Source organism: Chitinophaga filiformis, assembly GCF_900102545.1.
Classification (GTDB): Bacteria; Bacteroidota; Bacteroidia; order Chitinophagales; family Chitinophagaceae; genus Chitinophaga; species Chitinophaga filiformis.
Map to the genome: position 1 here is coordinate 346,028 of NZ_FNBN01000004.1, position 115,343 is coordinate 461,370.

95 protein-coding genes and 1 pseudogene (2 of these 96 running past the window's edge) are annotated in these 115,343 nt (G+C 44.9%); 17 read left to right on the plus strand and 79 right to left on the minus strand.

Features of this window, described 5'->3' with window-relative positions:
- From BLR32_RS19250 to BLR32_RS19260, 3 genes are all read right to left on the minus strand, one after another.
- Window positions 1–28: the start of a hypothetical protein gene (locus BLR32_RS19250; RefSeq protein ID WP_089834471.1), read on the minus strand. 254 nt of this gene lie to the left of the window's left edge; the window shows 28 of its 282 coding nt (coding positions 1–28); the start codon lies at window positions 26–28; its stop codon lies beyond the left edge, outside the window.
- Between the two features lie 165 nt (window positions 29–193).
- On the minus strand, window positions 194–607 hold the full coding sequence (locus BLR32_RS19255) for a MarR family winged helix-turn-helix transcriptional regulator (RefSeq protein ID WP_089834472.1): 414 nt from the start codon (window positions 605–607) through the stop codon (window positions 194–196).
- Between the two features lie 24 nt (window positions 608–631).
- On the minus strand, window positions 632–1,627 hold the full coding sequence (locus BLR32_RS19260; RefSeq protein WP_089834473.1) for an AraC family transcriptional regulator: 996 nt from the start codon (window positions 1,625–1,627) through the stop codon (window positions 632–634).
- Window positions 1,628–1,731: 104 nt separating this feature from the next.
- Here BLR32_RS19260 and BLR32_RS19265 point away from each other — a divergent pair, with 104 nt between their 5' ends.
- Both BLR32_RS19265 and BLR32_RS19270 read left to right on the plus strand, forming a co-directional pair.
- Window positions 1,732–2,130: a nuclear transport factor 2 family protein gene (locus BLR32_RS19265; RefSeq protein ID WP_089834474.1), complete on the plus strand. Its 399-nt coding sequence runs from the start codon at window positions 1,732–1,734 to the stop codon at window positions 2,128–2,130.
- Window positions 2,131–2,172: 42 nt separating this feature from the next.
- On the plus strand, window positions 2,173–2,646 hold the full coding sequence (locus BLR32_RS19270; RefSeq protein WP_143011523.1) for a hypothetical protein: 474 nt from the start codon (window positions 2,173–2,175) through the stop codon (window positions 2,644–2,646).
- A gap of 106 nt (window positions 2,647–2,752) precedes the next feature.
- On the opposite strand, the gene BLR32_RS19275 is transcribed toward BLR32_RS19270, so the two are convergent.
- The 6 genes from BLR32_RS19275 to BLR32_RS19300 form a co-directional block, all read right to left on the minus strand.
- On the minus strand, window positions 2,753–4,168 hold the full coding sequence (locus BLR32_RS19275; RefSeq protein WP_089834476.1) for a PKD-like family lipoprotein: 1,416 nt from the start codon (window positions 4,166–4,168) through the stop codon (window positions 2,753–2,755).
- A gap of 15 nt (window positions 4,169–4,183) precedes the next feature.
- Complete coding sequence (locus tag BLR32_RS19280) at window positions 4,184–5,014, minus strand: DUF4843 domain-containing protein (protein WP_089834477.1); 831 nt, start codon at window positions 5,012–5,014, stop codon at window positions 4,184–4,186.
- 16 nt (window positions 5,015–5,030) lie between these two features.
- Window positions 5,031–6,494, minus strand: a complete 1,464-nt coding sequence (locus BLR32_RS19285; RefSeq protein ID WP_089834478.1) for a RagB/SusD family nutrient uptake outer membrane protein — start codon at window positions 6,492–6,494, stop codon at window positions 5,031–5,033.
- 11 nt (window positions 6,495–6,505) lie between these two features.
- Window positions 6,506–9,928, minus strand: coding sequence for a SusC/RagA family TonB-linked outer membrane protein (locus BLR32_RS19290; protein WP_245705465.1), 3,423 nt, complete (start codon window positions 9,926–9,928; stop codon window positions 6,506–6,508).
- A gap of 62 nt (window positions 9,929–9,990) precedes the next feature.
- On the minus strand, window positions 9,991–10,989 hold the full coding sequence (locus BLR32_RS19295) for a FecR domain-containing protein (protein WP_089834480.1): 999 nt from the start codon (window positions 10,987–10,989) through the stop codon (window positions 9,991–9,993).
- Window positions 10,990–11,088: 99 nt separating this feature from the next.
- Window positions 11,089–11,697, minus strand: coding sequence for an RNA polymerase sigma factor (locus BLR32_RS19300; protein ID WP_089834481.1), 609 nt, complete (start codon window positions 11,695–11,697; stop codon window positions 11,089–11,091).
- A 122-nt stretch (window positions 11,698–11,819) separates the two neighbouring features.
- Here BLR32_RS19300 and BLR32_RS19305 point away from each other — a divergent pair, with 122 nt between their 5' ends.
- Complete coding sequence (locus BLR32_RS19305) at window positions 11,820–12,155, plus strand: hypothetical protein (protein ID WP_089834482.1); 336 nt, start codon at window positions 11,820–11,822, stop codon at window positions 12,153–12,155.
- 60 nt (window positions 12,156–12,215) lie between these two features.
- Here BLR32_RS19305 and BLR32_RS19310 read toward each other — a convergent pair whose 3' ends face one another.
- The 25 genes and pseudogenes from BLR32_RS19310 to glf form a co-directional block, all read right to left on the minus strand.
- Window positions 12,216–14,117: an ABC-F family ATP-binding cassette domain-containing protein gene (locus BLR32_RS19310; RefSeq protein ID WP_089834483.1), complete on the minus strand. Its 1,902-nt coding sequence runs from the start codon at window positions 14,115–14,117 to the stop codon at window positions 12,216–12,218.
- Between the two features lie 96 nt (window positions 14,118–14,213).
- Window positions 14,214–15,788 carry a hypothetical protein gene (locus BLR32_RS19315; protein ID WP_089834484.1) on the minus strand — a complete coding sequence of 525 codons (1,575 nt, stop codon included), beginning with the start codon at window positions 15,786–15,788 and terminating at the stop codon, window positions 14,214–14,216.
- Between the two features lie 169 nt (window positions 15,789–15,957).
- Window positions 15,958–16,887, minus strand: coding sequence for a GDP-L-fucose synthase (fcl, locus tag BLR32_RS19320; protein ID WP_089834485.1), 930 nt, complete (start codon window positions 16,885–16,887; stop codon window positions 15,958–15,960).
- Window positions 16,888–16,890: 3 nt separating this feature from the next.
- On the minus strand, window positions 16,891–18,003 hold the full coding sequence (gmd, locus tag BLR32_RS19325; RefSeq protein WP_089834486.1) for a GDP-mannose 4,6-dehydratase: 1,113 nt from the start codon (window positions 18,001–18,003) through the stop codon (window positions 16,891–16,893).
- Between the two features lie 34 nt (window positions 18,004–18,037).
- Window positions 18,038–19,366 (minus strand): glycosyl hydrolase family 28-related protein, encoded by a 1,329-nt coding sequence (locus tag BLR32_RS19330; RefSeq protein WP_176842345.1) that lies wholly within the window; start codon window positions 19,364–19,366, stop codon window positions 18,038–18,040.
- Window positions 19,367–19,376: 10 nt separating this feature from the next.
- Window positions 19,377–20,459 carry a DUF1972 domain-containing protein gene (locus BLR32_RS19335; RefSeq protein ID WP_089834488.1) on the minus strand — a complete coding sequence of 361 codons (1,083 nt, stop codon included), beginning with the start codon at window positions 20,457–20,459 and terminating at the stop codon, window positions 19,377–19,379.
- Between the two features lie 26 nt (window positions 20,460–20,485).
- The gene (locus tag BLR32_RS19340) at window positions 20,486–21,631 is read right to left on the minus strand and encodes a glycosyltransferase family 4 protein (protein WP_089834489.1); all 1,146 of its coding nucleotides are present in this window, start codon (window positions 21,629–21,631) and stop codon (window positions 20,486–20,488) included.
- Between the two features lie 16 nt (window positions 21,632–21,647).
- Window positions 21,648–22,175 carry a glycosyltransferase gene (locus tag BLR32_RS34390; RefSeq protein ID WP_245705466.1) on the minus strand — a complete coding sequence of 176 codons (528 nt, stop codon included), beginning with the start codon at window positions 22,173–22,175 and terminating at the stop codon, window positions 21,648–21,650.
- Window positions 22,176–22,223: 48 nt separating this feature from the next.
- A pseudogene (locus BLR32_RS34630) lies at window positions 22,224–22,679 on the minus strand (glycosyltransferase family 4 protein); the annotation flags it as partial.
- 2 nt (window positions 22,680–22,681) lie between these two features.
- Entirely contained in the window at window positions 22,682–23,680 is a 999-nt protein-coding gene (locus tag BLR32_RS19350) for an EpsG family protein (protein ID WP_176842346.1), read from the minus strand.
- Window positions 23,681–23,754: 74 nt separating this feature from the next.
- Window positions 23,755–24,801 (minus strand): glycosyltransferase family 4 protein, encoded by a 1,047-nt coding sequence (locus BLR32_RS19355; protein ID WP_089834492.1) that lies wholly within the window; start codon window positions 24,799–24,801, stop codon window positions 23,755–23,757.
- 42 nt (window positions 24,802–24,843) lie between these two features.
- Window positions 24,844–25,995: a response regulator transcription factor gene (locus BLR32_RS19360; RefSeq protein ID WP_089834493.1), complete on the minus strand. Its 1,152-nt coding sequence runs from the start codon at window positions 25,993–25,995 to the stop codon at window positions 24,844–24,846.
- Window positions 25,992–27,278 (minus strand): lipopolysaccharide biosynthesis protein, encoded by a 1,287-nt coding sequence (locus BLR32_RS19365; protein ID WP_089834494.1) that lies wholly within the window; start codon window positions 27,276–27,278, stop codon window positions 25,992–25,994. Before BLR32_RS19365 ends, BLR32_RS19360 begins: the two co-directional genes overlap by 4 nt.
- 9 nt (window positions 27,279–27,287) lie before the next feature.
- Window positions 27,288–28,490 carry a sialidase family protein gene (locus BLR32_RS19370; protein WP_089834495.1) on the minus strand — a complete coding sequence of 401 codons (1,203 nt, stop codon included), beginning with the start codon at window positions 28,488–28,490 and terminating at the stop codon, window positions 27,288–27,290.
- Between the two features lie 17 nt (window positions 28,491–28,507).
- Window positions 28,508–29,197, minus strand: a complete 690-nt coding sequence (locus tag BLR32_RS19375; RefSeq protein WP_089834496.1) for an acylneuraminate cytidylyltransferase family protein — start codon at window positions 29,195–29,197, stop codon at window positions 28,508–28,510.
- A 10-nt stretch (window positions 29,198–29,207) separates the two neighbouring features.
- Window positions 29,208–30,260 (minus strand): nucleotidyltransferase family protein, encoded by a 1,053-nt coding sequence (locus BLR32_RS19380; RefSeq protein ID WP_089834497.1) that lies wholly within the window; start codon window positions 30,258–30,260, stop codon window positions 29,208–29,210.
- Window positions 30,261–31,418, minus strand: a complete 1,158-nt coding sequence (gene neuC / locus BLR32_RS19385) for a UDP-N-acetylglucosamine 2-epimerase (RefSeq protein WP_089834498.1) — start codon at window positions 31,416–31,418, stop codon at window positions 30,261–30,263. It lies immediately after the preceding gene.
- Window positions 31,415–32,419, minus strand: coding sequence for an N-acetylneuraminate synthase (gene neuB / locus BLR32_RS19390; protein WP_089834499.1), 1,005 nt, complete (start codon window positions 32,417–32,419; stop codon window positions 31,415–31,417). Before neuB ends, neuC begins: the two co-directional genes overlap by 4 nt.
- Before the next feature lie 29 nt (window positions 32,420–32,448).
- Complete coding sequence (locus BLR32_RS19395) at window positions 32,449–33,090, minus strand: acetyltransferase (protein ID WP_218124222.1); 642 nt, start codon at window positions 33,088–33,090, stop codon at window positions 32,449–32,451.
- Window positions 33,091–33,133: 43 nt separating this feature from the next.
- Window positions 33,134–34,282, minus strand: coding sequence for a LegC family aminotransferase (locus BLR32_RS19400; RefSeq protein ID WP_089834500.1), 1,149 nt, complete (start codon window positions 34,280–34,282; stop codon window positions 33,134–33,136).
- Between the two features lie 6 nt (window positions 34,283–34,288).
- A complete protein-coding gene (locus BLR32_RS19405) occupies window positions 34,289–35,287 on the minus strand; it encodes an NAD-dependent 4,6-dehydratase LegB (protein ID WP_089834501.1) in 999 nt (332 codons plus the stop codon).
- Between the two features lie 55 nt (window positions 35,288–35,342).
- Window positions 35,343–36,419, minus strand: a complete 1,077-nt coding sequence (locus BLR32_RS19410; RefSeq protein WP_089834502.1) for a GumC domain-containing protein — start codon at window positions 36,417–36,419, stop codon at window positions 35,343–35,345.
- A 50-nt stretch (window positions 36,420–36,469) separates the two neighbouring features.
- Entirely contained in the window at window positions 36,470–38,968 is a 2,499-nt protein-coding gene (locus BLR32_RS19415) for an SLBB domain-containing protein (RefSeq protein ID WP_089834503.1), read from the minus strand.
- A gap of 371 nt (window positions 38,969–39,339) precedes the next feature.
- A complete protein-coding gene (locus BLR32_RS19420; protein ID WP_089834504.1) occupies window positions 39,340–40,338 on the minus strand; it encodes a hypothetical protein in 999 nt (332 codons plus the stop codon).
- A 12-nt stretch (window positions 40,339–40,350) separates the two neighbouring features.
- A complete protein-coding gene (gene glf, locus BLR32_RS19425; protein ID WP_089834505.1) occupies window positions 40,351–41,463 on the minus strand; it encodes a UDP-galactopyranose mutase in 1,113 nt (370 codons plus the stop codon).
- Window positions 41,464–41,862: 399 nt separating this feature from the next.
- Between glf and BLR32_RS19430 the strand changes: the two genes are divergently transcribed.
- Complete coding sequence (locus BLR32_RS19430; protein ID WP_089834506.1) at window positions 41,863–42,351, plus strand: RNA polymerase sigma factor; 489 nt, start codon at window positions 41,863–41,865, stop codon at window positions 42,349–42,351.
- Here the strand turns inward: BLR32_RS19430 and BLR32_RS19435 are convergent.
- The 6 genes from BLR32_RS19435 to BLR32_RS19465 form a co-directional block, all read right to left on the minus strand.
- On the minus strand, window positions 42,348–43,547 hold the full coding sequence (locus BLR32_RS19435) for a sterol desaturase family protein (protein ID WP_176842347.1): 1,200 nt from the start codon (window positions 43,545–43,547) through the stop codon (window positions 42,348–42,350). The two genes, BLR32_RS19430 and BLR32_RS19435, sit on opposite strands and share 4 nt — an antisense overlap.
- A gap of 184 nt (window positions 43,548–43,731) precedes the next feature.
- Window positions 43,732–44,793 (minus strand): AAA family ATPase, encoded by a 1,062-nt coding sequence (locus tag BLR32_RS19440; protein WP_089834508.1) that lies wholly within the window; start codon window positions 44,791–44,793, stop codon window positions 43,732–43,734.
- A 727-nt stretch (window positions 44,794–45,520) separates the two neighbouring features.
- Entirely contained in the window at window positions 45,521–46,150 is a 630-nt protein-coding gene (locus BLR32_RS19450) for a DinB family protein (protein WP_089834510.1), read from the minus strand.
- Between the two features lie 927 nt (window positions 46,151–47,077).
- On the minus strand, window positions 47,078–48,160 hold the full coding sequence (locus tag BLR32_RS19455) for a PA0069 family radical SAM protein (RefSeq protein WP_089834511.1): 1,083 nt from the start codon (window positions 48,158–48,160) through the stop codon (window positions 47,078–47,080).
- Window positions 48,161–48,210: 50 nt separating this feature from the next.
- Window positions 48,211–49,989: a MutS-related protein gene (locus tag BLR32_RS19460; protein ID WP_176842348.1), complete on the minus strand. Its 1,779-nt coding sequence runs from the start codon at window positions 49,987–49,989 to the stop codon at window positions 48,211–48,213.
- Between the two features lie 96 nt (window positions 49,990–50,085).
- On the minus strand, window positions 50,086–51,519 hold the full coding sequence (locus BLR32_RS19465; RefSeq protein WP_089834513.1) for a glycoside hydrolase family 125 protein: 1,434 nt from the start codon (window positions 51,517–51,519) through the stop codon (window positions 50,086–50,088).
- Window positions 51,520–51,694: 175 nt separating this feature from the next.
- Here BLR32_RS19465 and BLR32_RS19470 point away from each other — a divergent pair, with 175 nt between their 5' ends.
- The 3 genes from BLR32_RS19470 (at window position 51,695) to BLR32_RS19480 (ending at window position 58,501) form a co-directional block, all read left to right on the plus strand.
- A complete protein-coding gene (locus BLR32_RS19470) occupies window positions 51,695–55,021 on the plus strand; it encodes a methylmalonyl-CoA mutase family protein (protein ID WP_089834514.1) in 3,327 nt (1,108 codons plus the stop codon).
- Between the two features lie 934 nt (window positions 55,022–55,955).
- Window positions 55,956–58,052 (plus strand): NAD-dependent DNA ligase LigA, encoded by a 2,097-nt coding sequence (ligA, locus tag BLR32_RS19475; protein ID WP_245705467.1) that lies wholly within the window; start codon window positions 55,956–55,958, stop codon window positions 58,050–58,052.
- A gap of 8 nt (window positions 58,053–58,060) precedes the next feature.
- On the plus strand, window positions 58,061–58,501 hold the full coding sequence (locus BLR32_RS19480; RefSeq protein ID WP_089834516.1) for a nucleoside deaminase: 441 nt from the start codon (window positions 58,061–58,063) through the stop codon (window positions 58,499–58,501).
- A gap of 129 nt (window positions 58,502–58,630) precedes the next feature.
- Here BLR32_RS19480 and BLR32_RS19485 read toward each other — a convergent pair whose 3' ends face one another.
- The 3 genes from BLR32_RS19485 to BLR32_RS34100 form a co-directional block, all read right to left on the minus strand.
- A complete protein-coding gene (locus BLR32_RS19485) occupies window positions 58,631–59,563 on the minus strand; it encodes an SPFH domain-containing protein (protein ID WP_089834517.1) in 933 nt (310 codons plus the stop codon).
- 145 nt (window positions 59,564–59,708) lie between these two features.
- Window positions 59,709–59,918, minus strand: coding sequence for a hypothetical protein (locus BLR32_RS19490; protein ID WP_089834518.1), 210 nt, complete (start codon window positions 59,916–59,918; stop codon window positions 59,709–59,711).
- Window positions 59,919–60,072: 154 nt separating this feature from the next.
- The gene (locus BLR32_RS34100) at window positions 60,073–60,777 is read right to left on the minus strand and encodes a LuxR C-terminal-related transcriptional regulator (protein ID WP_176842349.1); all 705 of its coding nucleotides are present in this window, start codon (window positions 60,775–60,777) and stop codon (window positions 60,073–60,075) included.
- A 350-nt stretch (window positions 60,778–61,127) separates the two neighbouring features.
- On the opposite strand from BLR32_RS34100, the gene BLR32_RS19500 reads away from it, so the two are divergent.
- On the plus strand, window positions 61,128–61,733 hold the full coding sequence (locus BLR32_RS19500; RefSeq protein WP_089834519.1) for a superoxide dismutase: 606 nt from the start codon (window positions 61,128–61,130) through the stop codon (window positions 61,731–61,733).
- A 106-nt stretch (window positions 61,734–61,839) separates the two neighbouring features.
- Here BLR32_RS19500 and BLR32_RS19505 read toward each other — a convergent pair whose 3' ends face one another.
- The 28 genes from BLR32_RS19505 to BLR32_RS19640 all read right to left on the minus strand — a co-directional run bounded on the left by BLR32_RS19505 (window position 61,840) and on the right by BLR32_RS19640 (window position 91,630).
- A complete protein-coding gene (locus tag BLR32_RS19505) occupies window positions 61,840–62,628 on the minus strand; it encodes a 3-keto-disaccharide hydrolase (protein ID WP_245705468.1) in 789 nt (262 codons plus the stop codon).
- Window positions 62,629–62,638: 10 nt separating this feature from the next.
- Entirely contained in the window at window positions 62,639–64,027 is a 1,389-nt protein-coding gene (locus BLR32_RS19510) for a Gfo/Idh/MocA family protein (RefSeq protein ID WP_089834520.1), read from the minus strand.
- Window positions 64,028–64,124: 97 nt separating this feature from the next.
- Complete coding sequence (locus tag BLR32_RS19515; RefSeq protein WP_245705469.1) at window positions 64,125–64,934, minus strand: endonuclease/exonuclease/phosphatase family protein; 810 nt, start codon at window positions 64,932–64,934, stop codon at window positions 64,125–64,127.
- A 17-nt stretch (window positions 64,935–64,951) separates the two neighbouring features.
- A complete protein-coding gene (locus BLR32_RS19520) occupies window positions 64,952–66,628 on the minus strand; it encodes a RagB/SusD family nutrient uptake outer membrane protein (protein ID WP_089834522.1) in 1,677 nt (558 codons plus the stop codon).
- A gap of 7 nt (window positions 66,629–66,635) precedes the next feature.
- A complete protein-coding gene (locus BLR32_RS19525) occupies window positions 66,636–70,118 on the minus strand; it encodes a SusC/RagA family TonB-linked outer membrane protein (protein WP_089834523.1) in 3,483 nt (1,160 codons plus the stop codon).
- A gap of 11 nt (window positions 70,119–70,129) precedes the next feature.
- Entirely contained in the window at window positions 70,130–71,176 is a 1,047-nt protein-coding gene (locus BLR32_RS19530) for a FecR family protein (protein WP_089834524.1), read from the minus strand.
- A gap of 76 nt (window positions 71,177–71,252) precedes the next feature.
- The gene (locus tag BLR32_RS19535; protein WP_089834525.1) at window positions 71,253–71,909 is read right to left on the minus strand and encodes an RNA polymerase sigma factor; all 657 of its coding nucleotides are present in this window, start codon (window positions 71,907–71,909) and stop codon (window positions 71,253–71,255) included.
- A 179-nt stretch (window positions 71,910–72,088) separates the two neighbouring features.
- Complete coding sequence (locus BLR32_RS19540; RefSeq protein ID WP_089834526.1) at window positions 72,089–73,759, minus strand: S41 family peptidase; 1,671 nt, start codon at window positions 73,757–73,759, stop codon at window positions 72,089–72,091.
- Between the two features lie 148 nt (window positions 73,760–73,907).
- The gene (gene yidD / locus BLR32_RS19545) at window positions 73,908–74,135 is read right to left on the minus strand and encodes a membrane protein insertion efficiency factor YidD (protein WP_089834527.1); all 228 of its coding nucleotides are present in this window, start codon (window positions 74,133–74,135) and stop codon (window positions 73,908–73,910) included.
- On the minus strand, window positions 74,132–74,536 hold the full coding sequence (locus BLR32_RS19550) for a ribonuclease P protein component (RefSeq protein ID WP_317042842.1): 405 nt from the start codon (window positions 74,534–74,536) through the stop codon (window positions 74,132–74,134). Before BLR32_RS19550 ends, yidD begins: the two co-directional genes overlap by 4 nt.
- A 91-nt stretch (window positions 74,537–74,627) precedes the next feature.
- Window positions 74,628–74,783 (minus strand): 50S ribosomal protein L34, encoded by a 156-nt coding sequence (gene rpmH, locus BLR32_RS19555; protein ID WP_012788729.1) that lies wholly within the window; start codon window positions 74,781–74,783, stop codon window positions 74,628–74,630.
- Between the two features lie 175 nt (window positions 74,784–74,958).
- Window positions 74,959–75,468: an OmpH/Skp family outer membrane protein gene (locus BLR32_RS19560; RefSeq protein WP_176842350.1), complete on the minus strand. Its 510-nt coding sequence runs from the start codon at window positions 75,466–75,468 to the stop codon at window positions 74,959–74,961.
- A 64-nt stretch (window positions 75,469–75,532) separates the two neighbouring features.
- A complete protein-coding gene (locus BLR32_RS19565; protein ID WP_089834669.1) occupies window positions 75,533–76,063 on the minus strand; it encodes an OmpH/Skp family outer membrane protein in 531 nt (176 codons plus the stop codon).
- 195 nt (window positions 76,064–76,258) lie between these two features.
- Window positions 76,259–79,000 (minus strand): BamA/OMP85 family outer membrane protein, encoded by a 2,742-nt coding sequence (locus BLR32_RS19570; protein ID WP_089834530.1) that lies wholly within the window; start codon window positions 78,998–79,000, stop codon window positions 76,259–76,261.
- A complete protein-coding gene (locus tag BLR32_RS19575; RefSeq protein ID WP_176842351.1) occupies window positions 78,981–79,742 on the minus strand; it encodes an isoprenyl transferase in 762 nt (253 codons plus the stop codon). The genes BLR32_RS19570 and BLR32_RS19575 overlap by 20 nt, the downstream gene beginning before the upstream one ends.
- A 230-nt stretch (window positions 79,743–79,972) precedes the next feature.
- Window positions 79,973–80,839, minus strand: coding sequence for a DUF6089 family protein (locus tag BLR32_RS19580; protein WP_089834531.1), 867 nt, complete (start codon window positions 80,837–80,839; stop codon window positions 79,973–79,975).
- Window positions 80,840–80,965: 126 nt separating this feature from the next.
- On the minus strand, window positions 80,966–81,853 hold the full coding sequence (locus tag BLR32_RS19585; protein WP_089834532.1) for an NAD kinase: 888 nt from the start codon (window positions 81,851–81,853) through the stop codon (window positions 80,966–80,968).
- Window positions 81,854–81,888: 35 nt separating this feature from the next.
- Window positions 81,889–83,244: a BamA/TamA family outer membrane protein gene (locus BLR32_RS19590; RefSeq protein ID WP_176842352.1), complete on the minus strand. Its 1,356-nt coding sequence runs from the start codon at window positions 83,242–83,244 to the stop codon at window positions 81,889–81,891.
- A gap of 153 nt (window positions 83,245–83,397) precedes the next feature.
- The gene (locus tag BLR32_RS19595; RefSeq protein ID WP_089834534.1) at window positions 83,398–84,060 is read right to left on the minus strand and encodes a CBS domain-containing protein; all 663 of its coding nucleotides are present in this window, start codon (window positions 84,058–84,060) and stop codon (window positions 83,398–83,400) included.
- Between the two features lie 242 nt (window positions 84,061–84,302).
- A complete protein-coding gene (locus BLR32_RS19600; RefSeq protein WP_089834535.1) occupies window positions 84,303–85,070 on the minus strand; it encodes an alpha/beta fold hydrolase in 768 nt (255 codons plus the stop codon).
- Between the two features lie 71 nt (window positions 85,071–85,141).
- Window positions 85,142–85,684, minus strand: coding sequence for a CvpA family protein (locus BLR32_RS19605; RefSeq protein WP_089834536.1), 543 nt, complete (start codon window positions 85,682–85,684; stop codon window positions 85,142–85,144).
- A 73-nt stretch (window positions 85,685–85,757) separates the two neighbouring features.
- Complete coding sequence (locus BLR32_RS19610) at window positions 85,758–86,210, minus strand: GatB/YqeY domain-containing protein (protein WP_089834537.1); 453 nt, start codon at window positions 86,208–86,210, stop codon at window positions 85,758–85,760.
- Between the two features lie 24 nt (window positions 86,211–86,234).
- Window positions 86,235–86,582 (minus strand): gliding motility protein GldC, encoded by a 348-nt coding sequence (gene gldC, locus BLR32_RS19615; protein ID WP_089834538.1) that lies wholly within the window; start codon window positions 86,580–86,582, stop codon window positions 86,235–86,237.
- A gap of 50 nt (window positions 86,583–86,632) precedes the next feature.
- On the minus strand, window positions 86,633–87,727 hold the full coding sequence (locus tag BLR32_RS19620; RefSeq protein ID WP_089834539.1) for a glycosyltransferase: 1,095 nt from the start codon (window positions 87,725–87,727) through the stop codon (window positions 86,633–86,635).
- Between the two features lie 265 nt (window positions 87,728–87,992).
- Window positions 87,993–88,415 (minus strand): hypothetical protein, encoded by a 423-nt coding sequence (locus BLR32_RS19625; RefSeq protein ID WP_089834540.1) that lies wholly within the window; start codon window positions 88,413–88,415, stop codon window positions 87,993–87,995.
- Between the two features lie 57 nt (window positions 88,416–88,472).
- Window positions 88,473–89,618: an ABC transporter permease gene (locus tag BLR32_RS19630; RefSeq protein ID WP_089834541.1), complete on the minus strand. Its 1,146-nt coding sequence runs from the start codon at window positions 89,616–89,618 to the stop codon at window positions 88,473–88,475.
- 5 nt (window positions 89,619–89,623) lie between these two features.
- Window positions 89,624–90,766: a glycosyltransferase gene (locus BLR32_RS19635; RefSeq protein WP_089834542.1), complete on the minus strand. Its 1,143-nt coding sequence runs from the start codon at window positions 90,764–90,766 to the stop codon at window positions 89,624–89,626.
- A 60-nt stretch (window positions 90,767–90,826) separates the two neighbouring features.
- Window positions 90,827–91,630 (minus strand): alpha/beta fold hydrolase, encoded by an 804-nt coding sequence (locus BLR32_RS19640; RefSeq protein ID WP_089834543.1) that lies wholly within the window; start codon window positions 91,628–91,630, stop codon window positions 90,827–90,829.
- Window positions 91,631–91,702: 72 nt separating this feature from the next.
- On the opposite strand from BLR32_RS19640, the gene BLR32_RS19645 reads away from it, so the two are divergent.
- From BLR32_RS19645 to BLR32_RS19665, 5 genes are all read left to right on the plus strand, one after another.
- Window positions 91,703–93,496, plus strand: a complete 1,794-nt coding sequence (locus tag BLR32_RS19645; RefSeq protein WP_089834544.1) for an acyl-CoA dehydrogenase family protein — start codon at window positions 91,703–91,705, stop codon at window positions 93,494–93,496.
- 85 nt (window positions 93,497–93,581) lie between these two features.
- Window positions 93,582–95,318: an N-acetylmuramoyl-L-alanine amidase gene (locus BLR32_RS19650; protein ID WP_089834545.1), complete on the plus strand. Its 1,737-nt coding sequence runs from the start codon at window positions 93,582–93,584 to the stop codon at window positions 95,316–95,318.
- A gap of 101 nt (window positions 95,319–95,419) precedes the next feature.
- Window positions 95,420–97,849 (plus strand): TonB-dependent receptor, encoded by a 2,430-nt coding sequence (locus tag BLR32_RS19655; protein WP_218124223.1) that lies wholly within the window; start codon window positions 95,420–95,422, stop codon window positions 97,847–97,849.
- 221 nt (window positions 97,850–98,070) lie between these two features.
- Entirely contained in the window at window positions 98,071–99,108 is a 1,038-nt protein-coding gene (locus BLR32_RS19660; RefSeq protein WP_089834546.1) for a type IV toxin-antitoxin system AbiEi family antitoxin, read from the plus strand.
- Window positions 99,098–99,883, plus strand: coding sequence for a nucleotidyl transferase AbiEii/AbiGii toxin family protein (locus tag BLR32_RS19665; protein ID WP_089834547.1), 786 nt, complete (start codon window positions 99,098–99,100; stop codon window positions 99,881–99,883). Before BLR32_RS19660 ends, BLR32_RS19665 begins: the two co-directional genes overlap by 11 nt.
- Before the next feature lie 69 nt (window positions 99,884–99,952).
- Here BLR32_RS19665 and BLR32_RS19670 read toward each other — a convergent pair whose 3' ends face one another.
- The 3 genes from BLR32_RS19670 to BLR32_RS19680 all read right to left on the minus strand — a co-directional run bounded on the left by BLR32_RS19670 (window position 99,953) and on the right by BLR32_RS19680 (window position 106,076).
- Entirely contained in the window at window positions 99,953–101,005 is a 1,053-nt protein-coding gene (locus tag BLR32_RS19670; protein WP_089834548.1) for a phytase, read from the minus strand.
- A 36-nt stretch (window positions 101,006–101,041) separates the two neighbouring features.
- Window positions 101,042–103,858: a TonB-dependent receptor gene (locus BLR32_RS19675; protein ID WP_089834549.1), complete on the minus strand. Its 2,817-nt coding sequence runs from the start codon at window positions 103,856–103,858 to the stop codon at window positions 101,042–101,044.
- 580 nt (window positions 103,859–104,438) lie between these two features.
- Complete coding sequence (locus tag BLR32_RS19680) at window positions 104,439–106,076, minus strand: tetratricopeptide repeat protein (RefSeq protein WP_089834550.1); 1,638 nt, start codon at window positions 106,074–106,076, stop codon at window positions 104,439–104,441.
- Window positions 106,077–106,367: 291 nt separating this feature from the next.
- Between BLR32_RS19680 and BLR32_RS19685 the strand changes: the two genes are divergently transcribed.
- A complete protein-coding gene (locus BLR32_RS19685) occupies window positions 106,368–106,721 on the plus strand; it encodes a carboxymuconolactone decarboxylase family protein (protein ID WP_089834551.1) in 354 nt (117 codons plus the stop codon).
- A gap of 98 nt (window positions 106,722–106,819) precedes the next feature.
- Window positions 106,820–107,854, plus strand: a complete 1,035-nt coding sequence (locus tag BLR32_RS19690; protein WP_089834552.1) for a 2-oxoacid:ferredoxin oxidoreductase subunit beta — start codon at window positions 106,820–106,822, stop codon at window positions 107,852–107,854.
- Between the two features lie 75 nt (window positions 107,855–107,929).
- Here BLR32_RS19690 and BLR32_RS19695 read toward each other — a convergent pair whose 3' ends face one another.
- On the minus strand, window positions 107,930–108,568 hold the full coding sequence (locus BLR32_RS19695; RefSeq protein ID WP_089834553.1) for a LysE family translocator: 639 nt from the start codon (window positions 108,566–108,568) through the stop codon (window positions 107,930–107,932).
- A 111-nt stretch (window positions 108,569–108,679) separates the two neighbouring features.
- Window positions 108,680–110,212, minus strand: coding sequence for a GH3 family acyl-acid amido synthetase (locus BLR32_RS19700; RefSeq protein WP_089834554.1), 1,533 nt, complete (start codon window positions 110,210–110,212; stop codon window positions 108,680–108,682).
- A gap of 158 nt (window positions 110,213–110,370) precedes the next feature.
- On the opposite strand from BLR32_RS19700, the gene BLR32_RS19705 reads away from it, so the two are divergent.
- Together BLR32_RS19705 and thiL are read left to right on the plus strand one after the other, a co-directional pair.
- Window positions 110,371–111,144: an inositol monophosphatase family protein gene (locus tag BLR32_RS19705; protein WP_176842353.1), complete on the plus strand. Its 774-nt coding sequence runs from the start codon at window positions 110,371–110,373 to the stop codon at window positions 111,142–111,144.
- 16 nt (window positions 111,145–111,160) lie between these two features.
- Entirely contained in the window at window positions 111,161–112,195 is a 1,035-nt protein-coding gene (gene thiL / locus BLR32_RS19710) for a thiamine-phosphate kinase (protein ID WP_089834556.1), read from the plus strand.
- A gap of 75 nt (window positions 112,196–112,270) precedes the next feature.
- On the opposite strand, the gene BLR32_RS19715 is transcribed toward thiL, so the two are convergent.
- The 3 genes from BLR32_RS19715 to gloA2 all read right to left on the minus strand — a co-directional run.
- On the minus strand, window positions 112,271–113,956 hold the full coding sequence (locus tag BLR32_RS19715) for an ArnT family glycosyltransferase (protein WP_089834557.1): 1,686 nt from the start codon (window positions 113,954–113,956) through the stop codon (window positions 112,271–112,273).
- A gap of 21 nt (window positions 113,957–113,977) precedes the next feature.
- Window positions 113,978–115,084, minus strand: a complete 1,107-nt coding sequence (nagA, locus tag BLR32_RS19720; RefSeq protein ID WP_089834558.1) for an N-acetylglucosamine-6-phosphate deacetylase — start codon at window positions 115,082–115,084, stop codon at window positions 113,978–113,980.
- 68 nt (window positions 115,085–115,152) lie between these two features.
- Window positions 115,153–115,343, minus strand: the end of a protein-coding gene (gene gloA2, locus BLR32_RS19725; RefSeq protein ID WP_089834559.1) for an SMU1112c/YaeR family gloxylase I-like metalloprotein. It continues 193 nt past the right edge of the window; 191 of the gene's 384 nt are visible here — the last part of the coding sequence; the start codon falls outside the window, past its right edge; the stop codon is at window positions 115,153–115,155.

Genomic DNA, 115,343 nt, shown 5'->3' on the forward strand with positions numbered 1-115,343 from the left:
CAATCATAAACTTGGGTAACTTTGCCATATTAAGATATTTTTATTGATAAGAACCACGATTTAAAGACCAGACAAAAGTATCGATAAATCATTTACAGCACAAAAACAGTTTTCCTTTATTCCCCTGCTATCCCTGCGAACTGACCACAACTGCAATGGCATTTACACTCAAAAAAATCCGGTCACTGTTCACCTACTGATGAACAATATTTTCTATGATCCTGTTCAATACACTCAGGGTAAGTTTATACTCATCATCACTGATTCCACGCATCATATGTGCAGCCCTTTCCTTCTGCAGTGTTGCAAGATTTTGGTATGCCTCCTCCCCTGCCACGGTAAGAGAACAGGTATCTTCTGCACCCATCACTACCCAGCCACGGTCTGCGAATGACTGTATGATCTCTCCGTACTCCTGCACGGTAACAAAGTTCTTTACTTCCTGGAAAAACTGCCAGGTATTGATGCGTCCACGCTCTGCTATATTGCGTATCACCATCCAGTGAAAACGTGTAATAGAGAGGTCTTTGAAAACATCATTCATATAAGATGTGATTTGCTGATCTGCCTCTTTGAGGTACCAGCCAATAGGTTTATTAGCTTCCATAGTTATAGCGTTGTGAACATTGTATTATTCTTTCTGAAAACTGACCGGCGTTCTGCCCGTCCATCTTTTAAATGCCCGCGTAAAAGCACTCAGTTCGTTATACCCGAGCATATACGATATCTCCTTTACCGGATAACCTCCCTCTTCGAGATAATGAATAGCGAGCGACTTCCTGACCTCATCGGCTACATCCTGGTAGCTGATACCTTCCTCTTTTAGTTTACGTTGTAAGGTCCTGGCACTTACATTAAAATTAGCGGCGATGTCATTTAATGAAGGTATTCCAAGATAAGCATTGGTCAGCAGGTAATGACGGATCTTTTCACCTAATGCGCCTCCCGTTACTGTTATACTTTCATTCACTTTTCGCAATAGTGCCTGCTGTATTTCATAGTTTGCTGTAAGCAAAGGTTCCTCCTGATATTCTCTGTCAAACACAAGCGCATATTCAGTGGCACTTTTTTCTACAGTACACCGGAATACCCTTGTGTATTCATCTTCATTTTCCAGGCGATAAGGTAAGCGTACTGCCACAGGTTTTATTTTCCGCAATAGTAACCCATCCAGTTCATGCACCACAAAGACCATGAATAGTTCCAGTGTCTGACGAAAGGAAAAAGTATCCGGCCTTTCCGTCTGAGGCAAGAAACGAATGGTAAAAACATTGCCGGAAGACTCCACTGCCATTCTGAATAAATCAGTCAGGAGATGCGACAATGATGCTGCCCTTTCCACAGCCATTCCCACTGTATCACTCGTTTTGATGATCTCTCCGACAATACCAAGCGCCGACAATTGTAAAGACTCACCGAAATGTAATCCGAACAAAGAATCGTCTGACAGTTGACTGGCCTGATGCCATAATGCATCCAGCTGCTGATTGCTGACTGCATAGGTGGTATCGGTTTTCAGCGCAGTCAGGTCTATTCCAGACAAACGACAGAGTTGTGTGGCAGGAATGTCACGCAGGGCCGCATAGGCTATCAGGTTCAACACAAATTGTCTCCGGCTATTCTCCATAACATGTCGTCAAATGGTAATTGTTTGTCGTATAAAGATAATAATGCCCGGGCGTACAGGAAATAGTTTTGCAATATCAAATCACCCAATTAAAAACAAAGAATATGGAAAATCAGGCTAAACAGGTAGTTACCCAATTTTTAACTGCAGTACAACAAGGCGATAACCAGACACTCGCCGCGTTACTGGATACCACCATCGAATGGGATCAACCCGGCAACAACCGCTTCTCCGGCATAAAGAGCAATGTGACCGAAGTCTTTCAGATGGTGGGCGGTATGTTTGAAGTAACCGGCAATACCCTCCGGCTGGCAGAGATTAAATCAGTGACCACCAATGGCAATAGTGTGGCCTGCCTCATTCGCTGGACAGCAACAAAACCCGGCGGACAACAGCTGGATGTAGACAACACAGACGTGTACACTGTAACGGGCGGCCGCATCGTAAAGGCCCGGATCTATTCGGCAGATATTACACAGGAGGATAATTTCTGGGGCAAGTAACTTACTGGCACGTTATTCGTTCTATAGGGCAAAACTTGTTACATGAAACCATATTTTGTAGCTGCAGCCTTATTAACGATGTTCAGTTGTCAGCAACCTTCCGGCAATACACCTGAAACAGACCAGCAAGACACCAGTACTGTAACTGTTACAGCGCCGGCATCGACACCTGTTCAACAGTGTTATATTAAGATCTCCGGAAAGGACACCTCCTATCTGCAATTTTCAACTAATAATGAAGTGATTGATGGACAGCTCGAATATCATCTCTTCGAAAAAGACAAGAACGAGGGTGCTATCAGAGGTACCATCGCCAATAATATTATCACGGCCGATTATGATTTTATGAGCGAAGGCTCTCTTAGCAAAAGGCCTGTCGTATTTAAACTGGAAAACGACAAGGTATTTGAAGCCATCCCCTCTTCTTTTGATGCCGAGGGTGTGCCTGTATTTGACAAAGATCAAAGCAAGCTAAAGTTCGAAGACGTTCCTTTCGTGAAAGGTAATTGCAAATAACAGCAACTGTCAAACATAACAAAGCCCCGCGAAAAATATCGCGGGGCTTCTTGTTGTAGGGTTAATGGTTGGTTAAATAGGTTTTTATAGGATAGGATAACAGGTGTCATTGTCTGATGAAAATATCAACTACTTTTCCCGGCAGGCCATTGACCTGACTAAGTATATTACCATACTTACCTGTACTTATATCAAGTGTGTAAATGCTGTTCTGTGTACCCGCAATAAGCTTACTACCATCTTCCAGTATTTTTATCATTGTCACCTGGTTTCCACCGAAGTTGGCATCCAGCTGTCTCAATTCCTGGTTCACCGGGTTGTAACGATAAATCTTGTCATTGGAGGTGAAGTAGAAAGTACCTACAGGCGACGACTGCCATCTGGTCTGAGCCGTAAGGAGACTATCTCCTTTAAATTTCCGCTTATAATTTGTTTTGAAACGTGAATTACCATCCAGGAAATTCAGGCCGAATTTCAGCTCATAAGTCTGACCACTGCTGTCGCAAAATGCATACACATCATTCTCTGTAATCTTCTCCATCTCCAACAGGTCCATCTTCAGATTTTTAGGGTTAAAGAGTGAATCCTCCTGGATATAGTCCGTGCCGAAAAAAGTGGTCGGATCGAAACGCAGGAAACACTTCTTCACTTTGTCAAATCCGAGATAATAAGCGCCACCATTTGTATATGCGTATACCAGGTCAGGAGCTAAATTATAACTGCCTGGTATCGGACTGCTGAAGAAACCGTAATAGGTCCCGAAGGGTGCTGTTTCGGTAGTACCTATATACAGCTTCTCATTCATAACAGCAGAGGTAGTTCCATTCGTTAAACGTTGGAAGTAGTTTGGCGTCAGCTCTCCCGGAGGATTATAGAAGTTCTCTTTCAGGTACTTCATCCGCTTCAGATCATCACTGTTAATCTCCACCGCCGGATTAGTGGCATTGCCACAAACAATCCAGTAGGCGAAGTTCACATTCATATAAGAGGTGTTCCTTAACGGAATAATCTGCAAAGGATTGGTTCCGAGGTGCTCACCATTGATAGACGGATAAATATCAGCCTGCACTGTACCATCCGGTTTAATGAAAGATAATTTTGCCTGTCCGCCGTCATCTGTCAATGCAAGTGTTCCCGTCGTGAATGCGGTTTTACCGTTGATGGTAAATTTGTAGTAATACTGCATAGCGGTCGCGTTATCTCTTACTATCAGCAAACCATCGTGCTTCCTTGCACCAAGGCCATACACTATTCTCAATTCCTGTCCCTCATAGTCGTCAGAACGTGCCTCTTCCGGGATCTCAATCTTCCAGTAGCAGGTCAGATCAGTCCTTCCTTCAGGCAATACAATTTTAGGAGATATAATAAGGCTATCTCCTGTAAATACAGTATAAAGCGTATCCAGGTTTGACACAACCGGTTCACCCAGTTTTATATAGTCGTAGTTGCCTTTGTCTTTAAAGCATGCTGAGAGAAAGGGAGCAAGCGAGACTATCAGTATATATAGCAGTGTTCTTTTCATTGTATAGCATTTAACTTAAATACGCTTACCATTTTCATCCCTGAAATAATACCGGCCATCATCCGGATTCTTCTCCAAACGGTATCTGGCGTCAGGATTCTTACTATTATAGAAGTAATAATATCCGTCGGCCTCCATCGTGATAACATAACCTTCTTCTGCATACTGCTCTACCCATTTAAATGGATCCAGCAGGAAAGACTTAAAGCGCCTTGTGTGATACAATGCTTTCGGGATGGTATTGAAATCCTGAAAATTGGTACCCAGTTCGGTAGTGCCAGACACCCTGATAAACAACTCATGTTTCACCCTTGAGTAGTCTCCCAATTCGCCTGCCCAGGCATTCCACCAGTCTGGTTTTTCCAGTCTGTTGGAAAACTTCACAATACCCTTATTCTGCAGGGTGAATGCAACGCCCAGATCTGCTGTTGGCATCAGGGTGAGTCCTATAGTCAGCGTTTTACTTTTCAGCAAAGTATCTTTGTTCAGCAGGATCAGCGGAACCATACACATACCGGAATCCGCGGCCATGATGTATTTGTCCTTTAAAGGCTCATAGTGGACGGATGCCTTGGCAGTTGTACTGCTATCTACTATTTTTAATATAAAGGTTCTATCTCTGCTCACCCGGAAACCTGATAGCCGCACCGGGATGAACACGGTGTCTTCACCTTTGTCAGGAAAATAAGCGAAAGAATAAAGGAGACTATCCGTTTTATCATCGTCCTCATCAGGCGTAAAATCAAAATAGACATTCTCTGTAGTATTGAACAGTGGTGTTTCTTCTTTCTTGCAGGCAAAAAATACCATACAGCAAAGAACACTGAATAAAATATATTTTTTCATCTGGCCGTAGGTTTAATTATCTGTTACCAAATTGGATTTCGTCGTCTGGCAGAGGCAGTACAAACATCTTGTTAGTGGCAGGATAGCTGGCGCCAGCCAATCCGGTAACTGGTCTGTTCAAGCGTTTATACATGTAAAAGATCTGCCCTTCACCGTAAAATTCTTTGCGGCATTCTTTCACCAGCTCCGTCATAAACACATCCTTAGATGGTTCGTCGGTGATGGCGGAGCCAATACCTCTGTAGAACCTAACAGTGTTAAAGTATCCCCATGCCTTTACAGGATCGGTATCGAAAGTACACTCAGCGGCGATGTAATATATCTCGCTTAAACGTAGTGCTGGCGCCATCTGATAATGAATATTGGCGTCACCGTCACGGTAGTATTTCTCAAGCTGTAAGCGGGTTCCTAATCCACCGCTCTTTTCACTGAACCATTGCTTAAAACGAAAATCCTCACCACCAACACTACCTGTTTCATACAGGTTCTGTCCTTCACTGGAAGTAATGAACAGCGCATTCTCACCATCGCGGAAGCGGGTATTCAATGCTCCTGATGTATTCGGAACATACCATGCGAATACCAACTCTCTATACAGGATACGATCTTTCTTTTCATCATCCGGATTCAGGAAATCATTCTGGCGTGTCCAGGGGAATTTGTTTGAGTTGATCACTTCCAGCGCATTGGCGAGTGCGTTTGCTTTATCGCCTTTATACAGATATACACGGGCCAGTTCTCCGCACACAGCGTAGTAGTTCATGCGGTGACGGCGATTCTGCAGGAACAGCAGTCCGGTTTCTTCTGTGCTGGAATCTTTCACCGGGTACCCTACTTTATAGCCGGCATCCAGGATAGGATCGGATATCTTCAGCAATGCTTTAGCCGCAGTAAGGTCTGTGATCGCAGAGTCCAATACACCCTTAACAGTGGACATTGGTGTTATTTTATTGGTAAAGTCCATTACATAGGGAATAGCCAGAGCAGCAGGATCATTTACATAGGAAGGACCAAATAAACGCAGCAGATCAAAATGAAGATATGCCCTTAATGCCAGTGCCTCACCCTTTATCAGTTCATATTCCCTGCCGGTAAAAACATCCCTCTTTCCATCGATATGATGCAATATCAGGTTACTGTTGGCGATTGCGGCATATAGCGCCTTCCATGCATCGTCCCTTCTGCTGATGAAATGTTCATCATTGTAATTGTACATTGATGTCTGCCTGTATGCCTGCGGGTCCAGATTCGTGATAACATAGTTCTGTGCCAGCACATCCAGGAAGCCACAGGTGATCTCCTTACCATAACTATCTTCCCGTGCACAACGGCTGTACACGCCATTTAATGCTTCCTCGAAACCTGCCTGCGTACTAAACAGTACGCCCTGTGCTATATCAGATTGCGGTGTTACATCCAGCCATTTCTTACATGACACCAGGCCCACCATCACTATTATGAGTAGATAATATTTCTTCATCTTGCTTCTTTTTAGAACTGAGTAGATAATGAGAATGTAAATGTTCTCGCAAACGGATAATCAATACCTCTTTCTGCCTGGATTGTGGATGTTCTCCATACATCATTCAGGTTGAGCGCGCAACGCAGATTGTTCATCCTGTAACGTTTGGCTACCGCAGGCGGAACGTTGTACGCGACATAAACTGATCTCAGTTCTATTACATTGTCCTTCTGTACAAAACGGGAAGAAGTTCGGGTAGAACCATGATCTGCTATGTCTTTGTATAAGGCATGATCACCAGGTACCTTCCACCGGGAATCAAGCACGCGCTGATCCACATTATACCGCGGATCTGCGTTCTCTACGCGGTCTACCAGGGTCTGATTATAAAGGTCTCCTCCACCTTTTCCATAGAACCTCACCTCAGCCATCCAGTTTCTGTAATACATACCAGCGCCAAATGTACCTTCTACCTTCGTCGTCATATCTCCTACCGGCACCATATCTTTCACGCTATAGGTATGTGTATAGGTTCCGTCTTTTTTTACAAAGATCTCTTTACCATTCTCAGGATCAATCCCCATTGATCTTACTGCATAGATGGTGTTGAGTGATTCTCCTTCCTTAAAACGCAGCAATGGAACGGAATTCAGATCAGGATCAGATTCCTGTTTATCATCTACCTTGTCGTTGTAGCTCTTCAGTGCGTTAGAAATCTTGGTGATCTTATTCTTATTGGTCACCAGGTTAGCAAACATGTTGAAAGACCAGTCTTTACCTTTCAGTACGGTACCGCGGATGGTTAATTCAAAGCCTCTGTTGATCATTTCACCCAGGTTGGCTTTGTACTCCGTAAAACCGGCAGATGGCGGCACAATGATATCAGCCAGGAGATCTTTGGTGAGCTTGTAGTAGTAACGTGGATTCATGTAAAATCTCCCGTTAAACAGATCAAGTTCTATACTCGCGTCATAGTTCCTGGTACGTTGCCATTTCAGCGCCGAGTTACCATAGGCTTTAAATACGGCGCCAACGCCAGTGGAGTACCAGTCATTGCTGTAATACTGATAAGTGGTATTGGATAAATAGGACGGGAATGATACATCGCCGGTCATACCGGTAGTAGCCCTTAATGTAAGCTGAGATATCACATTACGTGGAATGAACTTTTCATTGTGAACATTGTAACCTATACCGTAAGACCAGAAGGTAGCCATTCTCGAATCAGTACCGAATTTGGAAGAGCCGTCCGTCCGGATAGTACCATCCATCAGGAACTTATTCTTATAGGAATAGTTAGCATAAAGGAAAGAACCTGCCAGCCTGTCCTGGGTATATTCTCCCTCAGGAGAGCCATCTATTTCATAACGTCGTGCAAATCCAATCTGGGAGAACCGGTCATTGGAAAACCCTTGCGCTACAAATGCTTTCCTGTCATTCGTTCTGTTCTGGATATTGGTAACCAGTGAAAGGTTGAGAAAGTGATGGCGGAGCTGTTTTGAATAACTCAGTGTCATACTACCATCTGCCTGCCAGAAATTTTCATCAGCGAAAGTATACTTACCACGATCTTTCAAAGCGTCTCCGGTCACGTTATAGTAATCGTTACTCAGAGGAGACACAAATCTGTCAGCCGTTGATCTTCTTTTTGTGAGACTGATCTGTCCCCTTAATCTTAACGCCTGGCTAATCGTCCACTCGCCGGAGAATGCATCCATGAATTCCACGTATTCAGACTTGTCCACACTTCCGGTAGTAGCTTCATACAGCGGATTTAATACAGGTACTGTGGTAGGCGAAGCGGCAGCGCCGGTCCGGAAACTCCATTTATCTATTTCGCGTAACAGTCTACCGGCAGAATCCGTCATCGGATAGTAAGGGTTCATTCTCACATAGGTTGAAAACTCCCGGTAAGGCGATTCCCTACCATCCACCTGCGAGATGGAGATCTGGTTTCTGAACTGAACTTTATTCTTTACATTATATGACAGGGATGCGGCCAGCCCGTAACGCTTCCTGTACGAGCCTTTCATTACACCATTGTTGGTCTGGTAACGTACATCGATACCATATTTCACTGTTGGTGTTCCTCCTTCAAGATACAGGGAATGTTTATGTCCCAGGTCCACCTGGAGTGGTTGCGATAACCAGTAAGTGTTTACGCCGCTCAGCACGTTTTTCTTCTTCTGGTAATACTGCATTTCCAGGTCAATGGGATTGCTTACCTCATCAGACACATACAATTTAGCCAGCCGTTCATATTCCAGTTTGTCAGCCGCATTCAATACGTGGTAATCAGAAAGATCTGGCGCATTTAAGGTCATTTCATAACCATAGTTCACCGTCAGTTTACCTTCTTTCGGTGTTTTCGTATTAATGACTACAACGCCGTTGGCCGCTCTGGAACCATAGATAGCGGTAGCTGCCGCATCTTTTAATAAAGTAATGGAGGCAATCCTGTTCGGATCAAGGTCAAATATGCTTTGCACATTTACCTCATAACCGTCCAATATAAAAGTAGGTTGATTGGTTACGCCTGTCAGCATACTGTTCCTGGTTAACTTGGAAACATCTGCACTGGGCAGCGCTGTGGTACCTCTCACATTGATATTAGGTATCCGGTTTGGATTAGACCCCAGAATATTATTTTCTACCAGCTTGAAGGATGGATCATAGGCCTGAAGACTGCTTAGTACGTTCTGGGGGTTTACTCTCTTTACATCATCAGCGGTCAATACAGTGGCAATACCTGTAAAGCTCTCTTTCTTGATCTCATAATATCCTGTTACCACCACGTCTTTCACAGCCTGTACATCTGTCTTCAGACGGATGTTAAGGACAGTCTGCCCTTTTAATACAACTTCCTGCGATTTAAAACCGATGAAACTGAAAATGATATGCGCGTTCTCAGGAACATTCTTCAGTTCATACTTACCATCATTACTGGTATGTACCCCGTTGTTGGTTCCTTTTACTACCACGGTTACTCCTGGCAGTGATATACCTGCATCATCCGTTACTGTACCGGTAATGGTAATGGCCACTGGCTTTTGTTGCTCTACCGTTTCTTTTTTTTCCACAGGAGGCACAGGTTTAGGCGCAGGAGCCGGCACGTCCTGTTTGTATATAACATACACGTTTGCTCCTGCCTCTTCTGCCTCCAGCTTAAGTGGCCTCAGAAAACGGTTCAGATACTGTACGAAGTTTTCAGATGCTGATTTCGCAGCAGGAGGTTCTGTCTGAATACTCCCGATACTCTGACCGATGTAGTTAATTCGCACTTTATACCTGGTCTCTAATGAAGCAAGGACCTCTTTCAGTGATTGCCGTCCGGCATCATGCTGATTAGTACTCTCCGACGAAAACAGCTGCTGCTGTTGATAATAATGGTTCTTATCCGCTGCATATCCCATGACAGGCAATAGTAACATTAGGGCAGCACGACTCCCCATACACCTAAAGTAGTTTTCAGGCATAAGCAATAATTAAGATTGGTTGATTTATGAACTAGACGCTATTGGTTGTTTTCTTTCCTGATGCTGTAATTGTTATTGTCCTTCTTTTCGATAACCACATGTAAGGAACGAGACAAAGTCCTGAAAAATACGTCTACATCCGACATAGGTATACTACCTGTAAATAACTCTTTCTGTAAATCCTGACCTGTTATATTTAAATTGATTCCTAAATTTTCCTGTAACACTATAGCCACTTCCGCTATCGGCGTTTCATTAAAGACGAACATGTTATCAAGCCATGCGTTGTAGTCTACAGGGTTTACGTTCCTGCGTGACAACTGACGGGTAGCAGTAGAGTAGCTCACCATTTCACCTGGCTTCATTTTTATATCCTGCTGACCATCACCATTCAGTTTTAATTTTACAGCTCCATTATTTAATATCACTCGTGTCATTACTCTTCTGGTGTTCACATTAAATTCAGTAGCTATCACCTGTACATCCACATCTGATGTATGTACCAGGAAAGGAGCACTGTTATTGTCGTGAACAACTGAGAAAAAGCCTTCCCCGTTTAACCATATTTCACGCTTTCCATTCCTGCTGATGCTACATCTGAGTGTAGAATTGGCATTCAGCCTTACTATTGAGCTATCCGGCAAAACTATTTTCTTAGTTTCACCATAGGTAGTGACATAGTTAAGCTCTATGGCCTTCCCGCGATGCAGGAAGAGCCAGCCGGCAACAGCAAGTACTCCGAGGAAAACTGCGGCATAGCGCCACATGGCAAAGACAGATGTTCTCTGAGGAGTTTCCTGGATAGTATAGGCAATCCTGCTCCAGACTTCTGCCTGATCTTCCACAGTAGGCGTGTATTCTTCGGTTCCTATCATCAACAGTACATCACGGGCTTCCTCCACTGTATTACGTTGATCAGGGTTTTCACGCATCCAGGTTTCCCAGAAAAGCTCAGTATCGCGGTCCGGATGTTCAATCCATTTACGAAACAGTTCATCATGTAAAAAATCCCTTACTGTGTAATCTTTGTAATCCATAAATGGGCGCTACTCAGCTAAGCTTTAATTAGTAAAAGCAACAGGATCGAAAAATCTTAGCGTGTTTTTCGAACTTTTTTTAAAAAAAATATAAAATATTTAGAACCTCATGTCCTGATTCCCCCAGGAAATGATCAAAACCATCAATTCCCCACTATGATTTTTGAGATAATTCAATGCCTTTGATAATAATACATATGTGGAGTTAACACTTAGTGACATAATTTCGGCAGTTTCCTGGGTAGACAGTCCCTCATAATATCGCAGGTAGAGAATTTCTTTCTGGCGTTTAGGCAATTTGTCGATCACCCTGCCCAGTTTCCTTTTCTGCTCATCATGAGATTGCTGGTCTATGAGCTTTTGTTCATGCGACGGCATATAAGACTGGTTATCAGGGCCTGAGCCACCTAATAGCCTGAATATTCCATCTCTCCGGCTATGCTTTGCGATGTTTCTTTTAAGGCTCGCGAACAGGTAAAATTTGATATTGTCCGTCACCGACAGATTAGCACGACTATGCCACAGTGTTACAAAGAGATCATGTATACAGTCTTTTACCCGGCTGCTATCCGCGTGCAATTTCATCCCATACTTATACAACGACGGGAACCATTTATTATATATGAAGGCCAAAGCGCCCTCATCTCCATTTATCAGCCTGCTCCAAAGCTCCTGATCTGAAAGGCCGGTATACCAGATCTCCTCCAACTATTACCTTTTAAATTATACTATCATATATGGTGGCCTCTAAAAATATGGAAGATGTTGCTGGCATCAAAATTGAATAATAAGATTCACATTGACTTTACACAACTTTAAAATCTATTATTATGAATTCAAAAACACTGCACAAAGGGCTGTTAGCTGTTGCTATTACGGCTTCAGCGCTTTTCTTTGGTCAGCAAAGTATAGCCCAGGGCATCGACAGTACTGCAAAAAAAATAGGTAAGAAAACGGCCGCAGTAGCTAATAAAACTGCCAACAAAACCGCTTCCGTGGCTGTGAAAGGGGCCATGAAGATCACTGATAAGACCTATAAAGGTAAGGAAGGGCCTAACGGAGAGACTGTATATATCGATAAAAGCGATAGAAAATACTATGTGGATGACAAGGGTAAAAAAGTCTATCTGCAGCCATCACAGATACATGATAAGAAAGAAAAGTGATGAAAATAGTGAAGGGACGCCTTTGTAAGGACGTCCCTTCACTATTTTTATTATTAGTATCTAACTCATTTCACTAAGTTCCAGCCAGCGCATACCTTTCTCGTCCAGCAGCTGGAGAATTTCACCGACACGGCGGGACAATGGCTCCAATTGTTCATAGGGCAGATCGCCTGCGCCCATTTTTGCATCTATCTCTTTCTTTTCTGCCTCCAGCGCTGCAATATCTTTCTCCAGCAGTTCCAGTTCCCGTTTTTCTTTAAATGACATTTTTTTTGCCTCCGGTGCCGGGACAGCTGCCGCTACTGGTTTTTCCGCAGCCTTATTTTCACTACGCGCCTCTTCCTTGTCTTTTTCTGAACGTTCTTTCTCCCAGTCCCTGTATTGGGTATAGTTCCCCGGGAAATCACGTATTTCTCCCTCTCCTTCAAACACAAACAGGTGATCCACCAGTTTATCCATAAAATACCTGTCGTGGCTTACGATAATGATACAGCCCTGGTAAGATAACAGGAACTCCTCCAGTATGCTCAGCGTTGGCAGGTCAAGGTCATTCGTAGGTTCATCCAATACCAGGAAGTTCGGATTCCGGAACAGGATGCTCAACAGGTGCAATCTTCTTTTCTCTCCCCCGCTCAACTTGGAGATATAGGTATACTGCTTTTCCGGCGTGAAGAGGAATAATTGCAGGAACTGCGCTGCGCTCACCTTTGTGCCATCTGCCAGAGGGAAGTTCTCCGCAATGTTCTTCACGAACTCTATCACCCGCATGTCCTCTTTTACGATCAATCCACGCTGGTCGTAGTTACCAAACACTACCGTATCGCCTGTGTTGATCTTACCGGAATCGGGCTGTTCCAGTCCAAGCAGCATATTTACGAAGGTAGACTTCCCCACCCCGTTCTTTCCCACTATCCCTACACGTTCTCCTTTTTTAAAGGTGTAGTCAAACCCCTTCAGGATCTTCAGATCTCCGAAGGATTTATATACTTTTTTCAGCTCAATGATCTTTCCGCCCAGGCGGGTCATTTTCACATTCAGTTCCAGCTGCTGTCTTTCCAGTCGTACACTGGCCCTTTCCTTTACGTCTTCAAAAGCATCTATACGGGACTTGGACTTTGTAGTACGGGCTTTGGGCTGTTTCCTGATCCATTCCAGTTCCTTGCGGAACACATTTCTGGCTTTCTCCACACTTGCCCTGTCCTGTTCTTCGCGGATTGCTTTCTTTTCCAGGTAATTCTCGTAATCTCCTTTATAAATGAACAGCTGTTGCTGGTCAATTTCCATGATCTCATTGCAGACACTATCCAGGAAGTAACGGTCGTGCGTTACGAGCAGCAGGGTCACGTTCTCCTGGTCGAGGTAATTCTCCAGCCATTCGATCATACTAACATCCAGGTGGTTGGTAGGTTCGTCCATGATCAGCAGGGTATGGCGATGCTCAAATCCAATGTCTATCAATACCTTGGCAAGCGCCACACGTTTGAGCTGTCCTCCGGAAAGGTTGCCCATTTTCTGATCCAGGTGATGGATATTAAGCTTCCCGAGTATCTGCTTAACCTTGGAATCAAAGTGCCATGCGTTCAACTCATCCATACGCTCAATGGCTTTGGTGAGCTTATCAATGTCCGGCTCCTGTTCCTGATCGTCTGTCAGTATTTCATAGTCCCTGATGGCGGCAAGTACCGGATGGGACTGAGTAAACATATGCTCAGAAATAGATTTCTCCGGTTCAAATGCAGACTGTTGCTCCAGCATTACGACCGTTACATCCTTATGTATCCAGACAGTGCCGGCGTCAGGCGATTCCTGTCCACAGAGGATGCGGAGTAATGTGGATTTACCGGCGCCATTCAGGGCAACCAGTGCGATCTTGTCTCCCTCTTCTATATGGAAAGAAATGTCCTTGAAAAGCGGCCCTGCGCCAAAAGTCTTTGTGAGTCCTTCTACGGTAACGTAATGCATGGCGCGAAGTTAGTAAAATGTAGGATGCCTCGCAGCCGGAAATAAAAAAGCCTCCTGGTTGAACAGGAGGCTTTAAAAAAGTTATTCTTCAATTATTTATAAATCATAATACAGCTGGCGGAAGGAACTTCTCAAACCTACCTGGAAAATCAGCTCATTGTTCTTCCACTGGTTATTGCTTTCTCTTCTTGCCGTAACTGAAGCTTCCAGGCGGAGATTATATTTCGGGTTCAGCAGGTAAGCTGCTGTTCCCTGTACATACAGCAGATTGGTCTTAAGTCCCTGACCAATGTGGTTGCCAAAATCTACTGTACGGGTGGTATAAGATTTATTAATGTCCTTTCCATAATTCACACCTGCTGTATCCAGTCCGTATTTAGCCAGAGTGATCTGTCCACGGAGGAATATGCGTTTATACCTGAAGTCTGCAATATTCACCCATTCTACGAAGTTGGCCCCCATCGGGTGCGCCAATGGTTGATTATAGTGACCATAGTTATTCAGCGTGGTACGCTGGGAGTATGTATATGGTCTTGCGGCATTCACTTCTGTCAGGAAGTTCAGATTACGAACCTTAAAGAGATCGTTGGAACGGAAGCCTACCTGGCCACCATATTTGTTGGCCCACCAGCCCTTACCGGCAGTTATTTCACTGAACTTGAATTCATCCAGGATAAACTGTCCGTAGAAGGTACTGTTCCTGGATGGTGCATATTTCACATTCAGGCCTAAGAGGGCATTATCAGGAGAGCCTACAGAGAACTCCACAGGACGGAGGAAAACGATCGGGTTCAGGTAACTGACATCAAATCCACGTTTGCCTGTGGAATCAGAATCCTGCCAGATCACCGCTTCAAATAATCCGATAGAAATCTTCTTGCTTACATTCCAGTCCAGGTAATTGAATACGCCCCATTTCTTCCTGTAGCCATTATCGTAAGAAGCTTTTGGATATTGCATATCTATGAACTGGGCCCACATAGTGGTATACTGGACCCTGCCCAGATTCGCGATAATTTTCAGGAATGGATAATTGAAAGAAGCATCAGACAGTAACATGGAACGATAACCGTCGCCGATGAAATTCTTGTCATATCCCAGCTGGAACACAAAATGTTTTCCTGCCTTATAGTCGATCAACGCGGAAGAATATGCATAGTCAAATGCTGTATTATGAGAATAGCCCTTCCATTCGCCCTGTCCTGGTACGATCCTGTTGGCCCTGCCAAACGCATCCAGGTAAGCAGGCATCTTAGCCTGGTTCTCGTAAAACTCTGCCCGGAATGTCAGGTTCTTTCCGATAGTACCACCGGCAATGACACCACGGGTATTTAACCATGTTGTGCCTCTATCATTGCTATGACCTACCATAAGATCCGGGAGGATGCTGGCGTAAAATGTGTAGTCGTCTTCGTGAACCTCCAGCAGATGCTCGCGGAATAGTTTCCGGTAGAGCCAGCTCTGCTTACGCGTCGTATCTCCTTTGGGAAGATCGAAACTGGGCTCAATAGAGTAATCTCTCAGAGAAGAGTGATAACCATTACTGTCTGAACCGGATTGGTAGAAGCCCAGTGAATACTGGCGCCCGATACTTTGTGCATGTGCAGTATAGCTAAAAGGGATACTTAAGCAAACCAGAACAAACACAGGGGTGATACATTTCTTGAACATAAAGGAAAGAATTTGCTTGCCGCTGCAAATATAAGCGTTTAGCAGGTTAGGCCATAGTACTATATTCTATAGATTAATTCCTTTCTTTTATACTTTATTGTTATACCTCATATTTCAAATACCGAAGATGACATCAACCATCAGTATGCAGGGATAAAAGACACTGTTATTAAAACACCCTGTCTTTAATATCAGCATACACACTGGCTATACCTTCTTCCAGCCCTATGGAGGCCTTCCATCCAAAACCATGCAGTTTGCTTACATCCATCAATTTCCGGGGTGTGCCATCTGGTTTGGTAGTATCAAATACCAGTTCTCCTTCATAACCTGTTATCTTTTTCACCAGTAACGCCAGGTCTTTGATGCTGATGTCTTCTCCTACACCAATATTAACCAGGCCTTCTTCATTATAGTGCTGCATGAGGTAGAAACATGCATCCGCCATATCATCAGCATGCAGGAATTCACGTAAAGGTGTACCCGTACCCCAGACTACCACTTCCGCTGCATTGTTCTTCTTCGCTTCATGGAATTTCCGCAGTAATGCCGGAAGTACATGAGAGTTTTTCAGATCACAATTATCATTGGGGCCGTAGAGGTTAGTTGGCATTACTGATACGAAGTTACAACCATATTGCGCTCTGTATGCATCACACATTTTAATGCCTGCAATCTTTGCAATGGCATATGGTTCGTTCGTAGGTTCCAGTAATCCTGTCAGCAGATATTCCTCTTTCAGTGGCTGAGGTGCCAGTTTAGGATATATACAGGACGATCCCAGGAACATCAGTTTCTTCACATTATTCAGATATGCATGATGGATCACATTATTCTGGATCATGATGTTCTCATAAATGAATTCAGCCCTAAAGGTGTTATTCGCAACGATCCCTCCTACTTTGGCTGCCGCCAGGAAAACATAGTCAGGGCGTTCTTCGGCAAAGAATGCCGCTGTAGCCTCCTGGTTACGCAGGTCCAGTTCTATGGAAGTCCTGGTTACAATATTATTAAAGCCATCCTTCTGTAAGCGCCTTACAATAGCGGAGCCTACCATTCCCCTGTGCCCGGCTACATAGATCTTATCCGTTTGTTTCATAGATTATTCGTATTGACTAAATATCTTAAATCCTGCTTCTTTCAGTAGTTTCTCGCGGCGGAATAATTCCAGATCTGCATGTACCATCTCTTTTACCAGGGCGGGCAGATCATACTTAGGCTGCCATCCCAGCTTCGTCTGGGCTTTGGTAGGATCCCCAATTAAAAGGTCCACTTCCGTGGGCCTGAAATATCTTGGATCAATAGCAACAACTTCCTGTCCTGGTTGTACCGCCGTCAGGTGTCCTTCCATACTTTTGATAACACCTTTTTCATTAACACCTTCTCCTGTAAATTCCACTTCTATGCCTGCTTCTTCAAAGGCCATCCTGATAAACTCCCTTACAGGAGTAGTAATACCGGTAGCAATCACATAATCTTCGGGTTGGTCCTGCTGCAGGATACGCCACATGGCCTCTACATAATCCTTCGCATGTCCCCAGTCGCGCTGTGCATTCAGGTTGCCCATATATAGTTTGTCCTGCATACCCAGTGCTATCTGCGCTACTCCACGGGTGATCTTCCTGGTCACGAAGGTTTCTCCGCGTAACGGGCTTTCGTGATTGAACAGGATACCGTTACAGGCGTACATATTATACGCCTCCCGGTAATTGACCGTGATCCAGTAGGCGTACATTTTTGCAACAGCGTAAGGAGAACGTGGATAGAAAGGAGTTCTTTCAGATTGCGGCACTTCCTGTACTAAGCCATACAATTCGGAAGTAGATGCCTGGTATATTTTGGTTTTCTGTGTTAAACCCAGTAAACGTACTGCTTCCAATATTCTCAGCGTACCTATGCCATCCGCATTAGCGGTGTATTCAGGTGTTTCAAAGCTCACCTGTACATGACTCATGGCGCCAAGGTTATATATCTCATCCGGTTGCACCTGCTGGATAATACGGATCAGGTTCGTGGAGTCGGTAAGATCTCCATAATGGAGCCTGAAGCGTACATCCTCATCCTGGGGATTCTGATAGAGGTGGTCAATACGGTCGGTGTTAAACAGGGAACTACGGCGTTTTATACCATGCACATTGTAGCCCTGGGCAAGTAATAATTCACTTAAATAAGCTCCATCCTGGCCTGTGATGCCGGTAATTAAAGCAGTCTTCATATTTGGAGTTCAGTTATCAAACAAATATAGCTAATTACAGAGCCAGATTTGTATTACTGTTCGAGAGCTTATTGTTAGATTTAATAAAATCTGCCTTTATGTTCTTATTAAAATTGACGTCAACGTTCTTATAAACTTCGTTGGTGACCTTCTGAGGTCTTTTGTCATAGTAAACACCCACTTTACTTTTTGTCAGGTTGTTGAATTTATTGTCGCTAACCTGCAGGTTATCTTCATACACTTTCAGAAAGGAATTGCCAACGATACCTGAATTGGGCGTCATATTAAATGTATTGCCGGAAATAACGGAGTTCTGCCTGGTATCGTTTTCTGAATAGAAAGAGATCAGGGATCTTTCGTCTTTACTTCTGACCCTTATCAATTGAGGATTGTCAGGAATACCTTCATTACTGAGGTAGTTATTAACAATCGATATCGGCTTTTGCGGACCTGTATGCAGATTGCCATAAACGCATATAGAAAAATCAGAGCCTATTAATTTATTATTCCTGATCATGTGCCCACCGAAATCACCTTCCAGGTGAATATCTCTGTCATAACCACTCACGGTGTTCTTTTCGATAGTAGCGCCGTCACAGTTATATTCGATCACAATGCCTGCACGGCCAAACTGTTTGGTAACAGCCAGGTCATTTATGATCTGGTTTCTGAGTATTGAAATATTGGTTGCATTGTTCACATAAACACCATCTCCATATTCATCGGAAGGCCCACCTTTTGCCGTAGGCGGATTCGCACCCCAACAATTAAGAATTTTATTGTCGGTTATATCAACATTGGTAAACCTGTTTGCAATCGGATTCTTCTGATAATTCCAGTTACGCACATTAATCCCTTCTCCGTATATATTTCTCACTGTGAGATTGCTGACAGACACAGACTTCAGGTTAAAGCAGGCCACTCCGCTTGCATACACATCATGCTTCCCGAAGTAAGGATGGCTGGGTGAATAGGGTACGTTGTTTCCCACCAGCTCCAGTTGACTCAATTGCACATTACCGGCAGGCTTATTAGGATCTGATTCAAAAACAAAAATGCTTTCGAGCTTATCTGTAATAATTACAGGATAATTTCCCTTTGCATCCGGCTGCCCTTTCACAGACAATAAATTATTGTCCTTTAAATAAAAATAAATGGCTTTGTTGATCCTGTATTTCCCGGGTGTTAGTACGGCGACCCCGTTATTTGTATAGGCATCCTTGATACAACTTTGGATAGCCGCTTTATCGTCCGTCACACCATCCCCCTTTGCCCCATAGTCTTTCAGATAATATTCTTTCTTTTGTGCGGTGAGCTGATAACAGCTTAATACGATGATTATCAGCGAAAAGATCTTCTTCATGACAATTGATTTAGATGCAGAATACATCTCTATACTTAGCAATAATTATGCTCCATTTATAGCGCTCATCTGCAACCCGTTTCATGTCAAGGGCTACTTCCGCTCTCTTCTCATCACTAACTGATTGATAAACAGACACTAATTCACTTGCTGAAGAAAAATACAAGGCTTTACTTTGCGTAGAATATATATTATAATTAACAGAATAAGCTAATACCGGTAGTTCAAGACACATAGCCTCTACAAGTGAGGGATTTGTACCTCCGGCAGAATGCCCGTGGACATACATATAACAATTCTGCCTTAATTCATTCAATGCTTTAATATCATAAATAGGTGGAGTAAGGCGCAGATTGGGATACTGTGTATACTTCTCATACAGCGCTTTGGAGTATTGGCTGTTAAACCAATTACCTACTAGCACCAGTTGCCGGGAAGGCATTGTGGAAAATGCCTGCAGGATCATCTCTATATTATTCTCGGGTTCAATACGGCATACAGAAAAAGCATACCCATTTTCAGCTGTGGTCAGCTGTTTATTGGTGTTCCCTGTTATTACATGATCTCCTCCATATTCAATCAGTACGCCCTCACATTGATAGCTGCTTTTTATATGATTCCTGATCTCTTCATTGTCGGCAATTATAACATCCGCAAATCTTACCCCAACAGCCTCTGAGGCTTTAAGAAACTTCTTTGCCAGGCCGTTCCATTTTGCCCGTTTCCATTCAAGACCATCAATATGCAATATGATTTTCTTCCGGCTGAATAACTTTATTACTGGAAGGATAAATGCTCCGGAGACTCCTAATACCAGTAACACATCCGAAATGAACAATCCCCATATAACTGAAACCACATCATATACAATACTTTGCAATCCATTCGCTGCAAGAGGAAGGTATATTTTCTTTACCTGACCATTATCCTTTACGCGCTCAGACTTTGGATATGCCTTTTTGCTGCAAAAAACTGTAAAACTGAATTCATGAGATAGTCTTGTGACCAGCTGTTCTGCCAATGTCTCAAATCCACCATACCTCGCCGGGATCCCTACAGTACCAATAATTGCAATTCGCTTTTTAGATTTCAATTCCTTTTATGTTTATGACAAGATGATTATATCAGCTTCATTTTACTGTAAAGCTGTATGTTCTCGTCAATTATTTTATACAGTTCAAAATGCTCTTTAGTATAATTGTAACTATTGGTACCCATTTTCTCTCTGAGAGTCTTATCATTGATCAGTCGCTTCGTATATTCAGTCATCTTACCAACATCTCCAAATGGCACTATATACCCTGTTACACCATCCACTACTACTTCACTGCATCCTGCTACATTATAAGTAATTATCGGTCTGCCCACTGCTCCTGCTTCCAACAGTGATTTTGGCAATCCTTCTCTCCAGGAGGGAAGAATTACAATATCCGCCTGTTTATACACATCCGACATTTTCTTCTGATTACCCAACCATTTCACCCAGCCGTTCTCCTGCCATTTTTCTATTTCTTCCTTTTTTATAGCAAATGGATGACCTTCATCAATACCACCACAAAGCTGAAATTCTACCTGTTGGCTTATAGTTTTATCCGCTTTAATATTCTTTGCTATCTCAACAAACTCATAGATACCTTTTGAAGAAAGCATCTTACCCGGCAACAGGATTTTCAATACCTCACCAGCTGGCAATGGTGCAAAATCAAAATCGGTTAACTTGACGCCACAACCTTTAATCACATAGCCATTTGTTTCGTCTACAATTCCGTATTCCTTAAATAATTTATAATCAGTTGTATTCTGAAATATTGCAATAACTCTCCTGCTCTTATAGATCCACTTTGACAGTAGCAGCAATAACCTTCTTAGGATCTTTGTCTTATAGTTATCTACCGTAAATAAATAGCCTAAACCTGTATAAGTATTGAAAATAACAGCTTTCGTCCGGAGACCGGCTAATGTGCCCAACATAATTATCTTCAGGCCAAGCTGGTGGATCACTGCCGGAGCTTCCTTTTTATAGATGTCACCAATTTGCCATATATTCTTTAACACCTGCAGCGGTCCCAGCCCAAATCGTCCCATTGGGAGAGCATGGAAAATGAAGCCCAGTTGGCGGATTTCTTCCGAACGGCCTGTATCAGCAGCTAGCACATGAATCTCAAAGCCTCTTTCCTGCATAATTTGCGCCTGTTCCTTACGATTCGTAAGAAAAAAAACGTCTATATTAGTTACAATAAAGGCTTTAGGTCTGGTATTATTCATCTGGCAATATTAATATTTATTTGGCTTTCTCTATATACAGCCTGTGGTATAGGGCTATTTTGTCAGTCCATCTGAATCTATTTAGTATGCCCTCTCTATGTGATAAAAGTTGATGTCTGTCTGGTATATCTGAGATCCTGTCAATATCATATGAGAATATCCTATCCAAAAATATTTCAGGGAATGCACCTTTCCAGGGCACAAGCGGAACCGCCTCACAGGCTAAGGCTTCAAGACACACAAGGCCAAAGGCTTCTGTCTCACAGGCACTGATAAAATAATCGGCCGCACTATAATATGCGGGAATATCTTTAAAGTTTACCTGCTTAATCAGAATAACGCTGTCTGTAAGCTTTAATGAGGTGATTTCGTTTTGAACCGCTTCATATAAATCTCCATCACCGATAAAAATGAGTTTACTGTTCCCGGTCCTCTTTTTTATCTCTGCGAAAAAACGGATTACATTTAAAGGCCTTTTATAGTCAATCATCCTGCCAACACTGATGTAAACAACCTCATTGCCTAACATCAGTTCTTCCTTCACTTTGCGCTGACCTCTGTTTGTATTGTCAAACTGCGTTTCATCATAGCCATTGTGTACTACCACCGGGTCGACCTTAAAACGCCGGAATATTTCCTGCCGGCAATATTCTGATACAGTAGTAACACACGCTGCTCTGCGAGCAACAAGCTTCAGCAATCCAACTTCCAATATGTAATAGATCCAGCTTGTCAGGCTACCCTTTTTTTCCTCGGTAGATGCAAAGTGGATTGTATAAATATATCTGCATCCGAAAAAACTCGCAACATATGCGGCAATACCAAACTTCGCTGAATTAACGTGAACGATATCATACTTCCGGACAAAATCAACAACTGACCTGATACGAAACCAGATCGCGTCTAATACAAAAAAAGGGCCTCCCTTTTTCCTCATTGGTTTATCCAAAAGAACAAAGTCAATCTCTTCCCTGTTTGTTGAAAAGTACCTGGTAAAGGCATTATTTATACTTTCCAGGTGTGGTTCAAAGCAGACTCTAACTCCCATAATCAGTCCAGTAAATATGTTTTATATGGATTATACGCTTCATAAGCCTGCCGGGGACCAAACAACCTATTGATAGAGATCGCTGCATTGAGTACAAGCAGCCCTACCACTACCAGCCGCTCCGCCCGCCTGCTCATGAGTGAAAGTATACACGGCAGAATAATGGCTTCAAGTATACGGAAATATGCAGATGTTCTCTGTGCAAACTCTGACACAGAGTTGAATACCAGATATAGCATCAGGCCATAAAAATAGAGCATCAGGAAAGGCTCATAAAAGGCATATCTTTCCCTTAATGGCTTTCTGTATGCTAAAGCAAGTCCTACTATGATTATCCTGAGTATAATAGATGAGTTAATACCCAACTTCTTGGCAGACGCGTCTGACAAAAGGATATTGGCTACTTTATCCTGCGCACCGCTTATAGGAAGTATAGAAATAACCTTTGTAATTACCACCCCCAGATCTATGAAGGTAAAACACAATCCAAAGGCTGTAAATGCAATGATTGTAGATGTTTTCCAGTGATGGTTGCAAAAATAATATACGGGGAGAGTAACAATAGCGGAGTAGTGTATACAGAAGGCCATTAAAAAGAGTAACGCAAACTGTCCCTTCTTTTTATGCATAGCAGCGGTAAATGCAAGCGTTGCTATTCCTATTGCCAACCCTTGTCTCATTTGCCCCATTTCCTTTACTATGAAATAAGATGAGTAATAGATCAGTAGTGACAGAAATATGTAAGGTGAATACTTTTTGAAAAAAATTCCGTACAGTATAATAGAGCAACATGCAACAAACAGGAGAAAAGCATTAAAGCCGATCCCGCTAAACAAATAACAAATCAACGCCCAGCCTATCTCTATCTGCACATCCCGCAAGTTGCCGGAGGAAGCATAAGAGAAAATATCCTTATAAGTGTCATAATCAAAGCCCATCATTCTCGTTCCTGCAAACAGGGCAAAGAATAACAGAATGAAAACGTAGAATGTCTTCTGCATCTTTTGCAGATTCACATGCAAGCTTTCAATAAAACTGAACGCAGAAAGAGCTATCGTGATTAAGTAATAAATCATTATACAAGAATTTCAGTCCATTTCTTAACAATGCTGTTTCTTGAAAATTTGCCGGAATTTATAATTGATTGCTTGCCCATTTTCTCTCTCAAAGGCCCATCCGCCATCAACTGCTGCAATTTTTCAACATAGGCAGCTTTATCAAAAGCAGGGATTAAAAATCCATTATATCCATCCTCCACCACTTCTTTGGGCCCGGTCTCACAGTTAAAGGCGATCAGCGGCAACCCTACAGACTGTGCCTCTATAAGTACCAGTGGCAGCCCCTCATATCTCGAAGTCATTGCATATACCGATGCAGACTCATAATACTTTGTTATTTCCCTCGTTGCTTTTACAAACTCCACGCCATTCCCAATAGCCAGTCGCTCTGCCTGATCCTTCAGTTGCTTTTCGTCTTCACCGTTGCCAACTACGATCAGTTTCCAGTCCTGATATTTTTTATATACTTCTGCCCATATATCAAGCATCATATCAAACCCCTTCTGATAAGTCAGACGGCCTATACACAACAACACTCTACTATCATAGGTAGTAACTGGCGGCATCTCAATTGTAGTTGGGTTATATATGCATACTACCTTGTCAGTCTTCTTTTTATAATCGCTAAAGTCTTTTTGGGTTAAGGTAACGATCCTGTCAGCAAACCATATGCCCAGATGTCTCGCTAAACTCACAACCGGCCCTCTTACTGTCAGGTTAAAATGTTCCCATCCTATTACCTTTACCTTGTTAAACAGTTTCAGCGGAATTGTAAAAATACACAGGTCCATGCCTACCCCGATTATATAATCAAGGTGCTTTGTATTTTTTATCAGAGATCTCAGTACACTGAAATAATCCTTTAATGTTCCATGAGGCTTCTCTGTAAGATATCTGACCACTACTCTATCATCCAATTTGTAAAAGCTCTCTCCGCTCTTGAACATGCATAGCACTTCCACTTCGCAATCCACGTCTGCCAGCGCATTTGCCAGCACACTGGTTACGCGTTCCGTACCGCCAGATTTCGATAATGTATTAATAAAAAAACCTATCTTCTTCATAAAAACCTAATTTCATTGTAATCAAAGATCTCCCGGAAAGGATCAATTCAGTTGCAGGGTATCTTTAATTACATCATAGTTCTGCTTATCAGACTTGCCTCTTATATATGTTTTTTCAAAGCGCTCATAACTCTCCATATCTACTTCACGCAGAGCCAGCTCGTTCTGATCATCAATGTTTATCAGACTGCAATGCAGTATTTGAGCATATAGCTCCATTGTATAATGAATGATCTGCATTACAAAAGACTTAGCTCTGGCAAATTTAAACTCATTCATTGTCAGTAAGGCCAGTTGCTTCCTGTACAGTATTGCATAATACATCGAAACACTATGATGGGTAAATACTACAGTACTCTGGGCTACCAGCGCATTTGTTTTCCCTTTTATAACCGTCCGGCCATTGAACTCCTCCTTATAAGAGGATTTTGGATGTGCAGCAATAATGACCGGAAACCCCAGTTTGGCCTCTGCCTTATCGAAGAACTTATTCAGCTTCCGATAATACACTTCAGCACTCAGTATATCAGATTTCAGTCGCTTAAAATCCGGATGGTAGGGAAGCATGATATCTAAAAACACCGCATACCTCTGCTCTCCTGCCACGGCATTCTCAGATAAACCGCCTTCCTGAAAGATATCAAAATCGTGGTGATTCAGGGAGATTACCCGCCGGTCACCACCCGCCTGCTTATCACCGGCAACAAACAAAATGGCTGGTGGGCGAATACCCAACCGTTTTGCATAGACATTAAAAACTTTCCTGCTGATCACTCTGACGCCTGCGTTATACAACTTCAGGAAACTAAGTGTTTTTATATCGTCGAGCAACTTCCGCCGTACAGAAATAGCCGGAACATTACTATACCAGTCAATGGAAAACAGTTTTTCTTCATATTGTTTCAGCAGCTGAAAAACGGGTATTGTATCCCAGTTAAACCATAGCTCCACACAGATCCATGCACCCTTCGCCCGCTCCTCCAATAGTTTCTTTAACTGATCTATATGCGTAACTTCTTTGAAGTAGACTTCACTGATTTCATTGTTGAGCACTGCAATGTTCGCATACTTAACGATACGCCTTACACACCAGTATTCTATTTCAATACCATCTCCACGGAACCTTTCCAGATAATAGTTCTTTTTAATAGTATCCGTAAGTGGGTCGTGGCTTATGAAAATGATTTTCTTCATGCTTTAGTCTTGTTGAAATTAAACCAGGGCATCGCATAAACGTGAATACTCAGATACCACACCACAATGAAATTAACTACGCATACGATGAAACTGGAATAAGCGGCTCCTATCGGGCCAATGTATTTTACCAGCACGTAAGACAATATTAACTGCAGAATAGACAATGAAGAGGTAACTATTGCCAGCTTCGCTGTCTTCTTCGAGTAAAATATGTAAATTCCAACTATTAAATACATACCCTGGAAAGCCTGTGTAAACATAGCCCAACCTATATACTTGGCAGACTCAAGGTAGCGCACCGAGAGGAAATGATAAACTATAAAATAGGATACAAACGAAAAGATCAGCGCCAGTACCAAAACAGCTACCATATATATGTAGGTGAATTTAACAAGTTTGCCTTTTTGTTCCGGCTGATTGCTGGCCAGCAACTTATAGACATATGGTACATACGCATTGTGGAAGGCCATTACCAGAAAAGACAGCAACAGGCCAAACTGAAATCCTGTTGAGTAAAGACCCGCTTCAGCTACTCCACAAAATTTGGTTATATATATTCTGTCAATACCCGTGCGGATCCATATGCCCAATGTATGAGGAATCATTGGTAAGCCAAAGGCCAGCGCATCTCTTATGTACTTCTTATTGATCTTAAATTTTAAATAGCCTCGTTTGAACAATACAAACATGCTAACTATAAAAAACAGTACAGAAGTTATAATCATTGCACCAATACGTCCATCCGCACCCATCCGCATAGATGCCAGGAAGAATACAGTAAGACAAATATTGATAACACTCTGGGTGATCTGGTACCCGCCAAAAGCCAGCGGTCTCTCTTCCAATCTCCAAAGATCAAGATTGATAGCGGTTCCCCCCTGGCTGGCCGCAACCAGAACACCTATGAATAGGAAAAACGGCGCTATGGATGTTAATGAAGAGACATAGCCGGCAGTCGCGGCCATTATTATTCCAACAATGATTGTGGCACAAAAAATAACAATAAATATGCTGCTGATATATTCAGCTATTTCCTCCTTTGAGTAATGATAGAAGTTTGCCGCCATCGCACCATTTAAATTCAGACCGATAAAAATGAGCAGGATGGAGATATAAACGTTGTAGTTTGATACAACACCATAATCCGCTGGCGACAAATAATGTGTCAGAAAAGGAAGTAATAAAAAAGGGATTGCCTTGTTAATTGCGTCAGTAATCGTATAAATAATACTTTTCTGAAATAAAGGATGCTTAATTATATTCTTACTGAACAATTTCATGCTCACGACTTATTTAATCAGGTTCTTCAAAGACAATCTATCAAAATACACTATCGGCTTGTAGGAATTATCCCTTATTGCATAAGTTACAAAAACAGTATCATGACGATCATTGTATATAGTTGGATACAAATAGTTCAGATCCTTGTTGCTACGCAGATTAGTGGGATTCATCCATTCATCACCACCTGTTACGCTGTAGGCAAATGTAAGTGGATTCCTGTTATTGGTGCCTGGCGTATAAACAGCATTGTTCCAGATCATGATGAGAGAATCTGTACGGTTTAAGCTTTTCACAACCTGAGGCGACTCCGGTGTATTGATCCCGGACTTATAAAGACCACTCCAGGTAACTCCATTGTCAGTGCTTTTGGAGAAATAAATAAACCCTTGTCTGGTGCGTATATTCATTTTGAGCGTTCCCTTTTTGTCAATAGCAGTCACTCCCGGCTCCATAAGCGCAAAATAGGTTTTTAAATATTTGGACTTCAACCAGGTCTTCCCCATATCATCAGAATAATAACAAAAGATTACCTGCTGGTCGAACTCTTTTGAAATATTCTTTGCAAAAGCGACAGGGACAATAATTCTTTTATTATTAATAATGACTCTGTCATTATTTAAAATGTGATAACCCTGCGTTGTATTGATCATTCTTGGGTCCCCCCAGGTTTCGCCATTATCCGAAGACTCCTTAACATAAAGATCGATTTTTGAATCGCTGTGCTTCACACTGAAAATCATCAACAGCTTATTAGCACCAACCCTTACTAAATTAGGATTCATTGTATTGATCGTAGCTATATTTTCCTGCAATACGAATTCGGGCGACCATGAGTTACCGTTGTTCGTACTTTTCCGGGCCACAATATCTGAATGCATGAAGTCATCAAATCCATTGGGTTGATAGCGTGTACATGCTATCATCAATGAGCTGTCATTCAGTCTGATTACAGACGCATATGCATATGCACCTGATTTTACATTGTCCGGCACAAATAGCGCCTGGCTTTTAACGGGCATTTCAGTAACACCTCCAATAAGCTTAATGTCTGAATCGAACAGCGGTGAATCCTGAATATCCTCATAGAAGGCCTGATTGTTCTCTTTGGTGCACGCTGTTGCAAATGTCAGTACAGTTATAAATAATAATGCCTGGCAGGTGGGAGAAATAGACTTGTTGATCGAAGGTAAAAAGCTTCTAAGTTTCATAGTATAAAAGATGGCATTTATAGGAACGTTTTTTTACTAAGCAAAAACTCTGAGAATTCCCAATCCAATGGAGTGTCGATATCTACCGACTCAGCCTCTTCCATAATATATTTTCTTATTTTCGTAAACTGGTTAAGAGGGCTGCGTTTTAATGACTCTATATTTATTACGTAAATAGCACCGTTATATTCCCATACCCGGGGACAATCCTGTCTTCTTATAAAATTGCCCTGTTTTGATTTAACCAGGTATCCTTCATTGTTCTCTTCGAATAAAACGGTGTACGGGTTAGCTTTTGTTTCTTTTACTGATACTACCATATCCAATTCCGGGCTGAAGGCCTGAAGCGCTTCACGGATATTGTCTGTAGTTCTGAAAGGGCTTGTTGGCTGCAATATGACCAATACATCAAAAAAATGCCCCTGTTTCTCGTAAAAATCGATGGCATGAAGACATACTTCATAAGTACCGGAATTATCTTCTGCCAGGTAGGCCGGCCGCAAAAACGGAACACTTATCCCATTTGCTTCTGCCACTGCTTTAATATCTTCTGCATCAGTAGAGATGCAGATGTTTTCGATTGCTGTTAAAGGCTTCACAGCATCTATGGCATAGTTGATTAATGGTTTTCCCCCTAAAGGTTTGATGTTCTTTCCAGGCACTCCTTTAGACCCTCCCCGCGCTGGAATAAGAAATAATGTTTTCATTGGATAAACATCATAGATTTAAGTGCTTAATATCCTCTTGCGCCTTCTTATAATCATCCATTCTTCCAATGTCCAGCCAATAACCAAGAATAGGAAAGGTGATCAGTTTTTTGCCTTTCCCAATCAGCTCTTCAATTAAGTCCGTCACATTAAAAAACTCATTGTGCGGAACATGCTCCAGCATTTCACTTTTCATCAGGTAAATACCGGCATTTGAATAATATGTATACCTTGGTTTTTCCTTTAATGAAGAGATCCTGTTATGTTCGTCTGTCTCCATGACCGCATATGGTATGTCAACATGGTAACTGATAGCTGCTACTGACATGTCAGCATCCTGTTCTACAAAATCATTGTAAAACTCATGGAAATCAATGTCAGTCAGGATATCGGAATTCATGATCAACAAATGTTTCTTGCTATAGCTCTTAACCTTCCTTGCTGCGCCGATCGTTCCCATTGGGAAGTCTTCTTCTATATAATTGATAGTTGCGCCTTTTGCATATCCATCACCGAAGTAATCCCTGATCTTATGTCCGAGGTAGTTGATGCTGAGATATATGTTATCAACACCATGGTTGATAAGGCGATCTATGTTGTGTTCTATTATTGGTTTGGGTCCTACTTTCAACAATGGCTTAGGGGTATGTTCTGTCAGAGGAAGCAGTCGCTGGCCTTTCCCGCCGGCCATTAACACCGCTTCCACCGGTATTATTCTTCGCAGATGTTCCAGGTCAAGAATACCAAGAATACTCATCTCTTCGTTCACTACCGGGATAAAACGCAGGTTGCGTTCTCTGAAAGCCTTCAACTCCTGGGAAGTTGGCTGAAAGGAGAAAACAAACTTACAGGGATAGTGGCCTGCCTTACTAATGGGATCATTTACATTAACATCCTGCAACAAGCCTCTTCTGATATCTCCATCTGTGATGGAGCCCAATAAACAACCTTTTTCATCAGCAATAAACAATACGCCGTTCACAAGGCCGAGTTGATCCAGCTGTTTTAAAGCATCCTTGATATTGGCATTGCTGTTGATAATATAACGTTCCCAATTCTTCATTTACAGATCGTAAAATTTCTTCTTAATGTTTTTGGTTTCAATAAACTGGCACAGTTTATCAAGAATCTTACCAGTTGTCTGTCCATCTCCATAAGGATTGTTCACCTGCTGGCAGAATTCCCGGAATTCAGGTGACAATGCTTTGCTCAATCCCTGTTTTATGGAAGCTTCATCTGGCGCTACCTGGATAACGCTTTCTGCTGCCATCCGCCCACCCTGCCTGTCGCCTATATTCAATGTAGGGATTCTGAAAGAAGGCACTTCTATAATACCACTTGAAGAATTACCTACTACCGCCTCCACGTATTGTATTAATGACAAATAACGCTTCTGGCCAAGCGAAGGGAAAGCATAAATACGGCCCCGGTATTGCTTTTCCAGTTCCTTTATCAGATCAATAATTACTCTTCCATCTGTATCCGCATTAGGATACGTGATCACGATCTGGAGTCCTTCGGTGGCAATCAATGCACGGATCAACGCAGCAAACTGGTCAGCAGCACTATTCTTCTCCAGTGTAACCGGATGATACGTCACCAGTACAGTAGGCAAAGAGAGATCGATACCCAGATTTTCTTCCAGCTCCTGTTTTGTCATCCGGGGCAGATGCATGATGCTATCTATACCGATAGCGCCAACATTAAACACTCTTTCCGGCGCTTCTCCAAGCTGTATTACCCTCTTTCTATAAGTCTCTGTTGCGGTGAAATGCAGATAGGACATCTTGGTGATAGCATGACGGAACGCCTCATCCATAGCTCCTTCCGTGGTTTCACCTCCATTGAGGTGAATGATAGGAATCTGCGCAATATAGGCAGCGGTTGCAGCCGCGAAAGCTTCAAACCTGTCACCAAGTATCACTACCCAATCAGGTTGTAAGGCGTTAAAAGCATCCGCAAAACCAATCATTCCCAATCCGGTAGATTTCGTAACCCCCGCGGCAGTATCGCTCGACAAGAGCATATCCACTTTCACATCAATGTGAAATCCGTCTGCTTCGATCTGCTTATACGTGAGACCAAATTCCGGAGAAAGATGCATTCCGGTTACCAGCAACTGCAATTGCAGGTCTTCCCGTTCCCTGATGGCCTTCATCAAAGGTGACAGTAGCCCATATTCAGCGCGGGTACCTGTAACTATACAGATCTTTCTTATCATAGCTCTATCAACTCATCGGTCTGAAAATCCCTGGCGGCTTTCTTACCTAATACGTCATACCATAACATCGGACTGATACCATTTCCCGGCCTCTTTACTGTTATATTGTCTTCCGTCAATATTTCTCCAGCCTTTATATCCTTTGCAGCCACGATGCTTTTCCTGGCAATCGCTTTATTCTTCGTTTCTGATTTTGACGGTGTCTTTTCACCACTACCCAATGCCTTTTCAGTGTTCCGGATAGCACTTACCATTGCCTTCAATTCCTGTGGATCAAGAGATGCGGCATGATCAGGCCCCTCCATCGTTTTGTCTATTGTGTAGTGCTTCTCTATCACAGTAGCGCCTAATGCCACTGCAGCTACCGGCGCTTCAATGCCAGGAGTGTGGTCAGAATATCCTACCCTGATGCTGAACTCCTTTTCGATGCTTTGCATTGCCCTGAGGTTTGCATCCTCAAAAGGAGTAGGATATTCCGTGTTACAATGCAACACGACAATATTCTCCTTCTTTGCACCATGATCCAGCAACACTTTCAACGCAGCATGAATTTCAGCCATCTCAGACATCCCGGTTGAGACGATGAGCTGTTCGAAACTCTTTGCCATTTTTATCAGGTAGGGCATATTGGTCAGTTCTCCTGAAGGGATCTTGCCGTGTGTCATACCCAGCGATTTCAGAAAATCGATACTGGGGAAATCGAATGGCGTAGAAAGAAACATGATATTCTTACTGTCAGCATAATTCCTCAACTCTTCAAACTGATCAAACTTCAGCTCTAATTTCCTGATCATATTCAGCTGGTTCTCTGCTGCATCAGTACTGACTTTTTGATATGCCGCTTTTTCTGCAAATTTTGACACCAGCTTTTCAGCAATGAATGTCTGAAACTTCACTGCATCGGCCTTTGCATCTGCAGCAATATCAATCAGCTGTTTGGCCAACGCCATATCACCGTTATGATTTACACCTGCTTCTGCTATTATAAATACTTTATCCATGTTTGTTCCAAATTAGTGTGATCCTCTTCCTATTTGCCTTCCTGCAATCCTTCTGGTGGTTCATTCATCCGGAGGATCCTTCCCGGATTTCCCACTACTACTGCATAATCAGGTACATCTCTTATAATAACCGATCCTGCACCAATAGTTGCCCATTTTCCTATCTTAACTCCCTGTATTACTGCTGCCCCGATCCCGATATGTGTTCCTTCTCCTACCCGGACATTCCCTGCCAGAGCTGCATTGGGGGAAATATGTACATAGTCGGCCAACACGCAGTCATGATCAACGGAACAATTTGTATTAATAATAACATGATCACCGATTCCAGCTTCACTATTAATACTTACTCCGGCCATCACCACCGTTCCCCTGCCAATTGTACAACGGGAAGATATATTGGCAGATGGATGAATAATGGTAGCCCATTCAGCTGCCAGCTTCCCGGCCAGTTTTTTGCGTACCAGATTATTTCCTACTGCAATGATCATCGCAGAATCGGCCGCCTTAAAGTCATCATTCAGACTGCCGGACACCGGGTAACCCAGCAACTGCGTTGCGGCGCCATACTCATCATAAATACCGGCACAGCGCTGCCCGTTCACTTCCAGCAGCTCCAGTATCACCTTTGCATGACCACCTGCGCCATAAAGAAATATTTTTCTGATCATTTCCGGAGACATCTTCGGCGTTTGAATATGCTTATCACCGTTATTATTTCCTTACACTACTCGGTATATTTACCACCCGCTCTTCCAGCCATTCGGCATTACTAAGATCACCATGCTGACAATGGGCATACATGGGCAACCTGTTCATTAAACGCCAGATTGGACGTGTCATTACTTTGCTATCATTGCTTTCTTTCAGAAAGGCCTGTTGCTGCAAATGATCCTGGAAAATGAGGGTGTTCAACCAGTAGTTTGCTTTGGTACCTTCCTTCTCCTTTACAAAAGAAACGGATGAACCCTCAAAGAAGTTACTGTACATGCCTGCCAGCTCACGTTTATTTTTAAGCATAGCATCCAGCTGCTCAAGTTGAGCACATGCCAGCGCTGCATTCAGATTAGGCATGCGATAGTTATATGCTATGTCGTCGTGCACAAATTCGTAAGCGTGCGGAATCTTAGCTGTTGTGGACAAATGTTTCGCTTTCTTTGCTATAGCTTCATCATCGGTAACAATAGCGCCTCCGCCCCCACATGTCACTGTTTTATTCCCATTAAAACTGAAAACACCGATCTTACCGAAAGTACCTGTATGCTTATCTCCCACATAGCTTCCTAACGATTCGGCGGCGTCTTCCACAAGCGGGATATTATACTTAACGCAAACTGCAGCGATTTCTGTTATTCTTGCCGGAAAACCAAATGTATGCATCGGAACACAAGCAGCTATTCGCCTCCCTGTTGTTTTGTTAATGCATTCCCCTTTTGCATTAACTGTCGCATGTTCTTCCAGAAAAGCCTGCAACGCAACAGGGGATAATCCCATTGTATCTTTGTCTACATCGGCAAAAACAGGTATGGCTCCGGCATGTGAAATGGCATTGGCAGTAGCTACGAATGTAAGCGACTGTGTAATCACTTCTTCGCCGTATTTCACTCCGGCCAATACAAGCGCCAGATGTAATGCTGTTGTACCATTTACAGTAGCAATGGCATACCTGGCTCCTGTAATCTCTGCCATCATTTCTTCAAAGCGTGTCACATAAGCACCTACTGAAGAAACAAAAGTAGAATCGATTGTATCAGTAACGTATTCCTTTTCTTTTCCGCCAAAATATGGTGCGTGCAGGGGAATAAATCCTTCCGCGTCGTTAAAAGTACGCCTGATAAAGTTTAGTATATGTGAAGTTTCCATTAAGTACTAAATATTATAAATATCCGCTTTATAGCTCTTTAAGTTCTCTGCCGATCTGAACCACTCTATTGTCTCTGTTAGTCCATCCCGGAAAGTATATTGTGGTTTCCAGGAAGTATGTTTGCTGATCTTCTCCTTAGACCCATACAAGCGGAAAACTTCACTCTTTTCCGGACGAAGTCTTGCTGCATCCTCAACAATCCTGGCAGATGGATTGATAATATCAATCAGCAATCTGGCCAGTTCACCAATACTGATCTCTGATTCTGTTGCAATATTGCAATCCTGACCTATCAAAGCATCAGATTTGGCAATCTCCACAAAGCCATTTACAGTATCCTTCACATACACCAGGTCTCTGGTTGGTGTCAGATCTCCCAGCTGGATCTCCGTTTTGCCGTTCAGCAACTGTGTGATCACGGTAGGAATAATAGCCCTTGCCGACTGCCTTGGTCCATATGTATTAAAAGGACGAACGATAGTAACGGGTAAGTTAAAGCTGCGGTAAAATGATTCAGCAATACAATCCGCGCCTATCTTGGAAGCAGAATATGGTGATTGTGGCTGACGCGGATGTTTCTCGTCAATAGGTATGTAAGTGGCAGTACCATATACTTCCGATGTTGAGGTAACAAGCACCCTTTCTATGCCCAGATCTTTTGCCGCCTGTACAATGTTCAGCGTGCCTTTGATATTGGTATCAATGTAGGAATCTGGTGAATGGTAACTGAATGGAATGGCGATCAACGCTGCAAGGTGAAATACCACATCAACTCCTTTCATCGCCGTTCTTACACCATTCGGATCTCTGACATCACCAGGAAACACATCCAGTTTTCCCAGGGTGTCTTTTGAAAAAGTATCTAACCATCCCCAGCTATTGAAAGAATTATAATTCACAAAAGCCCTGACATTACAGCCTTCCTGTAAAAGGCGTTCTACCAGGTGACTCCCAATAAATCCATCAGCACCGGTAATTAAAACTTTTTTATTCTTCAGTTCCATTGATATGCAATTATGCTATGCTTTCGCTTTGAAAATTATAGATCACGTTGTTAGATTAACTGGCCAGCATCTCTCTGTACAGTCTTCTGAATACCAGTATAAATACTATAAGAAAACCTCCCAGCAGCCCGCCCAGTACCAGGCCTTTAAATTTTCCAAACCTCTTCTTTTCCAATGGCAGAATGGGACTATCCACCACTTGTACAACGGGTGTTTCCTGCGCCATTGTCAGCTTGCTCAGCTCCAGGTTCTTAATTACTTCGGCATACATAGTCTGCAGCACGATCTTATCCCTCGCTATCAGTTCCCCTTTTACAGAAGACACTTGTCTTACCGGGTTGAGATTCACATCCTGCGCGGCTGCCAGTGTATAGGTCTTTCTGTTCAGCTGATCCTGCAGGGAATCTGCCATAGCCTGTAACTTGTCTACACTTACTTTTGAACGTTTTGTCTTCGTATAGGTATAAAACTCTGCGGCCTCATTGACCAAACGTTCCGTAAAAATTTTAGAAAACAATTCGTTCTCTGCTGTAGTAGTTACTTTTATAAAGCTTAGTTTCTTATCGGGTTTCGTAATTTCCAGCTCTTTCTCCAGCAGGTATTTATGGATTTTGTTTAACAAACTGTCCTGCATCAAGGTAAACGTTTTGCGGTCTTGTCCTACAGGATAGGTTATCGCCTTCAGCCCCGGGTCCTTATCCAGTTTTTCCTTCCAATGAGAAGTATTGATATACCAGGTGATCAGGGTCATTTTCTTACCCTTATCCATGATGGGCGTCAACAAGGCCTTCTCAATAATAAACCTTGAACGGAGGAATTCCATGATATTATCACCCTCAAACAATCCGCTGCCAGTACCACCTCCGAGATCAAAACCAAATTGGCTCGCCAGCCCTGAATAAGCAGCCAGGCCTGCTGGCTTACTATCCTCCAGCACAAAGGTTAACTCTCCTACGTACCGTTCTTTGCTGAACAGTGAAAATACCAGCCCAAGTCCGGCGCCAGTCAATCCGATAATAACAATAATCAACCACTTACTGAGCAGATATTTCCACCAGTCATGCAGTTTTAATACCAGTTCCTTAAAAGATATTTCGTCGCCTTTCTTTGCGGCGTCATTCGTTATTTCCATACAACTAAATGCATTAAGAATATATGATCCATTTCAGATGCATTGATTCGCTACTTTGTTGAATTGATAATTGTAACCACTATCAATGCGAGAGACGCCAATGCACTGGCCAATCCTACAGTGGCAGCCGCTGATAATCCTTTCTTGTCAGGTTTGGCGGGTACATATATTTCTGCTCCTGGTTTTACTTTCGGATAACTGTTGAAGAATAACATCTTCCTTGTGCTTTTCACTTCACCATTCGCGTATACTATATAACTTCTTCTCCTCAATGCCTGAGAGGTAAATCCACCCGCTCCGCGCACATAACTCCTGAAGGAGAAGCTATTGTCAAACCGTACCTTCTTGGGGAAATACACTTCTCCAAATAATTGCACTGTTTGTAATTTCTTAGGGATTCTGATCACATCTCCCTCTTCCAGGAACAGATCGTATTTGGAACCTGGATGTTCAAGGATCTCTTCCAGCTGTATACCCAGCAATTGCTGGTTGCGTTCCACAGTTGCGCGGGTTCTCGCAACGTCGATACTATCCCTTACTTTATTATTGAATACTTCCAGCTTGCTCAGGAGAAAAGTACTGTCCTGCTCATTGATAAAAGTTCTCCGTAATAACAACGCGCCTTCAGCAGAAGCATCCGGGCGTAAACCACCCGCTCTTTTGATAACGTCGGATATACGTTCTTTCTTGGTATTGATGGCATAAATGCCCGGATAAACGATTTCACCGTTCACTACAACATTGGCCTGCTCACTATAGGAAGGAGATCTGCGCACCACTACCTCGTCAAATGGTTGCAATACATAGGACGCCGCTGCCGGACTACCTGAAAGGTCTGCGTTAATGTCAAACTGGTCAGTGATGGCCATCCTGATATCTGTTGAGTCATAAGTACCCCTTGTTCGGATACGACGGGATATTTCTATATGTTTAAGACTGGCGGCATCCCTGAGGCCCCCCGCCATCAGGATAAGATCTTCCAGGCGCATGCTGTCGCCATAGCTAAAATATCCCGGCTGATTTACTTCACCCATAATCTTCACCAGGTATGGTTCCCTCAGGGCAAGTTTGGAAAATATGACCACGCTGTCTTCCCGCTGCAACACCGGATTGTTTTTTCCTGCTATGGCATCCAGTACGTTAAAATTGATAAAGGCTGGCGTATAATCTTCCTGTAATCTGCGGATCATACCACGGGAGGTAGCCGCTATTTCCTGGATTCCGTCAGCACGTTTGATGAGATCTCCTACAGTCATCTTCTCCTCCAGAGCATAATCACCCGGATGGAATACCGCACCGGCGATGGTCACACGGTTCGTATAACGGCTTACAATTGAATCAATGTAGAACTTGTCGCCCGACTTCAAACGGAAGAAGGCTACAGAATCTGCCGGAATATTCACAAACTCCCTTGCCTTACTGGTAATACGTAATGCGCGGATCACATCGTGGAAAGAATTGTCAGTATAACCACCAGCAAAATCGATCACATGCTGCAGTGTTTCGTTGTCTTTTGTCTCAAAAACAGCCGGACGTTTGATCTCTCCCAAAAGCTCTACCCTCATTTTATAAGGATTCACCTTTACGATGTCCTGGTCCTGTAATACCACATTGTTGGTAAGATCTCCATGCAGCAGGAAATCATAGAGATCAAAGCTGGCAAGTTTCCTTCCGTTGCGGATCACATCTATATTCCTGAATGAACCGTTTTCGTTTGGTCCGCCAGACACATATAAAGCATTCGCCACAGTTGCCAGCGACGGTAATGTATATGTTCCCGGACGGATGATCTCACCGATCAGGGTTACTTTAATACTACGAATATTACCCAGGGATACCTGAACAGACGTATTACCGGTCTTAATACCACCATAAATAGTACTCAATTGTTTGGTAATACGTGTTCTGGCCTCTTCTATAGTCAAACCATTCACATAAACCGGCCCCAGGTAAGGAATCCTGATATAGCCTTCCGGACTTACCTTTAAGGTATGCTGTACCTCAGAATAGCCATAGACATCTATAATCAGTTCATCGTCCGTCGCAATCTTATAATTGGAAGGGGTCGCCATGCGTAAGTTTGGCTCGAATGTGAGGTTCTGATTACTAAACAATTCGGTACCGAATATCTTTCTGCGGCGCTGTTCTTTTTCAAAATCTTCCTTATCCTTGATCTGCTTATACATTTCACGCCAGTAATAAATCGTATCTGACGGTCCACTGTATTGCCTGCCGGAAGTATCCGAAGCGAAAATATTATCATTGCTTCTTGTGGGAGAAAGCTCCTTGTCAAGGTTTAACTGCGTAATACGGGCCTTTAACTTTGCCACTTCAACATCAGGGACTCCTCTTTGCGCAGCATAATCATCTATCTGGGAATAAGTAACGCCCTTAGCCTTCATCTGAGCCACCAGCTGCCTGATCTGATCATCAGAAAGATTATCCACCTTTACCTGGCTCATTTGTGCCTGCGACACACCTGACTGGGCACGAACACAATAACCAAAGGCCAGCAGTAACAGTTGCAGCAGTAATACTTTTTTTAACATGAATTTATTGGATAACAAATATTCGGATTAATATAATATCGACCATTACCCCTCTATTGCCCGGAATTTCCTCTTCGGAAAAATCAGGTGCAAATCTATTAAAAATAACATATAAATATTAACATAGTGGAAACCAATTAAATAATTGTCATATGAAGACCGATTCACTCTAAAATGGCTAATGTACCTTGTTAATACCTTATAGTCAATCATCAACAATTATCATTCGTTTACATATATGTATATAACGAACTTCCGGCCCTGCTGTTACAGCAGATGATTTCCAGCAACCGGTATTAATGGAAAAGGGATCTTTGTAAAAAGACCCCTCTATTCAGAAACCGTGCCACGGTTCCTACTTAATTTATTTATTACGCCTTGACAAAGATCTGTGTTATATCTTTCTCAAACTCCTCCTCTTCTTTATAAATCCACTCCCTGTAAGCTGCAAAATTACCGATATGCTTGTCATAATCTGTCAGGCAGGAATTGATCATTTTCACTATCTGCGGAATATTACTCCTCCTGTCTGCTATCTTATACTGCTCTGGCAGGGGTACATCCTCCTGAAAAGCAGCAGAACCTCTTTTGCCAGTGATCACGCAACATTTATAAATGGCTGCCTCTCTGGGAAAACGGTCCTTACCGGGATGGTGACCAAAGTCAATATAGACCATCGACTCCTTTAAGAGCTCTCCCACCTGGGCAGGCGTCAGTTTCTGCAAGGGTATCCATTTAGCTTCGGGCATCGCCGCCATGATCTTTTTGGTAAAACGGAACCCCTTCAACGGATTATACAATATCTGGGGCTTTTTGGCAGTCAGGTCTACCTCCTGGGATGCTTTCAGGAAATCTGCATTCAGATAATCAGACAGATATATTGCGTCTATCTTCCATTGTCTCAGAAAGTCAAGGGCATATTCAGACTGCGCAAGGTGATAGCTGAATTTACCCCTCACTTTACCATTGAGCGTAACTGCCCTGTGTAACCATTTTATTTTCAGCTTCCGGATCATCCGGTAGTGTTTTGGCGCCTCAATGGCCTTGAACAGGTTGTCGACACTCAGCCACCAGGCACATTTCCGTATTTTTTTGAACTGGTCGGCAAAATAGAAATACAATTCAGGGATGATAACCAGATTCTCCTCCCGGTCGTCCACCTCCGTCACATACTTACAATTGTATTTGAGATAGTTCTCGCTGACAGGCTGCTCTACATTATTGGGGTAGTAATACATCGCCACATCAAACCCTCTTTTCCCCAACTTATAGGCCAGCTGGTGCAATAACTCGGGCCCACCGGAAGCTACCCGGGGTGGGCACATTATATAGATCCTGGTATTTTCATGGATCTGGATCGTATCAGACATATCGCCTTGCTGTTATTTAGATGTTTTTAAGAATTGCCTCACCTGGTAAAGCGCCGATCCTACCACCTGGTGCATATCATAATAGCGGTATTCCGCAAGGCGGCCTCCAAATATGACATTGGTCTCCTGGTCTGCCAGCGTTTTGTACAACTTATAGACCCTCGCATTGGTATCGTCGTTAATCGGATAATATGGTTCCAGGCCCCGGCTCCACTCCTGTGGATATTCTCTTGTGATAACAGTGTGAGACTGCTGACCGAATTCAAAGTGCTTATGCTCTATGATCCTGGTATAAGGCACTTCCCTTTCTGTATAGTTCACCACGGCATTTCCCTGGTAATTATCAATGGCCAGCTGCTCATGTTCAAAACGTAGGCTCCTGTATTCCAGCATGCCATGACGGTAATCGTAGAATTCATCGAGCTGGCCTGTGAATACCACTGTTTCCGCCAGGGCCGACAGTTCTTCCTTTGCCGTGCAGAAGTCAATACCCATTCTTACTTCTATGCCCTTCAACAGGCCTTCTGTCAGCTTATTATAACCACCAACAGGGATGCCCTGGTACTTGTCATTGAAGTAGTTATTATTGTAAGTGAACCGTAAAGGGAGACGTTTGATAATAAATGCTGGCAATTCACTGGCTTTCCTGCCCCACTGTTTCTCTGTATATCCTTTGATCAGCTTTTCGTAGATGTCCACTCCTACCAGGGAAAGCGCCTGTTCTTCGAGGTTCTGCGGCTCCCTGATATTCAGCGCCGCCACCTGCTTGTCGATGATGGCTTTCGCATCCTGCGGGGTTTTCACTTTCCACAGCTGGTGGAAGGTATTCATATTGAACGGGAGGTTGTACAACTCGTCCTTATATACTGCCAGTGGTGAATTCACATAGTTATTGAACTCTACGAAGGAATTGACGTAATCCCAGATAGGCTTATCGTTTGTATGGAAGATGTGAGCGCCATACTTGTGTACATTAATGCCGTTGACATTCTCACAATAGATATTACCGCCACTATGCAGACGCCGGTCTATCACGAGTACCTTTTTCCCCGCCTTCCTGCATTCGTGCGCAAATACCGACCCGAACAATCCACTCCCCACAATTAAAACATCAAATTCAGTCATTCATTCAGTTTTGTGTCCGGCTCCTGCAATGTACAGGGGGGACTATCTATCTCTATGGAAATTACTGTGTAAACGGCTGTCGCATAAGCGTAGCGCCTTTCGAATATAAAAAGCTGTAAAAAGTTTCGTTGGTATAGGCCTGGCTTCAAAAATATCACTTGCTGGTGCTGAACTACAGTCTTAAATATCCGGCTGCAAAGCTATTAAAAATAACATATAAATATTAACATCATGAAAACCAGCCATCTTGTTCCATAAGAGTCTGGAATACGCTATTTTTTTCCTGCAACTCAATCCAGCCGCGGCCGTTTCTACGTTTGTATCTTTAAAATATACAGGCAGAGTGCCTGAGCGACAATACAACTCAAATCCCAAATCTACAACTAACTCCCCAAGGCCATGAGCTTTCAGACATTCCACGCACAATTGTTAGAAAACGCCGATTTTCTTAAGCCAGTAGCAATGGCTTTAACCAAAGACCAGGAAGCAGCAAAGGATCTTTACCAGGAAACGCTGTATAAAGCGCTGAAAAACAAAGACAAATATCTGGAAGGAAGTAATATCCGGGCATGGTTATATACCATTATGCGCAACCTCTTCATCAATGACTACAGGAGATCCGCCAAATATTCCAGTTCTTTGGAACTCACAGCCAATATCACGAACAGTACACTGGCCGAGGTAAACGCGGAAAATATGATCCGTACCAAAGAAATAAAGGGAACCTTGTACAAGCTCCCTTTATCATTTAAGAAGCCGCTTCTGCTGTATTGCGATGGCTTCAAATATCATGAGATCGCCGAAATGCTGCACGAGCCTATGGGCACAGTTAAAAGCAGGATACACCTAGCCCGCAAACTGTTATGTACGACGATGTCCCGCCACTAGCGTTTTCCGCCATATACCAGCTGCAGATACCTCTTTTCAATGCTCGACCGGTAGAGGTAAAAGGGAAGCTGTACAATGGCAAAAACCAACAGTAACAAAGGATGTGGCCACATATAAAACAGGGCGGTAAAGGTGATTACAAGTCTCGCATATTCCAGGTAAAACACCCAGCGCCGTTGTTCCATAATGGCGCCAACGTTCACCAGCGTCAGTAAAATGACCAGGGTAATGCACAGCTGGGCAAAGACAGGCACATAATTTTCAAACAACAGGAAGAGGAACAACAACAGAAGAATGGCCCCCATTTGTCCTACCACATACTGCTGCAATTTCTTTGAAGTCCCTACAGTGGTATTACGGAACAGGAAGCGCTCTTCCAGTTTTGGGCGAATCTCCGGATCTATATGATCAGGCTTACCAAACACTACATTCCAGCGGGCCCTGAAGCCTTTGCTCTGTTTTAACGTATAGTATATTTCAAGAATGAAATGAAAATGCTGCCATAAAAAACTGTGGCTGTCGAGTGGTTTTGTCAGGCCATATTCAGGTTCCTCTTCTTCCTGGGCAAAAGTTCCAAACAGCTTGTCCCATATAATGAAGACATCCCCATAGTTCTTGTCCAGGTATTTATCATTGGATGCATGGTGCACCCTGTGATGAGAAGGTGTTACAAAGATATATTCAAGAATACCCAGCTTACCAATGGTCCTGGTATGGATAAAGAAAGGATAAATGCCATGTACCAGCTGCACGCTGATAATCATTGCTGCGGGAAAACCGATCACCGGCAATATTGACCAGAAGCACATCCTGAAGAAGGCCTGGAATACAGTGATACGAGCCGACACCGTATAATTGAAATCTTCACTCTGATGATGGACCACATGAGCCGCCCAGAGCACATTTACTTCATGCGCCAGACGATGGTACCAGTACCAGATAAAATCTGTAAGAATGAGCAAGGCTATCCAGAGCAGGACACTGGACCTGATGTTAAACAACCCAAAATGGTGTTGCAGGTAATCATAGACAAAATAGAAAATACCTACAGTGAAGGTATCCAGCAGTCTTTCTGCGATGCCGATATTAATGTTGCTGACTGAACTACTGAAGCCGAAATAGTTCTTCCCTGTTTTCCGCGCCACCAGGTATTCTATCCCCATCAATCCAAGGAATAGCGGGACGGCCCAAGCCATGTGATTTAAATGCACGTGATTTAGTTTCGATTACAGATAAAATCTCCATTGCTTGGTGGCCAACAGAGTGAAATCAAAACAATATTACAATTTTTCTCACATATTAGTCCATCATTTTTGTAGACAAATAGAAAGCCAATTACAAATGTGCAGTAAACCACACATCTGCAATTGGCATCAGGTATTAGAATTGGGCGCGGAAGCCGATTGGTATTTCCTTCCTTTCGAAGGAAGGCTCATTTTGATTCATGACCTCTGCAATGGTCATGGGACGGGTAATAACGTTATCAAACCCATGTTTGCCAGACAGTTGCTGTGCTTTTGGAACAGACAGTTTACCAAATTCATATTTGGCGATCAACCTGCCTTTCCGCATCAATGCGCTGTCTATCTGGGATAGATCGCTGTTGAAAGTACATACTATCTGTACATTTAAACAATCAGCCAAAAGGCCGTCTGACAGGTTTAACAGGTTCGAGACAGATGAATTGCCTGTTGTCTTCCTGTCCATAATAATGTTTTCAGCATCTTCGATGACCAGGATCGTGTTGGGATTGCTGATCAACAGGTCTATGAAATCTGGCGACATGATATTTCCTGCCACAGAAGGCGACAGGAACATTACACGTTTCTTTAACCTTCCGATCAGGTAACGCAGGTAAGTGGTCTTACCGGTGCCCGGAAGTCCGTGTAGCAGCACGATACCTTTATCATCATTGGTGTTCAACCGTTTGTAGATCAACTGATCGATTTCCCTGAAATCATCTTCGTAAAATAAAGAGAGATCCAGCTTCGTCCTCTTAAATTCCATCGCTCTGAGTTTCAAACCCTGATCTCCTGTTGTGATAAGATTGATCTCATATTTCTTGCGCTTTTCGCGGGTACGGTATTTACGTACCAATGTTGTCACTTCAGTGATAAACTCCGGGGATGTTCCATTGTGTAATATCTCACAGTAATCATCGCCGAATTCGATCACACTCTCATTATTCATGACGATGAGGGCAAGATCATGTTTATATTCTTTGTCTTTATCACCGATCTCTTCTCTAAGATAAACTTTCGTGATACGGTCTGCGAATGCTTTTCTGAATGCCTCCAGTGATTTTTCTCCATTCAGAGAATAAATAAAATTGATATTGGGCAAAGCATTAAAGCTATACAGATATAAAGCCCTGCCTTCCATTAATCCATTATCAAAAATATTATCGCCACCAATCATCCGCTTCTGTATAATGTTGTCCATGTTGTTTAAATAGGTATGCAAATGTACATGTTGGTTATCATATACCGGAACGCACTCCTGGCGTCCGGCAATGACAACGGGGGGTTAATGCAAATCTAAGATGAAAACAATGTGTTGATGATTGATGAAGGTTCAATTTAAGCGGGGTAAGAATACCCCGCTTTACGTTAACTAATTGTACCTACTCAATCCAAAATATCATAAAAAAACCCGGTCAGTTTGCACAGACCGGGTTAATAACGTTAACGTGTATACTACGTCATCGCATACCTGGTCTGACTAGTGCTGCTATCATCAGCACTACGCTCCAATCCGCAGACTGGCCCTGGTTACTATGTCTTTTTATCTGTTTGCCTTTCATTCAGTTTAGCTGAAAAGAAAAAGCCCCGGGGCCTTGGTCCCGGGGCTTTATATATGCTAATAAGTTATTCTCATTTAAACTTATAACATGCCCGGAACCCGCTGCGACCACCCTTCTCAAAGGATGCTGGCGTTGTGTTCATGTGAATTTGTGTATTGAGCATGTTGTTAAATAGTTTATTCGTTAATGATAGTGCAAATATATATCGATTATTGGAACTTTAACAAATTTTTTGCACTTTTTTCTTTAAAGATTTTCTATCCCGTTTCTATCCGTGCTATAAAAATACCGGTGGCATTCAACCACCGGCACTTATTTTTACTCCAAAGGGTACCCAAAACAACAGACGATGAGAGGTCGACCTATTTATATCAATAACATGCTTTCTGCTTCTTCGTCAGGAGCATTCACTGTATCATTTGTCACCACATCATCTTCTGTTGATGCTCCTTCATATTGTTTAGCCAAACGTTGCATCTGACGGATATGCCGTTCAATGTGTTTGGTAAGGAAATAGATATATTGATAGATATCCAGTTTACCTAAATGGTTCACAGACATGTTGGTCAATACCAGCATACCTTCGCCATTCTTCAGCAAACTAAGGTTATACATACATTGTGCGAACTGTTGTTTGAGCAACGCTCTGATATCCCTCATATCCTGCAGACCACTTGGTTCCAGGTGTTCAGGCCTGATCCAGCCAAATGAACGGCTACCAATTACGTCGATCTTATCGAACTTATCCTGGTAGTCTGCCGGTAAGATGACAGCGTTTGCGGAACGTTTACGTTCCAGTGCTCTGCGTGTGCTCTTATTAATAATAAGCAACAGAAAATAGTTGGTCAGGCTGATATGCTCCAGTACCTCCCGGATATTCCACTGGTTTGTATCCGGTTTAAAGTGTAACAGGTCGAAATCTTTTTCGAACCAGGTGTCTAACTCCCTGAAGTTGGTAAGCAAAGCCTCTCTTACTGATTGAATTACGTTTCTCATGATCTATCGGTTTGGGGTTATGCACCTGACCAGCTCCACTTTCTGTATACGGCTCTGGCACATAACAGTATTTATTGAATATTTATAAAAAAACCCGGCTCCATCAAATGGGCCGGGTAGCATATACATAAGTTCTATGTTGGCTACATACCATACCCATTAGGCTTCCTTAAGGCGAAGCCATCCTTTCGTACAATCACCGCCGGCTTTACCGGACGATATATATACCTTACAGTTATCCCACAGTTGTCTTGCTCAATCATCGTTTAGATTCTTCTAAAGCAAAAAGTCCCGCAATCTCTGCGGGACTTTTGTTATATCATTTGATAACTTGAAATTCGTTAACAATTGGTGCAACATACCCGCAACCTACTTCTGGCCTGCTTTTGCTTACAGGACACCGCCGAAATAGTATATTCTGGATTGCGTTTCATTTTTTTTATTGCTAACACAAAGGTATTTTTTATTTTTTTTATTTCCGCATTTTAACTAATAAACTTTTTCTATACTCACATCAATTTTTTGTTAACAGGCAGGTATACCTTAAATCCGCATGCGCCCCTGATTCCATAAAGCTATATCCATGGCGCTTTCCGGTTAAAATTGATCCCCATCATATATATATCCTGTGTTGCAATAAAACTTTGGTATGTGCGAATGCTGCACCCGTTCTGGCCCTGTTACCCGACGACTATTTACATTACTTCAATGCCGATAGCCCATTCTACTGTCTATATTCAATCAACCCCACTTGCAATCAATACTGACAGCCCATTTCACCGCCTATATTCAATCCATCCCACTTGCCGTCAATGCTGACAGCCTATCCCACTGCCTATATTCAATCCATCTCACTTTCCGTCAATACTGACAGCCCATTCTACTACCCAATATTCAATCTATCTCACTTGCCGTCAATGTGGTTCCTCAAAACAATTTCAACTGCACCTGCGGACGCTCAAACAGTGATGTATTGAACTCAAAGCGTTCCTGGTTCAATCCAAGTCTTTTCGTGTGTACTTTAAACTGCTGACGGATCATATCCGCAATATTCCCCGCTCCTCTCATCCGCCGGCCGAAATCACTGTCATTCACATGGCCACCATGCAGACTCTCTATCTGATGCCATACTTTATCGGCCCTGTCGGGAAAGTTCTTATACAACCAGTCGTTGAATATGATCTTCACTGCATCATTCAGCCGGACGACGGTATACCCTGCAAACTTCGCACCATTTGCTGCAGCTGCTTCCAATAAAGCCGGCATTTCATGGTCATTCAGTCCTGGTATCATCGGCGCAGTCATCACTCCTACCGGGATTCCCAGGTCACTCAGCTCTTTCACGATCTTCAGGCGCTGCGCTGCAGTGGTAGTACGCGGTTCCATTTTCTGTCGCAGGTCCTCCTGCATAGTAGTGATGGATACATATACACATACGAGGTTATGCTGTGCCATCTGCTGCAGGATATATTTATCTCTCAGCACCAGCGAGTTTTTTGTAATAATCCCAATCGGCTGCTTATAATCCAGCGCGATAGCCAGCAGCTGGCGGGTCAGGAACATCTTCCTTTCCAGCGGCTGATAACAGTCGGTATTGCCGGAAAGAGAAATAGGCTTGGAAACCCAGTTCTTATTATCAAGGAATTTCTTCAACAATTCCGGCGCATTGCGCTTCACCACAATCTTTCTCTCAAAATCAAGTCCCGCGCTCATACCCCAGAACTGATGCGCATTACGCGCATAGCAATAGATACAACCATGCTCACAACCCTGGTAAGGATTCATGGAATACCACATCCCTACATCGGGGCTGTCCACTTTATTGACCAGCGTTTTTGCATGCTCTTCCAGTATCTGGGTAGGCACATCCGCCTGCCACCACTCATCGATGCCTTCTACATGCTCCTGCGCATACTCATTCCGGAGATACTTGTTCTTTGGATTTAACTGGGCTCCACGTCCTTTGTAATAGGGATTTTCAGGAATCCCCTCCTGAAATGGCAAGGTCATACAGCTAATATTTTTAGTAAAAATACTAAATTAATTAGCTATTTACCAAATCATATTATTTCCATCTTTTGCATGAGGAAAGTCGCATTCTTATTGCGCGCCACCCCTTCCCGGATGCGATAGTCGAAGAAGAGCTGATCGTCTTTAATGGTACTTTCAAAACAATAATTACGAATACGCTGCGGATAAGTATCCTCCATATGCCCAAGTTCCAGGTCATGTGTGGCGATCATTCCCAGGCAGTGATACTGCAGGAAATGTTCTATCAGCCGGCGGGAACCAGCCAGTTTATCTTCAGAGTTGGTACCTTTCAATATCTCATCCAGCAGGATAAACACCTGCTCACCGCTTTTCAGTACTCCCACTATCTGCTGCAGACGTAACAGCTCCGCCTGGAAATAGGATGTATGTTTGGCAATAGAATCCTTGATACGCATAGAGGTCATGATCTGCATAGGACTGCAGGTAAAACTGGTAGCGCATACCGGCATGCCGCGAAGGCCCAGCAGCAGATTGCTGCCTACGCTACGCAGAAAGGTACTCTTTCCACTCATATTAGACCCCGTAATGATCAGGAACTGTTGCGGCACTCCAATGCCAATATCATTACGTACGCATTCATGCGCCGGGATCAGCGGATGCCCCACTCCCGTTGCTGCCAACTGTGTACTCTCACTGATGGCCGGATAAATATATTCAGGATGATTATAGGCAAATGTGGCCATGCTGTTCCAGACCTCCATTTTCTCAATCACATCCAGCCAGCCTGGCAATTCGTTCTTATAGCGGGATTTCCATTTTTCCAGCGCTACTATACAATGCAGATCATATAACACAAATGAATTCAGGAACACCCCTATCAGGAGATTCAAACGCTGATCCAGCGCACTACAGATCTTTGATAGCTGATTAAGCGCTGTTCTCGCTGCCTGGGCCTGTTCGTGCTGGACTTTCAGTAATGCTGCATTTTCCGCCTTTTCTGCGCTGATCAGCGCCAGCAGCCCTGCCAGCTTGCCAAATATCTTTTCCTTATTGGAAATCAATTGATGCTGTGCATTCACTTTCTTTATCTGTCCACCTAGTATAGTCCAGTTCACACCGAGGAAAAACGAGAACGGGTAATAATCATCTGCTACAAAATAATACACTGCACTTCCAAGCAACAACAAAGGCATTACCCAACGTGCAACATTCACCCAATTTTTGTCCTGGAACTCCAGTGGCAGGGATAACCATTTGTATAGGCCAGGGATATCATCAGGCTGTTCTCCCGTGAGCGTAGCATGAGCGGAGAATAACTGCCGGAATTTAAACCGGGGCGTCAATTCACGCACCACATCCTGTTGCAGCCTGATTTGTGCTGCATCCATCAGGGGCTGCTTCAACGTATCTGCCAGGGCCCTCGCTCCCATCAGCGTACCGGTACGGTTCATATGCGCATAAAGGGAAGCCTGCCCAAATACATCAAGATCACCGGTATACGGATGCTGTTCGTCTGCAAAGCGGTTACCGTCGCCAAAACCCGATTGCCCGGTAGCGGCCAGCCGCCATTCCTTCTCATTCAGATCCAGCAGGACTTTAAGCAGGGTCAGTTTCTCCTGTTGTGAAAGGTAACGCACCAGTACTACTACAAATGCCGCCAGTGGGACCAGTGCTATCAGCAACCAGGTATAGTCAAAATTGCTGCGGAAGAATTGATATCCACAGAATAAAACGCCTGCAAAACATAACAGTCTGACCCAGCCCAGCGTGCTTAATCGCTGCTGCACCTGTGATATTTCGGTCTTATAATCGTTGATCTGCTGTTCGTAAATGGCAATAGGGGCCATGGGTTGTCGCGTTAAGGTTAAAACAGTCCTAAAAATACTCATCCTTCGCATGAATACGAAGGATGAGCAGTAAAAGATATTATAGAATAGAGTCAATTAAGCATATTGCCTTTTCAGCAGCTCCGGATGTTCTTTGCTTACTTTCATCAGCAGCTCGCCAAACAGTGTATTGGCCCAGGCAAACCATTTACGGGTGTACTTGGTCGGATCATCCTTGTGATAAGACTCATGGATGAAACCTGTATCACCATCTGTATTACGCAGCGTTTTCAGACATTCTGCAATTTCTTCCGGATTGCTGGTGGTCAGCGCCTTCATAATGATACTCATTGGCCAGATATAATCTGGTCCGGTATGCGGACTACCTACACCATCGCCATATTTACCCTTGTAGAACCAGCAATGGAAAGTACTCCATACAAAGTGGCGGGCATTCTGGTATAATGGATCATCCACGGTGGTATATCCCAGGTAAGGGATAGACAGCAGACTTGGTACATTGGTATCGTCCAGGAACAGGCGGTTACCGTAACCATCTACTTCCAGCGGGAACATATGCCCCAGCTGCGGATGTTCTACGATAGCATATGCCTTGATCGCCCTATCCACTTCATCTGCCAGGTCGCGACACTCTTTCGCAAAAGCAGCATCTTTGAATACCACTTCACTGATCTCACTCAGCTGACGCAGGGATACCACGGCAAACATATTGGAAGGGATCAGGAAAGGGAATACGGTTGCATCGTCAGAAGGACGGAAGATGGACACGATCAGTCCCACCGGCTGCATAGGTGCGCCCCATCCGCTATTTGGAACAGTGTCTGACTGAACCGGTGTTTTACGTTGGAACTTGTAAGGACCTTTGTTTTCTTTACGCTGTTGCTCCTTGAACGTTTTCACGATCAGCTTAGCCGCTTTTTTATAGTTGTCGTCCAGTACGCTGGTATCACCACTTTCTTTCCAGTAGTTGTAAGCCAGACGTACGGTATAACACAGGGAGTCTATTTCCCATTTGCGCTCATGCAGCTCTGGTTTCATTTCTGTCAGGTCGGAATCCCATTCGCTACCCGTAGGCCCTTCGTTGAAGGCATTCGCATAAGGATCGATCAGGATACATTTAGTCTGCCTGTTCACCACCCCTGCAATCAGTTGTTTCAGTTTATCGTCCTCTTTTATCAGGGCCAGGTAAGGCCATACCTGTGCAGTGGAGTCACGCAGCCACATCGCGTGGATATCGCCGGTCAGTACAAAAGTGTCCGGACGGCCTTTCTCCACTTTGAACTGTACGGTAGTGTCCAGTGTGTTAGGGAAACAGTTTTCGAACATCCAGGCCAGTTTCGGATCTGCGATCTCTTTTTTAATTGCAGCGATTGCATTTTCTACGGCCTGGCTGGTAAACTTACGTTTATCCAGCGGCGGACGTTGGGACACATAATCTGCCGTCATACCCAGTACCGCTTTAGGAAAACCCAGCGCCATAGCGCCTGCCAGCAAACTGCTGTTCCTGATAAAATCTCGTCTTGCCACCATTTCTGATATAGATTTTCTATTACGATTGCGTTTGTTTCTACGAAATGCAACTCATAAACGTGAATAATAGGGTGTAAAATAAAAAAATGTGTGAATATTCCACAGTTACGATTTTCGTAAATTACGGACTTATTCGGCTCCACGTTGCCTTAATACGTTCAAACACCAGAACAATATGACTGACAACTCAACTCATAAGATCCGTATCGTTACGGCGGCTTCCCTTTTTGATGGCCATGATGCAGCGATTAACATTATGCGGCGTATCATGCAGACAAAAGGCGCAGAAGTGATCCACCTGGGGCATAACCGTTCAGCTGCGGAAATTGTGGACTGTGCCATCCAGGAAGATGCCCAGGGTATTGCCATCACTTCTTATCAAGGTGGCCACCTTGAATTTTTTAAGTACATGTATGACCTCCTCCATGAGAAGGGCTGTGGTCATATTAAGATATTCGGCGGCGGCGGAGGTACCATCCTCCCTTCCGAAATCGAAGAATTACACCGTTATGGCATCACCCGCCTCTACTCTCCTGACGATGGCCGTCATATGGGACTGGAAGGTATGATCGAAGATGTGATCCGCCAGTGTGACTTCCCTACCACCATGGGGCTGAATGGACATTTGCATGAACTGCCTTCCCGTAGTGACAAACTGATCGCGCAAGCCATTACTGTCGCGGAGAACGATCACCTGAATACCCCGCTTCCTCCTGCTGAAACAGGCAAGGGTGTGGTATTGGGCATCACAGGTACCGGTGGCGCCGGTAAGAGTAGTGTGACCGATGAAATTGTACGGCGCTTCCTGCACAATTTTGACAAGAAGACGATTGCCGTTATCTCTGTCGATCCTTCCAAAAAGAAGACCGGCGGTGCGCTACTGGGCGACCGTATCCGGATGAATGCCATCCATCATCCCAGAGCCTATATGCGCTCCCTCGCCACCCGTGAGAGTGATAAAGCCGTCAGCGCGCATGTACAGGAAGCGATCGATATCTGCAAGACCGCTGGTTTTGACCTGATCATTCTGGAAACGTCAGGTATTGGTCAGAGCGATACCGCTATTACCGACTATTGCAATGTAGCGCTCTATGTAATGACGCCTGAATACGGTGCGGCTTCGCAGCTGGAAAAGATCAATATGCTGGACTATGCTGATGTCATTGTTATCAACAAATTCGACAAAGCCGGCGCACTGGATGCTCTGCATGATGTGCGCAAACAATACAAACGTAACCACGGACTATGGACCACCGCTGATGATCAATTGCCTGTTTTCGGTACCATTGCCTCCCAGTTCAATGATCATGGCATCAACCAGCTGTTCGAGAAACTGCTGGCCGTAATGGGAGAAAAGACAGGCGTTCGCTTTGGCAACGTTACCCATGAAACGACAGATGCTACCACCACCAAGTCCCAGATCATTCCGCCTGCACGTACCCGCTACCTCGCAGAGATTGGCGAAACCATTGAGGACTATGGCCGCTGGGTGGAAGAACAGTGTGGTATCGCCACCCGTTTATACCAGTTGCAGGGAGTTGCTACCATGTTAAATGAATCGCAACAGGTAGCACTGGCAGATATCTCCAATCAACTACGCACACAATTGCACCCGGAATGCCAGCACCTGATAGACAAATGGCCGGACCTGCAAAAACAGTATAGCGCCGAATTTTATGAATACCAGGTAAGGGACAAAGTGATCAAACAGCCGCTTTACAGCGAAAGCCTGTCACAGTCCGCTATTCCTAAGATCAGCCTCCCCCGGTATAAGGACTGGGGTGATATTCTCCGCTGGCAGCTGACTGAAAATGTGCCGGGAGAATTCCCTTATGCTGCAGGCGTATTCCCGCTGAAACGCGAAGGAGAGGATCCTACCCGTATGTTTGCCGGAGAAGGTGGTCCTGAACGCACCAACAAGCGCTTTCACTACGTATCTATAGACCAGCCGGCCAAGCGACTGAGCACCGCCTTTGATAGTGTGACGCTCTATGGAGAGGATCCTGCTCACCGGCCCGACATCTATGGTAAAGTGGGCAACTCAGGGGTAAGCATTGCAACCGTTGATGATGCTAAAAAGCTATACAGCGGCTTCGATCTCTGCGATCCGAAGACCTCTGTATCCATGACCATCAATGGTCCTGCGCCTATCCTGCTGGCTTTCTTTATGAATGCCGCTATCGATCAGCAATGTGAAAAGTACATTGCACAAAATGGACTGACCGATAAGGTAAATGCCATCATCAAAGAGAAATTCAAAGACCATCCGCTACCACACTATAATGGTGAGCTGCCGGCAGGCAATAATGGGCTGGGCTTACAGCTCCTGGGTATTTCCGGGGACGAAGTACTGGAACGCGATGTTTACGAAAAGATAAAAGCACACGCCCTCAGTACCGCCCGGGGAACCGTACAGGCAGATATCCTGAAAGAAGACCAGGCGCAGAATACCTGTATTTTCTCCACAGAATTTGCCCTCAAGCTAATGGGAGATGTACAGGAGTATTTCATTAAACAGAAGGTGCGCAATTTCTATTCTGTCAGCATCTCCGGTTACCACATTGCCGAAGCCGGGGCCAACCCTATCACCCAACTGGCCTTTACATTGGCAAACGGGTTCACTTATGTGGAATATTACCTGAGCCGGGGTATGCATATAGACGATTTTGCACCTAACCTCTCCTTCTTCTTCAGCAACGGTATGGATCCGGAATATGCGGTGATAGGCCGTGTAGCCAGACGTATATGGGCAAAAGCCATCAAGTACAAATACAAGGGTAATGACCGCTCCCAGAAGTTAAAATACCACATTCAGACCTCAGGACGCAGTCTGCATGCCCAGGAGATTGACTTCAATGACATCCGGACTACTCTCCAGGCCTTATATGCCATCTACGACAACTGTAACTCACTACATACCAACGCTTACGATGAGGCCATCACAACGCCAACAGAAGAAAGCGTGCGCAGGGCCATGGCCATCCAGCTGATCATCAACCGGGAACTCGGCACTGCGAAGAATGAGAACCCCGTACAGGGCTCCTTCTTCATAGAAGACCTCACCGACCTGGTGGAGGAGGCCGTACTAACTGAATTCAACCGCCTCACAGAAAGAGGTGGTGTATTAGGAGCCATGGAGCGAATGTACCAGCGGAACAAGATCCAGGAAGAAAGCCTCCATTACGAAATGCTGAAGCATACCGGCGAATATCCGATCGTGGGAGTGAACACCTTCCTGAATAAGAAAGGCTCTCCTACTGTCATCCCGGGTGAAGTGATCCGTTCCACACAGGAGGAAAAAGAGTTCCAGATCAATACCCTGACAGCCTTCCATAAGCGGCATGCACATCGCAGCACGGCTGCCCTCCGGCAACTACAGCAGGTAGCGATCAATAACGGGAATCTGTTCGGTGAACTGATGGAGACAGTGAAACACTGTTCCCTGGGTCAGATTACCCATGCCCTGTATGAGGTTGGAGGTCAGTACAGGAGGAATATGTAAAGCCTTATAGCGGGAAATTTCCCATGGTTATACCAGAACGATGCCCGTACATTGGTAATACTTTGTACGGGCTATTTTGTGTCCGTAGCATCCCGGCTTGATACCGCTTTGATACCGCTAATGCTGCGTTGATCCTGCGTTCATGAACGTAAGATCAACGCAGCATTAGCGGTATCAAAGCGGTATCAAAGCGGTGTCTGAAAGGATCATTCGCGTCAATAGACCCCGGAGGAGTCTTATTGTTTGTAGCCCGGGGTGACAGCCCCGGGACGAAATGGTTCGCCCCCCGAGGTAAAACGAAACGGGCGCCAGAACCGGCCTAAAATAAAATGCCCCTGCATAAAAAATTTATGCAGGGGAAGAAAATCTCACGGCTTTATTACATACTGCGAGATTTCATTGACGTGGAATTAGATAATATTTTACGTGGAATCTATATACGTGGAACTTATAAAGGCTAATATTCTAACATGGAATTACATAAAAGCATTAACGTAGAATCATAAAAGCATATCCTAACATGGAAATTTATAAAAGCAATTTTTAACGTAACATGGAAATTTATAAAAGCAATTTTTAACGTAACATGGAAATATTATAAAAGCAATACGGTCAAAAATCTACATTTCTTCGTTCTTTTGAATTTCTGTTAGCGGGTTTTCAAAATTGGCACTTGCTACCTCAGAAATTCAGATTTAAATTTTGGTCCTTTCAGATACTTTCGTTTCGTTACACAATCTTAATTAAATTTTTGTTAATAAAAAACTTTTTTAACGTCTTTTTCTCAAAAAAAATAAATACAGACAGCACCAGATTAAGCCCCCAAAGGCCACCACAAAGGATTTTAAATCATTTTCCACTATAACTTTCAAAGTATTTGTATTTTACACACTGATAGTATTTTCATATGTATACGAAAGAAATAGAAATTACTTTGCTACAATTAGCAAAGGACCTGTTAAGTAAATTGCAGCAAAAAGAAACCATTCAGGATCTTGATGAAACCCTGGATGGCCTGCGCCGGGTTATTATTTACAATGACTGGCGCTACTATGTGCAAAGCGACCCCGTTTTAAGTGATTACGAATATGATCAGTTGTATGCCTGGTTAAAAGAACTGGAAACCGCGAATCCGGACAAGGTCAGCGCAGACTCCCCCACCCAGCGTGTAGCACAGGGCCTCACCAAAGCCTTCCCCACAGTACAGCACCTCGTACCCATGCTGAGCCTGGAAAACTCCTACGATGCAGACGATCTGAATGACTGGGATCGCAAAGCCAGAGAGATCAGCGGTCTTAGCGAAATAGAATACTGTATTGAGCCCAAATTTGACGGCGCCAGTATTTCTCTTATATATGAGAACGACAAGCTGACCAGGGGCGCTACCCGTGGCGACGGCGTATCTGGTGAAGATATTACCACCAACATCCGGCAGATCCGTTCTATCCCGCTGGGCGCCAGCTTCGCTGCACATGGTATTCAGACCATTGAAATAAGAGGAGAAGTCCTGATCAATAAAAATACTTTCAAAGCCTATAATGAACAGCGCGCGGCAGATAACCTGCCACCGCTTGCCAATCCACGTAACGCAGCCTCCGGATCTCTCCGTATGGTGGATCCCCGCGAAGTAGCCAAACGCGGACTGGAAGCCTTCCTCTATCATATGAGCTATCATACAATGACAGACGGAAAGGCTGAACCGGAAGAGATCAGATCACATAGCAATACACTTCAGATGCTTTCACAGCTGGGCTTCCGCTCACCTGCAAAGGAAATGAAAGTGGTGAAAGGCATTCAGGCCGTGATCGATTATGTGCTGGAATTCGAGAAGGAAAGAGATAGCCTGCCATACGAGATAGATGGCATGGTGATCAAAGTGAATGATTATGCCCTGCAGGATAAGCTGGGTATGACTACGCACCACCCCCGCTGGGCCATGGCCTATAAGTTCAAGGCAAGACAAGCAACTAGTAAACTAAGGAAGGTAGAGTTCCAGGTAGGAAGAACAGGCTCTGTTACGCCGGTAGCGAAGATTGATCCTGTTCCTATTGGCGGTGTTACCGTTGGTTCCATTTCCCTTTTTAACGAAGATGTGGTTCGCGAGAAAGATCTCAAGATCGGTGATACCGTACTGGTGGAAAGAGCCGGCGACGTAATCCCGTACATCGTAAAATCACTGGCTGACCTGCGGGACGGCTCAGAAGAAGATATTAAATTCCCTACTAAATGCCCTGTCTGCGATGAACCGCTGTTCAAACCGGAAGGGGAAAGCGTATGGCGCTGTATCAACCTGAACTGTGAAGCGCAGGTGGTAGAAAGAATGATCCACTTCGTGAGCAAAGATGCCATGGACATCCGTAGTCTGGGTGAAAGCAATGTGCGCAAGTTCTACAGCCTTGGTCTGATGAAAGACATCCCGGGCATTTATAAGATAGATTTCAGCAAACTGGAACAACTCGAAGGTTTTGGAAAGAAATCGCTCACCAATCTGCAAACTGCTATAGAACAGTCTAAAGCACAGCCCCTGCACCGGCTGGTGTTTGGACTAGGGATTCGCTATGTGGGAGAGACCACCGCAAAAACACTGGCGAATGCTGTGAACCACCTGCTTGACTATAAAGAGTGGACGGAAGAGCAATTGCTGCAGCTGGAAGATATCGGGCCTAAAGTAGCCGGCAGTATCAAACAGTTCTTCCATACAGAAGACAACATCCATATGCTGCAGGAACTGGAAACACTGGGCGTAAACCTGAAAAGTACCAGGTCAGATCATCCTTCAGGAGGCAGCCTGGATGGGCAGACCTTCTTATTCACCGGTACACTCAATAAACTGAAACGCAGTGATGCGGAAGCGATGGTGGAAGAACAGGGCGGAAAGATCCTCAGTGGCGTAAGCAGTAAACTGAATTTCCTGATAGTGGGTGAAGATGCCGGCAGTAAGCTGGAAAAGGCGAAAAAGATCAATACCATCAGGATACTGAGTGAAGATGATTTTCTGAACCTGATGCAGTCACCCGCCACCGAACAATAAACAGGTATATGGACGATAAATATTACATGCAACAGGCACTCCGGGAGGCCAGGAAAGCTTTTGATGACGGAGAAGTTCCTGTGGGTGCTATCGTGGTGATGAGCGATAAAATAATAGGGAAAGGTTATAACCAGGTAGAAAGGCTGAACGACTGTACCGCACATGCAGAAATGATCGCCTTAACCTCTGCGTTCAATTACCTGGGTAGTAAATACCTGATGGAAGCTACGCTGTATGTTACGCTGGAGCCCTGCCTGATGTGTGCAGGCGCCCTTTACTGGAGTAAGATCGGACGTATTGTATATGCAGCAAAGGATGATAAACACAGCTACCGTAAAGTAGCGGGTGACAGCTCACCCTTCCATCCTAAAACAAAAGTAGAACAAGGCCCCTGTGAAGAGGAAAGCCTTCAGCTTGTCAAGACCTTCTTTGCACAAAGAAGACCATAAAATAAAACCGGGGTTATCTGATACAGATAACCCCGGTTTCGTATTTAATTTATGCATTCGTTTTGTTCCCAGGTTACCATCCCGGGCTACAAACACTACAGCTCCGGCAGGAGCTGAAATGCCGCAAGATTATTTTTTACTTCTGTCTTCCATCAGTTTATTCATCGCCATCATCTGCTGCATGGTATGATCCATACCTTCAGATGAACCATCCAGGAAGATCACGTTGCCTTTGGAGTTTTCCGCAAAGTGTTTGATCGCCTCTGTCCACATGGAGAAGAGGATCACGGAAGTATCCAGGTTGGCCTGCTGCATTTCCTTTGCCGCCATGGTCATACCTTTAGCTACCTCCTCACGGAACAGGGCCACACCCATACCGCGTAACTGTGCCGCCTGACGCTCTGCTTCCGCAGCGATCTTGATGGCGTTACCATCTGCTTCCGCAGCCTTGGTTTTGGTGATCAGCAATGCCTGACCTTCATTTTCAGCTGCCGCCTTCAGGTTGTTAGATGCTACCACCTGCGCCATGGATTTCATGATGGCGTCATCAAAAGTGATATCGTTCATTTGAAGGTCCTGCAGATGATATCCCCAGTCTTCCAGGGTCTTATCGATCTGCTCCTTTACGTGCTCAGTAATATCACGACGCAGCCCCAGTACTTCCGACTGGCGTTTGGTCGCAACAAAACCACGGATAGAGCCTTCAATAGTACGGATCAGGGCCTGCATGAAGCTGCGCTCGTCTACGAACTTGAAAGCAACATTCTTTAGCGTTTCTTCATCCTGATTCCATACAGAATAAAGCAACATGGCCTTGAAATAAACATTGGCCTGATCGATAGTAATAGCCTGGAATTCCAGTTCTACAGAACGGTTCTGGATAGAGATACGTTTAAATACCTTCTCGATCAGGGGGACTTTGAAATTCAGTCCGGGGAATAACACTCGGTTATATTTTCCGAAAATTGTGGTGACGCCGATGGTACCCTGCTGTACTGTCACAAAGCTTGAAAAGATGATCAGTACAACCAATACGGCGATGATAATGTATACAGTACCCATATATTGGAGTTTATGGGTATAAATGTATGATAAAAGACGACAATATGGAAATGACTTTAGATGAGAAAGTTAATATTTGAAGAAGATACAAACAACGGACGAAAGCCGGGTCAAAAACACAACGAATGAAGAACAAATGCTTTACTTATATCCTTTGTTTTCTTCTGAAATAAATATAGACGTCGTCAAGCTCAATCTGCTTCAGTTGATAGGCCAGACGGGTTTTAAGATCTCCCGTCTCATCTTTGATCTTTTTATATTGAAATTTTAACGCTTCATATCTTGCAGTTATCTCCTCCGCTGTTGCTGAACCGTCAAGCTGCAGTATACTAAATGCACTTTCCTCTGTAATCATGGCAATAGGGGTTTCAGAAATGTCTTTCTAACGTTTTAAATCTGTTTCGGTTAATGCCACTAAATTAGTCGAGTTTGTTTTGGCTTCAAATACCCAAGCTTGGGTATTTTTATACCGCCGGCGGGTGCCCTGGCGGCATTAATTACTATACAAATCACTGATAACCAACCTTTCTTGCCAGGGCTATCAGTTCGGTAGTATTCCGCACTTTCAGTTTGATCCTGATATTCTTCCGGTGGGTTTCAACAGTATACCGGCTCAGGTTCAGTGCTGCAGCTATCTCCTTATTATTCAATCCTTTAACGGCTAACTTCAGAATATCCCGCTCGCGGGACGTCAGTTTGCTGATCACATCTTCATGCTTGCGGCGCATCACTTCCAACATCGCCTCCGCCAGCTGGTCGTTAGTGTCCATTGCCATGGTCATATCCACAAAAGCGCAGATCACCTCCTTTACATTTCCGTGTTCATCGCGGGTATACGGAATAGCAAGCCCCGTCAGCCAGTACCAGTTGTCAGTACCCCGTTTACGGAATCTTAATACTCCCCCGAAAACATTCTTATTCTCTTTGAACGACTGTTGGGCTATCACAGCCAGGTCAAAGTCATCCGGATGCATGATATCTCTAAAGAAATCCAAACCCATGCTGTTCATCTCCGCCATAGTGTATCCTGTTACATCTTCCATATAGCGGTTACACCAGTTGATCGTCTTTGTGCTGTTCTGGTGTGTATAAAGCATGGCTGGTACGTTGTTCAAGAGACCTTCCAGCGATTGGATCCGCGTCTTTAATAGTTCATTTTCTTTCTGCAAGGCGTTGAGGGAATAGTTCTGGCCCATGTCCGAATCTGTCAACATACATTAAGTTTTATACAAACAATAGCTGAAACCAATTGGTCAAGAATGGCGCAATAATCCTCACCTCCTATACATCAGCGTAGGATTTGTATAGTATTGTAACTTTCACGTTTATACGAACAGGAATGTAATACGAAAAGTTGTTACAACGCTTAACGTAAATATAAAATAAAAAAGCATATATCCAACACAATTGGTATGCGAATTGGGCGGAACTACCTAGTCCGTCCGGAATAAGAATAACGGGCGGGACCTGTTTTGATATTTATGATATTAGGCAGTAAATTTGGAAACTCTTTTTGAGACACATATTCATTAACGTATTCATTAACGCAATAAAACATTAAGTTATGGCATTCACACTTCCGAGCTTACCGTACGCACACGACGCACTGGAACCGCATATCGACAAACTGACAATGGAAATTCACCACGGTAAGCATCATCAGGCTTATGTAGACAACCTGAACAAAGCAATTGCCGGTACTGAAAATGAAAATAAATCCCTGGAAGAGCTGGTAGCAAGCGCTGGTAAAATAAGCCCTGCTGTGAGAAACAATGGTGGTGGCCACTGGAACCACAGCTTCTTCTGGAAAGTGATCGGCCCTAATGCTGGTGGTGAACCTACAGGTAAACTGGCTGATGCAATCAAAAGCACTTTCGGTTCTTTCGCTGAATTCCAGGAAAAATTTGCGAATGCAGGTGCTACCCGTTTCGGTTCAGGCTGGGCATGGCTGATCGTAAAGGATGGCAAACTGGAAATCACTTCTACTCCTAACCAGGACAATCCGCTGATGGATGTTGCTGAAGTAAAAGGTACACCAGTATTGGGTATCGACGTTTGGGAACATGCTTACTACCTGAAGTACCAGAACCGTCGTCCGGAGTACCTGAAAGCTTTCTGGAGCGTTGTAAACTGGGATGCAGTTGCTAAAAATTACGAAGCTGCTATCTAATTAATAGTACATTGCTATAAAGCTACAGCGGCCGTATCAAAGTATGATACGGCCGCTGTTCATATAGACTACTTATACAAGTACTTTCAGGAAGCTTCCTGGCTGCTTACAGCTGTTTGATCTTTACATTTTTGAACCATACTTCACTGCCGTGGTCCTGCAGATCAATATGTCCCTTCTTTGTTTCCCCATATTTCTTCGCATCCTTCCACTTCCCTTCTGCCTTCGCTTTCTTCCATTCAGGAGAACCGATCTGGTAGTCAGCTGTTTTCTGACCATTCAGCCAATGTTCCACATGTCCTTTGTTCACTACAATACGCGTATGATTCCATTCGCCTACTGGTTTTGCAGCTTTTACCAATGGTGCGCCCATCGCATAGTTAGCGCCTGTTTTCTGCCATTCTTCCAGTTTCTCAGGGAAGTTCTCATCATCTATTAACTGATATTCGGGACCACTCAGGTAAGCAGCATCCTCATCCTCAGAAGCCAGGTAAATAATACCGCTATTACCCTTAGGCGCTATTTTCCAATCTGTCGTAAACTCGAAGTTTTCGTATGTATCGTTGCTTGTCAGGTCTGCACGTTTATCACTCTTATCTTTCTCGCTACCCAGGCAATGCAATGTTCCATTCTCAGCTACCCAGCTGTTAGACGTTTTGCCTTTGTAGATATGCCATCCATCCAGGTTCTGGCCATTGAAGAGCAGCACCCAGCCTTCTGATTTTTCAGTATCTGACAATACATTCTGCGCAGTATCAGTTACAGGTGCAGCCTGTGCACTCGTATCTTCTTTTACAGCAGTAGAATCGTTACTGGTGGAACCGGTACTGCCACCACATGACATTACGCTGATAGCCATTACAGACATTACGGGAACAAATAATTTCTTCATCATGATTGCTTTTTTATTTGTTTATCAATTTGAGGGCCTTAGGATCCCAATGAATAATACGGTTCTGAAAATAACTGTCGTTACATAACAATGCAGGTGCTGCTGCGCGGTAGCCAAACAATGCATCTTCGTGCACCTTACCGCCGGTACGCATTGCGTTGAACAGATTGTAAAAATGATCGAAGTGTGCTCCTTTATATCCCTCTTCTGCTACATACTCCAGCTTTTCAGGAGGCAGCATATCCTTACGGTCATACACATATTGCTTGCCTGTATCTGTATCCTTTTTACCCTGCGTTAACGGATCAGATGCATCTACATGATTCCTGTTGCGGTACAGGGTTACTTTATCCCATTCCACCGTCATAGAGCCTTCGCTGCCCACCATACGCAGATAGTTGGTGCCACCGGTACCATCTACAAAGTTTACACGCAGTGAGAGATTAAATGCAGGATGCACTTCTGTTTCAGGATAGTCAAACATACCCAGCATAATATCAGGTACTTCACGGCCATCGTTCCAGTAACGCAAGCCGCCTGTTGCCATTACTTTATTGGGACCGATAGATCCAGTTACAAAATGCAGGCTGGAGAACAGGTGCACAAACAGATCGCCGGATACGCCTGTTCCATAGTCCCTGTAATTACGCCAGCGGAAGAAGCGCAGCGGGTCAAACTCCCGCTTGGGGGCATGCTCCAGGTATGTAGTCCAGTCAACCGTTTTCGGTGATGCATCCGCCGGGATAGGATATTGCCAGGCGCCCGTTGGAGACATACGGGCCCAGAAGCCTTCTGCATAATTAAGCTTACCAATGGCGCCTTCCTTTAATAATTGTTTTGCCTTTTCATTCCCAAGGGAACTCATACCCTGACTACCCACCTGGTATACGACCTTGCCATTCTTCTGTTGGGCTTCCACTACAGCGGGGCCTTCAGTTATATCGTGTACCATAGGCTTCTCACAGTAAACAGACTTTCCTTTATTCATCGCTGCTACAGAGATGTCCTTATGCCAGAAGTCGGGTGTAGCAATGATCACCGCATCTACATCCTTCCGCTCCAGGATCTCCCTGTAATCGCGGGTAGTAGCAATATCATTACCCCATTTCTTCTTTGCATCTGCCAGCCGGCCGTCATAGAGATCGCAGGCAGCAATCAGTTTAACACCGGGTACCGTAATCGCAGTATTGGTATCGGCTGTACCCATACCACCTGCACCGATCAGCGCGATCTGTATCTGATCATTGGCGCTGTACTTTTCGTTGACGCGATACAGTGACTGAAGGTTACGCTGCCTGTCAGCAGCTGTGATGATGTTGGGCAACAAAGATGCGCCTACGACACCCTTAGCCAGTTTGGTTATAAAGCCCCGGCGTGAATTGTTGTTAGAATTTTCAGGCATGTGTTTTCATTTAGTTTTACAATAACGTGTCTTGGAGCATAAGAGAAGTATAATTTATAATTAAAAAGCGGGAAATCATAATTTTCCCGCTTTTCTCTTAAAATATCAGCGTAGCCATTACCGGCAAATGGTCGGATGCATAACGCTCAGGGATCACCCGATGCTGCACTACCCGAAATGCAGCAGCAGGCCTGTACATGATAAAATCAATAGCGCTCTTCGGCACTTCTACAGGTATCGTAAACGGACAATTTTTACAGGTACGGGTAAAAGTACTGTCAAGTATACTGATTGCCCTACTCCCCTCTTTTGCATTCATATCCCCCGCCAGTATCACCGGCATTGCTGCCTGCCTTAATATGCGGGAGATCTCCCTTGTTTGCAATATCCTGTTGCTGTCACTCTTCGTTACATCCAGGTGTGTGCTGGCTATCATCAACTGCCTTCCTTCCGGCAATGTGACGGTGACAGTACACAATGCCCTGGGCTCTGCTTTTACATCAGGAACAGATGGTAAAGCATATGCATGTGATTCCTTCAGCGGGTAGCGTGACAGTATCGCGATACCATACTCTCCGCCATCATAGGGAATGGCCTTTGCAAAGAAGGCATGCATACCTGTCTTTGCAGCGAGCACGTCTGCTTCATGTACATCCCTTCCGGAACGTCCGGTATGCACATCTACTTCCTGCAAAGCAACGAAATCAGGCTGTTGCTCATTGATCACACGTGCGATGGCATCCAGGTCTATCAATCCCGGACGGGAAGGCGGATTAGCATGATGGATATTGTAACTTAATACCTTCAACGTATCCGGTTGTTTTCCTGTATTCTTTGTAAGCTTCTGTTCTCCACCGCATGCTGCAAGTACGAACACGATCCATGTAATTAATAAACTCCTCATCATTTAAATCGCTTTTATCATTACTCCCATCCTGGATTCTGCCCCAGTTCAGGGTTGCGCTGCCACTGCGTTAATGGTATCGGCCACAGATAGTTTTTAGGATCAGTAAAACGGCGGTTGGTATTGATGATCATATACCCCTTCGCATCTACCGGTACGCTGGCTACATAAGGCTTCATGTAATCAGGTACAAAGTCTTTCTTCATACCTTTTACATCCTGCGCCAGCAGGTCTCCCTTCTTCCAGCGCAACAAGTCAAAGTAACGTTGTCCTTCCAATGCCAGTTCCACACGTCTTTCACGGCGGATCTCTTCACGCAGGTCCATTCCCCAGCTATTCAGCTCTGAGATGATCATATGATGCATACCCACACGGTCTCTCAGCAGGTTGATGCTGATGTCCAGGTCTTCCTGCGTCAGCTTACCCTGCATTTCCCTGGCTTCTGCATAGTTCAGCAGCACTTCTGCATAACGCATGATATGGATATCATTCGGATCTTTGTTATAAGTAGCAACGGCAGACACCTGCACGTACTTGGTAAAGTAATAACCCGTTGCGGTTACACAACCTTTTTTATCAGAATTGAATTTTGGAAGATTATAAATGTCTGAAGGGCTTGCATCTGCATCACCATCATCTTTCCCTCCCCAGGTAGCACCGGGCGCCAGAATGGTTTGCTTCATCCTCGGGTCCCTGTTCTGGAATACGTCTCCATATGCAGTCTGTGTGCTTTCATTATACAAAGGAGATTTTTCAATAGGCATACCATCTGCACAGAGGTAAGCATCCACGAGCGACCTGGTAGGATTAAAACGTGATGTCTGATCAGGTACCTGCGCTTCACGACTCATATTATGCATAGAGATATCGATGAGATATAAACGTGCCAGCATGGTTTCTTTGTTAGCGCCTGCAGCCAGTTTCCCTTTGTGTGTGAACAGTTCATTATAACTGGTAGCAGGATTTCCGTTCGTATACAGCTTATATACATTCAGGTCCATCACTGCTTTTGCCGCCGCTTCAGCCACATCATATTTGCCGTAGAACAGTGCTACCCTCGACTTCCAGCCCAACGCTGCTCCTTTCGTGATACGTCCTACATCAGCTGCTCCATATGTTGCCGGCAGTTCAACTGCGGCTGAATCCAGCTGCTGTAATATGAAATCCACCACTTCCGCTCTTGGTGTACGAGGTCCATAGATCTGTTCATCACCAATATTCAGGGTGTTTGTCACCAGTGGTACATCTCCGAAAAAGAAACTAAGATAGCTGTACAGGAAGGCTCTTAGAAAGCGCACTTCTCCTGCATATTGCTTCAGGCTGCTTTCTTTGATTCCCTGTGCCTTCTGATAGTTCTCCAGGAAGTGGTTACAACGGCGGATACCTTTATACTGATTCAGCCATTCGGAATTCAGTGTACCTAATGTGAAGTCAAAATTGCCCGTTGAAATATTCAGGTAGTCACTTAAAGGAGGATAAATGGTGTTATCTCCCATATTCTCCATGTCGACTACATTCTTTCCTTTCAGATAATCGTAACAGCCGTTCACTGCCAGTTTCAGCTGTGGTTCTGTTTTCCAGAACTGTTCGCTGGTAATAGCATCAAGCGCCGGACGATCAAGGAAGTCCTTTGAACAGCCTGCGCTGCAGCCTGCCACTATTATCAGGATACCATATAAAATATGTTTACGATGCATTGCTGTTTTATTTAAAGTTGACGTTTATACCGAACACCACTGATTTCACCTGCGGATATTCACCGCCGTTAGTAGAGATCGTTTCAGGATCATAGGCATAGAAGAACTTTGTCTTTGTCAGCAGATTATCTGCTGATACATAAGCCCTGAGCCGCTGTATTCTTACTTTGCTGAACCATTGTGCAGGGAATGTATAGCCTAGCTGGATATTCTTCAGACGCAGGTATGCAGCATTCTGCAGCCAGTAGTCAGACAGGCGGCCGCTGTTGCGGGTATCCAGGAAAGTAAAGCGCGGATACCAGGCATCTGTGTTTTCTGGCGTCCAGTGATCCCTGTGCACCTCCTGCGGATAAGAGCCATATGCCTGGAAAGTATGCATACCTATTCCTGCTACATAACCATTCCCCTTACCTACTCCCTGCAGAAAAAAGGAGAAATCTATATTCTTCCAGCCCAGGTTACCTCTCAATGAATATGTGTACCGTGGGAATGCATCACCAATCACCTCACGGTCTTTATCTGCTGTAATTTTATTGTCTCCGTTCAGGTCCCTGTATCTGATATCACCAGGTCCAACCTTTCCTTTATCTGCATCAAAGATGGCAAACCTTGGCGTGAGCGCTCCCGTTACTGCATCTTTTGTAAAATCAGATTCCTGTGCCAGTCCATCTGTTCTGTATCCGTAGAAAGCATCGATAGGATAACCTACCTGGCGGATCCTGTCGTCGAGCACTGGCGGCGCTCCTCCAAGACTTTCTAATCTGTTCCTTACATCAGATAGCTGCGCAACAAGACCGTAGGTGAAATCCCTGATATGATCGTTCCAGGCTACACTAAGTTCCCAACCCTTATTGGATACGTTGCCAGCATTCTGATCAGGCACTTCCAGTCCTAATACATCCGGCTGTGGGACTTTCAGCTGTATGTCCATGGTGCGCTTGTTGAACCAGTCGGCAGTAACTGCGAGGCGACTGTTCAGGAAAGCCAGGTCAACGCCTACGTTGAACATATTTACCTTTTCCCATCTTAACAACGGGTTGGCCAGGTTGGTCTGTGCCAATCCGCGGGTCTGTGTATTACCGATTGGCATCGTAGATACACCTGTCAGCACTTCCTGATAAGGATACCATTCTGAATAGGCAGTGCCATCTGCTCCGTACTGATTACCCAGATTACCATAAGATACTCTCAGCTTACCTTCATTCAACCATTTGTTGCCTTTCAGGAATTCTTCCTGCGTGAAGCGCCAGCCTGCTGAAGCAGAAGGGAAAGCGCCGTAACGCCTGTCTGCCGCATAACGGGAAGAACCATCGTAGCGAAGATTGAATTCCAGCAGGTACTTTTCTTTATAATCATAATTCACGCGACCAAACCAGGAGCGCAAAGCATATTGATATGCGTCACCTGTAGCATTAGGATTATCAGATCCAAGATTGAAGACCGGCACATCATCGCTTACAAAATTCTGTTTGCTTGCATAAAAAGATTCATAGCGGAAGGTTTCCTGCTGATAGCCTCCCAGTAACTTCACGTGATGCTGTTGGATGCTGAAACCATAATTGATCAGGAGGGAAAGGTTATTCATACGACTGGTGTAATCTCTCATCTCCAGGCTGTTGCTGGTGGAGTTGGTATACCAGAACTCTCCGCTATCAGGATAATAGTAATCCAGCTTGCGATTAAATGTACTACGCTTCTGATTGATAATATTCGTTCCGTATTGTCCTGTAATATCAAGGCGGGGAAGCAGGTGTAATTTACCGGAAACATTTCCTGTCAGCTCCTGCGACTTAAAATTGTTAAATCCTCCATCTGTGGCCATGGCTACAGGATTGCTGGAACCGCCGCCATATCCCCAGGTGCCGTTACCGAATTTTACAGGATTCAGCGGCGACATGGTCAGTGCACTGTAGATTGGGCCAGAATTATAATCTGTTCCTCCGGCAGGCTGGTTCTGTGTACGGTCGATATAACCAATATTAGCATCAATATCAAGGACATCAAATAAGGAATAGGCATTCACTCTTGCACGCACGTTGTTACGCAGGAACTTGTACTGATCGCCTACTACCAATCCTTTCTGATCCTGCCTTCCATAAGAAAGATAATAAGACATATGCTGAGCGCCGCCGTTAAGGCTTACATTATGGTCCTGCAGGGGTGCATGATCTTTGATCAATGCTTTAGGCCAGTTGGTGTTGGCAAAATAATCAGGATCGCTGCCATCTTTTGCTTTCTGAATATCAGCGTCGGTATAAGTTTCCGGCAACCCAACATTGCGTTGTGCTTCGTTGAGCATTGACATATATTCTACAGCATCCAGCATCTTAGGCACTGCATATGGGCGTTGCAGCCCATAGTAACCATTGTAGCTGACAGTAGGCGCCTGGTTCAGCTTACCTTTTTTAGTGGTGACAAGTATCACGCCATTGGCGGCACGTGAACCATAGATGGATGCAGATGCTGCATCTTTCAATACAGATACACTTTCGATATCTGCAGGGTTCAGGAAGTTGATATCACCAGGCACGCCATCAATCAGAATAAAAGGATTCGCATTGTTGGTAGTACCTACACCACGTACCCTGATGGTTGATTTCGGATCACCGGGGAAACCTGTATTACTGACTACGGTCAATCCCGGCATCAGGCCCTGTAAGGCTGTAGTCATAGACGTCAGCGGCCTGCTGGCAAGGTCCTTTTCTCCTATCATGCTCACCGCACCAGTCAGATTTACTTTCTTCTGCGTGCCAAATCCAACTACCACAACCTGGTTCAACTGACGGGTATCTTCATTCAATACTATCTCTATCGCTTGTTGTCCGTTAACGGCCACCTCTTTTTGAAAATAACCTACATAAGAGAATACCAGCACGGCATCATTACCGGGAACACTGATCTCAAAGTGTCCGTTCGCATCTGTGACGGTACCATTGCCCTTTCCTTTCAGGGCCACACTCACACCAGGCAAAGCCACGCCGCCGGCGCCTTTTACAGTGCCGCTCACACGCATTACCTGGATACGCCGCCAGGTATTGTGGTTAATAGCGCTATTACTGCTCCATACTGTTTGGAGTTCCATTGCAGCATCGGAGGCGTCTGCATTGGGCGCTTTAGTATCTTTGGTCTCATCATCGCTGGAGATAGCAAACTGTCGTGGGGTGATCTGTTTCATTTCGAGCCCGTAAGGCCTGATCAATGATTGCAGGATGCGTGCAAAGGATTTTTCGCGGAAAGTTTCCCTGCCTTTATTAATCTTCATCTCCAATAATTCTGATCTGCAGAGGAAGCTGACGCCATGCGTCTTCTCAATGTCCTGCAGTATCTGTTTCAGTGTCTGCATTTGACGCTGACCAGATGTATAAGCGGGTATGTCATGTGCCGGCTGACTCAATACCGCGAAGTCCTGCGCATAGGCAGCCCTTCCGATCAGACACACACATAATAAGGTACATCTGCCCAACGTCCTGAGAGGTAGATTTGTGAGCATTTCTGATTATTTTATTGGTTACTGGATTGTATGAAAAGAGTATCTCCTTTCTTTTCAATTTTCAGGTTTAATGCAAATGATAATGTTTCCAGCAGTGAGGCTTCGTCTTTGACACTCAGGCTGCCAGACACCCGTTGCTTTGCCAATGTTGCATTGCTGATCTTTACATGATAGCTATAGGTATCTTCAATGTAATGGCCTATATCCTGTAAGCTTACTTTATCCAGGTACTGCCTTTCTTCTTTCCAGACAGCGTATAGTGATGGATTTACTTTCTTTCTGATGATCTTATTGCTGACTGCCTGATATTGCACGAAATCGCCGGGATCAAGAATGAATGGTGTTTCCGGCAACTCTTTGAAGTGGAGCCTGATCTTGCCTGTATTTAAGGTAACAGTTGTGGAGGCACCACCTTCTCTGACATTGAAAGACGTACCCAATACATCGATACGCAGATTGTCACTATGCACTACAAATTCATTTGCGGCACGCATCCCCGTAGCTGATGGTTTAATTTCAAAAAAGGCTTCGCCCTTTAACCAGATCTCCCGCTTAGCGCCAGGCTTCCAGTCTGCACGATATGAAAGCGTGGCACCCGCATTCAATCTAACCAGTGAACTGTCGGGTAGCCATACGGTTCTTACCGCTGCGGCATATCCTTTTACAGTCATCATTTCCGGCCCACGTAACACGAAGTACTTCCCCACTACCACGACGCTCACGATAATCGCAGCAGCAGCAGCCCACCACAGGAGCTTTCTCACAGCACGTACCTTTACTTCCGGCATGGCCTGTCTCTCTGCAGCTTCTATCATAGACAGGTTGCGCGCCAGCGACGCTGCAATCGCATCCTGATCAGGTAATCGTGCCTTGAATTGCAAACTGCTGATGAAAGCACGCGCTGCCTCCACCTGCTGCTGCTTGTCAGGGTGCACCTTTAGCCATGCCTGCCACCATGCATCATTAACTGCATCGGGGTATTTTACCCATCGTTGGAAGGCATCGTCTTTAATAAAATCTTCCGTTGTAAAAAATGTGTAGTCTTTGGAATGCTCCATGTTAGCCTGTTACAACTATAGGAGCAGGGAGGCGGGAGTTTTACCCCATGGGGAGAAAACTTTTTTTAGAAAAAATTTAAATACGGAATCCCGAGGATGTTCCAAGTATCGCGATTGATAACTGCAGACTGCCTAAAGCGACTGCAAGTGTAGCCAGTGTCATCACAGCCGGTACTAAAGGCATGGTGTGATAAGCATCGCGTAATACATCAATGGCACGGGCCATCAGCTTATATGTGGCTTTTACCGAGATCTGCAGGATGCCTGCGATCTCCTCATATTCCATGTTTTCATAGAAGCGGAAGAATATCGCTTCCTTCTGGCGGGGAGTGAGTTTTTCCATAGCACTCTTCAGTGCCTGGAGCTGTTCATGTTGTTCTTCTTTTGCAAGCTGCTGCTGTTCTGTGGATATTTCAAGTGCAAAAGGGTATTGTTCATCATCCAGGAGATCTTCCTGTTTGCGCTGAGATAATAATTTCAGCAGACAATGGCGGAAAGAAACAAACAGGTAGCTTCTGAATTCCCTGATGGCCGCCATTCGCTCGCGGTTCATCCAGAAACGGACAAAGATCTCCTGTATGCTGTCTTCAATCAGCACAACATTGTCTGTCAACTTGCATCCGTAGTTATATAAACGGGGGTAGTACAGTTTATAGATATCGGCATAAGCCCCTTTGTCTCCGGCTTTGCAAGCTTCCCATACAGCAGGATCTATATATTGGCTTTCATACATCTCACATTCTTGACGGAAAGACGTAAAATTATTGATAATGACCTGCCTGTTATGTTATCATTCAATTAACTAATCGTGGATCTTCTATAGGACATATCCGTGGAAAAACGAAATAGTCTATAGACAGGTGCATGGCAATCCTGTCTATGGACTATTCCTCTAAATTTAAAAAGATAATATTATTTCAGCAACTGCTGGTAACGTTCCGGTGCATGCAATACAGCGATTGCTTCGTTTACTTCATTATCGCTGGATAATGATTTCTCTATACGTCCGCGTTGCATATAATACCGGTTCACGATCTCTTCTTCCAGCAGGCGTTTGATCTCCTGTTTATTCTTGAGCAGGTCCTGCTTCTTATCATGTTTCATTTTTATCTGCAATGACTCAAATTCCTTTGCTACAGCATCGTAATACTTTTCCTTCTTCGCTGTAGCCTGGAAGCTTTCCAGCGCCTCTTCACTACGGGTTTTGTAGCTGTAATTCCGGCCATCGAGGTATTTCAGAAAATCTGCAAAGTCATCTTCGCTCAGCGCAAAGGTGCTGGCCTGCGGTAATTTCGGATGGCTGTAATAATACTGGGTAGCGTAGTCGAAAATGTATAGTTTGCGTAACAGGGTGATAGACACCTGGCTGAGCATGGTAGGTTCTACAGCATCATCCGGCTCAATACCACCTCCGTCTCTCACTTTACGGCCAGCTGCGGTATTGAATGAACGGCGCAGGGAGTCTGGCATGGATTCCACTTCTCCGTCACTATTCCGGTGGGAATAGTCAATAGCCTGTATACAACGACCGCTGGGGGTGTAGTATTTGGCTGTAGTTACCTTCAGTTTTGCATTATAAGGCAGCGGACGGGTAGTCTGCACCAGTCCCTTACCAAAAGAACGCTGGCCGATAATCACTCCTCTATCCAGGTCCTGAACGGCGCCTGCCACGATCTCTGAAGCAGATGCAGAAGAACGGTTGGTTAGTACTACCAGCGGGATGTGTGCATCTACTGCAGGTTCTTCTGTTTTGTACTCTCTGTCCCAGCTTTTCACCTTCCCTTTGGTGCTGACGATCAGTTTATTCTTATCCACGAAGATATTGGCCACTGACACTGCTTCGTCCAGCAAACCACCGGGATTGCCTCTCAGGTCGAGGATCAGTCCTTTCATAGTGGGATACTGTTTCTTCAGTTCTTCAAAAGCACTCTGTACCAGGTCGCCGCTGTTCTCTGTGAACTGCGTCATCCGGATATAACCGATATCTGTGCCTGTAATACCGGAGTAGCTCACAGCTCTTACATTTATCTCTTCCCTGATGATCTTTTTATTGCTTTCAGCGCCTGTTACGGGATGTTTGGTCACCATAGCCAGACTGGAGCCTGGAGCGCCTTTTAGTATACGACTGATCTCGTCCTGGTCCATGCCTTTGGTTGGCTTGCCATCGAGCGACAGGATAATATCTCCTGGTTTTACACCGGCTTTATCCATCGGACTGCCTTCATACACATCTGTAATGACGGTACGTTCGCTGTCTGTGTTAACAGAAACCCCTACCCCTCCGTATCTGCCGGTGGCCATAAATTTCAGCTCATCCAGGTTCTCTTCGGGCACAAAGTCGGTATAAGGATCTGTTTCTTCCAGCATGGCGTCAATGCCCTTATACATGAGTTTTTCCGGTGGCAGATCATCCACGTAATAGGTATTTAGCTCCCGGTAAAAGGCGGCGAATATGTCGAGATTCTTGGCTATTTCGAAGTATTTGTCCTTATCGTTATAATAAGCCATGATACTCATACCACCTCCTATCAGTAGCACCAATACCAACACTATCTTTACTTTTCTGCGAAAAAATGCACGCATAGGTCATTCAGTTAGAGTGAGAATAATCTTCCGGTGTGAAATTTACTTAATCTATTACACATAAACTGTTAAACATTCGGATCAATCCTGATATCTGGCAGTCTTCTATCCGGCATCCGGGCTGCAGTATCCTTTGGGAAGGACCTGTTCAGGGTACGGGATCATGTCCGTGTCCGCCCCAGGGGTGGCAGGACAATATCCGTTTAATGGTCAGGTAGCCGCCTTTGATGAGCCCATATTTCTGCAGGGCTTCCACCCCATATTGCGAGCAGGTGGGGGTATAGCGACATTTAGCACCCAGCAACGGGGAAATGCCCCACTGGTAGATCCTGATAAGCCATATAAACGGGTAACTTATGTATTGGAAGACTTTCATTGCGCCACTACTTCTTTTTCCAGTTTCTTTAAAATTACCGAAATTTTGCCGTGCAGGGTGGCGAAGGGCGCTATTTTCTTGTCGGTATAGATGAAGAAGAGGGCGAGTTGTTTGGATTGGCGGGAGAGTACGTCATAGAATTCCTGCTTTTGCAGGCGCCAGCATTCGCGTGTAAGACGTTTTACACGGTTCCGGTCCACCGCATGGGGGAATTTCCTGGTAGAGGCGCTGAAACCGACCTGGACGGGGTATTTATTCACAGGTTGATCTACCGGCATATAAATTACCCGGTAGGGAAAAACAGAAAACGCTTTTCCTTCCCGAAAAAGCGTTTCAATGAGTTTTCTGCTTTTTAACCTTTCTTCCTTGTTAAAAGAATAAGTTTTTATGGCAAGTCTGATTTATCATCCCAATAGCGATACATTCTGTTCTATCAAGAACCAGCCTTAAAGCCTGCAAGCACGGAGGCTATGCAGTTACGCAGCGGTTCTCTTATTTCAGCTTCCGCTCGTCAGAAACAGTTAATTTCTTACGGCCTTTCGCTCTGCGGGAAGCTAATACTTTACGGCCGTTAGCAGTTTCCATTCTCTTTCTAAAGCCATGAACGCTCTTTCTGCGTCTGTTATGCGGTTGAAAAGTACGTTTCATTTTAATATTTTGTTTTTACCTGTACTATACTAAACACTATCCCGGATTGCGGAATCCTGTTTTTAAAACGGAAGGCAAAGGTAGGGAAAAATATCAAATAGTAAAGTGTTTTCTAAAAAAATCTGCCCCGGAAGCCGGGGCAGATCTATTCTAAGTAATACTAGTATTGATCTGATTACTTGATACCCAGTTTGGTTTTAACCATTGGAGCCAGGTCATCACCTGCAGGAGATACCAACAGGATACCAGCTGAGCTATCCAGTACGTAAGCGTAGCCTTTTTCTTTTGCTACATCTTCGATCGCTTTACGCGCTTTGTCGTAGATCGGTTTCAGGATCTCAGCACGTTTTGCTTCAATCTTCTGCTGTGCGCTTTCCTGGTAGTCCTGGATATTTTTCTGTGCAGTCTGGATCTCTTTAGTTTTGATCTCCTTGATGTTATCGGTCATTGTTGCCGCACCTTTATCGAATTCAGTCAGTTTCTTCTGGTATTCTTCAATCAGCCCTTTACCATCTTTATCCAGTTCCTCAGCAAACTGCTGCAGTGTTTTCTGTGCAGTCTGCGCTTCCGGCATAGCCTCGATCAGCGCTTGTGCGTTAATATGTCCAACCTTGGACTGAGCCATTGCATTTACGCTGAACAATCCTGAAACTGCCACGAAAGCAATAATTACATACTTCTTCATGATGTTGTCTGTGTTTAAAAAACTTTTGTTACTAAAACTAAGGTTATAAAATGGTTTAAAAGATTTACTCGCCTGTTGTGCCCTTCTTGATACCCAGGGAACGTAATATGTCATCGCTCTTATCCAGTTTAGGATCAGAGAAAATTACAGTAATACCGCCCGACTTATCCAGTACGAAATCATACATTCTTGAAGCAGCCAGTTTTTGTACTGCATTGTAGACTTTATCCTGAATGGGTTTCACCAGTTCCTCCCTTTTCTTGAAAAGATCTCCTTCATATCCGAACCGCTTTTTCTGCAGGTCCTTTGCTTCCTTCTCCTTCGCTACTATTTCTTCTTCACGTTTGTGCTTCAGCTCTTCTGTCAGCATCACCTGTTCCGCCTGGTAAGACTTGTACATCTTATCTACTTCCAGGAATTTCGCATCTATTTCCTTCTGCCATTGTTCTGCTACTGCATCCAGTTTAGTCTGGGCTTCCTTGTAGTCAGGCACATTGTCCAGAATGTATTTCGTATCTATTACACAGTAACGCTGTGCAAAAGCCGTGATTGTGCTACTTAACAGAACGGCGGCTATGAGGGATATTTTTTTCATATGTCTCTTTTTCAAATTACCTGCCAATTTGGAACCAATGTTCGAATTTGCAATATATAATTTAAAATTTATTCAACGCACTATTCCGTCTACTACTTTATGTCCATATCTCTGCACCTCTCATCCTTCTCTTACATATTGACTACCAATCGTTCATTCCCGACATAATAGTGATCCCGACTGATCAGGCATCTATTATTCCGGTTCGAAGCCGAGCATAAAGGTGAACTTGGCTGCATCTTTCAGGCCAGCACCAGACTTGATACGGTCGAAACCGATACCGTAGTCAAATCCAAGCAAACCAAACATCGGCAGGTAGAAACGCATACCCAGACCGGCAGAACGACGTAACCTGAACGGATTGTAATCTTTCACATCCCTGTAACCGTTTGCTGCTTCCAGGAAGGCCAGACCGAAGATCGTAGAGCTTGGGTTCAGGCTGAATGGATAACGCAACTCCATCACATACTTGTTGAAAACAGTGAAGCCTTCGTAACCGCTTGGCTGACCATTTTCCTGGTTCTGTTTCGGATCGGATGTATAGTATACCGGATAACCTCTTTGGGAGATGATATCACGATCGTAGATAGCAAAGTTACTCAGACCATCGCCACCCAGCTCGAAACGGCCGAACGGTGATAATGTTGTACGGTTGTTGTAGCGGCCAATGTAACCGAATTTAGCTGCCACCTTCATTACAAATACCTTGTTGTCAGAACCTTTAGGTCTGGTCAATGGTACATACCATTCTGCATTGAAACGGTATTTCTGGTACTCGATGAAGTTAAACTGGTCGCTGATTGCCTCCAGTTTGTAATCCCTTGAAGGATTGAACACAGAGTAAGGAGGTGTGAACTGTCCGGACACCATAAAGTTGGAACCACTGCTCGGATAGATCTGCTGGTTCACAGATGAACGGGCCAGTGTCAGCTTTATGTTGATGTTGTTGGAAGTACCGCTGTTGAAACCAGGGATATTGAAATAGTTATAGTTCTTCAGTTTATACTGCTGATAGTTCAGAGAGTAGATCAGGGTGAAATAGTCATCCGGCCATTTCAGCTGTTTACCCAGTGATACGGATCCACCCAATACTTTAAAGTAAGCATTGTTGGAAAGGGTGCTACCATATATATATGCTGAGTAAGCGTTCGGATTCTGGTAGCTGCTATAGAAGCTCACAGAGAACTGGTTACGCTTTTTACCGCCCAGCCATGGTTCTGTAAAGGAGAAGTTATAAGAGCGGTATGCCTTACCATTGGAAGACACACGTACAGATAATTTCTGACCATCACCACTTGGTAAAGGATCCCATGTTTCTTTCCTGAAGATGTTACGCAGAGAGAAGTTGTTGAACGTTACACCCAGTGTACCGGTCAGACCGATATAACCACCCCAGCCCGCAGAAAGTTCCAGCTGGTCGTTTGCTTTTTCTTCTACTGTATAGTTAATGTCCACAGTACCATCCGCGATGTTAGGCACCGGGTCCATACCAATCTTCTCAGGGTTGAAGAAACCGAGGTTCGCGATCTCCCTGTTGGAACGGATCAGGTCTGTACGGCTGAATTTCTCACCAGGCAGGGTACGCAGCTCACGACGAATTACGTGCTCGTTGGTTTTTTCGTTACCGGCAATACGTACTTCCTTGATGGTAGCCTGCGGACCTTCAGAGATCCTGATCTCGTAGTCGATGGTATCACCATGAATACCGATCTCCACAGGGTCAGCACGGAAGAACAGGTAACCGAAGTCCATATACATACCGCCGATGTCGCCACCTTCGGAAGATAATAAACGTTTCTGCAGCATCTCCTGGTTGTAAACGTCCCCTTTCTTGATACCCAGTACGCGGGTCAGCAGGGAGTCGTTGTAACGGGAGTTACCTTTCCAGGTAATGTTACCGAAGTAGTATTTTTTACCTTCATTGATTTCCATGCTCACGTTCACACCACCATTCCGGGAAGTATAGGTAGTATCTCTTACCAGCACGGCATCACGGTAACCCTGGGTATTATAGTAAGCAATTACTTTCTCTTTGTCTTCTGTATACTTTCCTTCATTGAATTTCGCAGAAGAGAACAGTTTGAAACGGAAATAAGGATCTAACTGATCCAGTGTACGGGAAGGATACAGGAAGCCGAAGGTTTTCCAGTAATTCTCCTGTACATCGCTTGAATCACTCCATACAGGTTCAGAATCGGGATGAAGGGTGAAGCGGGTACGTTCCTTTGTACCTTTCATCTTCTTCTTCACTTTTGAATCTGCGATGTTATTATTACCTACGATGAAGATATCGTTCACCTTTGATTTACCGCCTTTTACCACGGTTATTACCAGGTCAGCAGCGTTTACCTGCGCGGTATCCACTCTTTCGGTAATAGTCACCGCTGCGTTGCGGAAACCTTTATCAGCGTAATGTTTGGAGATGATGCCGATGGCATTCTGCTTCATACTTTCAGTTACAACGGAACCTTTACGCAGGGCGGCTTTTTTGATCAGCTCTTCTGTTTCGGATTTCTTAACGCCTCTGAAGATGAAGTTATTCAGACGGGGACGTTCCTGCAGGTCTATTTCCAGCCAGATCTTTCCGTCTTCTATTTTAGTAACATAAATGGCTACGTTAGCAAACAAACGCTGGCCCCAGAGCGCCTGGATAGCCTTTGCAAACTGGTCGCCACCGGGATAAACGATCTTGTCGCCTACGTTCAGGCCAGAAAGGGACACCAGCAGGGATTTATCCAGGTATTGGGTACCGGAGATGGTGATGTCAGCTATTTCGTATGGCTGTGGTTGCGAATTTCCCAGTGGTAAACTTAATCCCGCCGCCGGTTGCTGGTCAGGAGCAGGAGCAATGGTGTCCTTATTTTGAGCGGACACACGAATGCCGGCACTGCAACATAATACTATGGCCAGTAGGCTCTTAGGAAATAATTTCTTCATTCTGCTGTATTTGTTCGCTTGTTTTGCCAAAGCGCCTTTCTCTGTTCTGATAATTTAGGATGGCTTCGTAAAGATGTTCTTTGCGGAAATCCGGCCAACGGGTGTCCGTAAAATAGAGCTCCGCGTATGCCAGCTGATATAATAAGAAGTTGCTGATCCTGCATTCTCCGCTGGTCCTGATCATTAATTCCGGGTCAGGCAATGCGGCAGTACACAGATATTTCTGCCACATTTCAGGGGTTACCGCCTCCGGAGCAAGTTTTCCGTCTTTTACATCCTGCGCAATATTTTTTGCAGCATTCACTATCTCCCAACGGGCACTGTAGCTAAGCGCCATGACAAGGTTCAACCCTGTATTCTGGGCTGTCATCGTCATTGCCTCCTCCATTTCCGTTTTGCAGTTGCCCGGCAGCATGTTCATGTCCCCGATCACATGCAGCCTGATATTATTCTTCATGAGGGTAGCTACCTCACTGCGAATGGTATTTACGAGTAATTCCATGATCCCGTTCACTTCGTAAACGGGTCGGTCCCAGTTCTCTGTAGAAAAAGCATACAAGGTAAGATACCCGATACCTAATTCAGCACAGGCCTCGGTAATGTTACGCACACTTTCGACGCCCTCATGGTGTCCGAAAAGCCTGTCCTGGCCACGCTCTTTCGCCCAGCGGCCATTTCCATCCATAATGATGGCAATATGTCGTGGTAACCGTTGCAAGTCTAATTTATCCTTCAAACTCATGAGTATCTCCGGCGGATTATATATCGATACAGATTTTTAGTAAAGTTTGCAAAGATACAAAAATAGAATTATGCCTTTCCCGGCCAAGGGGGATGGGGGGTTTTAACGTAGTTTTAACAGCGAAATCCTTTACTGATCGCAGTTTGACGCCAAAAACCTGTTATAGAAATTTCACAAAATAGGCAAATTGCCCTTATTGAACGGCAAACAGGCTGTCCATGACTGCGAAACTAGAATTTACATCTGTAAGAGGTGAATAAAACAGCGATAGTTAACTCTGCGGTAACAAACTGGTCCCTATCACGGCTGTTTCCCCGTTGACGTCCTGCTATCCCGATACGGTCGCCGGTAGCATAAGAACGGTCCTGCAACAGGTAAGCCGCCGTATTATGTCCCTGAGCGTCAGGCGGAAAGACGGCCGTACCGGCATAAGTGGTGCTCACATCATCCAGGTAGTCCGTCTGTGTAAACCGGTACAGAACTTCCAGTCCCAGGTTCACCTTGCGGGACAGGTTGTACTTAAAACCGCCTCCCAGCGTAAATGCAAAAGAAGTCAGGCTGTAAGGTTTCCTGTCAGGATACATGGCGCTTCCCTGCCCTTCCGTACGAAGCGGTTGCAGGTGGTATTTCCGGCCATTCAGATAAGCATAAGGGTTAAAGTAGAAGATCGACCCTCCGCCGGTAAAATAAGGAGTAAAACGATAATATTGAGAGCCCGGTTCAAACCGGAAGAAGTTGAAATCACCCTGTACACCCAACTCATAAAGATTGGTATTAAAACTCAGGTTCCTTCTGCGCTGGAAATCGTTGTTATTGTAAATATCAGAATATCCCAGTTGCATGAAACGACCGTGGACCCTCACACCCACGTAGTCATTCATGTACTTCCGGTAATAGATCCCAATAGAAGGCTTGGGAGCATTCAGGGCGCCTCTCGTATTGAGATCGCCAAAATAATGAGCCGCGCCTACTGAAAAACCCAGTTCACCGGTATATGTCAGCTCATTCTGCGCAAAGGCAGGCGTCAGAAACAGGGATATCACTGCTACGAGGCCGGACTTTAAGAAACACTTGAAAAAAAGGTAAGGTTTGCCCATAGATCGGTACTGCTTAACGCGACGATAATTCCTTAAACGCGATTATCCCTGCTTTTGGTATTAAATAAATCAAACAAATGTAATGAAAAAACTTAATGTGCTAATTAACAGCCATCTAATATATGATCATTTTGATCTATTCCTCGTATCGATGCCCCAGAGTAACTTGTTCCGCAAGGTATGTAGAAAATTGTTATCATCAAGACGTAAGAGGCTGATTTTGAAATCTTCTTTCTTAATTGCCAGCTGCACCGTGTTGTCAATAGTTTCCATCCTGGAGTCCAGGGTACACAGGAACTGATCGCTGCGGCCCTCCACTTCGAACGAGATCACATGATTGTCGGGCACGATGATAGGCCTTACATTGAGGTTATGGGGCGCCACAGGCGTAATCACAAAACTGCCTGCATCCGGGAATACCACTGGTCCGCCGCAACTGAGCGAATACCCGGTGGAGCCGGTAGGAGTAGCTACTATCAGACCATCTGCCCAATATGTGTTCAGGAATTCTCCGTTCAGGTAAGTATGGATCTTCACCATGTTGGAAGTATCCTTCTTGTGGATGGTAAAGTCATTGAGCGCATAAGGCACTTCTCCGAAAAGCCCTACATTGGAGTCCAGGTGCAGCAAAGTACGTTTATCCACTACATAGGTGCGTTGCTTCAATGTCTGCACCACGGCATTGATCGCATCCTTCCCGATGCTGGCCAGAAATCCCAGCCTTCCGAAATTGATACCCAGCACCGGTACATTCGTATCCCGCACATAACATACGGTATCCAGCAGGGTACCGTCGCCTCCAAGGCTGACCAGGATATCTGCCTGTCCGTGCAGGTCCGCTGCACAACAAAATGTAGCAGGCGGTTTGCTGTACCGGATGTGTGGTTGCAGCGCTTCGCAGAAAGGTTGATAAATGACGGCTTCCATTTCCTCCCGTGCTAATTCATCCAGCAATAACTGGATGATGGGCAGGTCTTCTGGTACAAATCCTCGGCTGTAAATAGCAATTTGCATAATCGTTCTCAATAGCGCTGCAGGTAAAGCAGCTATTACATGTCCAGTTTAGTGTGTAAAAATAACCCTTTTTGCCCTAACTGATTTATACTGTACTCTACACGAAGACAGGCATCATAAAAAGAAGCAATGTCCAGCCCCAGTCCCCCGGTATATAAAAAGCGGTTGTTCAGCATGCCGTACCCGTACTGTTTACTGTAGGAATAACCGGCATCCGTATACACTTTCAGCATGACACGAAAGGGCACTGAGCTGAATTTGGCAGGTACCAGCGGCAGATGCACATTAAAGTTCATCACCTCTCTTTTCATGGTAGACCTGACTATAAAAAAGCTGGTGCCATCTACCACAAAGTACTCCAATCCCCTGAGATAATCCTCCTGGTATCCCATTGCCCGTTGATTCAGGTAGGGCTGATCAGCAGGCAGCTTCGCCTGTGCGCGCAATCCCACTACGCCGTATGTCTTATGAAAAAGTGGCCAGTAGCGGGCTACTCTCAGCCTTAATCTTACATGATCGATATCGTTCAGCGGACCTATTCCCATTTTCTCCACTTCCGCCAGCAACAATATCCCTTTCAACGGATAGGTCCAGCTGTCTGCCTTTGAATATCTCAGTCTGTATATGAGATTGAGATATCTTATCTCCCTGCGTCCGTTACCCAGATAGTCAGGATGCAGGATGGCAACAGAGTCGCCTATCTTTTCTGCCGTATAGGTCAGGAATACCTGGTGGCGGGTATTGATCGCTTTGCGGTAGCTATAGCTTAACCCAGCTGTATAGACCTGTCTCAGGAATTCATCCTTCCGGAAAAAGTGCTGCTTATTCCCTGCTGTGCTGTCATTGATTTCACGATTACGACTATAGGAAAAGATGAGCCCCATACCATGCCGGAAAGACTTGTCTAAGTAGGGCAGGTCATAGTTCAGTGATACACGCTGTGTATATCCTATCTGGAATTCTGCACGCACATCATCATTACGGCCGGTCAGATTGCTCTGGTACAGACTGACGCCCACGTTCACCCGGTTCAGGCTGCGCTTCTGCTCTACCCACCACTGGTTGAAATTCCTGTCTGCCAGTTCAAAAATAGGAATCGGAAAAGTGTACCACCGCTCTGATACGGTGACCACGAGATCCGCATAATCGCCTTCCCAGTTCATTACGTTTACATGCACCGTCAGGAAAAGGGAGGTATTTATCAGTTGTTTCCGTTTGACCTCAAGTGCTGTGGATAAGTTCCGGAGATAGATCGTATCGCCCGGCGCGAGGCCCGATTCCCGCAGGATGACATTGGTACGGGTTTTCTTATTTCCTTTCACCGTCACCTGACGGATCACCAGGTAGGCATTTTCCGGCGAACTGATGACAGTTGCGGATTCCTGCGCCACACAGTAGTGTGTTATAGTCAGGCATAGGACAAATAATACCCAATAGCGGATAGGCTTCATTGAGAACAGCAGAACAGTTGTTGGTTACGGGAAGTTAAAGTAGTGGTAATATGCGACAGATCAAAACAGGGAAGATGAAGATTCCGTCAATTATTACATGCTGATATAATTCATCAGCAGGTCATAGTTCTTTTTCAGCAGGTCTTCTTCCTGCTCTTCCGTAATGGTATATTTAATATTGTAGTTGAAACGTTCGAAAGTAGCCAGCAATCCATGCAGTTCCTGACGGTTTGTTTTCAGGAGCACTTCCAGCCGGCCGGAAGCAGGATTGGTAATGGTGCTCACGCTCAGCAGTGTTACATCATTTGATTCTGCGATACGGGCTATTTCACTGAGGCTGTAATCACGCGGATCAAGGTCCAGCGCCAGTATACCTCCATGTTCCTTCACACCGTTGTATTGTGCCAGCGCAGACAGCAGGCTGTCTTTGGTGAGCACGCCGATATATTCTTTTTCCTGGCTGATAACAGGCAGTACGGCAAGTTTCATTTCATGGAAGAGACGTATGGCTTCAAAGAAATGTGCATTCTCTGCAATAGCCGGTTTAGGGCCGTTGTATTCCATATTCTCCAGCGCTACTTCCGGATCTTCCAGGTCCAGTATGTCATCTTCCTCTACCAGCGCCAGGTACTTGTTTTCCAATACCAGCGGCAGTTGCGTCAGATGATATTCATTCATCAGGCGCAGTGCCCTAGATCCCGGATCCAGTGGATGCAGAATAGGAACAACCGTTGATATCAGATCTCTTGCCAGCATTGTGTATTAGACTATTATGATACAATAATAAGAAAAGAATCGCGAACAGTGCTTTTACGCGAAAGAATTATGATAAGCGGGTACACTGTTTATATATACGAAACGCCGGTTTATTATGGTTTGTTACATGAGATACCGGGAATCTTTTTCTTCAAACAGAGAGGCTGCCTCCTTTTGGAAACAGCCTCTCGTAAAATCTTTATTCGCCAAGGTTTATAGCATCAGTTTTACAGTTGTCCGGTTTATTGATCTTTCAACTTGTCAAGAAAAGGATGCAGGATTTTGTTGAATTCTTCCGGCCGCTCCATCATTGGTGCGTGACCGCATTTATCGATGAAATGCAGTTCTGAGTTAGGTATGAGCTTTTTGAACTCCTCGCCTACCATTGGTGGCGTTACAGTATCGTTCAGTCCCCAAACGAGCAGTGTAGGTATTTTAATCTCACGCAGTTCTTCGCCCAGGTTGTGGCGGATAGCAGATTTTGCCAGGGTGATGATCTTGATCACCTTGAGGCGGTTAGTAGTGATATCGAACACTTCGTCTACCAGTTCTTTGGTAGCCATAGCAGGATCATAGAAAGTCAGCTCCGTTTTCTTACGGATGTATTCATAATCTCCGCGCTTAGGATAAGTTTCTCCCATACCGTTTTCAAACAAACCGGAACTACCTGTGAGTATCAATGATTTAACAGGCGCTTCAGGATGTTTGAGCAGGTATACGAGTCCCACGTGTCCTCCGAGAGAGTTACCCAGAAGGTGCACGTTGGTGTATCCCATCGTCTCAATAAACTTGTGAACGTATTTTGCCAGTCCTGCTACAGACGTATCCAGAATATTCAGATCAAACAGAGGTAAAATCGGAACCACCACTCTATTATAGTGACGGAAATGATCAATCAAACCAGAGAAGTTGCTCATCGCACCGAATAAACCATGCAGCAGTACTAATGGCTCTCCCTCCCCTTCCTCAATGAATTTAAACTTTCCCTGTGTTTTAATTTCGTAAACCATTGCCAAAGCTTGAAAGTCAATTTTGCGCTAAAATAATTCTTTTTATTAATTCAAATAATCTTTGAAGCGAGCTAAGTAGATTGTATTTCTTTCGCTGCGTTGTCAAAAAATGACTGTAGATTTTCAAACATATCCTTAAAAACAGGAACGATTTTACCCCACAAATTCATCATCACCGGTCCCAGATGTTCTATGTAGGGATAGACTACCGATTGCATCTTGAGTTCCGGGCTTAACCAGTACAGTTGATTGGCAATCCATAAAAGGATGCTGTATACGATGATAAAGATAGCACTATATAATATAATTCCACCTAATTTGTTTAACCAGCCCAGCATTGCCGCTTCCACCATCTTCTGGATAAGGGTAGCCCCGAACCTGACAGCGAACACTACTCCTACAAAAAGTGCAATAAAGGATAAAACCGGTAACCAACGGGTATGCATCCCCCAATGTTCCTGTGCATACAGGGCAGTCACTGTGGATAGTTTCAACGCAACTGCAAGTCCCAGGGTGACCGCAATAAAAGAGAAAACGGCTACGATAAGCCCCCGGCTGTATCCTTTATATATGGCTATTACCATCAGGATGGCGAAAACTATATCTATGCCCATGATTTCAATAGGATAAAAAGGGAGATACCGGATAACCGGCCAATACGCGTCTGGTCAGTCATCCGGTACCTGGTTATTTAGCCAACAGTTCTTTTACCAGTGTGGAAATAGCCTTTCCATCGGCCTTTCCGGCCAGTTGTTTGGAGGCTACGCCCATTACCTTACCCATATCGGCAGGTGAACTGGCGCCTGTTGCGGCGATTATTTCAGTAATAGCAGTTCTCAGTTCCGCTTCATCCATCTGTTTTGGCAGGTATTTTTCAATCACTGCCAGCTCCTCTTCTTCTTTTACGGCGAGGTCTTCACGGTTCTGTTTACGGAATATCTCCAGGGAGTCTTTCCTTTGTTTAGCCAGCTTCTGCAGGAGTTTTGTTTCGTCATCCTGAGTCAGCTCTGCTCCACCACCTTCTGCTGTTTTGGCCAGCAATATTGCAGCTTTGATAGCGCGCAGGGCACGCAGTTCAGCTTCACTTTTTGCCAGCATCGCTGCCTTGATGGCGGCGTTAACATTTAATTCTAATGACATATGTGGTTGTTTTAAGGTTATGGCTTATTGTTCCGCCTTCTGCTTTTCTTCGAATTTCTTATAGAAATCTTTGGCAAAAGCACGGAGATCATCCGCCTGGTCCTTGTATGGCGTTGCACGCTGATAAGTATCAGCCATGGTCATTAATGTCTGGAAAAAGAAATCAGCCATTTCATCCACCATCATTTGTTTTGTCCATAAGTCTATACGCAGCGCGGTTTTGTCTCCACCATCCCAAAAGGCGATCATCATTGCCTTTGCCTGCTGGAAACGGTCTGACTCAGAGCTGTCAGTTGCCCTCCATTCTATATTTTCAGGTATCCTGTCATTGTCCAGGCCCACCTGAATCTGTATGGTAGATGTCTTTCCCATGATATTAGTTGTTCCCAAATTTTAAGAACCGCAAATTTAGTATTAATTGGCTAATCTATAATCAGTGCGTCAAATGCCGCTGTCCCGCCTGCCTTCTTTATTTTACCCAGCAGTCGGCTTCTCAGTTCCTCATCTTTATACAGCAGGCACATTTTATCTGCCAGGTCTTCCAGGTTTTCCGGGTCGGTATATAGAACCGCATCTCCGCCCGCTTCCCTTGCTGCTGCGCCTTCCATGGCAATAACCGGCACTTCACACTGCATAGCAGCATATACCGGCATCGCTACTCCTGCAAAACGTGTTGGATACACCAGGGCATAAGCGCCTGCCACTATTCCCGCCAGGCTGGCCTGATCGGCATCCGGTATTAACACCACATCATTCCGGTATTTATAGGAGGGTAATGAACCTGTGATTTCCGCACCAGCGGCTGTTTCTGATCCTACCAGTAACAATTTCATATTCGAATGCAACCTGCGCTTCAATGCAGAAAATGCCTTGAGCAGGGGCATCAGGTTATTTTTCGGGTGGATACTACCTACCGCCACGAAATACTCCACGCTGCCGGCATAAGTGCTCTTCACGTCCTCCCTATCCTCCCATTGCAGCGGCTGATAACTGCTGTCAATAGCAGGCAGCAATACACGCAGTTTAGCGGCGGCATCAGGAGCATACTGCAATATATCCTGTTCCAGCGTATGCGACAGCACAATCACCTTTTTTGCCTGCCGGATATACCTGACCAGGTTCTTTTTCAGAAAGCGTTGTCTGGAAACCGGTATACCGGCTACTCCATGCAGAAAGCCCATGTCGCTGATCACCAGGTGCGCCGGTACCTTACTACGTAAAGGTATTTTCCCGTCCATGCCCAGGAAAAGATCTAACTGTTGTTTCTTAATAGCGCTGACCAGCTTCCATTCCAGCCACAGGTACTGCTGCCAGCTGCGATGCCCCGCAAGCGGGACCACCACAGTTGTCACATTCTCCGGCCACTGTAAAGCTGCCGGCGGAGCCTGATCAAAAAAGAAAATGAACTGGTGTTCCGGGTGTGACCGGCATAGTCCCGACAGTAGATCCCTGATGATATTACCTGTATCCGCAGGGGTATCCTGCAACACACAGGAGGCATTCACTCCTATACGCATAGTTTAGCTGCTTAATCTGCAGGTGCAAAGCTATGCAGAAATAAGAATTACGGAGGATGATTTAGGAAAATGCAAAGTTAAAATACTATTAAGAAAGCCTGGTTTCAGTTGTGTTGCTTGTTCGTCGCTTGTTCGTCGCTAGTTCGTTGCTTCTTCGCTGCTTGTTCTCTCTTAATCCCAATAAAAAAGCCAAACCCTTACTGGTAAAGGATCTGGCTCTAAAGTATAATAACAGGTCGTATCACGAAGTGATACTATTTTACCTTTATTCGTCTGATTTATTTGTGATCCAGAAAGTCTTCGTGATCTTGTTATTCTCGTTGCTACCGGAAGTAATGGTGATAGTCACCTTTACTGTACGGACCGGTTCCAGTCCCACCAGGGTAACATTGATAACACTGTCTTTGGAAGGTGCTACCGGGTTCTGAGGGAATACAATACCCCCCGGATCGGTGATAGCGTCCACTTTGATATTTACACCACCCTCAGGCATGACAGAATTGATCTTTACCTGGAAAGTATAGCTGCTACCGGGAGATGCGGTATATTGTCCTTCCGCTACGTTTTCTAAGGTCACCTTCAGGCCTTCCTCTTCAGGCTTAGGCTCAATAGGTCCTTTTTTCTTGCAGGCGGAAAATGTGATTGCTAAGAGGGCTAAGGTTGTAAAAAGATATGATTTCAAAGGCATAGTAAAGATTTATGGATAAGGGTAAAATTAGTCGTTTTTTTAATGCGATCCAAGTGTTTACTGCCGCACATCCATGGCGTCCCGTAGCCCGTTCCCTAACAGATTAAAGGCCAATACCATCACCATAATAGCCAATCCGGGAATTAACGCCAACATCGGGTTGTGGGTGATGATGAAGTTATAGTTCTCCTTGATCATCAGGCCCCAGGAAGGCTGCGGCGGCTGTACACCTACTCCCAGGAAGCTAAGACCCGCTTCGACCACAATAGCGGTGGCAAAATTGCCTGCTGCTACCACCATCACCGGACCCAGAATATTGGGCAGTATATGCCGGCCTATCGTCCGTGCATGACCAAAGCCCAGGGCCCTGGTAGCTTCTATAAAAGGCAGTTCCCGCAATGCCATTACCTGCCCGCGGATAATCCTGGCTACATTTACCCACATGGTCAGTCCTACGGCAATGAATACCTGCCAGAAACCCTTACCCAGTGCCAGCGTAATAGCAAATACCAGCAGTAAGGTAGGCACCGCCCAGATCACATTCACCAGCCACATGATCACTTCATCGGTCACTCCCCGGAAATAACCAGCCACTGCCCCCAATACAATACCAATGGTCAGGGAAATGATCACAGCAATACAACCCACACTCAGACTTACCCTTGTTCCCACCAGCAGGCGGCTCAGAATGTCCCTTCCGAATTTATCCGTTCCCAACCAATAGGTGCGTTCTTTAATCCTGTTACTGACAATCTCCTGCTGCCATTGCTTTAACCTGTTACCAGGCACCATATCCTTTGCAAATAATACCTTCCCCAGGTTATACCGCTCTGTCACTGTTTCCTCCTCATCCATGTATTTCGCTACAACGATGTCGTTGCCGGCAAAACGCCAGCTACGGACAGGGATATAGGTAACCGTATCAGGCTGTCCGTTTATCAGCCTGGAGAAAAAGCCCGTTCGACTTACCTGTCGTTCCGCCTGCATGGCCAGTACATGAATACGGAAGCCTGGTTTTTGGCCGCTGGTCTCCAGCATCATCCTGTTGGCATACGGCGTACCGTCTGGTGCCAGCTGGTAGGCCAATACACTAACTATCACCGCTATCACAATCAACAGCATGCCTGCTACGGCACCTGTATTGCGCCGCAATCTTTTCCAGGCATTACTGCCAAATGATGACCTGCTGTTGCTGTCAGACATATTGCTTATTTGACTTTTCGTCCCTTCCACTGGTAAGAACCAAACTTACCCAGCCAACCTGCTACTACAATGTAAGGAATATGGAAGAACTGTCCGGGAATAAACCTTGATAATAAAGCAGTTTTATCAAAGAAACGCGCGACAGGTACCATAAAATAAAACTCAACCAGGATCTTATAGATCAGCAACCCAACGAACCACATGCGCCATGCCGGCAGGAACAGCGCTGCAATACCTGCCAGCAACATACCCGCGTTCCAGAAATATACCAGCGCCAGTACCCAGGTCAGTCGTTTATCATCGTATTTATCTGCTTTGGAAGACCAGCGTATCCGCTGGTGCATGAATGCCTTAAATGTATCTACCGGCAAGGTACGTACAATCGTCTCCTCACTCTTCATGTATAATACACCGGCCGGATATGCACGATAGATCTTGAACATCAGCAGCATATCATCGCCGGAGGCAATATTATCTATTCCTTTGAAACCTCCTACTTCGTAAAACACCTTACGTTCATACGCCAGGTTAGCACCATTACACATCGTACCTGACTTCAATGCGGCCAATGCACCTGTAATACCCTGCATCGTCATGAAGTCCAGCGACTGCAAAACTTTGAAGAAGTTATGCTCCTGGTAAAAACTAACCGGCGCGGCAATGAATTTAGGCTGATAGGTTTCATAAAACTGTACCATCCGTGTGATCCATTCAGGTCCCATCACACAATCAGCATCAGTGGTCATGATGATATCGCCGGTAGCGCGTTCCACCGCCATTTCTATCGCCTTCTTTTTATAGGAATTCAGTCGCTGTTCTGCGCTCAGATGTTGACTCAACTGTAACAGCTGCACATTGGATGCAGGAAAATGTCTTACTACATCAGCCGTAGCATCCGTAGAAAAATCATCGATCACAATTACTTCGAATAAATGAGCGGGATAGGTCTGTGCCTTTAATGCCTGTAAAAGAGGAGGCAGATTCGCTTCCTCATCCCTCGCGGGAATGATCACTGTTACCTTTGTATGACCGCTTACAGGTTTCGCAGGTTTGAAAGCGGGCAAACTTTTCCAACCCTGTCCATAACGTAACATTAAATAACCGTAAACAAGACCTAAGCCGAACAGGATCGATAGAATAATATACATAGCCGAGACGATAGTCTGCAGAGCATTATCTGCAGATGATTGTATGTTGTTGTTACTATTTTAAAAACTATGGTTTTTAATCACTTCTGCCGCATCTTCACCAATGAGCTGATGTCCCTTTTCCATTACCACCATTTCGCATGGGAAGGTACCATCCATAAAGCGTACGCCCAACACGGGCGGTATTACGCGGTCATATTTTCCGAACAGCAGTAGTGTCTGTATCTTATACTTTTTCAGCAGCTGTTTACACAGTTTTCTGTCCGGCATCATCTTACCCATACAGGTCCACACAAAATACACCCGTTCCCGCTTTTCCAAAGTGTTCATACTGTTGAAAGTGAACTTGTGCAGTCCTTTACTGATAAAACGCATTCCGCGCCAGGTATGCAGCAATCCGAAGAACAACTGCGGATGGTAAGTGCAGTATTTAAACAGTTTATTGCCGGTACGTGTCTGTGTGGCAAATAGGTGCCAGGAATTATCTTTTAACCCATCCGCTGCCAGCAGGTACAGGCGGTCTATCTTTTCTGCCAGCAGTTGCACAGCGCATAAAGCTACCCTCCCTCCCATACTATACCCCATCAGGGAAAAAGTAGAAAAGCCATACTGTTCCAGAATGAGTAATATTACTGCTTTCAGATCATCCATCTCAAATGCCCGCTCTTCGTTCCACTCTGTCAGTCCGTGCAGGGGCATATCCAGCGCTACAATTGTAAAATGTTGTCCCAGTGTGTAATGCAGCCGGCTAAAGGTATTGGCATTTTCACCAAAACCGTGCAGGCAGATGAGCAATTCCTCTCCTGTTCCATCGCTGACAGCATGGAAAAGGCTTTTCCGATATGGGAAAAAAGAGGAGGACATGACACAAATGTATCAACTTTTGCCGTTTGGCCTAAACTAAGTAAATTACAATAGGACCAAAAAAAATTCAGGATGGATGCCACAGTTGATAACAAACACGCCTTGAAAGGCGTGGAATTCCTCGTCAAAGAAACCCCTGCCAACGAAGTCTTTACACCCGAAGATTTCAACGAAGAGCAACGTATGATCAGAGAAATGGCGGAACAGTTTGTAGCCAAAGAAGTTACTCCGGTATTAGACCGTATTGACAAACTGGAAGAAGGCCTGATGCCCTCCCTGCTGGACAAAGCAGGTGAACTGGGATTGTTGGGCGCTGCTTTTCCGGAAGAATACGGCGGACTGGGGAAAGATTTCGTTACGGCTACCCTGATCAATGAAGCACTCGGCGCCGGCCACTCTTTCTCTGTTGCCATGGCCGCGCATACCGGTATCGGTTCCTTACCTATCCTGTACTTCGGTACAGAAGCGCAGAAACAGAAATATATCCCCTCTCTCGCCAGCGGAGTGATGAAAGGTGCATATGCCCTCACAGAACCCAACTCCGGATCAGATGCACTGAGCGCCAAGACCACAGCGAAGCTGTCGAACGATGGTAAATTCTACCTCCTGAACGGCCAGAAATGCTGGATCACCAATTCCGGTTTTGCGGATGTATTTACTGTATTCGCTAAAATTGACGGCGAACATTTCACAGCATTCATCGTAGATAAAGATACTCCGGGATTCACACTAGGTGCCGAAGAACATAAAATGGGTATCAAAGGATCTTCCACCAGGCAGATCTATTTTCAGGATGCCAAAGTGCCTGTAGAAAACGTACTGGGAGAGATCGGTAAAGGCCATCTTATCGCCTTCAACATCCTCAACATTGGTCGTCTGAAACTGTGTGCGGCCGCTATTGGCGCCGCCAAAGCCGTTACTACCATCACGGTGCAGTACGCCAATACCCGCGAACAATTTAAACAGCCTATCGCCAATTTCGGCGCTATCAAACATAAACTGGGTGAAATGGTGATCCGGAACTGGGTATGTGAATCAGCCCTGTACCGCACCGCCCAACTCATTGACGAGAAAGAAAAAGAACTCGTAGCAGCAGGTAAGCCATTTGCAGAAGCCTTACTGGGCGCTGCAGAGGAATATGCCGTGGAATGCGCTATCCTGAAAGTGAACGGTTCCGAAGCGCTGGACTTTTCTGTGGATGAAGGCGTACAGATACATGGAGGTAACGGTTTCAGTGATGAATATGTCATCTCCAAATCCTACCGCGACAGCCGTATCAACCGCATATTCGAAGGCACCAATGAGATTAACCGTCTGCTGGCCCTCGATATGACACTGAAACGTGCACTGAAAGGCCGCCTGGACCTCATGACGCCTGCCATGAATGTAATGAAAGAGCTGATGAGCATTCCTGAATTCGGCAATGACGATGAAACACCTTTCGGCACGGAGAAAAAAGCGATCGCTAACTTCAAGAAAGCCATTCTGCTGGTAGCAGGAGGTGCTGTGCAGAAACTGATGCAGGACCTGCAGAATGAGCAGGAAATCCTGATGAACATCGCTGATATGGCCATCGAGACATTCACCGCAGAAAGTGCGCTCCTGCGTCTGTTGAAAAGAGTAGAACTGGAAGGCGAAAGCGCCAATGCTATACAGGCAGATATCGTCCGTACTTATATCAACGATACGGCTGACCGTATCAACAAGTACGCGAAAGATGCCATCAATTCATTCGCCAGCGGTGATGAACAACGTATGATGCTACTCGGTATCAAACGCTTCACGAAAACCGTACCTTTTAACACCAGGGATGCACGCAGACGCATCGCTGATAAACTGATCGCAGAAAATAAATACGCCTGGTAAGCTTCACCATCGCAATTTTTCAATATTTTCGAGTGCCATCCGTAAGAGCGGGTGGCATTTTTTTTGTTTACTTTGTCGTGGGACTATGAGGAGATTCGCACTATTAATACTGATACAAACAGCGTATACAGGTCTACAACTGCATGCACAGGCTTTCCTGAAGATGGTACAACCTCTCAGGACAGAGATCAATACCAGCAGCGCCAGACAATACTTTTCCGGCCGCACATGCGAGGGCTGTAAGGTATTGCTGAACAATGACAGCATTTACGTATACCCCAACGGTGTATTTGCGCTGAAGCGTGACCTGAAACCAGGGAAAACGACCATGGTACTTTCTTCTACTGACAGCACAGGGAAATTCGTATCACGCACTTATCATTTCTACTATAATCCGCCACCTCCATTGCGGGTGACGCCTTCTTTCCGTATCGACTATGTAACAATATCGCCTAAATCAAACGCTACCCTTTCGGCAGGCGATACCTTACGGGTACGTATGAAGGGTTATCCCGGCGGACAGGCCAGCTGGTTTAACGGCACGCCTATTCCGGAATTGCCTGCTGCACAGACAAGCGGGATTGCCGGCTTTTACAGCGGTTATTATGTGCTGACAGAGGCAGACTCCCTGCTGGATGGCAAGATCAATGTGTTCCTAAAGTATAAAGGACAGTCAGCAGTACTGCCCGGCACATTCCGCTATACCTTTCAGCGCAACTCACAGCTGACAGCCCGCACCATAGATGATCAGACCTACCTGACTATCTCTCCCGACGGGGACAGGTTAGGACCTGAAAAAATGGGCTACCTGGATGGAGACGTGCTACTGCATGTAAGCGGCAGGGAAGGTAGTCACTACCGGGTAAAGCTCAGCGCCAACCAGTTTGCCTATATTCCTGAAAGCCTGGTGGATACAATGACCGTAACAGAACCGGCGCCTCAGAGTATCGTAAACGAGGCACGGGTATGGAGTGATAAACAATTCGACTATATCTCCATTGGCCTGGCCGACAAACTGCCTTATCTCTCCACCCAGGAAGTCAATCCAGGTAAGCTCATCGTCGACATCCATGGTGCTATGTCAGAACCTGGCTTTCTGCCGGAAACACAGAGTACGGGAGAGATCAGCCGGATAGACTGGCAACAGGTAAGCCCCGACGTATTCCGTATAGCAGTTTCACTAGCGCATAACCAGCCCTGGGGCTACAAGTTATTTTATACAGACAGCAACCGGCTGACCATCCGGATCAAACACCAGCCGCCCAGTTTGCAGCTGAAAGACCTGACTATTGCAGTCGATGCCGGTCATGGGGGAGGCAATATCGGCACTGCCGGCGCTATGGGTGTAGCTGAAAAACAGCTGACCCTGATTATGGCCATGCTGGTAAAGGTAGCCCTGGAGAAAGAGGGCGCCCATGTCATCACCACAAGGGTAAGCGATGTATTTGTGGACAACCAGGCACGTTTGTACAATTACCGCCAGCTGGCGCCTGACTTACTGCTGAGCATTCACATGAACTCTTCCATAAATCCGGTGGATGTGAAAGGCACCGCCAACTACTACAAATACCCCTTCTGTGAACCACTGAACCGGCATATCCACAACCGGCTCCTGGAAACGGGGCTGGCAGACTTTAAGAATAATCCCAACTTTAACTTCATCCTGAACATGCCTACAGAGATGCCTACCGCCCTCATAGAAACGCTTTTTCTCAGTTACCCGGAAGATGAGATCCGGATACTGGACGAAGACTTCCGGTTGGTGCTGGCAGACAAGATCGTGCAGGGTATCAAAGACTTCCTGCAGGAAGCGGGAAAATAAGGAAGGCAATTTTTCCCTTTTGAGTAAAAACTTTTCCGGATGCGACATTACAAGTACCGTTGACTACGTCAATTTTGCGCCTGATTTTAACTACACAACATATGATGAAGTTTACGGGCAAATATTTGAGAACAGCCTTACTATTTTTTGTCGTTCTGCTTTCTTGTTTCACCGCAGCCCATGCGGCTTCTTTTAATGAAGACAACAACGGTATTATAAAGGGGAAGGTAATGACTTCAGACGGGAAACCGGCTGCAGACGTACCAGTGATCCTTCAGGGAACTACCCATGCCACTACTACAGACGGGGCAGGTAGCTTCGCTTTTCGTGGTGTTCCGGCAGGTAATTACCAGATCATCATTTCACAACCCGGCTTCGCCAATATCATAAAAGACGTTACTGTAACTTCCGGACAAACCGTTACCCTGGATTTCCAGCTGGACATCTCCCGGAAGGAACTGAACGAGGTAGTGATCACCGGTACACAGAATAAACTGGTGAAACGCAGCAGTGAGTATGTATCCAAACTGCCACTGGCCAACATCGAAAACCCGCAGATATATACTACCATTACAAAAGACCTGATGGCGAATCAGCTCGTGTATTCTGTCGATGATGCGATGAGGAATGCGCCCGGTATTGCCAGACTGTGGGAATCTACCGGCCGTAGCGGTGATGGTGGCTCTTACTATAGCTCCCGTGGTTTCATTGTACAGAGCCAGTTGCGCAATGGTGTAGCAGGTAATGTGGCTACCAAGATCGATGCTGCCAACCTGGAACGCCTGGAGGTGATCAAAGGCCCTTCTGCTACACTCTTCGGGAGCACACTCACTTCTTATGGTGGTCTGATCAACCGTGTAACTAAAAAGCCTTATGATCACTTCGGTGGAGAGATCACCTATGCCGGCGGTAGCTTTTCCTACAATCGTCTACAGGCAGATATCAACACACCTCTCGATTCCACCGGCAAAGTAGCCTTACGTCTCAATACTGCCTATACTTATGAAAACAGCTGGCAGGACAATGGTTTTAATAAGACCATTGCTTTTGCACCAAGTGTTTCCTATAAAGTAAGTGATAAACTCTCCTTCCAGTTCGATGCTGAATACTATAGCGGAGAAGGTACCGGTAATACCATCTTCTTCTTCCCCTGGGGCCTGAACATGTCCAGGCTGAGTGCACAACGCGCCGATAAGCTGAACATCGACTATAAACGCTCTTTCTTCAATGAAGATCTTATACAGCAATCAAGGAACATGAACTTTTTTGCTACCATGAACTATAAGATCTCCGATCAGTGGGCCTCCCAGACGATCTTTACCAATACCAACAGTTACTCTGATGGTGCAGGTCCTTACTTCTACCTGCTGCCAGGTGATTCTATTTCCCGTAATGACCAGTTCACCGACAACAGTAAAGTAGGTGTTACCGAAATACAGCAGAACTTCAGCGGCGACTTCAGACTCGGTAAAATGAGAAATCGTTTTGTAGGTGGTCTGGACTTCTTCTTCCTGAACGAAGATGAATACTATTCCGGCGGTACTTATGATATCGTTCCTACTCACGGCGTTGTTGCTGACTACAATGGTTTCAACCGCGCCAATATGGACAGGATCTATCAGAATGGCGGTTACACCTTTACATATCCTGTGATCTACAAAGCTTATACTTACAGTGCTTATGCATCTGATGTACTGAACATCACTGATAAACTGGCTGTACAGGCTGCATTACGTATCGATCATTTCGATCGTAAGGGTACTTACGATAATGCTTCTGGTAAAACAGGAAACGATGGTTATACACAGACGGCTTTATCTCCAAAATTTGGCGTTGTTTACCAGATCATCAAAGACAAATTCTCTGTATTCGGTAACTATCAGAACGGCTTCAAAAACGTAGCGGGATACGATTCCAGCAAGGGCAAGGCATTTACGCCTGAACAAGCTAACCAGATTGAAGGTGGTGTAAAAATGGACCTCTTCGATGGCAGACTGACAGGTACATTCAGCTATTACGACATCAAGGTAAAAGATATCGTACGTACAGATCCTGAACATCCTCTCCGCAGTATCCAGGATGGTACACAGCTCAGCAAAGGATTTGAAGCGCAGATCATTGCCAACCCCATCCAGGGACTGAACATCATTGCCGGCTTTGCCTACAATGATTCCAAATATGAAAAGTCATCTTCCGATGTGGAAGGCCGTCGTCCGACTACAGCAGGATCTCCGGTTCTGGCAAATCTATGGTTGAGCTATCACCTGCCTATCAGCGCTACCCGTGGTCTGAACTTCGGCTTCGGTGGTAACTACGCCAGCGAAACCAAAGTAGTGAATTCAGTGTCTACCGGTATTTTCACACTGCCTGAATACACCGTGCTGAATGCAAGCATCTCTTATGATACTAACAAATTCCGTATCGGCGCTAAAGTAGATAACCTGACTGATAAGCATTACTGGATCGGTTATTCTACTATGAATCCTCAGAAGACGAGGAGCATTACCGGAAGCATTGCTTTCAAGTTCTAATACCCTCACTAGGTATATAAGAAAACGCCGTCTCAGCATGTTTGAGGCGGCGTTTTGTTTTATATGGATATTCACGCTGCGACCTATGTTAGTTAACAGGAAGAGCTGTCTCAAGATGCTAGAGATTAGTCCGCTTGTCAACTAACACATTAATTATCAATCGATATAGCTCAAAATCAAAATTTGGCTATTCTCATTTTGTTCAATAAATTTGATTGTTCATGAATCATGAACAAGAACAAAATATGAACAAACCACAGGAATCAGACATACTGAAAGATACTATCTCCAATTTCAGCAAGCTGACAGGAGGAAAGATAAAGCGAAAGCTTTCTCCCAATCCATTGGCAGATGCATACGTTCAAATTACCCTTGGTAATCAGGACTGCGTTTTCCTCGTGGAGGTTAAGAACGAAATTCGTCAGACTCACCTTCCTGCGATTATTCAGCAATTTGGCCGCGATAAAGAAAAGTGGTTGCTGGTAGCGAGATATATTCCAGCCCCCCAGAAAGAACGCCTGAAAGCTTCATCCATCAACTATCTTGAAACAGCGGGTAACTGTTACATCAATGTAGCAGGTATGTTTATTTATATAAACGATAAGGAAGTTACCCCAAGCAGACAAACAGATAGTGGCAAATTATGGAGCGCTACAGGATTAAAATTCCTGTTTGCCATATTGTCTAAAAATATGCTGATAGCGGCACCTTACAGACAAATTGCGCAGGTGGCGGGCATTGCTTTAGGTAATATTGGTCCCTTGTTGGAAGAATTAAAACAAGGTGGTTACATGGAAAGTACAGAAGGCTCCCTACGATTACTTGATAAAGAAAAACTAATCCGCCGTTGGACCGAACTGTTTCATGCAACATTAAGGCCTAAACTCATAAAAGGTACGTTCCGTTTCTTCGACAAACAACAACAAGATAAATGGAAAAGCATTCCGGCTACAGGTTTCTACTGGAGTGGGGAGACAGGAGCAGACCTGCTTACAAACTACCTTGAACCAGAAACATTCACTATATATTCATCCGAGATAACTAATGAATTAATAAAGCAACTAAAATTAATTCCGGATATCGAAGGTAACATAGAAGTACTTGAACAGTATTGGGACGACTCATTGCTAAAAGATCAACATCTTCCCGAAGGTGCTGCACCTCCACTAATTATCTACGCAGAATTAATGGCAGGCACAGATAGCCGTACATGGGAGGCAGCTGAAAAAATCAAAAACAAATATCTGCATGGCAACTGATGTTATTCTCCCTGCAGTACTGGAAGTACTGGCTAGTACTGAGAAAATATTTAAACAATTCGGTATTGATTTTTATCTGGTAGGAGCTTTGGCGAGGGATCTTCATTTATCGGTGAATCCAGCCTTTACACCGCAACGAAAAACAAGGGATGTAGATATTGCAATATTAATTGCAGATGAAAATCATTTCTATGCAGTTAAAGAAGCTATGATAAATAGTGGTGACTTTTCTGCTCATGAGACCGAAACAATAAAACTTATTTACAAACACAGTATCGAAATAGATCTTTTACCCTTTGGAGGTATCGAGAACGAGTTAAGGGAAACGCGTCTACATAAACCCCGGCTGTTTATAATGGATGTACCGGGACTTCAGGAAGCTTATATAGATATTGAAGAAATCCAATTGGAAAACAATATCAAATTAAAAGTATGCTCACTGGAAGCACTCGTTTTACTTAAAATCATTGCCAATGATGATAATCCTTCGCGCACAAAAGATCTCACCGATATTGAACATATTGTCTCTGTTTATTTTGAGCTTAACGCTGACAAAATCTACACTGACCAATTGGAGATCATGGACCTCTATAATACCGATGACAATGACTATTTGAAACTGATAAGTGCACGCGCAATCGGTCGTCATATCGGAGATCTGCTACTCAACTCCGTAGAGCTGTGTAAACGTGTTATTAGTATTCTTCGTAAAAAAACATCCGCGTCCTTTTACCATGCAATTGAAGAGGGTATAATTGATGTTACAGGCGCTTAGTATATTCTATAAGAAAAGAGCCGCCTCAATCAACTTGAGACGGCTCTCCGTTTTATATTTCCCCCCAGTCTATTTCTTCTCCATCTTCCCGGCAATATCCTCCCAGGAATAATAATGAAACACTTTCCCATTACTCATTGCAACAAACAATCCTTTTGAGAATTTACTCCCCAGCGGTACCGCCGTTACATCCGAGCCATCACTTTCGAGAGTAGACACCGGCACTTCAGCAATAAGAACATGTTCATTCGCATGATCGTTCTCACCCTCTCTCCTATACACCATGAAAGAATTATTCTGCTGATTGGACACAAGTATATAACCAGTAGAATCAGTAGAAGGATAAATAGAAATGCCTTCATGATCTGACGCAAATCCTTCCTTCGCAAATAGCGCCAGTTCTTTATTATCCCATTTTGAAGGATCCGCTACATACTTGCGCACGCCTACTGTTTCATCAGAATAATAAACATACCCCAGCTGATTATCCACAGCAATAGATTCTATTTCCTTCTTGCCACTGTAAGCGCCGAACTTGCGGACAAGGCGTCCTTTCACCACACCACCCTCATCAACTAACCGGTATTGCCAGAGGTAACCATCAGCAGGACCATTCTTACGACCTACTATTGCGAAAGTAGCAGCATCTTCCCGACGGGTGTATAAAGCAATGCCCATCGGCGCCCTTTCCTTTTCTCCCAGGAAGACAGGTATACCACCATTATCCAGCGGAGTAAGATCAGGAAGGCGGAACACACGGATGCTGTTTGTTTCACGTTCTGTCAACACAGCAATATCCACCGGTTGGCCGTTCAATTTAAATCCATAAGCGATGTCCACATTATTCGGGCGTTTCAGACCCAATACTTTGTTGACGATCTTCCCTTCCAGGTCAAAGGCATACAATCCGCCTTCACTATTCTTATCTGTACCGATGATCAGGCTTTTTAAGGTATCTGCCTTATTGATCCAGATGGCAGGATCATCGGTATCATGACCTGTTTCCTGTGTAACGATCACAGGTTTCAAACCATCCTGCCTTACCACGGTCTTTGCTGAATTCACCTGACAGGCTCCGAATATCACAAGACCGCTTAAAGGTGCCAATATATTTTTTAACATGTATTTATCCTTTTTTAAACAACAAAGCACTGACGATTACAGATCGAACTTCAGACCGAAGTTATATCTTGGACGATAGTATTCTGCCTGCATAGTTCTTGAAGAAATACCCTGATAATAACGCAGCGGCTGATTAGTCAGGTTATTGGCTTCACCGAATACCCTTAACTGTTTTGTGAGTTTGAAAGATGCATTCAGATCCAGGAAAAATTGTTTGTCATAGAAACGATCGTCGAAATCATCACCACCCAGTTCATCGAGGTAAGACGCGGTATAGTTACCAGACAGTCTTGCAGTGAAGCGATTGCTCTCATAAGAAAGAGATGCGTTGAACATATGCGGTGCTGTTCCCGGTAAAGTTACGTCAGTACGTTTATCGCCATCAGCATTGTAAATACCATCTGCCTTGGATTTGGTGTAAGTATAGTTCAGGTATACGCCGAAACCTTTCAGTACACCAGGCAGGAAATCCAGCTGACGTTGCAGGGCTACTTCAAAGCCGTATACTTTTACATTATCACCGTTACGCGCCTGTTTGTAAGTCCACTCTTCACCTGCAGGGATAGGATTAGTAGCAACATCTTTATAATCTGCTGCAAATTTCTCCATGGTATAAGCGTTATCCCTGAAGGTATAGATAAAGTCGCTGATGCTCTTATAGAAAACACCGCCTGACAGTATACCTACTGATTTGAAATACTGCTCTGCCATCAGGTCGAAGTTCAGTGCACGTGCAGCTTTCAGATCCGGATTACCGGCGCTCAGTTCTGCATCATCAGCAATGCTGCTCACATATGGAGCGATATCGTAATAGTTTGGACGGGCAATAGAAGTAGTAACTGCAGCACGCAGTACCAGGTCATTGTTCACGTTGTATTTGAAAGTAATGCCTGGCAGTACATTGGTGTAACTGTTCTGTACTTTACGTTTTCCTTCCAGCTCTTCTTCTTCCGCTACGATGTTACCCTCATAATCGATATGTGTGTTCTCAATGCGCACACCGGCAATTACTGACAATTGTTTTGTCAGGTCCTGGTCCCAGCGGATATAACCTGCAGTGATCCTTTCCTTTGCATTAAAGTTAACAGCGAGATATTCAGCGGGATTGTCGCTCTTCTCAAATTTGCTGGCATCATCCAGCTGCTGTGCACCCAGGAAAGTATTGATCACGAAAGTACCCGGCGTATATTTCTCACCTGGCTGATAACCTTTCCCACTGATCTTGATATTAGAAATCTCTGAAAGGTTACCGAATTCATTGACAGGTTCATATTCGAAGAAGTTATTCACTCTCTCCTTATCTTTCAAACGCAGTCTTCCACCTACACGCAGACGGCCTTTCTGACCAGGAACCACGCTGAAAGGGAAACGCAGGTTCAGTTTCAAGCCCAGTTCGTTCTCACGGGTGTAGTCGTGATTCTCGGACAGTGATTTGAAACTAAAATCCTGGTCGGTCAGAGAATTGGCTGTCACCAGCGGGAAGCGCGCATCTGACAGATCCAGGCTTACCGGACCATCATCAGCCCTGTATTCAATATAACGCTCATGCGGTCTGTCTTCGCTGGCGGTAGAAAAACTCGCTGCCCAGTCCAGGTCTACTTTACTACCCAGCAGGTGTTCACCACGCAGAGAGTAGTTCTGTACACGCTGGTCTTCCAGTCTGCGGTTCTTGTTACGGCTGTTGTCGATGCCACCTTTGGTTTCGCGGCGTACGGAGCCAACATAACCATTGATTACATCATTGTCGACGTACTCAGGCTCTATGTCAGTAATACGCAGGCGGTAACGGTTCTCTCTATCATCACGCCAGTTGTACATAGCATTTGCGTAGATCGTGTTTTTTGCGTTGATCTTATAATCCAATGCAGCAGATGCACTCCTGCGGATACGCTGTACGTTATATTTACGTACTTCAGACTCGGAAACAAAGATATTTCCGAAGTCATCTTTGCTCCAGGTAGCCTCCATATCATCAGAACCGTAGTCATTGTTATTGTAGGAAGCGCTCAGTACTGCCCCCAGTTTGCTATTAAAGAAACGGTTGCCGAGTACCAGGCCACCTGTGTACAATGCCTTATTACGGATAGGGTTCACACCACCGGAGAGGGTAGCAGAAACACGCGGACCATTAGGAGCGGCGCGTGTTACCAGGTTTACCGATCCACCGATAGCATCTGCGTCCATATCGGGTGTCAGGGTTTTATTCACTTCGATGGTCTGTACCATATCTGAAGGAATAAGGTCCATCTGTACACGACGGTTGTCTCCTTCTGCGGAAGGAATACGGTCGCCGTTCAGGCTTACCGAGTTCAGTTCAGGAGCCAAACCGCGGATAATGATATTACGGGCTTCGCCCTGGTCATTCTGCATGGTGATACCGGGTATACGTTTGATCGCGTCTCCCACGTTTGCATCCGGGAAACGGCCAATCTGGTCGGCCGACACGATATTGGTAATATTAGGATTGTTCCGCTGCTGGTTCAGAGCTTTTGCCTGTCCGCGGAGACGGTCTCCGACTACGAGTACTTCTTTTCCGGCTACCCCGCCGGCTTCCATTTTCAGTTTCAAGTCAGTTGCCTTACCCGCCGTAACGGTCACCTCCTGGCTGAAGGTCTGATAACCGATATAAGTTACCTCCAGGGTATAGGTACCAGCGGGTACACTCAGGAACTCAAACTTACCTTGTTGGTTGGAGACAGTGTAGTGATTACCTGGTTTTAATTTAAGCGTTGCTCCAGGCAGAGATAATTGCTGATTCTTGTCCACAATGTTGCCGGTCACCAGTCCGGGGGCCTGTCCGAAGCCCAGGATGCTTAGACAGGAAAATAATACAGTGAATAACAGTGTTCGCATATTGGTTGAGCGTTAATCTGATTTGTTCAGCAAAGGTGCAATGAGGAGTTCCTGAAGCCAAATTGAGGGGGTATACAAAAAGGATACACCGTTACAGCGAGCGTGAACAACAAGGCAACAAGCGAAACAAATACCACACAACTAAATGGTTATCAATATCAATAAGCGTAACAGAATGTCAGTTAAGAAAATATTACTGCAACATTAAGGGAATGTTAAGCCCGAACCGTTTGCCGTTTCAGGTAACACAAAGCGGGCTGTACCTGTTTGGCGGTAACCGCTGATCAGCTTTGTCAAGCGTATCGGCTTGGGGAATATTATTGGGCGGTATCAAGCGTGTGCCAAACAGCTAAGGCCCTTTTTTGTGTTCCTGAAACGCTTACGGTTCTGATCTCCCAATGATTGGCAAGGGTTTCTTTTGTTATGGCAATTTTTATTGCCCCTTTTATTAAACTGAAGTGATTCTAACGTTCTATAACCCAATATTTTAATCCATGACTTAGTCAAGCTCATAGTTGACATAGTCATTTTATATAATATATCTATCAGAATATCAAGAGCTAGCACTAATAATGATTAGCTATAAGCTCTGAATGAAGGCAGTCAGACTTTCTCCCTGTTGAAGATTGAGTTTCTTCCGAAGCCGATACCGCACTACCCGCAAACTATCCTGGGAGATTCCCAGCAAGGTGGCTATGTCCTGCGATTCCATATTCATCTTCAGGAGGGCCACCACCCGGAGGTCGTTGGAGGTAAGGGTGTCACAGTATTTTTTGAGGTTGTCGAAGAATGTCTGGTGTACCTGTTCGAAGATATTCCGGAAGTCGACCCAGTATTGGTCATGGTTGAAACTATAATTGATCTGACCCAGCAACTGCTTCAGCTGTTTCTTCTGGTCACGTTTGTCGTCCTTTACCATTTCATCCAGGCGGAGACGCAGTTCTTCCAATAGCTGGTTTTTCTGTATTAGGTGGAGAGTATGGGTAGTCAGTTCGCGGGAACGGACCTCTAATTCCTCCTTTAGCTTTCCCTCCTGCAAGTGTTTATTCTGCAAGGCCGCCTCCATCAGTTCTTTCTCCGTCTCGAATATCTGGCGGTGCTGCTGCCGGAGGATCTGCTCATTACGCAGCTTCAGGCGCTGGCGACTGATGATCAGGACACTCATGGCCACCAATAAGAGAATGACAACAATGATAGCGGCAGTAATGATCCGGTTCGTCCTACGGGCATTCTGCAACCGCTCTATCTCGTTGTTCTTCTTTTCAATATCGTAGACGGTTTGTAATAAGGCCACTTGTTTGGCATTCTCGTCGGAATATGTTCCCAACAGGTATTGCCGGCTCATCTCCAGGTAATAGAAGGCGCTATCATTGTTTCCGGCCAGGTGATGGGCTTTGGCCAGATCACGGTAGGCGCCGCTTAGCTGCCGCTGTTCACGGAGCTCCAGTGCCAGTAGCAGGGCCCTACGGGTTTGAAATAAGGCTTCAGGGTATTGACCGGTTTTACGGTACACATCGCCCAGGTTGTTCAGGATTTCAATCCGGTTGAGCTTCTCTCCTCCCTGGATACTCAGATCCAGTGCCCGGTTGAAATAATAAGATGCTGAATCGTACCGGGCGAGGTCTTCATAAATGCTACCAATGTTCTCATAGATCTTAGACATACCCGGTTTATCATCAGCAGAGAGATAAGCGGCCAATGCCCGGCGCTGGTAAGCGAAGGCACTATCGTATCGCTGTTGTTTTTCATAGAGGTGGCCGATCTTGCCATACGTCAGTGCTATGCCCGTCTTGTCGCTCAGCTGCCGGAAGATGGCGAGCGCTTCTTCATATTGTTGACGGGATAGTTCGGGCTGTTTGTTATAATAATATAACATCCCGATGTCATTCAAATTAGCGGCTAGTTGCGGCTGTGCGCCTTCTTTACGGAAAATGTCACCGGCCTGGAGATGATAGTCCAGGGCCTGGGGGAAATGTCCCAGGTGCAAACAGATCTGTCCCATCTGAGCAAGACAGCTGGCAGCCGCCAGTGGCTCTTTCTTCTCCACAGCCCGGTTGTAGGCATCTTTCAACTCCAGGAAAGTAGAATCCGGCTTTACCTGTCTATAATCATCCTGATCAGGCAGTTGTAGCTTAGAGAGCTTGTCGTTTTGCGCGAACAGACCGCCAGACAGCAGCCCACTAAATAACAGCAGTAAAAGGGAACGCATCACCAACATAATCAGCAAGTAAAGCGCAAAGGAAAGGGTTTAATATTATCTTATTGTTAAGCGAGAGTCTGCAATTCCACTTACCCGGCAGGCTCCACGCACCAATGCGGCCCCGCGATTCTTATCACTTCTGGTTATGAGCAATAACCTTTGGTTATTCCAGACCACATAACTCATTAATATACAATCAGTATACAATTTAACAGTTTCTATACCCCGAGCCATAGTCTACCGAACAAGTAGATTGATTTATATTTGGGAATCGTTTCATAGCTTTAAGGTGTGTAAACAAACAATAAAATGGCAGACGAGATACAAGCTTTTAATGATTACCGGGCCAAAATGAACGAGGTAATCCTGGGTAAACAGAATAAAGTCATTAACCGTTTATTTAATCTGGATACAAACACCTATGCTGAAGGCGCATTAAGTACCAAAGTAAAGGAAATGCTGGGATTGGTTTCGTCCATGGTACTGCGTTGCGACGACTGTATCAAATATCACCTGGGAAAATGCCACGAACAGGGCATCACCACGGAAGAAATGTATGAGATCTTCGCTGTAGCCAACATTGTTGGTGGTACTATAGTGATCCCGCATACCAGGAGAGCAGCCGAATACTGGGAGGCTTTATTACAACAGGAACAGGCATAAAGGGAATAGTTAAAAGTATTCCTTATTGCGTAAACCGCAGAGGACAAACAATTCGTAACTTTGCCAACCGTTTTTCACTTTTTCTTTAAAACATTCAGATGTCAACAGCTACTATAGCTCCGCAGGCGTTAACGGCGAAGGATTTTGCAACGGACCAGGAAGTACGCTGGTGCCCGGGTTGCGGAGATTATTCGATCTTAAAACAGGTACAGACTATCATGCCCGGACTGGGCATTCCAAAGGAAAATATCGTGATCGTATCCGGTATCGGCTGCTCTTCGCGTTTTCCTTACTATATGAACACATACGGTATGCACTCGATCCACGGTCGTGCTACCGCTATCGCTTCCGGCTTAAAAGCCGTACGTCCTGAACTCAGCGTTTGGGTAGTAACGGGCGATGGTGACGGTCTCTCCATTGGTGGTAACCATACCATCCACCTGCTGCGCCGTAACTTCGACATCAACGTCATGCTGTTCAATAACCAGATCTATGGTTTGACGAAAGGCCAGTACTCTCCTACTTCAGAAGAGAACAAAGTGACCAAGTCCACTCCTTTCGGCAGCATCGACCATCCTTTTAATCCGCTGGCGCTGGCATTAGGAGCAGATGCTACCTTCATTGCCCGCAGTATGGACCGCGATCCTAAACACCTGCAGGAACTGCTGAAACGCAGCCATGCACATAAAGGCGCTTCCTTCCTGGAGATATACCAGAACTGTAACATCTTCAACGATGGTGCATTCGAGATCTTTACCGAGAAGGGCAGCAAAATGGAAGAAACCCTGTTCCTGGAACAAGGTCAGCCATTGATATTCGGCGCTCAGAAGAATAAAGGTATCCGCCTGGATGGCTTAAGGCCGGTAGTAGTGGAACTGGGTGGAGAATACAGTGCTAATGACCTCTGGATCCATGACGAGAAAGACTTCTATAAAGCACAGCTGCTGACCCGTATGTTCGACGATCCTCGCATTGAAGGTCACCTGCCTCGTCCTTTCGGCGTATTCTATCAGGCCTTCCGCCCTACTTACGAAGAGCAGCTGAACGCTCAGGTAGAGGGTGCTATCTCCCAGAAAGGTCCCGGCGATCTGGACAAACTGCTGGCAGGCAAAGAAACCTGGACTATCAAATAGACAATTTATCACCACCAATAAAAAGTAAAAGCCATTCGCTATGAATGGCTTTTCTTTTTATTGATGAATATCTTCTTAGTGTGTAATAGCCCCCAGCGCAAACAATACCTTATACAAGAGGATCACGCCAAACAGTATCAGGCTCGCGCCTGCAATCTTATTCAGCCATACCACATTACTTAAGGTCAGCTTATGCCTGATCTTATCTGCCACAAATACTTTCAGAATATCTGTAGATAATACCCATACCAAAGCAGTAGTATACATCATGATACGATGGCCCACCGTAGTGGAACTGGATGATACGCACACTCCCAGCCAGAAGATGATCACACCCGGGTTCAGTGTATTCATCAGGAAGCCGGCCAGCCAGATCTTCAGGTAGTCGTGCGTACGGAACATTTCCGGACGTTCATCACCGGTACTGATCATTACCTTCTTGAAGAATAGCCCATATATCCCCATACATATGAGCATAATACCGCCAACGATACCGATGTACTTTTTATATTCTTCCAGGCCGGTAATGAAAGCTGTTGCCAGGTTGCCCGTCAGTACAAAAAATATATCGCTGAAAGACACTCCTAAAGCGAAGCTGACGCCTGCCTTGAATCCATTGTTAATGCTATACTTGATGATGGCGAAGATAACTGGACCTACAGAAATAGATAGAAATAAGCCCAACGCCATACCCTGTGCCAGTGCTGTTATCATGCGCTACAAAATTCCATTGCCGTTACTGCTACGGCTATCTTAATGAAAAAATAAGGGGTAACCCTGGTTCTGAAGTTACCCCTCTTTTTATTTATAGAATCGTTAAATTTCTCAGACTGATTTTACACTGAGGAACTGTTCCCAGTCTTTTAGCTTGTCGCCTTTTAATACACGTGGGAATTTATTCATAGCGCCTTCTTTTCCTTTCGCTCTCATATAGTCAATGAATACCTCGTTAGGCAGCACTTCCACAAACAGTTCTTTCAGGGCTGAAGTTCTCTCCACTGCATAGTCGTCATTCACTTCACTCAATGTCTGGTCGATGATCTCACGGACACGGTTAGCGTCTACATTCACATCATCAGTACCAATATACCAGCGGTGTGCAAACAGGCTTTCATAAGGGAAACCGGCTACGGTAAATTCCTTGATGGTAATGCCCATTTTCCTCTGCACCATGTCGATAGCCTTGTTCATGTTATCAACACTCATGTGCTCACCACACAGGCTCAGGAACTGCTTGGTACGGCCTACGATCACTATCTCATGTTCCTTTACAGAAGTGAACTTCACTACGTCTCCGATCAGGTAACGCCATGCGCCGGCACAGGTGGAAAGCAGTACGGCATATTCCACGTCTTCTACCACTTCATGGATCATATAGGCCTTCGGATTAGGCTTCACTTCACCATCTGCAGTAAAGTTCTCTTCATTGAACGGTACGAACTCATAGAAGATGCCGGTGTTCAGCACCAGTTTGATACCCTTTACGCCAGGTCTTGCCTGGAAACCGAAAGAGCCCTCTGAAGCCATGTACGTTTCAATGAAATTGATCGGTTTGCCCAGTAATTTCTGGAAGCTTTCCCGGTAAGGCTCGAAAGATACCCCACCATGGATATATACGGCCAGGTTCGGCCAGATCTCGTGAATGTTCTTAACGCCGTGGTATTTGATGATCTCGGCTAACACGATCTGTACCCAGGCAGGCACACCACATACGGTACCTACGTCCCATTGCGGCGCCTTGCGGACGATCAGCCTGATACGTTGTTCCCAGTTTGGTTTTTTGGAGATATTGCCACCTGGTTTGTAGAAGCGTCTGAACCAGCGGGGAATATTCTTCGCCTGGATACCACTCATATCGCCCTCGTAGTAGTCTCCTTTTTCGTACAGGGCAGTAGTACCGCCCAGCATCAGGATCCCTTTGGTAAAGGACTTGGGGGGGATATTGAAGTTAGCCATGGAATACAGCTGCTTTACGCCCACTTTCTTGACGTTTTTCAGCATATCCCGGGTAACAGGTATATGTTTACTTGCCGACTCCGATGTACCGGAGCTAAGCGCGAAGTACTTTATTTTTTCAGGCCAGCTGACATTGGCCTGTCCTTCCAGACACTTATGCCACCACTCCGCATGCATCTTGTTGTAGTTATGCACAGGTACGGTAGACCGGTACTGTGCCATCAGATTCGGACTGTTCAGGAGCTCTTGAAATTTATAATGTTGTCCGAATTGAGTGTCCCGGGCCTTTACCAGCAGTCTGTGTAGTGTCTGCAACTGATATTGGCGAGGTGTCCCTAACTTAAATGTAAATTTCTTCCTGATGCGCAGTGACCTGGATATAAGATTTCCTAAAATGGCCATTAATTTACCTTCTCATTTATTAGCTGCAAAAATACGCCGAATTTCGGATTGCTACGGTTAGATTTTGAATTACAGGTAGCTTACCTCTGGCAATCTTATACAAACATATTACTAAAAACGATATGGTTAGAAAAAAAATTCCCGCGTACCTTTGCCCCATGTTAAAAGCTACCCTACTCAAAGCAACAAAGGCCGGCGGAGATGTTCTACAGCAATACTTTAACGGCTCTTTCGAGGTGTCCAGCAAAAGTACAGTGAACGATCTGGTAACTGAAGCTGATAAGAATGCAGAGACTGCCATTTTCAGTGTGATCAGGGAAACCTTCCCCCACCACTTTATACTCAGTGAAGAGTCTGGCGAGATCACCTCAGATTCCAACATCAAGTGGATCATTGATCCCCTGGATGGTACCGTGAACTTCGCTCATGGTATTCCTATCTGTTGCGTTTCCATCGGTGTTGAGCAGGATGGAGAGATGATCATGGGCGCTGTATACAACCCTTTCCTCAACGAGTTCTTCTTTGCGGAAAAGGGCAAGGGTGCTACCCTCAATGACAAACGCATCCAGGTATCCAAAAAGGATGAAATGAACAAAGCCTGCATGGTAACGGGCTTCCCGTATACCTGGAAGGAATATACTCATAGCCCTATCGACGTGTTTGAGTACTTCGTAAAACAGGGACAACCGGTACGCAGACTGGGGTCTGCTGCTATCGATCTTTGCTGGGTTGCTGCCGGTCGCTTTGACGGCTACTATGAGCATAGCCTGAACGCCTGGGATGCTGCCGCAGGATTCCTGATCGTAGAGGAAGCAGGAGGTAAAGTAACCGACTTCAAAGGTCACCGCTACTCTCCATACCAGCGTACGCTGATTGCCACTAATGGCCTTATTCATGAGCCACTGGTCAACATTGTAAACGGAAAATACTGATCTAATATCATACACCATGAGTGAAGAAAGAACAGAGATAAACTCCCTCGGGGAGTTCGGACTTATAGAACTACTTACCAAGAATATAGAGATCCAGCAAGCCAGTACGATCCTGGGTGTAGGTGATGATGCTGCCGTGATTGATCATTTCGGCCGTCAGACAGTGATATCCACTGATATGCTGGTAGAAGGTATCCACTTCGACCTGATGTATACGCCCCTGAAACACCTGGGCTATAAATCAGTTGTGGTGAACCTTTCGGATATATATGCCATGAACGCCACTCCTACTCAGATCACCATGAGTATTGCGTTCAGCAACCGCTTCTCCGTAGATGCGCTCAATGAATTTTATGAAGGCGTATATGCTGCCTGTGAAAGGTATGGGGTAGACCTGGTAGGCGGTGACACTACTTCTTCCCAGAAAGGCTTCGTGATCAGCGTAACGGCTATCGGCGAGGTTGCTCCTGATAAATTCGTAAAACGCTCCACTGCTGAGAAAGGCGATCTGCTTTGCGTATCCGGCGACCTGGGTGCGGCTTACCTCGGACTAACACTCCTGGAAAGAGAAAAGCAGATCTACCTGGAGAGTCCGCAGTTGCAGCCTGACCTGGAAAACCAGACTTACATTATCGGACGTCAGCTGAAACCTGAAGCTCGTCGTGATATCATCGAGTTCCTGCAGGAACAGGATATCCAGCCTACCGCTATGATGGATGTGAGTGATGGTCTCAGCTCCGAGATCCTGCATATCTGTAAACAGAGTAACCTTGGAGTGGTGCTGTATGAAGAGAAGATCCCCATTGCCAATGAGACAAAGGAAATGGCCCTCAAATTCTCTCTGGATCCTACAGCGGCAGCGCTGAGCGGAGGAGAGGATTATGAGCTGCTCTTTACCATGAAGCAGGCTGACTATGATAAGATCGTATTATCTGAGCAGATCAGTGTGATCGGGTATATGACAGACATCAGTGAAGGCGCCCATATCCTGACTAAGGGCGGCAATAAATTCAAACTGGTAGCACAAGGCTGGAACGCTTTCCAGCAGTAAGCCATAAAAAAGAATCAGGGATTGTATGTTGCGATATTCGCCTGCATACAATCCCTGATTCTTTTTTGTATAGTCTTATTCTACCACTACGGTTACTGTCTGACTATTATGTGTTGGGAAAAAGATCCCCGCAAATACACAGAACTTCAATTGATAGGTACCCGGTTGATCCGGCATGATCACTTCCATGCGGATGATACGCCGGTCTATTGCCCTGCTTAAAGACAGGTCTGATTTCACTCCTCCCAATACCTCTTCCTTCTTTGCAAACGCATACCCTATTACCGCCTCATGTTCCTTATCCACCGGCACCGGCATATTATAGCCGTTCTTTAACTGCAGGATAAAAGGCATATGTTCACCCCGTTTTACCTTTACATACTTCATGGCAGGTACCAGCGTGATCAGCGAATAGGAATAATAATGATCCTCATCATAAGCGCTCCAGGGACCTTTAACAGTATTGAAACTATCCGTTACCGGCAATTTATTATCAGGTGTAAAGACGATAAACGCAGGTTTACCCCATAACTGTTTTTCAGTATCCCAATAGTTATACTGGTTCCGGCGGGTATAACGATTGTTAACCACATACGCCAACTCACCACCACTGTAGAACATATACTTTGACGGCCATTGATAGCTGTTGATGAACACTACCGGACGGCCAGCAGCATGTTGCCTGATCTCTTCTGCCCAGGGTTTATTATGATGTATCTCCGGACGTATTGTAACACCTGGCATAAAGTCCCATACCATATAAACGCGGGTAGCCATTACCAGGATCAGCGTGATTACCGCCAGGTATGGCAATATTCTCAGCGACCATTTCAGCGAGCGTTTACGGCGTACTGACTGATGTGCCAGTACCATCACCGGTGTAAACAACATTACCGTCCAGTTGGTCTCTACCCTGCCCTTGAAAGTACTCAACAGGAAGAAGCTCAATACTCCGATCAGAGAAAACTTCAGGGCTCTTTCAAAAGCGCTCTGTATAGGACAAACGAAGGCATAGTACAACACCAGCCATCCGGCTACCGGGCCAAATAAAGCCAGCTGTCCCAGGATATACTCAAGTGTAAAACCAAACTGGTAAGTGGTAGCATTCCTTTCTACCAGGTGGTATTGCAGTGAAGGAAAATCGTGTGTATACTGCCAGTAAAGATGTGGCATGAATAGTATCGTGGTAATGATACAGGCAACATAAAACTTAAACACCCGCAGCAGGTTCAGGTTAGATATAACCGTGAAGGCTACAAGCAGAATACCGTGATATTTGCTGTAGAACATCAGGGCCATGCTCAAGGCCAGCAACAAGGTATTCTTCCAGCTCTGCTGTTCCAGGAAGTTGCGGTATACCAGGAAATAAAGCGCTGCAAAGAAGACCAGCGGTACATCCGGCACAGCCAGCATGCCGCCCAATTGCATAGCAGCCATGACACAGAGCAACAGGTAGAAGAGCCGGTTATCCCTTCTTGGTATCAGCTTTTCGGTAACGATCAGCGTCAGGAGATTGAGGATCACCATGCATAAACGAACACCAAACTCATTATGGAACAAGCCATAGCCTATTTTGATCAGCAATGCCACCATCGGCGGATGATCAAAGTAGCCCCAGTCAAGGTGACGGGAGTATACCCAGTAATAGGCTTCATCATCCATCAACTCAGTAAACCCTGCCTGTAGCAGCGCCAGTAAAAGCCATACCAGGAGGAATAAATTCTTGTACTGGTCTTTCTTAAAGTAGTGTATGAGGCCCATGAAAATTACAGGTTGAAACTGCTAAGATAACCCAATTAACTGTTTCAACTCCCAATCTGTATCCAATACTACCATAGTATCCAGATAACCAGGGGCTATTTTACCCAGTTCATGGGATAATCCGGCAACGATAGCCGGGTAGGTAGAAGCCATGCGCAGCGCCTCTTCGGGTAAGATTCCCACTTTGGTAATACAGTTCTTTACCGCCTTATGCATGGTCAGCTTAGAGCCCGACAGCACTCCCTGGGCATTCACATAACGGTCCGGCTCTTCGACATAGATATAGTCGCCTTCATTACTGGCTACCACCGCATCTGTGATCAGGAACAGGCGTTCACCCATTACCTTCTTACTGATACGCACTGCATTGAAGTCTACATGTATGCCATCCACTACTATACTTCCATGTACCGAAGGGTGATCATAAATAGCGCCTACCATGCCCGGAGCGCGGCTCTGTAAGGGAGACATGGCATTGAAGAGATGTGTAGTGGTTGTGATACCATTGTCAAATGATTTGCAGGCAGTAGCGTAATCAGCGTTGCTATGCCCGGCGGAAACCACCACGCCTGCTGACTGTAGCTGCTTTACCAAAGCCGGATCGCAGCGTTCGGGTGCGAGGGTCATCATCTTAATGATACCTTCCCCGATAGACAGCAATTCGTTGATATCGGCGGCAGTAGGTTGTTTGATATACCTGGTAAGATGTGCTCCTTTTTTCTCTGGATTAATGAAGGGCCCTTCCAGGTGAAGGCCCAGTACGCCTTTGCCGCCTTCGTCCCAGTATCGCCGTACGGCTTCAATTGATTTCCGTATCACTTCGGGAGAGTGTGTAGGAATGGTAGGCATAAAAAAAGCGGCGCCACCAGCGCTGCTGTATTCATATGTAGCCTTTAAGGTGGCGCTATCGGGTGTAAGAGGGAACAGTTTGCCATTGCCACCATAGATCTGCAGATCAATGAAAGCAGGCGCCAGAATAGCTCCTTTCAGGTCGGTCAGTTCTGCATCTTCAGGTATCTGCGCCTGTGGCAATACCTGTTGTATGCGCCCCTGGTCCGTAACAACGGCATAGCCGTCCAGCCATAAATCTCCTGTGAAAATCCGCGTGTTAATGTAAGCCCTAAGCATTGACAATGTTTTTAGTATCTATGATAACAGTCATAGTCAATACCAGCCGGCAAATCCTATGAACTGCGTTACACTTGATATAGTTCCAGAGGTAAACCGTCAGGGTCCGTAAAAAAGGTAAACCGCCTGCCGGTGTAAGGATCTGTGCGTATAGGCTCGGGAGTTACATTATGGGTTTTAAGATGGGCTACCACCTGTTCAATGTTATTCACTGAAAAGGCCAGGTGCCGCAATCCAACGGCTTCCGGCCCGCTTACTC

Coding starts and splice junctions, on each gene's coding strand:
- BLR32_RS19255 (WP_089834472.1), bottom strand. CDS start 607: ATGGAAGCTAATAAACCTATTGGCTGGTACCTCAAAGAGGCAGATCAG.
- BLR32_RS19260 (WP_089834473.1), bottom strand. CDS start 1,627: ATGGAGAATAGCCGGAGACAATTTGTGTTGAACCTGATAGCCTATGCG.
- BLR32_RS19265 (WP_089834474.1), top strand. CDS start 1,732: ATGGAAAATCAGGCTAAACAGGTAGTTACCCAATTTTTAACTGCAGTA.
- BLR32_RS19270 (WP_143011523.1), top strand. CDS start 2,173: ATGAAACCATATTTTGTAGCTGCAGCCTTATTAACGATGTTCAGTTGT.
- BLR32_RS19275 (WP_089834476.1), bottom strand. CDS start 4,168: ATGAAAAGAACACTGCTATATATACTGATAGTCTCGCTTGCTCCCTTT.
- BLR32_RS19280 (WP_089834477.1), bottom strand. CDS start 5,014: ATGAAAAAATATATTTTATTCAGTGTTCTTTGCTGTATGGTATTTTTT.
- BLR32_RS19285 (WP_089834478.1), bottom strand. CDS start 6,494: ATGAAGAAATATTATCTACTCATAATAGTGATGGTGGGCCTGGTGTCA.
- BLR32_RS19290 (WP_245705465.1), bottom strand. CDS start 9,928: ATGGGGAGTCGTGCTGCCCTAATGTTACTATTGCCTGTCATGGGATAT.
- BLR32_RS19295 (WP_089834480.1), bottom strand. CDS start 10,989: ATGGATTACAAAGATTACACAGTAAGGGATTTTTTACATGATGAACTG.
- BLR32_RS19305 (WP_089834482.1), top strand. CDS start 11,820: ATGAATTCAAAAACACTGCACAAAGGGCTGTTAGCTGTTGCTATTACG.
- BLR32_RS19310 (WP_089834483.1), bottom strand. CDS start 14,117: ATGCATTACGTTACCGTAGAAGGACTCACAAAGACTTTTGGCGCAGGG.
- BLR32_RS19315 (WP_089834484.1), bottom strand. CDS start 15,788: ATGTTCAAGAAATGTATCACCCCTGTGTTTGTTCTGGTTTGCTTAAGT.
- fcl (WP_089834485.1), bottom strand. CDS start 16,887: ATGAAACAAACGGATAAGATCTATGTAGCCGGGCACAGGGGAATGGTA.
- gmd (WP_089834486.1), bottom strand. CDS start 18,003: ATGAAGACTGCTTTAATTACCGGCATCACAGGCCAGGATGGAGCTTAT.
- BLR32_RS19330 (WP_176842345.1), bottom strand. CDS start 19,366: ATGAAGAAGATCTTTTCGCTGATAATCATCGTATTAAGCTGTTATCAG.
- BLR32_RS19340 (WP_089834489.1), bottom strand. CDS start 21,631: ATGAATAATACCAGACCTAAAGCCTTTATTGTAACTAATATAGACGTT.
- BLR32_RS19350 (WP_176842346.1), bottom strand. CDS start 23,680: ATGCAGAAGACATTCTACGTTTTCATTCTGTTATTCTTTGCCCTGTTT.
- BLR32_RS19355 (WP_089834492.1), bottom strand. CDS start 24,801: ATGAAGAAGATAGGTTTTTTTATTAATACATTATCGAAATCTGGCGGT.
- BLR32_RS19360 (WP_089834493.1), bottom strand. CDS start 25,995: ATGAAGAAAATCATTTTCATAAGCCACGACCCACTTACGGATACTATT.
- BLR32_RS19365 (WP_089834494.1), bottom strand. CDS start 27,278: ATGAAATTGTTCAGTAAGAATATAATTAAGCATCCTTTATTTCAGAAA.
- BLR32_RS19370 (WP_089834495.1), bottom strand. CDS start 28,490: ATGAAACTTAGAAGCTTTTTACCTTCGATCAACAAGTCTATTTCTCCC.
- BLR32_RS19375 (WP_089834496.1), bottom strand. CDS start 29,197: ATGAAAACATTATTTCTTATTCCAGCGCGGGGAGGGTCTAAAGGAGTG.
- BLR32_RS19380 (WP_089834497.1), bottom strand. CDS start 30,260: ATGAAGAATTGGGAACGTTATATTATCAACAGCAATGCCAATATCAAG.
- neuC (WP_089834498.1), bottom strand. CDS start 31,418: ATGATAAGAAAGATCTGTATAGTTACAGGTACCCGCGCTGAATATGGG.
- neuB (WP_089834499.1), bottom strand. CDS start 32,419: ATGGATAAAGTATTTATAATAGCAGAAGCAGGTGTAAATCATAACGGT.
- BLR32_RS19395 (WP_218124222.1), bottom strand. CDS start 33,090: ATGATCAGAAAAATATTTCTTTATGGCGCAGGTGGTCATGCAAAGGTG.
- BLR32_RS19400 (WP_089834500.1), bottom strand. CDS start 34,282: ATGGAAACTTCACATATACTAAACTTTATCAGGCGTACTTTTAACGAC.
- BLR32_RS19405 (WP_089834501.1), bottom strand. CDS start 35,287: ATGGAACTGAAGAATAAAAAAGTTTTAATTACCGGTGCTGATGGATTT.
- BLR32_RS19410 (WP_089834502.1), bottom strand. CDS start 36,419: ATGGAAATAACGAATGACGCCGCAAAGAAAGGCGACGAAATATCTTTT.
- BLR32_RS19415 (WP_089834503.1), bottom strand. CDS start 38,968: ATGTTAAAAAAAGTATTACTGCTGCAACTGTTACTGCTGGCCTTTGGT.
- BLR32_RS19420 (WP_089834504.1), bottom strand. CDS start 40,338: ATGTCTGATACGATCCAGATCCATGAAAATACCAGGATCTATATAATG.
- glf (WP_089834505.1), bottom strand. CDS start 41,463: ATGACTGAATTTGATGTTTTAATTGTGGGGAGTGGATTGTTCGGGTCG.
- BLR32_RS19430 (WP_089834506.1), top strand. CDS start 41,863: ATGAGCTTTCAGACATTCCACGCACAATTGTTAGAAAACGCCGATTTT.
- BLR32_RS19435 (WP_176842347.1), bottom strand. CDS start 43,547: ATGGCTTGGGCCGTCCCGCTATTCCTTGGATTGATGGGGATAGAATAC.
- BLR32_RS19440 (WP_089834508.1), bottom strand. CDS start 44,793: ATGGACAACATTATACAGAAGCGGATGATTGGTGGCGATAATATTTTT.
- BLR32_RS19450 (WP_089834510.1), bottom strand. CDS start 46,150: ATGAGAAACGTAATTCAATCAGTAAGAGAGGCTTTGCTTACCAACTTC.
- BLR32_RS19455 (WP_089834511.1), bottom strand. CDS start 48,160: ATGACCTTGCCATTTCAGGAGGGGATTCCTGAAAATCCCTATTACAAA.
- BLR32_RS19460 (WP_176842348.1), bottom strand. CDS start 49,989: ATGGCCCCTATTGCCATTTACGAACAGCAGATCAACGATTATAAGACC.
- BLR32_RS19465 (WP_089834513.1), bottom strand. CDS start 51,519: ATGGTGGCAAGACGAGATTTTATCAGGAACAGCAGTTTGCTGGCAGGC.
- BLR32_RS19470 (WP_089834514.1), top strand. CDS start 51,695: ATGACTGACAACTCAACTCATAAGATCCGTATCGTTACGGCGGCTTCC.
- BLR32_RS19480 (WP_089834516.1), top strand. CDS start 58,061: ATGGACGATAAATATTACATGCAACAGGCACTCCGGGAGGCCAGGAAA.
- BLR32_RS19485 (WP_089834517.1), bottom strand. CDS start 59,563: ATGGGTACTGTATACATTATCATCGCCGTATTGGTTGTACTGATCATC.
- BLR32_RS19490 (WP_089834518.1), bottom strand. CDS start 59,918: ATGATTACAGAGGAAAGTGCATTTAGTATACTGCAGCTTGACGGTTCA.
- BLR32_RS34100 (WP_176842349.1), bottom strand. CDS start 60,777: ATGTTGACAGATTCGGACATGGGCCAGAACTATTCCCTCAACGCCTTG.
- BLR32_RS19500 (WP_089834519.1), top strand. CDS start 61,128: ATGGCATTCACACTTCCGAGCTTACCGTACGCACACGACGCACTGGAA.
- BLR32_RS19505 (WP_245705468.1), bottom strand. CDS start 62,628: ATGATGAAGAAATTATTTGTTCCCGTAATGTCTGTAATGGCTATCAGC.
- BLR32_RS19510 (WP_089834520.1), bottom strand. CDS start 64,027: ATGCCTGAAAATTCTAACAACAATTCACGCCGGGGCTTTATAACCAAA.
- BLR32_RS19515 (WP_245705469.1), bottom strand. CDS start 64,934: ATGATGAGGAGTTTATTAATTACATGGATCGTGTTCGTACTTGCAGCA.
- BLR32_RS19520 (WP_089834522.1), bottom strand. CDS start 66,628: ATGCATCGTAAACATATTTTATATGGTATCCTGATAATAGTGGCAGGC.
- BLR32_RS19525 (WP_089834523.1), bottom strand. CDS start 70,118: ATGCTCACAAATCTACCTCTCAGGACGTTGGGCAGATGTACCTTATTA.
- BLR32_RS19530 (WP_089834524.1), bottom strand. CDS start 71,176: ATGGAGCATTCCAAAGACTACACATTTTTTACAACGGAAGATTTTATT.
- BLR32_RS19535 (WP_089834525.1), bottom strand. CDS start 71,909: ATGTATGAAAGCCAATATATAGATCCTGCTGTATGGGAAGCTTGCAAA.
- BLR32_RS19540 (WP_089834526.1), bottom strand. CDS start 73,759: ATGCGTGCATTTTTTCGCAGAAAAGTAAAGATAGTGTTGGTATTGGTG.
- yidD (WP_089834527.1), bottom strand. CDS start 74,135: ATGAAAGTCTTCCAATACATAAGTTACCCGTTTATATGGCTTATCAGG.
- rpmH (WP_012788729.1), bottom strand. CDS start 74,783: ATGAAACGTACTTTTCAACCGCATAACAGACGCAGAAAGAGCGTTCAT.
- BLR32_RS19560 (WP_176842350.1), bottom strand. CDS start 75,468: ATGAAGAAGTATGTAATTATTGCTTTCGTGGCAGTTTCAGGATTGTTC.
- BLR32_RS19565 (WP_089834669.1), bottom strand. CDS start 76,063: ATGAAAAAAATATCCCTCATAGCCGCCGTTCTGTTAAGTAGCACAATC.
- BLR32_RS19570 (WP_089834530.1), bottom strand. CDS start 79,000: ATGAAGAAATTATTTCCTAAGAGCCTACTGGCCATAGTATTATGTTGC.
- BLR32_RS19575 (WP_176842351.1), bottom strand. CDS start 79,742: ATGAGTTTGAAGGATAAATTAGACTTGCAACGGTTACCACGACATATT.
- BLR32_RS19580 (WP_089834531.1), bottom strand. CDS start 80,839: ATGGGCAAACCTTACCTTTTTTTCAAGTGTTTCTTAAAGTCCGGCCTC.
- BLR32_RS19585 (WP_089834532.1), bottom strand. CDS start 81,853: ATGCAAATTGCTATTTACAGCCGAGGATTTGTACCAGAAGACCTGCCC.
- BLR32_RS19595 (WP_089834534.1), bottom strand. CDS start 84,060: ATGCTGGCAAGAGATCTGATATCAACGGTTGTTCCTATTCTGCATCCA.
- BLR32_RS19600 (WP_089834535.1), bottom strand. CDS start 85,070: ATGGTTTACGAAATTAAAACACAGGGAAAGTTTAAATTCATTGAGGAA.
- BLR32_RS19605 (WP_089834536.1), bottom strand. CDS start 85,684: ATGGGCATAGATATAGTTTTCGCCATCCTGATGGTAATAGCCATATAT.
- BLR32_RS19610 (WP_089834537.1), bottom strand. CDS start 86,210: ATGTCATTAGAATTAAATGTTAACGCCGCCATCAAGGCAGCGATGCTG.
- gldC (WP_089834538.1), bottom strand. CDS start 86,582: ATGGGAAAGACATCTACCATACAGATTCAGGTGGGCCTGGACAATGAC.
- BLR32_RS19620 (WP_089834539.1), bottom strand. CDS start 87,727: ATGCGTATAGGAGTGAATGCCTCCTGTGTGTTGCAGGATACCCCTGCG.
- BLR32_RS19625 (WP_089834540.1), bottom strand. CDS start 88,415: ATGCCTTTGAAATCATATCTTTTTACAACCTTAGCCCTCTTAGCAATC.
- BLR32_RS19630 (WP_089834541.1), bottom strand. CDS start 89,618: ATGTCTGACAGCAACAGCAGGTCATCATTTGGCAGTAATGCCTGGAAA.
- BLR32_RS19635 (WP_089834542.1), bottom strand. CDS start 90,766: ATGTATATTATTCTATCGATCCTGTTCGGCTTAGGTCTTGTTTACGGT.
- BLR32_RS19640 (WP_089834543.1), bottom strand. CDS start 91,630: ATGTCCTCCTCTTTTTTCCCATATCGGAAAAGCCTTTTCCATGCTGTC.
- BLR32_RS19645 (WP_089834544.1), top strand. CDS start 91,703: ATGGATGCCACAGTTGATAACAAACACGCCTTGAAAGGCGTGGAATTC.
- BLR32_RS19650 (WP_089834545.1), top strand. CDS start 93,582: ATGAGGAGATTCGCACTATTAATACTGATACAAACAGCGTATACAGGT.
- BLR32_RS19655 (WP_218124223.1), top strand. CDS start 95,420: ATGATGAAGTTTACGGGCAAATATTTGAGAACAGCCTTACTATTTTTT.
- BLR32_RS19660 (WP_089834546.1), top strand. CDS start 98,071: ATGAATCATGAACAAGAACAAAATATGAACAAACCACAGGAATCAGAC.
- BLR32_RS19665 (WP_089834547.1), top strand. CDS start 99,098: ATGGCAACTGATGTTATTCTCCCTGCAGTACTGGAAGTACTGGCTAGT.
- BLR32_RS19670 (WP_089834548.1), bottom strand. CDS start 101,005: ATGTTAAAAAATATATTGGCACCTTTAAGCGGTCTTGTGATATTCGGA.
- BLR32_RS19675 (WP_089834549.1), bottom strand. CDS start 103,858: ATGCGAACACTGTTATTCACTGTATTATTTTCCTGTCTAAGCATCCTG.
- BLR32_RS19680 (WP_089834550.1), bottom strand. CDS start 106,076: ATGTTGGTGATGCGTTCCCTTTTACTGCTGTTATTTAGTGGGCTGCTG.
- BLR32_RS19685 (WP_089834551.1), top strand. CDS start 106,368: ATGGCAGACGAGATACAAGCTTTTAATGATTACCGGGCCAAAATGAAC.
- BLR32_RS19690 (WP_089834552.1), top strand. CDS start 106,820: ATGTCAACAGCTACTATAGCTCCGCAGGCGTTAACGGCGAAGGATTTT.
- BLR32_RS19695 (WP_089834553.1), bottom strand. CDS start 108,568: ATGATAACAGCACTGGCACAGGGTATGGCGTTGGGCTTATTTCTATCT.
- BLR32_RS19700 (WP_089834554.1), bottom strand. CDS start 110,212: ATGGCCATTTTAGGAAATCTTATATCCAGGTCACTGCGCATCAGGAAG.
- BLR32_RS19705 (WP_176842353.1), top strand. CDS start 110,371: ATGTTAAAAGCTACCCTACTCAAAGCAACAAAGGCCGGCGGAGATGTT.
- thiL (WP_089834556.1), top strand. CDS start 111,161: ATGAGTGAAGAAAGAACAGAGATAAACTCCCTCGGGGAGTTCGGACTT.
- BLR32_RS19715 (WP_089834557.1), bottom strand. CDS start 113,956: ATGGGCCTCATACACTACTTTAAGAAAGACCAGTACAAGAATTTATTC.
- nagA (WP_089834558.1), bottom strand. CDS start 115,084: ATGCTTAGGGCTTACATTAACACGCGGATTTTCACAGGAGATTTATGG.